The organism is Pseudomonas californiensis, assembly GCF_021147775.1.
GTDB classification, from domain to species: domain Bacteria; phylum Pseudomonadota; class Gammaproteobacteria; order Pseudomonadales; family Pseudomonadaceae; genus Aquipseudomonas; species Aquipseudomonas californiensis.
In genome coordinates, this window is sequence record NZ_JAGTPK010000016.1 from 1 (window position 1) to 115,343 (window position 115,343).

The window sequence follows — 115,343 nt, forward strand, 5'->3', positions numbered from 1 at the left end:
GGGAGCGGCCGCATCTGTCCTTGAAATACAAAACGCCCGATGCGGTGCATCGGGCGCTTTGAGACTGAAATAGGTGTAAACCTATTTCAGGACTAGACAACGAAACCCGCTGGCCATCTGGCGCAGCGCTGGCTCAGACCGCTACGTTACGACCGTAGAAGATCTCCAGCATTTCGTGTTTGACCTTGGCGGTCACTTGCTCACGCTGTTCAACCGACAGGTTGCTGGTCGCATCGCCAAACAGGTAGTTATCCAGTTCGAACTCCTTGAGCAGCATCTTGGTGTGAAACAGGTTTTCCTGGTACACGTTCACGTCGGTCATCTGGTAACCGTTGCGGGTGTCTTCGGACAGGTAGTTCTGGATCGAGTTGATCTCGTGGTCGATGAAGTGCTTCTTGCCTTCCACGTCACGGGTGAAACCGCGCACGCGGTAATCGACAGTCACGATGTCGGACTCGAACTTGTGAATCAGGTAGTTCAGCGCTTTAAGCGGCGAAATAACACCACAGGTCGACACGTCTATGTCCACGCGGAATGTCGCAATACCGTCCACCGGGTGGATTTCCGGATAGGTATGGACCGTGATGTGGCTTTTGTCCAAGTGCGCCAGAATGGTTTCCGGCAGTGGACCTGGCGACTCTTCGATCTGGCTTTCGGTAGGTGTTACCGGCTGCTCGGAAATCAGAATAGTCACACTGGCGCCCTGAGGATCGTAATCCTGACGTGCAATGTTCAGGATGTTGGCACCAATGATATCGACAACATCAGTCAGAATCCGCGTCAGGCGTTCTGCGTCATACACACTGTTGATGTATTCGACGTACGCCTGCTGGTCTTGCGGAGTTTCCGCATAGCAGATGTCATAAATGTTGAAGCTCAAGGTCTTTGTCAGGTTATTGAACCCGTGGAGCTTGAGTTTGCTTTTCACCGTTAAAAACTCTCTATATGTGTGCGGCGCCAGCCGCGTGATCAAGCATGCCCGTCAGATGAGGTCGGCTCAGCTGCGTAGGACGGTTAACACCTCTTCGCGTTGGCGATTTTGGTTGTCTGTTCGGGCCGGCAGCAGAAAACCGATACACGCTGCGCCCTGAAAAAGTGGCGCATTATGCAGACGTCCGAAGCCGTCTGCCAGAGTGTGCGCCGTTTTTATGATCGTTGGATGTCGATGCGTCAGCTCAACTCGATAATTTCATAATCATGAGTGATCTCGACACCCGCATTACCAAGCATGATCGACGCCGAGCAGTACTTCTCTGCAGACAGCTCGATGGCGCGTTTCACTTGCGCTTCTTTAAGGCCTCGACCTTTGACGACAAAGTGCAGGTGGATCTTGGTGAACACCTTTGGGTCTTCATCGGCACGCTCGGCTTCAAGAAACGCTTCGCAGCTTTCGACAGGCTGGCGAGACTTCTTGAGGATGCTTACGACATCAAAGTTGCTGCATCCGCCCAGACCGATCAGCACCATTTCCATGGGCCGAACACCCAGGTTGCGCCCGCCACTTTCAGGCGGTCCATCCATTACCACTACATGACCACTACCGGACTCACCGAGGAACATGGCTTCGCCAGCCCATTGGATGCGTGCTTTCATCGCCAAGACTCCACTGTAAAAAAGGGGGGCGCCAGCTTAGCACAGGGCCTGTATGTATCAGGAAATGTCACTAAAAATGCTATTCAGGGCCAATGTGTAGGAAGATTCGGAAATGGAGGCTGCCGCTCGTCGAAAAGCTGGCGAGAACGCAGTTACGGCCGATACCTACGGGTATGCCATTTGGCGAAGAGCCTTTTTTCGGATATCACGCATGGTCGCAATCACACTTGCCTCAAAAACAAAAAATCTGGACAAGCTCCTTTCCCATGCACAACGTCGCCGCTGCGTCGCCAAGAGCAACATCATCAATGCGGGCGATCCCTCCGATTCGTTGTTCCTGATCCTGAAAGGTTCGGTCACCGTCCTGATCGTGGATGACGAAGGACGCGAAATGATCGTGGCGTACCTCAACACCGGCGACTTCTTTGGCGAGCTGGGTTTGTTTGAGCAGCCGGGCCATGAGTCCGTGCGAAGCGCGTGGGTACGTGCCAAGAGCGAATGTGAAATCGCCGAGATTCCTTACACCAAATTCAGAGAACTGACTCAGCAGGAACCCGAGATTCTGTATGCGCTCGGCGGTCAGATGGCTGATCGCTTGCGCAACACCACTCGCAAGGTCGGCGACCTGGCGTTCCTGGATGTCACCGGGCGTGTGGCGCGAACACTACTGGACCTGTGCAAACAGCCGGATGCGATGACCCATCCGGACGGTATGCAGATCAAGATTACCCGTCAGGAAATTGGTCGTATCGTAGGCTGCTCAAGGGAAATGGTCGGGCGCGTGCTCAAGGCACTTGAAGAGCAGAGCCTGATCGACGTCAAAGGCAAGACCATGGTGGTGTACGGGACGCGGTGACGCCTACAACTCGGCAAGCATGGTGCGATAAGACCGCGTCAACGTACCAAGAACGTCGGCATGCGGGAAAGCCTCATGCAACGCAATGTGGCTGTCGGCGCGAACACGCGCATCCAGCTCACACAGCTCGTTGAAGCGGTTGACCACGGCGGCCATCTGCTGACGCTCGTTATCCAGCAACAGCGCGCCATGTACCAGCACAACCGGGCGCGTGCCACCCTGACTTTGACGCCAGCGCTGGGCCGTACCGACCATCTTGCGACCGCCAAGGTTGATGTTGAAGCGGCCATCGCAAAACGCCCCTTCCACTTCGCCCAGTGATGCTTCACCACCCAGTTCGATCAGCATGTCGAGAACAGGCTGACACAAACGGTTGTAAGCAATTTCGATGCGATCGCGATCTGGATCATGGCGTGGCTGGGCATAGACGAGCGCGATATTAACCGTGGCCCCTGATTGCGGCACCGGCTCGCCACCGGTCTCGCGCAGCAGAACAGGCCATCCATTGTCCGACAGTGTCTCGCTGGCTTCGACGAAACCCGGCAGACGACTCAGACGACGTGGCATGACCAGCGCGCGATCGTTGGGCCGCCAGAACAGCAGCCCATGATCCGCGTCACCCGCACACACCGAAGCCAGCAAGTCTTGCTCGGCTTGCAGACCTTTCTCGATGCAGATATCGATGATCGCGTCTTGCATGCTCGCCCCCTCAGTCAGGTTCTGCCTGCCCCAATCAGTCCAGTGTTGATCCACTGATGACCGTTCCGCGCTCCGGGAAAAACAGACGCTGCAGTTCCGCCCCTGGATGCTCGGCGCGCATGAACGCCTCACCAACCAGGAAGGAATACACGTCGTTGATTTCCATCAGTTCGACATCAGCACGGTTGAGAATACCGCTTTCGGTGATCACCAGACGATCTCTAGGGATACGCGGCAGCAGATCCAGCGTGGTTTCGAGATTCACTTCAAAGGTATGCAGGTTGCGATTGTTGACGCCGACCAGTCGGGTATCCAGCGTTTTCAGCGCGCGCTCAAGCTCATCGCCATCGTGCACCTCAACCAGCACGTCCAGCCCTACGCCTTTGGCAACAGAAGCCAGCTCTGCCATCTTCACATCATCCAGCGCCGACACGATCAGCAGGATGCAATCCGCACCCAGGGCACGGGCCTCGACGATCTGGTAAGGGTCGATCATGAAGTCCTTGCGAATCACCGGCAGCTTGCAAGCCGCACGTGCTTGCTGCAGATAAGCGTCGGAGCCTTGAAAGAAGTCGACATCGGTGAGGACCGAAAGACAGGTCGCACCGCCGGCCTGATAGCTTTCGGCGATTTCGGCAGGCAGAAAGTTTTCGCGGATCACGCCCTTGCTTGGCGAGGCTTTTTTGATTTCGGCGATGACCGCTGGCGATTTGCGCTTGGCCTGCGCAATCAGCGCATCAGCGAAACCACGAGGCGCGTCGGCCGCAGCCACTTGGCGCTCCAGTTCGTCCAGGCTGACAATAGCTCGGCGAGCTGCCACTTCCTCGGCCTTACGGGCGAGGATCTTCTCGAGTACGGTTGGCACGCTCATGCTTCATTCTCCTGTTTGAATACCGCCGTGAAGGCGCCCAGCTCTTCAAGTTTTTCCCGAGCAAGCCCGGTATGCAATGCGTCATGCGCCAATGCCACGCCCTCTTTCAGACTGGTGGCGTGATCAGCAGCGTAAAGTGCAGCGCCCGCATTGAGTACGATCATTTCAGCCGCTTTCTGGCCGTTCTCGGTTTTACGGCGTCCCAGCGCATCGCGAATCAGCTCCAGCGAAAGCGCGGGGCTTTCGACTGCCAGACCGTACAGGCTCTGGCTCTTGATACCCAGGTCTTCCGGTTGTACCCAATATTCCGTGACTTCGCCGTTTTTCAACTCGGCAACAAACGTCGGGGCAGCCAGGCTGAATTCATCCAGCCCATCCTGGGAATGCACCACCAGAACGTGCTTGCTGCCCAGGCGCAACAGAACTTCGGCCAACGGACGGCACAACGCCTGGCTGAACACGCCCACCACCTGATGACGCACCCCTGCCGGATTGGTCAGCGGGCCGAGCATGTTGAACAGCGTGCGCAGGCCCAGATCCCGACGAGGGCCTGCGGCGTATTTCATGGCGCTGTGATGCGACTGAGCAAACATGAAGCCAATGCCGACACTGTCAATGCAGCGAGCGACCTGGACCGGCGTCAGATTCAGATAAACACCTGCTGCCTCCAACAAATCCGCACTGCCGCTCTTGCCTGACACAGCGCGATTGCCATGCTTGGCCACTGTGCAGCCAGCCGCCGAGATCACAAAGGCCGAAGCAGTGGATACGTTGAAGATATTCGCACCATCGCCACCGGTGCCGACGATGTCGACAACACCGTCCAGCGACTTCAACTCTACCTGACTGGCCAATTCGCGCATGACGGACACGGCGCCGACGATCTCGTCGATGGTTTCGCTTTTCATGCGCATGCCCATCAGGAACGCGCCAATCTGAGTCTCGGTGCATTGCCCGGTCATGATTTCACGCATGACGTCGCGCATTTCGTCGGTAGTCAGGTCCAGCTGATTGACCACACGATCCAGCGCTTTCTTTATGTTCATGGGGGTACTCATAAAAATCCTTGGCCCTGACGGTGGCCGCCACTCTGTTTGAGGAAGTTGGCGAACAACTCGTGGCCCTGCTCGGTCAGGATCGACTCCGGGTGGAACTGCACACCCTCGACGTTCAGTGTCTTGTGACGCAGACCCATGATCTCGTCAACCGAACCGTCTTCCAGCGCGGTCCAGGCAGTGACTTCCAGGCAGTCGGGCAACGTGTCCCGCTTGACCACCAGCGAGTGATAACGGGTGACGACCAGAGGATGATTCAGGCCTTCGAATACGCCGCCGTCTTCATGAACAACCGGGCTGGTCTTGCCGTGCATGACCTGACGCGCGCGTACCACGTCGCCACCGAACGCCTGGCCGATGGACTGATGGCCCAGGCAGACACCCAGAATCGGCAGTTTACCCGCGAAGTGAGTGATCACTTCAAGCGAGACGCCGGCTTCATTGGGTGTGCAAGGGCCAGGTGAAACCACGATGCGCTCGGGGTTCAAGGCTTCGATTTGCGCGATGGTCAGTTCGTCATTGCGGATGACTTTGACGTCGGCCCCCAGTTCACCGAGGTACTGCACGACGTTGTAGGTAAAGGAGTCGTAGTTATCGATCATCAGCAGCATTTTGCTATTAACCTTTTGAATTTACTGACGTTGTTCACGCCTTGAAATCGCATTTCGCTCAAGCATCCGCCTCTTCAGCCATATCGAGTGACATGACAGTGACGGGAGAACATTACGAATTGAAGGCATACAGGTGCGGATCCGGCAGGGCCGGCAAGGAAATAGTCAGGCGCGCCAACGCCAGCGGGCGTGAGCCTTGATAACGCGCATCAAGAGTTTGCTGACAATCGTCACGGAAGGGGTCTCGTCGGTACGTTTCGGGACATTAGCGTACCGAATCGGCCGGTGCAATATGATTGTATCGAGCAGAGCGACCAAAATGCAGGACGACAAGCTGCGAAAACGCTGTCGGGAAGGCCGCACCTTCATGCGGAGGGGGATTGAGGCAAGGGCTCAGAAGCCAGAGAAGGATGTTCAGAACGCGATCGCGCGTACGCAGGCCAGACAGGCCTTGAGCGCAATCAGGCCCTTTCTTCATGACCTGGCCAACTACCTTAACGACATCGTCACAGACAGGGCGGCATGATTTCCAACAGTGATCGAGCACCACTGGGCAGTAACTTGCGTCAGTATTTGCGGTAATGAAGAGGCTTGCTACGTTTCCTAAACACAATAAAAAACAGGAAAGGATCTTTCTCATGATCACAACATTACGGCGCTGGCCATTCGCGGCCTGCCTGCTCTCGCTGGCATGCAGCACTGCCACCGCAGCCCCCTATTCAACCATGGTGGTGTTCGGCGACAGCCTGGCCGACGCGGGGCAATTCCCTGACGCGGGCGGCCCGAGAGGAGCAACGCTGCGATTTACCAATCGGGTCGGCCCCACCTATCAAAATGGCAGCGGCGAAGTCTTCAACGTTAATTCGTCGACGCTGATCGGCAGGATGCTTAACGTCTCGGCAGCAGATCTTGCCGCCTCGACCTCACCGGTCAATGCTGCACTGGGCTTGGCGGACGGTAATAACTGGGCAGTCGGGGGTTATCGAACGGACCAGATCCTGGATTCGATCACCACGCGGTCAGATGCAATCACGCCGATTACCAATGGCTCACAGACGCTTCTACGCAGCCGCCAGGGATACCTCCCGGCCAATGGCCTGAAGGCAGACCCCAACGCACTGTATTACCTGACGGGTGGGGGCAATGACTTTCTACAGGGGCGTGTACTGAGTTTCGGTACTGCCGAGGCTGCGGCCAACCGGCTGGCGGACAGCGCCCAGGTCCTGCAACAGGCTGGTGCGCGCTACATCATGGTCTGGCTGCTGCCGGACATCGGGCAGACGCCCGCCTTGAGCGGCTCGCCTTTACAACTGTTTACCTCGGCTCTCAGCGCCCGTTTCAATGAACAATTGGTCAATCGCCTGGAACAGATCAATGCACAGATCATACCGCTTAACGTTCCGTTGCTGATCAATGAAGTTCTGACCCAACCGGCACGCTTCGGCTTCGATCCCAATGAAAACCTGGTGAGAACCTGTTTCAGTGGTGACAGTTGTACCCAAAGCACCACGCACGGTATCTCCAGCGCCACGCCAGACCCGAGCAAAGTGTTCTTCAATGATCGTGTCCATCCCACCGAAGCCGGGCAGCGCCTGTTGGCCGACTATGCTTACTCTCTGCTATCAGCGCCGTGGGAAATCACCCTGCTGCCGGAAATGGCCAATGGGACCCTGCGCACGCATCAAGACGAACTGCGCGCCCAATGGCTCAGCGACTTCGGCCAGTGGCAAGGTGTTGGCCAATGGCAGAGCATCATTGCCGCCGGGGGACAAAAGCTGGATTTCGATGCGCAGGACAGTTCAGCAGATGCTGACGGCAGAGGCTACAACCTCACCATCGGCGGCAGCTACCGCTTCGCCGATCACTGGCGTGCGGGCGTGGCCGCAGGAGCTTATCGACAAAACCTGGACGCAGGCCCAAGGGACTCGGACTACAAACTGAACAGCTACATCGCGACCGCTTTTCTGCAATATCAGGCCAACCATTGGTGGGGTGATCTGGCAGCATCAGGCGGCAAGCTGGATTACGAGAACGCCGAGCGCAAGTTTGCGCTGGGCGTGAGCGAAGGTCAGGAAAAAGGCGATACCGACGGTGAGCTGTGGGCCGTCAGTGCGCGGGTCGGCTTTGACATTGCTGGAGCCAACAGCCGCTGGCATCTGTCGCCATTTGTCAGCGCGGATTATGCGCACATCGACGTGGACGGCTACTCGGAGCAAGGCACACGCTCAACAGCGTTGACCTTCAGCGACCAAACCCGAAAGTCTCGTCGTGCAGGTGTGGGTTTGCAGGGCAAGTTCGAGCTGACGCCAGCGACTCAGGTATGGGGCGAGTTTGCGCACGAGCGGGAATTCGAGACCGATCAGCAAAACGTGACCATGTCACTGAACAGCCTGCCCTCCATCGACTACACGCTTGAAGGCTACACCCCACAACGCGATCTGAACCGGGCGACCCTGGGTGTCAGCCAGAAATTGACCGAGGACCTGACGTTGCGCGCCAACTACAACTGGCGCAAGAACGACGACGTGACCCAGCAAGGCGCAAGCGTGGCGTTGAGTTTGAATTTCTAAAAGCAGACAGGGGTATTGCTCGCGAAGGCCGCCTGACAGCCGGTACATCCCAAACGGATGTATCGGCCTCTTCCTCAGCAAGAGGGCTCCCACAAGAGCTGCCTGAATGGAAGGCATCCAGTGAGGCAAGCTTTGCAGTTCAGTCCTCGGCGGTCTGTTCTGCCAGGGCTACGGCGCGGAACATTGCGCGACGTTTGTTCAGGGTTTCTTCCCATTCCAGCGCAGGGACCGAGTCTGCGACGATGCCGCCGCCAGCCTGAACATGCAGTTCGCCATTCTTGATTACCGCTGTGCGGATCGCGATGGCAGTGTCCATGTTGCCGTTCCACGCCATGTAGCCCACCGCGCCGCCGTAGACGCCGCGTTTGACCGGTTCCAGTTCGTCGATGATTTCCATTGCACGAATTTTCGGCGCACCCGACAACGTGCCTGCAGGCAGGATTGCGCGCAGAGCGTCCATTGCTGTCAGACCGCTTTTCAACTGCCCAGTCACGTTGGACACAATGTGCATCACGTTGGAATAACGCTCGATGACCATCTTCTCGGTCAGCCTGACCGTACCGATTTCAGACACCCGACCGGTGTCGTTGCGGCCCAGGTCGATCAGCATCAGGTGCTCGGCGATCTCCTTGTCGTCGGACAGCAGATCGTCTTCCAGCGCACTATCAGCCTCTTCAGTGGCGCCACGCGGGCGCGTACCGGCAATCGGACGCACCGTGACCAGATTGTCTTCGACGCGCACCAGCACTTCCGGCGAACTGCCCACCACGTGGAAGTCGCCGAAATTGAAGAAATACATGTACGGCGTAGGGTTGAAGCAGCGCAACGCCCGGTACAGATCAATAGGCGCAGCCTTGAAGTCGATCGACATGCGCTGCGACGGTACAACCTGCATCACGTCGCCCGCCAGAATGTACTGCTTGACCGTGTCGACAGCGGCTTCGTAATCACTCTGGGTGAAGCTTGAGCGAAAGACTGGATCTGGCGCGGGAGGCCTGTCCAGCGCAAGACCACGACGCGGCGTGATCGGCTGACGCAGTTTTTCCATCAGCGCCTCAAGGCTCGCACGCCCTTCTTCGTAAGCGTCCGGTTGTGCCGGATCGGCCAACACGATGGCGTGCATCTTGCCCGCAAGGTTGTCGAACACTACTACAGCGTCGGACACCATCAGCAGGATGTCCGGGACGCCCAGTGGATCGGGATTCGGGCAGTTGGCCAGACGCTTCTCGACGTAACGCACGCAGTCGTAACCGAAGTAGCCGACCAGCCCACCGTTGAATCGCGGCAAACCGGCGACCGTAGGCACGTTGTAGCGCGCCTTGAAGGTTTCGACGAAGTCCAGAGGGTCTTCAGCCTCATGGCTTTCGATCTCGACGCCGTCATGGGTCACGCTGATACGATGGCCGTGAACACGCAGCACAGTGCGGCACGGCAAACCGATCATTGAATAACGGCCCCATTTCTCGCCGCCCTGCACCGACTCCAGTAGATACGAGTTGGGCTGATCGGCCAGTTTCAGATAGATCGACAGCGGCGTGTCAAAGTCAGCCAGGGTTTCACGGGCAAGCGGAATGCGGTTGTAGCCGTCAGCGGCCAAACGCAGGAATTCTTCACGGTTCATGAGCAACCTCGTGGTTTGAGGAAAACAGGGTCAGATAGGCAAACGTACCGGCAGGCCGGCCAGGATCAAGTCAGGCGCGCCAACGCCAGCGGGCAAGGGCCTTGATGACTTTCATCCAGAGTTTGCGAGTGACCACCACGATGGAATCTCTATAGGAGGGACGTTCGATGTCGGGCAACAGTATCTCAGCGTCCTGATCCAGGCAACCGGGAATCAACTTGCGCAAATCATCGATCACCATCGCTGGCGATTCCTCGGCGATCGGCCGGCCATGGTTATAGCCATAACTTAATGCCACACATGCGACGCCTGCGGCTTTCGCAGCCTGCACGTCGCTGCGCGAATCGCCGACAAACAGGGACTGCGAAGCAGGCACACCGGCCATTTTCATCACGAAAAACAACGCGGCGGGGTCTGGTTTTTTCTGCGGCATGGTGTCACCACCCACAATCCAGCGAAAGAACCGACCCAGCTTCATCTCGTCGAGCAGCGGTGCGACAAAGCGCTCCGGCTTGTTGGTGATGAGCGCCATTTGCACGCCCATCTTCTGCAACCACTTCAAGGTTTCGCGCACGCCGGGGTACACCACCGTGAACTCATGCTTTTGCGCGTAGGCTTCCATGAACAGTTCCAGGCCTTGCTCGGCCAGCGCATCGTCTACTCCGCTGTGATCGATGTCGTTGGCCAGTGCCCGACGTACCAACACCGGCGCGCCATTGCCAACCCATGCCCGCACCGACTCAAGACCGGCTGCGGGACGACCGAGTTCGAGCAGCATCTTGTCCACGGCGACCGCCAGATCAGGCACCGAGTCCACGAGGGTCCCGTCCAGATCGAACATGATCAGCTTGGGTAACTGGCCAGCAAACAGCTGCTCGAAGCCACTCATGCGCGGGCTGACGCCAGTTCGGTGCGCATTTTTTCGATGACTTCACGATAGTCAGGTGCATTGAAGATGGCCGAACCGGCCACGAACGTGTCGGCGCCAGCCGCTGCGATTTCGCGAATGTTGTTCACGTTTACGCCACCGTCGATTTCCAGACGGATATCGCGCCCTGATGCATCGATCAACGCCCGCGCTTCGCGCAATTTGTTCAGCGTGCCGGGGATGAACTTCTGACCGCCAAAGCCTGGGTTCACGCTCATGAGCAGGATCATGTCGACCTTGTCCATCACGTACTCCAGCAGGTTCAGCGGCGTGGCCGGGTTGAACACCAGACCCGCCTTGCAGCCGCCTTCACGGATCAACTGCAGCGAGCGATCGATGTGCTGGGTCGCTTCAGGGTGGAAGGTGATGTACGTGGCACCGGCTTCGATGAAGTCACCAATGATGCGATCAACCGGGCTGACCATCAGGTGCACGTCGATTGGTGCGGTCACGCCGTACTTGCGCAGTGCGCTGCACACCATCGGACCAATGGTCAGATTCGGGACGTAGTGATTGTCCATCACGTCGAAGTGAACGAAGTCGGCACCAGAGGCCAGCACGTTGTCGACTTCCTCGCCCAGACGGGCGAAGTCAGCGGAAAGAATCGATGGGGCAATAACGAAGGGCTGCATGACGCACCTGTTTGAGCAGAATCACGGTGGCGCGCATTGTACTCCAACGTTTCTTAATATGTCGCAGGTGCACTTTTGATGTTTTTGTCAGACAGTTTACAGCGATGTGTCAGTGCTGGCCGCCCACTGACACAACGCAACGGCGTCGATCAGGCTACCTGCGTCCTCAGCTTCTCACTGCGCCCGCGCAGCCATTCCAGCACCAGTAGCAGCAGAACCGAGAAGCCGATCAACAGCGTAGCGGCTGCGGCAATGGTCGGGCTGAGGTTCTCACGAATGCCGCTGAACATCTGGCGAGGCAAGGTGGCCTGCTCCGGCCCGGCGAGAAACAGCGTCACCACGACTTCGTCGAACGAGGTCGCAAACGCGAACAGTGCGCCGGAAATAACGCCGGGTGCAATCAGTGGCAAGGTCACACGGCGGAACGCCGTCAGCGGCGAAGCGCCCAGACTGGCCGCCGCACGCACCAGATTGTGATTGAAACCCTGCAAGGTTGCGGACACCGTGATGATCACGAACGGCACACCCAGCACCGCATGCACCAGAATCAATGAAGTGTAGCTGTTGCCAAGCCCAAGCGGCGCGAAGAATAGATAGCTGGCGACACCGACAATCACCACCGGTACCACCATCGGCGAAATCACCAGCGCCATGACCAGCGCCTTGCCGCGAAAGTTACCCCGCGTCAGGCCGATGGCCGCCAGCGTGCCGAAGACCATAGCCAGCATTGTCGCGGCAGGCGCAACGATCATGCTGTTCTTGAGGGCACGCATCCATTCGGCAGAATTGAAGAAGTCCTGATACCACTGCAACGAGAAGCCTTGCAGCGGATAGACCAGAAAACTGCCCGAGTTGAATGACAGCGGGACGATAACCAGCACCGGCAGCACCAGAAACAGCAGCACCAGCGCACAGATGACGCGCAGGGCGTAGTACCAGATGCGCTCGATTGGCGATGTGTAAGGACTCAACATGGTGACGCTCCTCAGCTCAGGCGCAGGCGGCTGGCGCCGACCAGCCAGCTATAGATCAGGTACAACACGATGGTCGCCAACAGCAGCAGACCGCCCAGCGCCGTGGCCATGCCCCAGTTGATACTGGTGTTGGTGTAGAAGGCGACGAAGTAGCTGACCATCTGGTCGTTCGGGCTGCCGAGCAAGGCCGGCGTGATGTAGTAGCCAATCGACAGAATGAACACCAGCAGGCACCCGGCGCCAATCCCGGCATACGTCTGCGGGAAGTACACACGCCAGAAGCTGGCGAACGGATGACAGCCCAGCGAAATGGCAGCGCGCATGTAGGTCGGCGAGATGTTCTTCATCACGCTGTAGATCGGCAGAATCATGAACGGCAGCATGATGTGCACCATCGAGATGTACACCCCGACCCGGTTGAAGACCAGTTCCAACGGCTTGTCGATGATGCCCATCGCCAGCAGCGCACTGTTGATCAGCCCGCTTGATTGCAGCAGAACGATCCAGGCCGCGACACGTACCAGAATCGAGGTCCAGAACGGCAGCAGCACCAGAATCATCAGCAGGTTACTTTGACGTGATGGCAGGTTGGCAAGCAGATAAGCCAACGGATACGCAAGCACCAGACAGATCACGGTTATGACCAGACCCATCCAGAAAGTACGGGCAAAGATATCCAGATAAATCGCCTGGTCGGGGGTTGCCGCAGCCACTTCGCCAAGGTCATCGATACGATGGTCGACAGCGGCCAACAGGTAATACGGTGTGACACTGCTGGTATTGCGACGTACAGCCTGCCAATAGGCGGGATCGCCCCAACGCTCATCCAGCGCTTCGAGCGCTTCTTTATAAGAGGCCGGTTCGGTCTTGAATGGTAGCGCGCGAGCCGTTTTGCTCAACAGGCTGCGATAACCGGCCAATTCCATGTTCAGTCGCTTGGACAAATCGCCCAGCGTCGAATTCTTGCGGGTTTCAGCCAGGTCCAGGCTGAGTGCCTTGTAGACCGACTCGGGCGGCAGCCCTTTACCATCCCATTTCTGGACTTCGATCACAGTGCTCGGCAATGCGGCGACGACTTCGGGGTTGCCGACACTTTTGTAGAGCAGCGCGGCAATGGGTACCAGAAATACCAACAACAGGAAGATGACCAACGGAGCGATCAGTGCCTGAGCCTTCCAGCGGTTGACCCGCTCTGCGCGAGCAAGACGTTGCTTCAAGTTGGGGCTGGCGCCTTCAGTCAGGGGCACGGCGATGGCCATAGCGAACTCCGAAAATCTTTCAACAAGGGGGCGTTCCCTGCGAAGGGAACGCCCGGATCTGACTCAACGTGACGCGATTACTTGGCGGCCCATGCAGTGAAACGCTGCTCGAGTGATTCGCCGTTATCGGTCCAGAACGCCACATCCATTTGCACCTGATCCTTGATGTTCTCAGGTGTGGTCGGCATGTTCTGCAGCGTTTCCTTGTCCAGCAGTTTCACAGCCTCAATGTTGGCAGGGCCGTAAGCGATGTTCTGCGAATAGGTCTTTTGCTGCTCCGGGCTGAGCATGTAGGCGATGAACTTCTTCGCGGCATCAGCGTTTTTCGAACCTTTCGGAATAGCCCATGCGTCAAAGTCGTAGACACCACCGGTCCAGACCACTTTCAGGTTGCTTTCTTTCTGCACGGCAGCGATGCGGCCGTTGTAAGCCGAACTCATCACGACGTCGCCGGAAGCGAGATACTGAGGCGGCTGAGCACCTGCTTCCCACCACTGAATGTTTGGCTTGAGCTCGTCGAGTTTCTTGAACGCACGGTCCTGACCGTCTTTGCTGGCCAGCACTTTGTAGACGTCCTTCGGCGCAACGCCGTCGGCCATCAGAGCGAATTCCAGGGTGTACTTGGCGCCCTTGCGCAGGCCACGCTTGCCCGGAAATTTCTTGGTGTCCCAGAAATCCGCCCAGCCGCTCGGAGCACTGGCAACCTTGTCGGCGTTGTAGGCGAGTACGGTGGACCAGACGAAGAAACCGGCACCGCAGGTGGTGATGGCGCCCGGAACATAGTCGGAAGCCTTGCCCAGCATGGCCGGGTCAAGCTCTTCGAACATGTCCTCGTCGCAGCCACGCGCCAGCTCGGGCGACTCGACTTCTACCAGGTCCCAAGACACGCTCTTGGTGTCGACCATGGTCTTGATCTTGGCCATTTCACCGTTGTACTCACCGGCGATGATCTTGCCATTGCCCGCTTTCTCCCACGGTGCGTAGAAGGCTTTCTCTTGAGCGGCCTTGTTGGCACCGCCGAAGGAAATGACCGTCAGGTCAGTGGCCGCCGAAGCGTGAGCAGCACACATCATGCCCAACGTGATGGCGGTGAACTTCAAAGATTTCAGCATTATTCTTTTCTCCACGAGCAGTGTTGGTAAGCGATTGGGATGGGCGATAGATTCGCCTCTGTTATTGCTTTTATTGATAGATCAATGCTCTTGCTGCAAGGGGTCGAGCGCGCGAACGTGCTCGACTTGCCATCCGATTGGCACAACGTCACCAACACTCAGCGCAGGGTCGAGCTCGGCGATGGGCTGTTTGACGAAGAAGTCGGTTTTACCCGCCACCTCCAGACGCACACGAACGTGATCGCCCAGATAGATGAACTCGGCGACGCGGCCGGAAAAACGGTTCACACAGCTTTCGCTGCGGCCATTGAGGTTGATGCGCTCAGGGCGAATGGACAGCGTCACCGGCCCGCCAGGCTGACCGACATTGATGGCCAGTGCCTGCACTTTCTCGCCACGTTCAAGTTCGACAACGCAGCGATCACCGTCGCGGCTGAGCAGGCGTCCATTGAGGCGGTTGTTCTCACCAATGAAGTTGGCGACGAAGGTGTTCTTCGGTTCTTCATACAGGCTGCGAGGCGGTGCAATCTGCTGAATCTCGCCTTGGTGAAACACTGCAACCCGGTCAGACATGGTCAGGGCTTCACCCTGATCGTGGGTGACGTAAACCACGGTCACACCGAGGCGCTGATGCAGGTGTTTGATTTCCATCTGCATGTGCTCACGCAACTGCTTGTCGAGCGCGCCGAGCGGCTCGTCCATCAACACCAGTTGCGGTTCGAAGACCAGCGCGCGAGCCAGCGCAACCCGCTGTTGCTGACCACCGGACAGCTGTGCCGGGTAGCGATGTGCGAAGGTATCGAGCTGAACCATGCCCAGCGCACGCTTCACTTTTTCGCCGACATCGGTCTTGCTCATGCCACGTACCGACAACGGGAATGCAAGGTTTTCGGCAACGGTCATGTGCGGGAACAGCGCGTAGTTCTGAAACACCATGCCGATGTCGCGCTTGTGCGGCGGCACATTGTTGATGGCGCGTCCGCCAAGCAGGATTTCACCCGCAGTAGGGGTTTCGAAGCCGGCCAGCATCATCAGGCTGGTGGTCTTTCCGGAGCCGGAAGGTCCGAGCAGGGTGAGAAACTCGCCTTTGCGAATGTCCAGGTTAAGGTCTTTGACGATCAGTGCTTCGCCGTCGTAGCTCTTCTGCACACCACGAAAGCTGACCAGAACATCACTTGCTCCAGCGCTTGTATCGACGTCGCTCATTACCCACACCTTTGTTTTGTCTGCGTGGGCTCAGACTAGAACAGCCTGAACAGCCCGCAAATCGGGGGCCAGGAGAGATTGGGCTAGGCAGGCTGGAAGGCCAGGGGTAAGGATTGCCCTACACGGATGGCGGGATTGGATATGTCAGATGCAGGTCGATTGTTTTTGTGACGACACCTTCGCGAGCTGGCGCGCTGCCAACGGGGCCAAGCGACAAAAACGACAGTAAAACTGCTCGGCACGCGCCGACGACAGATGTCGTTTTCAGACTCAGAGCAGTTTGTGTTCCATTGCATATTTGACGAGGTCGGCCAACGAGTTGAGCTTCATCTTTTGCATCAGGCGCGCTTTGTGAGTGCTGATGGTCTTGCTGCTCAAGGCGAGTTGCTGGGCGATATCATTGACATTGGCACCCTGGGCCAGGCGCTCGAACACCGAGAATTCGCGCTCCGACAGCAACGAATGCAGCGGTCGGTTATCCGTCAGCCCCACTTCGAAGACCATGCGATCCGCCAGGTCCGGATCAATGTAGCGGCCACCAGCGGCGACCCGTCGTATCGCGGTGAGCAACAGGGCCGGATCGCTGTCTTTGGTGGCATACCCGGCAGCGCCAACCTTCAACGCGCGAGCCGCCATCTGTGCCTCGTCGTGCATCGACAACACCAGAATCGCGGGCGGATTGTTCAGGGCGCGAATGCGCGGAATCGCCTCAAGCCCATTGACGCCTGGCATGGAAATATCCAGCAGTACCACCTCGCAGGCCACATGTCGCAAGGTTTCGAGCAGCTGTTCGCCATTGCTCGCCTCACCCACTACCTGCAGGTCCTTGGCGAGGCCGATCAATTGCTTGATACCTTCACGCACAATGGTGTGGTCTTCGGCGACCAGTACACGAATCACTCTTCTCGCTCCTGTCCAGCGGGGTCCAGCGGAATATAGGCACGCAAGGTTGTGCCTTCACCGACCTCGCTGTCCAGCTCCAATCGGCCACCCAGCATCAATACCCGCTCACGCATGCCGACCACACCGAACGACACAGGCCGTTCAGACTCGATGACAAAGCCCTGTCCGTCATCGGCGACAGTCATGCACATCACGTTTTCATCCAGCGTCAGGCTGATCTCGACCGTGTGCGCCTGGGCGTGACGCATGACGTTGGTCAACGCCTCCTGAAGAATGCGAAACATGCCGGTCGCCCTGGCGTCGCTGAGCGCGGGCAGGTTATCCGGGACCTGCACCAGACAGGGGATCTGCGTTCTCGACTCGAAACGGCGAGCCTGCCATTCGATGGCCGAGGCGATACCGGCATCGAGAATCGGCGGACGCAAAGCCGTGGCCACGTCCCGCACCAATTGAAACAACTGCGCGATCAAGCGTTTCATACTGCCAAGACGCTGGCCAAGACCCGGGTCAAGCTCGGCGTAAGCCAACTCACACATGGACGTTTCCAGCTTCAATACCGTCAACATCTGACCGAGTTCGTCATGCACCTCTCGGGCGATACGCGCCTTCTCTTCCTCCCGCACGCTTTCCAGGTGCGCCGACAATTCACGCAACTGATCATGGGCGCGGCGCCGCTCACTGACGTCGCTGAGAAACACCACCAGGTATTCCGCGTCGCGAAATCGCAGAAAGCTCAGGGAGACATCGGTGGGCAGGAACGTGCCATCAGCTCGCAGGCAATTGGTTTCGAAAACCTGTGGGCTGTCCTCGCTGGAGCGCGCGTTCTTCCACAGGTTGAGCCAGCGATCCATGTGCAGGCCCGGCTCGAAGTCAATCAGCGGGCGCTCGATCACCTTGCCGGATGCATACCCCAACATCGACTCAGCCGCCCGATTGGCATAGCGCACGCGACTGTCCCAGTTCACCCATAGAATCCCCACTGTGCTCTGGTCGATAGAAAACTGCGCCAACCGCAACCCTTCTTCGCCCTGCACGCGCCGGGCGATGTCTTCTCGTGCAGACAGCAATTCGGACTCAAGCGCCTGTTGCTGCCGACGCTGCCAGACCACAATCGAGAAACAGGCGAGCAACATCACCGCCAGCAGAATGCAGAGGTTTTGCCACAAACCGGGCGACTCGCTGAAATGCGAAGGGGTCAGCGGCATCCAGCGCGTGTGCAACTGGTCCAGTTCTCGTGCCGGTATGGCGCGTAAACCCTCGCTGATAATCGCCGCCAGCTCGGGCGCATCACGGCGCGAAGCCACTCTCAGCAACAGCGGTAATCCGATGTCTCCCACCACGGCCAGGCCGGCAAACTCAGGCTCCCGAAGCAGGCGGCTGAGTTGCGCCTCGTCGACAACCGCGTAACGCGCCTGCTGGCTGAGCAACAGTTGCAGCGCCTGACGCTCCAACGGCACGCCTTGCAGGTTCAAATGCGGATAATTGCCGCGCAGGTAATCCGCAGTCGGACCGGGCATGCGCACCGCGACCCGCACCCGACCGTCGAGTTGTTCAAGGTCAACGGCTGCGCTGCCGTCACGCTCGCCAATCAGCAGTTGCGAGATCCGCAGGTAAGGGTCCGAAAACAGCCACAGCCGTAGGCCTGCCGGGGTTTGCGTCAGGCCTGGCGCGACGTCGACTTCGCCTGCTGCCAGCGCATTTTCCAGCGCCGCCTGATCGGGAAAATTGCGCCAGACCAGCTCTACCGGAAACGTCGCCGCCAGCGTATTCATGAAATCGACGTTGGCGCCAGACAGCTGCTGAAGACGCTGGTCGAACTGGGCATACGGGGCACGCAGCACCAGCCCAACCCGCAAGGGACCATGCTGGGCCAGCCAGGCGCGCTGCGTCGGGTTCAATTGAGCCCGAGTCGACGGATCAGACTCGTCGGCCGCTGCGAGAAGCATCTGAGCCATCAAGAGCAAAGCCAGGCAGCCGATAAAACCAGTGCGCCGAAGACGAGTTATCAACGTGTCGTTCTCATGTATGCGTATGACGGTCGTGTGCCGCCCAGGCCCGGGCCTGACAAAAGCCGATCAACCCATTAGGCTGCCGGTATAGATTCTGGCTTGGAATATCCGATGTCCCACACCTTTCGCGCAACGTTTCCTGCATTGTTTCTGTCGCTGATAGTACCTTGCGCCCTGCCTGCGATGGCGGCCGATCCAGCCCCGGGCCAGGACGCGGGCGCTCAGGCTGTCGAACGCGCGGCATTGCCCAGCCGTTCTCAGGAAGACGAAATAGCCCTGGAGCGACAGTTGCCCAAACAGGACCTGCAACAACTGCAGGCAGGCGACGAAAACTTCCTTGCCCTCTGGAAACCCGCCAACACCGAAGAGCCACAAGGTGCGGTGATCATCCTGCCTGGCGCGGGTGAGTCGCCAGACTGGCCGGATGCTGTCGGCCCGTTACGGCGCAAATTCCCTGATACCGGTTGGGCCACGTTGAGCATCAGCCTCCCGGATGCGCAAGACCCCGCCTTGCTGCCACGCGAGCCTGACGCCGCACCCGCAGATGCTAAAGCGGAAAAGCCGAAGGACGAGGCAGCCAAGGACGTCAGCGCCGAAGCCCAGGCCAGTGCCGATACCGCCAAGGCGGCCGCCGACGAGGAGCGCGACAAGGCACAGGCCGAGAAAGTATTCGCACGCATCGAAAGCGCCATCAGTTTTGCGCAGCAGAACAAGGCGCGCACCATCGTACTGCTCGGACACAGCAGCGGCGCTTACTGGGCAGCGAAGTTCATCAGCGAGCGACCCTCACCGCTGGTGCAGAAACTGGTCATGGTCGCGGCTCGCGAGCCAGCCGGTGCCACACAGTCGCTGCTGGACCTGGTGCCCGGTCTGAAAATCAAGACCGCCGATTTCGTCTACAAAAATCAGGCTCAGCAGGCCGCCCTGGAACGCTTGCAGGCCAGCAAACGTGCGAAAGGACCTGGCTTCACACAAATCGCACTGATCAACATCGTCGGCAACGAAGAAACTGAACAGGAGCAGATGTTCCGCCGGATCCGCGGCTGGGTTGAAGCACAGTAGCGGGTAGCAACCTGGCTAAAAACCCCGGCGCGCCTTGATCACTCGATAGGCGTTATGCAGCTCGCCGGTTTTCTCGGTCGCGGCCCGCACCTGCAGCGGGTTGGCGCCCGAGCCGGCGATCTTGTCCGGATGATGGCGACTGAGCAAGCGACGGTAAGCACGCTTGATGCTCACCGAGTCAGTATCGGTTTCTACGCCCAGCAGCCTCAAAGCCATTTTGTACTCATCGCCGCTGCCGATAGGCGGCCGCTTCATCGGGTCGTGCTCGGCAGCCAACGCTTCCACCTGCTGCGCTGACCAACCCAGCCATAACCCCCAGACACCTATCAGTTCGCGTTCCAGCTGCGAAGCCTTACCGTCGGCCCATGCCATCCGCCAGCATGCGCGTAGCAGCTGCTCGGCAACCTCCGGCTGGCGCTGCAACCGTTTCAGGTAACCTCGCAGTCCTTCCGCTCCGTCCTTGCCACGCGTAAAAGCGCCGATTGCCCGGCGCTGATCGTCACTGTTCATGTTCAAACGACGCATCTCTGCGCGTGCCTGATGAATGTGGCTGGCCGCCACTCGCCCTTCCCGCTTGGCCAGACGCCCCAGCATCACGAACAACAGATCATCATCGTGGATAGCAGGCCGTCCGCCCAGGCGCTCGCGCAGATGCGCCCAGCTGTGCAGCTTGAATCGTCGGTCTACCGCCTGCCCCAGCAAGGCACCCAGCAGCGCCCCCGGAATATCCGCGATGGCGTACCCGAGCCCTGCGCCAATCAACGTGCCAGGCCAAATCATTCAGCGCGGCCCCGACAGCAGTTGCTCGACTTCAGCCAGACGCTCGTGAGTGCCTACATCCACCCAGCGACCCTTGAAATGCTCACCCGTCACCAGGCCTTGACGCATAGCGTCTCGCAGCAATGGTGCCAGCTTGAACGCACCGGCCTCGCACGCGGCAAACAAACGCGGATGGAGGATGGCAATCCCGCTGTAGGTCAGCCGTTGCGCAGCAGAATCGTCATCGCGCACCTCACCCTCGACAAGCGAAAAATCGCCTGACGGATGATGTGCCGGGTTGTCGATCAGCACCAGGTGCGCCAACCCTGACAATGGTTTACGCAATACCGAGAAGTCGTAATCGGTCCAGATATCGCCGTTGACCACCACGAAAGGCTCCTCGCCCAGCAATGGCAGCGCACGGAAGATCCCGCCACCGGTTTCCAGCGGTTCGCCTTCCGGGGAATAGCGAACGCTCAGGCCGAAACGCTGGCCGTCACCCACGTAATCTTCGATCTGCTGGCCGAGCCAGGCATGGTTGATGACCAGTTCCTGAAACCCGGCTTCGCGCAGTGCATTGAGGTGGTACTCAATGAGCGGAACATCACCTGCGCGCACCAGAGGCTTGGGCGTGTGCAGCGTCAGCGGACGCATCCGCTCGCCCTTTCCGGCGGCGAGAATCATCGCTTTCATGCAGACCTCTTCAACACAATCGACACCTTTTCAAAATAATCAGAAACACCGCATTCATACTGGCGCTGCAGCGGCCTGGGGCAGACTCGTCAGCAACTGTCCCAATTGGGCCAGCTCGGGACGGCGCGACATGACCGCTTCTATATAGGATAAGAAACGCGGGATATCGCTCAGGTAGCGCGGCTTGCCGTCACGATGACAGATACGCGAAAAAATCCCGATGACCTTCAAATGCCGCTGCACACCCATCAGATCACTGGCGCGCTCGAACGCTGCAAAGTCGTCGTGAACCGGGATGCCTGCCACACGCGCCTGCTGCCAATACGTCTTCAACCAGTCCGTGACGCGCTCCTGCGGCCAGCTCAGAAACGCATCCTTGAACAGGCACGTCACGTCGTAGGTCACCGGCCCGTAAACCGCGTCCTGAAAGTCCAGCACACCCGGATTGGGCTCGCTGATCATCAGGTTGCGAGGCATATAGTCACGGTGCACCAGCACCTTGGGTTGCGCCAGGGCGCTTTCGATCAGAAGCTCGCTGACCTGCTGCCAGTTGCGCAGTTGTTCAGCATCAAAGTCAACGCCCAGATGCCGCTTGACGTACCACTCTGGAAACAACTCCAGCTCACGGCGCAGCAACGCCACGTCGTAGCTGGGCAATGGCTCGTCCGTCGGCAATTGCTGAAAAGCCAACAGCGCCTCGATGGCGTCTGCAAACAGCGCATCGGCATTATCGTCATTGATGACGTCAAGGTAAGTCTGGCGACCGAGGTCATTAAGCAGCAGGAAGCCTTGATTCAAGTCTTCGGCATAAATTTTCGGGACATTAATGCCCGATTTTTCCAGCAAATGAGCGATATCCACGAACGGTTTGCAGTTTTCCTGCGGTGGCGGCGCGTCCATGACAATAAAAGTTCGCCCTTCGCCTTCCCAGCGGAAGTAACGACGAAAACTGGCGTCACTACTGGCCGCAGTCAACGTGGCCGGGGGTACGGCACCCCAATTCTGTTCAGCAAAAAGCCTTGGCAACTGCTCATCGAGCCAAACTTTCAGGGATTGCAGGCGTATATCTTGGTCTGGCATTACAAGGGTCTCCGACGGCGCTAGCCGTCAAGCGGGTCATGCTTTATTATCCGGAATCTTTTTCAGCCCATCGAGAGGCGTGCGGCCCCCCCGCGGGCAGATGGCGCGCAGGAAGCCCGGACTAATAAGATGGCATTGAAATCCCCCGCGTTTCGTAAAAAATTTCCGTTGCTCGTAACCGGCAGTTTGCTGGCGATGCAACCTCTGGCCACTCAGTTCGTGGTCGCCGCGGAACAGTATGACTGCTCAGTCGCTGCTTCGGGTGCCTGGAACTGTGCGCCGAAAACCAATGCTGCTGCCGTAGAGCTGCCTCCACGTCCCGTGCACAACGCGACCGAGGTAAGTTCCAATGGGACGGTCACCTCGAGCGGCGAGTCTGCGGGCCAACCGGCTGCTACCACGCAACTGGTGACCGAGGCCAAGGGCAAAGGTCTGAAGTCGCGTAGTGCTGACTACAGCCACCTCGATTGGGTTCCTCGCGACAAGCTCACCGCTGCGCAACTGGCCGAAACCGGTCCGTATTGCTCGGGTGCTTACGTGGAGCCAATCCGCCCAGGCATGGACGACAAGACGCCGATGAGCGAAGCACCGATGTTTGTCGGCGCCAAGGCATCGCGCTACGAGCAGGAAGCACAGGTTGCGACCCTTGCCGGTGACGTCGTGCTGCGCCAGGGCAGTATGCAGGTTCAGGCTCAGGAAGCTGCCCTGCATCAGGCCGAAAACCGTGGCGAGCTGAACGGCGATGTCCGTCTGCGCGACAACGGCGCGCTGATCGTGGGTGACAAGGCCGAATTGCAGCTCGACACGGGTGAAGCCCGCGTCGACAACGCCGAGTACGTCCTGCACAAGTCCAATATCCGTGGTAACGCGCTGTACGCCAAGCGTGCAGAGAACGCGATCATCCGGCTCAAGGACGGTACTTACACCACGTGCGAACCTGGCAGCAACGCCTGGACGCTCAAAGGCAACAACATCACGCTCAACCCGGCGACCGGTTTCGGTACTGCAACCAACGTCACCCTTCGGGTCAAGGACGTGCCGGTTCTGTACACGCCCTACATCTACTTCCCGATCGATGACCGTCGCCAGTCAGGTTTCCTGCCGCCGACCATCGCGGCGGGTGGTGACAACGGCTTCACGCTGGTCACCCCGTACTACTTCAACCTGGCGCCCAACTATGACGCCACGTTGTACCCACGCTATATGGCTGATCGCGGCCTGTTGATGGAAGGCGAGTTCCGTTACCTGACCAAAAGCAGCGAAGGTCAATTCGGCGGCGCTTACCTGAACGACGAAAACGACGATCGCAAGCTGCAGTCGGACTACGACAAGACACGTTGGATGATCAACTGGCAGCACACCGGTGGGCTTGACTCCCGCTGGCTGACCAAAGTCGACTACACCGACATCAGCGACCCGTACTACTTTCAGGATCTGGAAACCGACCAGATTGGTGTGAAACGTACCGACTATCTCAACCAGCAAGGTGCTCTGACCTACCGTGGCGACAATTACACGGCACAGTTCAACGCTCAGGCTTACAAGCTGGCAACGGTTGCGAACATCACGCCTTACAATCGTCTGCCGCAGATCACCTTCAACGGCACCCTGCCTTACAGCCCTGGTGGTTTGAAGTTTGACTACCAGACCGAGGCCGTTCGCTTTGAGCGCGACCTGCGTACGGGTACCTTCGTTGACGAAAACGGCAACTTTGCAAACCGTCTTGATACCAATGTATCGGGCCTGGCACGCTCCAACGGCGACCGCCTGAACCTGGCGCCTTCGGTCAGCCTGCCGATGAACACCACGTACGGGTTCCTGACACCGAAACTCAAGTACGTCTATACCCAGTACGCACTGGATCTGGATGGTCAGGGCAAGAACTCTCTGCTTCCCGATGAAGAATACAGCAGCAGCCAAAGCCGCAGCGTGCCGATCTTCAGCGTGGACAGCGGCCTGTACTTCGACCGCAATACCCAATGGTTCGGCAAGGACTATCGCCAGACACTCGAACCGCGCCTGTTCTATCTCTATGTACCCGAGAAAGACCAGACCGACATCCCGGTATTCGACTCGGGCGAGAGCACCTTCAACTACGCCTCGCTGTTCCGCGACAACCGGTTTACCGGCTCTGATCGCATTGGCGATGAAAACAAGCTGTCACTGGGCATCACTAACCGCTGGATCGAAGACAACGGCTTTGAACGTCAGCGCTTCAGCATTGGTCAGGCGCTGTACTTCGAAGACCGTAAGGTGCAATTGCCTGGCGTATCCTTCGCAGACCGCGCCGACGCCAAGGCAAACGTTTCGCCTTATGCGCTTGAGTACGAATATCGCTTCAACCGCGACTGGCGCTTCAACTCCGATTTCAACTGGGATCCGGACAGCAAGACCACACGTTCGGGCAGCGCGATGTTCCACTATCAGCCTGAAGCGAACCCGGGCAAAGTCGTCAACGTTGGCTACCGCTACCGCAATGACCAGATCCGGTACGACCAGACTACTGGCCGCTGGACCGTGGGCGGTGGTGACTATGGCACGCCGGGCGATGCCAACTACGTCAAGGACTACTACAAGATCCAGCAGCACGACTTCTCGGTTATCTGGCCGATCGTGCCGCAGTGGAGCCTTATCAGCCGCTGGCAGTATGACTACAACCGCGACCGTACCATCGAAGCCTTTGGTGGTTTCGAATACGACAACTGCTGTTGGAAACTGCGTCTGATCAACCGTTACTGGATTGATTACGACGAATTCAGCCAGGAAGCGCCACAGAACGAAAAAGGCGACCGCGGCATATTCCTACAAATCGTGTTGAAGGGACTCGGCGGCGTAACTGGCGCCAAAGTAGAGAGCTTCCTCGACAAAGGCATTCAAGGTTATCGTGAACGTGAAGACCAAGCTTTCTGATTGTCTGCGCCCATTGATGTTGGGCGCGTTACTTCTGAGCGGCGCAGTGCATGCAGCGGTTCAACCTCTGGATAGCGTCGCGGCCATCGTCGACAACGACGTGATCATGAAAAGCCAGGTGGATCAGCGTGTTCGTGAAGTTCAGCAAACCATCGCCAAACGCGGGGCTGGCGTACCGCCAGCCGAAGCACTGCAACAGCAGGTCCTTGATCGCCTGATCCTGGAAAACCTGCAGTTGCAGATCGGTGAACGTTCCGGCATTCGTGTGACGGACGAAGAGCTGAACCAGGCCATCGGCACCATTGCACAGCGCAATAACATGAGCATCGACCAGTTCCGTGCGGCCCTTGCTCATGATGGTCTGTCGTACAACGATGCGCGCGAGCAGGTTCGCCGGGAAATGATCATCAGCCGGGTGCGTCAGCGCCGTGTGGCCGAGCGTATTCAGGTTTCTGAACAGGAAGTGAAGAACTTCCTGGCCTCTGACCTGGGCAAGGCTCAGCTTTCCGAAGAGTTCCACCTGGCCAATATCCTGATCGCTACGCCTGACAGTGCATCGTCCGATGCTATCCAGGCTGCGGCCCGCAAAGCCAAAGATATCTACGACAAATTGAAGAGCGGTGCCGACTTCAACCAGATGGCGATCACCAATTCGGCGAGCGAAAGCGCGCTGGAAGGTGGCGATATGGGTTGGCGCAAGGCGGCTCAACTGCCCCCTCCGTTTGGTGACATGCTGAGTTCGATGCCAATTGGTGATGTCACCCCTCCAGCTCGTACGCCCGGCGGTTTTATCATCCTCAAGCTGCTCGAAAAACGCGGTGGTCAAGGGCAGGCTCAAATGCGTGACGAAGTGCATGTACGCCATATCCTGATCAAGCCAAGCGAAATCCGTAGCGAAGAAGAAACCCGTCTGCTGGCTCAGAAGCTCTATCAGCGCATTGAAAGTGGCGAAGATTTTGCCACTCTGGCGAAAAGCTTCTCCGAAGATCCGGGCTCAGCACTCAATGGCGGCGACCTGAACTGGGTTGATCCCAACTCGCTGGTTCCGGAATTCCGTGATGCCATGAACGCAACGCCGCAAGGTGTCGTGTCCAAGCCGTTCAAAACACCTTACGGCTGGCACGTTCTGGAAGTCCTTGGCCGCCGCGCCACGGATGCCACGAGTCAGGCTCGCGATCAGCAGGCTCTCAGCGTATTGCGTAACCGCAAATACGACGAAGAGCTGCAAACCTGGTTGCGTCAGATCCGTGACGAAGCCTACGTCGAGATCAAACTCCCTGGCGCAGCCCAGGCTGCTCAGTGAAACCGAAGCGTTTCGCACTGACACCCGGCGAGCCGGCCGGCATAGGTCCTGACCTCTGCCTGCTGCTCGCTACGCAGCCCCAGCCACATCCCTTTATAGCCATTACCAGCCGCGACCTGCTCCTTGAGCGGGCCGCGCAACTGGGCGTGGCTGTACGCCTGCTGGAAGTGACCCCGGACACACTGCCCGACTTGCCGGCACCTGCGGGCAGTCTGTATGTCTGGGACACGCCCTTGGCGGCCAGCGTCAAGACCGGAGTGCTGAACAAGGCCAACGCCGCGTTCGTGTTGCAAACGCTGACCCGGGCCGGTCAAGGCTGTCTCGACGGGGTGTTCAGCGGGATGATCACCGCACCGGTGCACAAGGGCGTCATCAACGAGGGCGGCATCGCTTTCTCCGGGCACACTGAATTTCTTGCCGAGCTGACTCACACCGATCAGGTAGTGATGATGCTGGCGACAGGCGACTTGCGCGTGGCGCTGGTGACCACTCACCTGCCACTGCGGGATGTCGCGGACGCCATCACACCCGACAGGCTGGAACGCGTCACACGCATACTGCACGCCGATCTGGTGAACAAGTTCGGTATCGCAAAGCCCCGCATTCTGGTCTGCGGCCTCAACCCTCATGCAGGCGAAAGCGGGCATCTGGGTCGCGAGGAAATCGACATCATCGAACCGACTCTGGAGCGTCTGCGCAGCGATGGGCTGGACCTACGCGGCCCGCTGCCTGCCGACACTCTGTTTACCCCAAAATATCTGGAGCACTGTGACGCAGTGCTGGCGATGTACCACGACCAAGGCCTGCCTGTGCTCAAGTACAAAGGCTTTGGTGCAGCAGTCAATGTGACGCTTGGCCTGCCGATCATCCGCACCTCTGTCGATCACGGCACTGCGCTGGATCTGGCGGGAAGCGGAAACATTGATACCGGCAGCCTGCAGGTTGCGCTGCAAACCGCCTACCAGATGGCCGAGACCCATTCATGACCGAGCAATACCAACACCGGGCGCGCAAGCGTTTCGGACAGAACTTCCTGCACGACGCAGGCGTAATCGACAAGATCCTGCGCGCAATCCGGGCGAAGCCCGAAGATCGCCTGCTGGAGATCGGACCGGGCCAGGGCGCCTTGACCGAAGGCCTGCTCAACAGCGGCGCGCAACTGGACGTGGTCGAACTGGACAAGGATCTTATCCCGATCCTCAACAGTCAGTTCGCAGGCAAAACCAATTTCAATCTGCATCAGGGCGACGCGCTGAAGTTTGACTTCACCAGCCTGGGCGCCCAGCCGAACAGCTTGAGAGTCGTCGGTAATCTGCCGTACAACATCTCGACGCCGTTGATTTTCCACCTCCTGCAGAACGCGCACTTGATTCGCGACATGCACTTCATGCTGCAGAAGGAAGTGGTCGAGCGTCTTGCGGCAGGCCCAGGCGGCGGCGATTGGGGTCGTCTGTCGATCATGGTTCAGTACCATTGCCGCGTCGAACACTTGTTCAACGTCGGTCCAGGGGCATTCAACCCGCCTCCCAAAGTCGACTCGGCCATTGTGCGGCTGGTGCCACACGAAACACTGCCTCACCCCGCCAAGGACCATCGCCTGCTTGAGCGCGTCGTACGCGAAGCCTTCAATCAGCGTCGCAAGACCCTGCGCAATACCCTCAAGCTGTTGCTGAGCAGCGACGACATCGAGGCCGCCGGTGTAGACGGCAGCCTGCGCCCCGAACAGCTGGATCTGGCCGCGTTCGTTCGCCTGGCAGACATGCTCAGCGAGAAACCTCTGGTGGAGTAAGCTGTCAGGACAAGTAAGCGGTCATTTTCTGCTTACTTGTCCTAGACTGATGCATCTGTCGAATACGCCCGTTTTTTTCGCTATGGATTTCAAGGCCTACTGAATGTCCGATTCACGTTATCAGGTCGACGTCAGCGTCGTCACACGCTTTCTCGCCGAACAATCGCAGCCCGAGCAGAACCGCTTTGCGTTTGCGTACACCATCACTGTACAGAACAACGGCGAACTGCCTGCCAAGTTGCTGTCTCGTCATTGGGTGATCACCGATGGTGACGGCCATGTCGAGGAAGTGCGTGGTGAAGGTGTCGTAGGGCAGCAACCGCTGATCAAGGTCGGGCAAAGCCACACCTACAGCAGCGGTACTGTGATGACGACCAAGGTCGGCAATATGCAGGGCACCTATCAGATGCTGGCTGAGGACGGCAAACGCTTCGACGCGGTCATCGCGCCCTTCCGGCTTGCTGTTCCGGGCTCCCTGCACTGATGGCGGTATATGCCGTCGGTGACTTGCAAGGTTGTCTTGATCCACTGAAATGCCTGCTTGATCACGTTCACTTCGATCCAGCCCGGGATCAGCTTTGGCTGGTGGGCGATCTGGTCAATCGCGGTCCGAAATCACTGGAGACACTGCGTTTCCTGTACGGCATTCGCCAGGCGCTGGTCTGCGTGCTGGGCAATCATGACCTGCACCTGCTCGCTGCCGCACACAAGATTGACCGCCTGAAGAAAGGCGACACCCTGCGCGAAATACTCGAAGCACCGGATCGCGAAGACTTGCTCGGCTGGGTACGTCAGCAAAAGCTGATGCATTACGATGAGCAGCGCAATATCGCCATGGTTCATGCGGGCATCCCCCCGCAGTGGTCGCTGAAAAAAGCGCTCAAGCATGCCGGCGAGGCCGAACATGCCTTGCGTGACGACAGTCTGTACGAGCCTTTCCTCGACGGCATGTACGGCAACGAACCGGTCAAGTGGAACAACGATCTGCAAGGTGTGACGCGGTTACGCGTGATTACCAACTACTTCACCCGTATGCGCTTTTGCACCCGTGAAGGCAAACTCGACCTCAAGGGCAAGGAAGGCGTCGAAACTGCGATTCCTGGTTATGCACCCTGGTTCAGCCACAAGGACCGCAAGACCCGCGACGTCAGGATAATCTTCGGTCACTGGGCCGCCCTGGAAGGACGATGCGATGAGCCCGGCGTCTTTGCGCTGGACAGCGGGTGCGTGTGGGGCGGTGCCATGACGCTGCTCAACGTCGACACCCTTGAACGCCATCAATGCAATTGCGATGCTGTCGGCAATGTTGCCACGTCGCCTTTCACACCGGCGGCGGCCAACCATTCAGAACAGCCAGACTCTACAGAACAACCGGCTCAGGAGCCCTCGAAATGACCGAATTCAAACGCATCCCGCCAGAACAGGCTCATGCACTGCGTGAACAGGGCGCGGTAGTGGTCGACGTTCGCGATCCTCAGACGTTCGAAACCAACCATATCCCCGACTCCTTGCACCTGGACAATCACTCCATTGCCGACTTCATTGCCAAGGCAGACCTGGACAAGCCGCTGGTGGTCGTCTGCTACCACGGCAACTCAAGCCAGAGCGCCGCGGCCTATCTTGTAGGCCAGGGCTTTTCTGATGTCTACAGCATGGACGGTGGTTTTGAGCTGTGGCGTTCGACGTTTCCGAGTGAAACTGCGCAAGGCTGAGAAAAAATATTTTTTATGACAGTGGATCCCGCGTCCTACGCGGGCTCGCGCCCCAACTGACGAACGGTCGGCCCCTCTTCTCGCTCATCCCTTCTTTATCTTTCTGAATCCGAACTATCCTTAGCCTCAGGCCATCCGAATTCAGGGGAGAGCCGGTACACCGGCGCGTGGGTCATCGGTAGTTACTTTTATGGTGTTCTGGGGGGTAACGGCAGCTGGATACACAGCTGCTGCCAGCATCGACTGACGATCCGCCGCCGGCTCTACGTATCGAGCGAGGTGACGTCATGAGTATTTTTAGCCACTTCCAACAACGCTTTGAAACCACACGTCAGGAAGAGCTCTCGCTACAGGAGTATCTGGAGCTCTGCAAACAGGATCGCAGCGCATACGCCTCTGCCGCAGAACGTCTTCTGCTGGCCATTGGCGAACCTGAGCTGGTGGACACGTCCGTCAACTCGCGGTTATCGCGAATCTTCTCCAACAAGGTCATACGCCGCTATCCGGCCTTTGCTGACTTCCACGGGATGGAAGAATGCATCGACCAGATCGTTTCGTATTTCCGCCACGCCGCCCAAGGCCTGGAAGAAAAGAAGCAAATCCTTTATCTGCTCGGCCCTGTAGGCGGTGGCAAGTCGTCGCTGGCTGAAAAACTCAAACAACTGATCGAAAAAGTCCCGTTCTATGCCATCAAAGGCTCGCCGGTTTTCGAATCGCCACTGGGCCTGTTCAATGCCAACGAAGACGGCGCGATTCTAGAGGAAGACTTCGGCATTCCACGTCGTTATCTGAGCACCATCATGTCGCCGTGGGCGACCAAGCGTCTGGCTGAGTTCGGGGGCGACATCAGCCAGTTCAAGGTAGTGAAGCTTTACCCGTCGGTTCTCAACCAGATCGCGGTCGCGAAGACTGAGCCTGGCGACGAGAACAACCAGGACATCTCCGCACTCGTGGGTAAAGTCGATATCCGCAAGCTGGAGGAATTCCCCCAAAACGATGCCGATGCATATAGCTACTCGGGCGCACTCTGCCGGGCCAACCAGGGCCTGATGGAGTTTGTCGAGATGTTCAAGGCGCCAATCAAGGTTCTTCACCCTCTGCTGACCGCGACTCAGGAAGGCAACTACAACAGTACCGAAGGGCTGGGCGCGATCCCGTTCACCGGCATTCTGCTGGCCCACTCCAACGAGTCGGAATGGCATAGCTTCCGTAACAACAAAAACAACGAAGCCTTCATCGACCGTATCTATATCGTGAAGGTGCCGTATTGCCTGCGTGTCAGCGACGAGATAAAGATCTACGACAAGCTGCTGTTCAACAGCTCGCTGTCCAAAGCCCATTGCGCGCCCGATACTTTGAAGATGCTCGCGCAATTCACCACGCTGTCGCGCCTCAAGGAGCCGGACAACTCCAATATCTACTCCAAGATGCGGGTATACGACGGCGAGAACCTCAAGGACACCGATCCAAAGGCCAAGTCGATTCAGGAGTATCGAGACAGTGCAGGCGTCGACGAAGGCATGAACGGCCTGTCGACACGTTTCGCGTTCAAGATCCTGTCCAAGGTGTTCAACTTCGATCCGCACGAAATCGCCGCCAACCCGGTTCACCTGCTTTATGTGCTGGAACAACAGATCGAGCAGGAACAATTCCCGGCGGAAACGCGTGAGCGCTATCTGCGCTTCATCAAGGAATACCTGGCGCCGCGCTACATCGAGTTCATCGGCAAAGAGATCCAGACTGCCTATCTCGAGTCCTACAGCGAGTACGGCCAGAATATCTTCGACCGTTATGTGCTGTACGCAGACTTCTGGATTCAGGATCAGGAATACCGCGATCCCGAAACCGGCGAAATTCTCAATCGCGTCGCGTTGAACGAGGAACTGGAAAAGATCGAGAAACCTGCCGGCATCAGCAATCCGAAAGATTTCCGCAACGAGATCGTCAACTTCGTATTGCGCGCCCGCGCGAACAACAATGGCAAGAACCCGACCTGGTTGAGCTACGAAAAACTGCGTGTGGTGATCGAGAAGAAAATGTTCTCCAACACCGAGGACCTCCTTCCGGTCATCAGTTTCAATGCCAAGGCCAGCAAAGAGGACCAGCAGAAGCACAACGACTTTGTCACTCGAATGGTCGAGCGGGGCTACACAGACAAACAGGTACGTCTTCTTTCCGAATGGTACCTACGGGTCCGTAAGTCACAGTGAGGCAATTGCAAGCTTCTGGCTGAAAGCTGCAAGAGGCAACGTTCAAGTCCCGATCGGGAATTCATAGCGCTGTCGCTTGCAGCTTGACGCTTACGACTTGAAGCTCCCCGGAGGGGCCCATGAGCTATGTGATCGACCGACGTCTCAACGGCAAGAACAAGAGCACGGTGAACCGGCAGCGGTTTCTGCGGCGTTACCGTGACCACATCAAAAAAGCAGTGGAAGAAGCTGTCAGCCGCCGCTCCATCACCGATATGGAGCACGGCGAACAAATAAGTATTCCCGGCCGTGATATCGACGAGCCGGTTTTACATCATGGGCGCGGCGGCAAACAGACCGTCGTGCACCCCGGCAACAAGGAATTCACCACGGGTGAACACATCGCCCGTCCCCAGGGTGGCAGCGGTGGCAAAGGGCCTGGCAAGGCGGGCAACTCCGGCGAAGGCATGGACGAGTTCGTGTTCCAGATTACCCAGGAAGAGTTTCTCGAATTCATGTTCGAGGATCTGGAGCTGCCCAATCTGGTCAAGCGCAACCTGACCGGAACCGAGACGTTCAAGACGGTACGCGCCGGGATCAGCAACGAAGGCAATCCGGCTCGCATCAACATTATCCGCACCCTGCGCTCGGCGCATGCCCGGCGCATTGCTCTGTCAGGCAGCAGCCGCGCAAAGCTCAAGCTCTCGATAGCGGAACTTGAGCGCATGAAGCGCGAAGAACCCGATAACTTTGGCGATATTCAAGAGCTGGAGATCGAAATCGAACGTTTGAAGACGCGTATTCGCCGCGTGCCTTATCTCGACACGTTCGACCTCAAATACAACCTGCTGGTCAAACAGCCCAGTCCCAGCTCCAAAGCCGTGATGTTCTGCCTGATGGACGTTTCAGGCTCAATGACTCAGGCAACCAAAGACATCGCCAAACGCTTCTTTATCCTGTTGTACCTGTTCCTCAAGCGTAACTACGACAAGATTGAAGTCGTGTTCATTCGTCACCACACCAGTGCCCGCGAAGTGGACGAAGAAGAGTTCTTTTATTCAAGGGAAACCGGCGGCACCATCGTTTCCAGCGCATTGAAACTGATGCAGGAAATCATGGCAGAGCGTTACCCCAGCAACGAATGGAACATCTACGCCGCTCAGGCTTCCGACGGCGACAACTGGAACGATGACTCACCGATCTGTCGGGAAATCCTGACCAAGCAGATCATGCCGTTCGTGCAGTACTACACCTACGTGGAGATCACTCCCCGTGAGCATCAGGCCCTGTGGTTCGAATATGAACGTATTGGTGAAGATTACGCCGACACATTTGCCCAGCAACAGCTGGTCTCTGCCGGTGACATCTATCCGGTATTCCGTGAACTCTTCCAGCGGAGGTTAGTGTCATGACCGCCAGAGAGCAGAAACGTCAGCCCCTGTCGACGGGCTCGGAGTGGACGTTCGAGTTGATCCAGTCGTACGACCGCGAAATCGGCCGTATTGCCGAGCGTTACGCGCTGGACACCTACCCCAATCAGATTGAAGTGATCACAGCCGAACAGATGATGGACGCCTACGCTTCGGTGGGCATGCCGCTGGGTTATCACCACTGGTCCTACGGCAAACACTTCCTGAGCACTGAAAAGTCCTACTCACGTGGTCAGATGGGTCTGGCCTACGAGATCGTCATCAACTCCGATCCCTGCATCGCTTATCTGATGGAAGAAAACACCATCTGCATGCAGGCGCTTGTTGTCGCCCACGCCTGCTACGGACACAACAGCTTTTTCAAGGGTAACTACCTGTTCCGCACCTGGACCGATGCCAGCTCGATCATCGACTACCTGGTGTTCGCCAAGCAGTACATCATGCAGTGCGAAGAGCGCCATGGCATTGATGCGGTGGAAGACCTTCTGGACTCCTGCCATGCACTGATGAACTACGGCGTGGATCGCTACAAGCGCCCTTATCCGATTTCCGCCGAGGAAGAGCGTCAACGTCAAAAGGACCGTGAAGAACACCTGCAACGACAGATCAATGACCTGTGGCGCACCATTCCGAAAAGCGCTGGCAAGGGCAGCAAGGAGGACAACGCACGCTTCCCTGCCGAGCCTCAGGAAAACATCCTCTATTTCATCGAGAAACACGCACCGCTGCTCGAACCCTGGCAGCGCGAGGTCGTGCGCATTGTGCGCAAGATCGCGCAGTACTTTTATCCACAGCGTCAGACCCAAGTGATGAATGAGGGCTGGGCCACGTTCTGGCATTACACGCTGATGAACGACCTCTACGACGAGGGCCTGGTTACAGATGGCTTCATGATGGAGTTCTTGCAGTCCCACACCAGCGTCATTTACCAGCCGGGCTTCGACAGCCCTTATTACAGCGGCATCAACCCCTATACTCTCGGATTTGCGATGTATCAGGACATCCGGCGGATGTGCGAACACCCGACGGATGAGGACCGGCAGTGGTTTCCGGAAATCGCCGGCACTGACTGGCTCACCGCGATCAAGTTCGCCATGAGCAGCTTCAAGGACGAGAGCTTCATACTTCAGTACCTGTCGCCAAAGGTCATTCGCGATCTCAAGCTATTCAGCATTCTGGACGATGACGAGAAAGACGACTTGCTGGTGCCCGCCATTCATGATGAGAACGGTTACCGGACGATCCGCGAAATTCTGGCTGCGCAGTACAACCTGGGCAATCGCGAACCCAATGTGCAGATCTTCAGCATTGACCGCCGGGGTGATCGCTCACTGACCCTGCGCCATCAGCAGCACAACCGCAAACCGTTGGGCGACTCCACAGACGAGGTGCTCAAGCACTTGCACCGGCTGTGGGGTTTCGACATTCATCTGGAAACCCTGCAGGGCGATCAGTTGGTCAAGACTCATCACGTACCACCGAGAAGCGAGCACGCTGACAGTGAATATCCCCGGCTTGATTTGGCGGTCGTACACCTCTAGGCCGTGACGCACAGCGACGTCACACAGGTAATTGTCCGGTTTGGCCTCCGCAAGGGCGACGCAAGGTTTATCCTGTCGCGCTTACGGAGGTTTTTTATGCAGATTTATAAAGTGGGCGGTGCGGTACGCGACCGTCTTCTGGGACAACCGGTCACCGATATCGACTGGGTTGTGGTCGGCGCGTCGGCCGAAGAGATGCTGAGCAAAGGCTACCGCCCGGTCGGCACTGATTTTCCGGTTTTTCTTCATCCGCTGACTGGCGAAGAATACGCCTTGGCGCGCACTGAACGAAAAAGCGGCGTGGGCTATGGAGGCTTCGTCTTTCACGCCAGCCCAGAGGTCACACTTGAGCAGGATCTGATCCGGCGCGACCTGACTATCAACGCCATGGCAGAGGACAAGGACGGGAATCTGACCGATCCTTACCGTGGAAAACAGGATCTGGATGCGCGCATTTTGCGCCACGTTTCACCGGCGTTTGCAGAAGATCCGCTCAGAGTGCTCCGTGTGGCCCGCTTCGCCGCGCGTTATGCCCCGCACGGGTTCACTATCGCCCCAGATACACTGCAACTGATGCGACAGCTCAGCGAATCAGGTGAACTCAAGGCCCTGACGCCAGAGCGAAGCTGGAAGGAAATTTCCCGCGCACTGATGGAGGAACAGCCTCAGGTGTTCATCAGTGTGCTGCACGAATGCGGCGCTCTCGAGGAGCTGATGCCTGAAGTCGAGGCACTGTTCGGCGTGCCCCAACCCGCTGCGCATCATCCTGAAATCGACACCGGCGCGCATGTCCTCAGCGTGCTGGAGCAGTCGGCGATTCACAAGCATCCGCTGACCGTGCGCTGGGCCTGCCTGCTGCACGACCTGGGCAAGGGGCTGACACCAGAAGCCGATTGGCCCAGGCACATCGCTCACGAGCACACGGGCTTGCGCCTGATAAAAAAGGTCAATGAGCGCTTTCGCGTGCCCCGCGATTGCCAGGAACTGGCGCTGCTGGTGGGCCAGTACCACACCCATGGGCACCGGGCATTGGAATTGAAGCCATCGACAGTTCTGGAACTGCTGCAAAGCTTTGACGTTTACCGCAGACCACAGCGCTTCGAGGAATTTATTGCTGCCTGCGAAATGGACGCGCGCGGCCGCCATGGTTTCGAGCAGCGCAGTTATCCACAAGCCGAGTACCTGCGCGGCGCGGCGCATGCTGCACGAACCGTATCGGTGCAACCGCTGCTGGAAAAAGGCCTGAAAGGACAGGAGCTGGGCGACGCGCTGAAAAACGAGCGACTGGACGCGCTGAAAGTCTACAAGGCCGAATACAACGCCTAGCAACGCAACGGGCAACGCTGCGCATGGCGCTCGCTACAGCAATTCAGCTGGCGTCAGCGCCTTGCCCCGCCACTCGAAGGACACCGGCCAGAGCTGCTGATCAATCTGCGCTTCGGCCCATAGTTTGCCAAACGGTACGCCTACGCCAGGATGCAGGCGTTCCGGCGCGATCAGCGACAAGGGCCGCAACACGAAGGCATTCTTGAGGATCTCGGCCCTGGGCAGAACCAGTCCGTCGAAGTTTCCGACCTGCTCGCCGTACAGCAACACGTCGATATCCAGTGGCAGCCCCTTGCGATCAGGCGCGTAGCGGCCATTGTCGGCCTCGATGAATTTCAGACGGCGGTCCAGCTCCAACAGCGGCAGGTCAGTCAGGGCCGACACCACCAGGTTGAAAAACGGCCCGCTCTTGATGCCCACCGCATGGCTTTCAAACACCGGCGAGCAGCTCAGGTCGCTCAGGAAGTCGTCCAACGCATCCAACCCTGCGCACAGGTGCTGTTCGCGCTCGATATTGCTTCCGAGCCCGAGAAAAATTCGCGTCAGCGACATCCGCGCTCGATCTCCACGCCCACACCGGCTGCGGCAGCAACGGCACCCGGCTTGATCACTTTCAAACGCAGCCAGGGAATGGTGAATTCGCTCATCAACACCTCGGCCAGACGCTCGGCGAAGGTCTCGACCAGTTGAAATTGCGCCTGCTCGGCGAAGGCCTGGATACGGTTCGAAACGCTGGCATAGTCGAGTGCCTTGGTGAGGTCATCGCCCGCCGCAGCAGGTCGGTTGTCCCATGCAAAGCTGAGGTCCAGACGCAGGCACTGGCGAATACCACGCTCCCAGTCATAAGCGCCGATCACCGTATCGACTTGCAGACCCTCGATGAAAACTCTGTCCAAGCACTACTCTCCGCTGCACGACAAGGGCGCGATGCGCCGTTAGAATCAGGGCATCCTCGCCCGGAATGGTTAGCATGTTTTGGTTATTGGCGACTTTCGCCTACCTGCTCGGCTCGCTGTCCTTTGCCATCCTGCTCAGCCGCCTCAACGGCAGCCCCGACCCGCGCGCCAGTGGTTCAGGCAACGCAGGCGCCACTAACATGTTGCGGCTGGCCGGTAAAAAACTGGCCATCCTGACCCTGCTCGGCGATCTGTGCAAAGGCCTGCTTCCGGTGCTGCTCGCCTGCACGCTGGGCCTCGACCCTTCGCAGCAAGGCTGGATCGGCGTCTGCGCGGTACTGGGCCACCTCTTTCCGCTGTACTTTCGCTTTCGGGGTGGCAAAGGCGTCGCAACGGCAGCAGGCGTGCTGCTGGGTCTTTACCTCCCGGCAGCGGCGTTGGCGATAGCCGTATGGCTGTTGACCTTGCGCCTGACCCGCACCAGCTCACTGGCCGCATTGATTGCCACACCCATGACGCTACCCTTGCTGGCCTGGCAGGAACCCCGAGCCTTGTTGCCCATGAGTGTCCTTACCCTGCTGATCGTCTGGCGTCATCGCGGCAATCTACGCGACCTGCTCGCCGGGCGCGAACGGCATTTCTGAGGAGCGAGCTGAAAAACGCTCATGTTTCTCCTCTCCAGCACCGCGCCCTTTCCAACGCCACCCGCAGCAAGCTCAAGAAGCCTCACAGCCCCGAGAGCTGCTCCATCGGCCAGCGCGCCTGCACGCTGATACTCAAATCTTCCTTCTGGCCCGCCTGCAGACGCTGGCAGCCAGCGAACGCAATCATCGCGCCGTTATCGGTGCAGAACTCAGGCCGTGCGTAGTAAACATGACCCTGCAAGCTGCCCAGCATGCTCTCCAACGATAAACGCAGCGCCTTGTTGGCACTGACGCCACCGGCGATGACCAGCCGCTTGAGGCCTGTCTGCTTGAGCGCACGCTTGCACTTGATGGTCAAAGTCTCTACCACCGCATGCTGGAAGGCCAGAGCGATGTCGCTACGAGTCTGTTCACTGTCGTCCCCAGCACGCTGGCACTGCTGCCAGGTATTGAGGGCAGAGGTTTTCAGGCCGCTGAAACTGAATTCCAGTCCCGGACGATCAGTCATCGGCTTTGGAAACACGAACCGACCCGGTACACCTTGAGCTGCCAGCCTGGAAATTTCGGGCCCGCCCGGATATTGCAGGCCCATCATCTTGGCCGTCTTGTCGAACGCCTCGCCTGCGGCGTCGTCCAGCGTCTCGCCCAACAGCTCGTACTGACCGATCCCGTCGACCCGAACCAGCTGCGTATGGCCACCGGAAACCAACAAAGCGACGAACGGAAACTCTGGCGGGTTTTCTTCAAGCATCGGGGCCAGCAGGTGACCTTCCATGTGGTGCACGCCCAGCGCCGGAATATCCCAGGCAAATGCCAGGGCCTGAGCGCAGGAAGCACCCACCAGCAATGCACCCACAAGGCCCGGCCCTGCTGTGTATGCGATGGCATCGATGTCAGTGGCCACACAGTCAGCCTCGGCCAGCGTCTGACGAATCAGGGGCAGCATGCGCTTGACGTGATCGCGTGAAGCCAGCTCCGGCACTACGCCGCCATAGGCACGGTGCAGGTCGATCTGACTGAATAATGCATCCGCCAGCAAACCGCGCTCGCTGTCGTAAAGTGCGACGCCGGTTTCATCGCAGGACGTTTCTAATCCCAGTACTAGCATGGGTTTGCGCCTTGTAGGGGGCAGATTTGAAGGCGCGCATAATAGTCGTCGCCCGAGGTGCCGACCAGCGGTTTTCGATCAGAGGCTTTGCATTCCTCTCAATGAGGGGTTAACATCCGCAACCCTTAAAAACCGACGTACTTTTGTGCAGTGTTTGCACGAAGCGTTGACCCCGGTAATGAATGAAGGTAGCTCTGGATGCCAGCCGTCAAAGTTAAAGAGAACGAACCCTTCGACGTAGCTCTGCGTCGTTTCAAGCGCTCCTGCGAAAAAGCCGGTGTTCTGGCTGAAGTTCGTAGCCGCGAATTTTACGAGAAGCCGACTTCTGAGCGTAAGCGCAAGGCAGCTGCTGCTGTCAAACGTCACGCCAAGAAAGTTCAGCGCGAACAGCGCCGCGCCGTTCGTCTGTATTAATTTACAGACTTTCGTCGCAAGCTTCTGCCTTGCCCGGCAACACAGCCGGGCTGTCGGCAGTTGCAGCTATAGCATCACGCTAGATTGACGGAGCCTGTCCAAGCCGCACACGCGACCGGGATATTCAGTCAAGCAACGTCCAGCCTGTTTACAGGCAACATTGATCACGTCCAATCGGACAGCGAATCGATCAGTGGACAAGACGAGTATGCCTTGATGACTTCGCAAGAAGCTCAGCCAAGGCAGCGTCTCCCGTGACAGCAACGTGGATACCGATCTTGAGGCCTTCATGGGCTCAGATAACGGCTGCGCGTTTATTCCCTTTGCAGGCTCGAGCACCGATCTCCGGATGCAAGCGCGTGCCCGCTCATTACTGGCTCCGCTTAAAAGACGGCTGACAGGCTGACAGAACACTCGTAGAGTCACCACGATACTTTCGCGACACGCTTGATGATGAGAACGCCATGGCCGGGCTGATTCCCCAGAGCTTTATCGACGACCTGCTGAACCGTACCGACATTGTCGACATCGTCAGTTCGCGCGTGCAGCTCAAGAAAGCGGGAAAGAATTACAGCGCGTGCTGCCCGTTCCACAAAGAGAAAACACCCTCTTTCAGCGTAAGCCCCGACAAACAGTTTTATTACTGCTTTGGCTGCGGAGCAGGCGGAAACGCGCTGGGCTTTATCATGGACCACGACAATCTGGACTTTCCCCAGGCGGTCGAGGACCTGGCGAAAGCTGCTGGCATGGAAGTGCCACGCGAACAGAACGTCAAAGGCCAAAAGCCGCGCCAACCGACGGACTCCCCGCTTTACCCACTGCTGACCGCCGCTGCCGAATTCTATCGCCAGGCCCTGAAAAGCCATCCCATGCGCAAGGCGGCTGTGGATTATCTCAAGGGTCGCGGCCTTTCCGGCGAAATCGCCCGAGACTTCGGCATGGGCTTTGCGCCGCCGGGATGGGACAACCTCTACAAGCATTTGAGCAGCGACTCGCTGCAGCAAAAGGTCATGATTGACGCTGGCCTGCTGATCGAGAACGCCGAAACCGGCAAGCGCTACGACCGTTTTCGCGACCGGGTCATGTTCCCGATCCGTGATTCACGCGGACGCGTCATCGCCTTTGGCGGGCGGGTGCTGGGTGACGACAAGCCCAAGTACCTGAACTCCCCGGAAACCCCGGTTTTCCACAAAGGACAGGAGCTGTACGGTCTGTTCGAAGCGCGCAAATTCAATCGCAATCTCGATGAAATCATCGTGGTTGAAGGCTACATGGACGTGATCGCCCTTGCCCAGCAAGGCCTGCGTAACGCCGTCGCAACGCTGGGTACCGCCACCAGCGAAGAGCACTTGAAGCGCCTGTTCCGGGTAGTGCCCAACGTGCTGTTCTGCTTTGACGGCGACCAGGCCGGTCGCAATGCGGCATGGCGGGCGCTTGAAGCGACACTGTCGAGCCTGCAGGACGGCCGGCGTGCACGCTTCCTGTTCCTTCCGGAAGGCGAAGACCCGGACACGCTGGTGCGCTCCGAAGGCACTGACGCGTTCAAGGCACGCATCAATCAGCACGCACAACCACTGGCCGATTACTTTTTTGAGCAATTGACCAAAGAAGCCGATCCGCGCTCGCTTGAAGGCAAGGCCCACATGGCCACCCTCGCCGCGCCACTGATCGACAAGGTACCCGGCGCCAATCTGCGTATTCTGATGCGTCAGCGCCTCAGTGAAATTACCGGTTTGACAGGCGAAGCCGTCAGCCAACTGGTGCAAAGCGCACCGGCTGAAGCGCCGCCCAGCTATGACCCGTACGTCGATTACGACGCCATGCCCGACTTTGCCGACTACCAACAGGCAGGTGGCTATGAAGCGCAGCAGGAATGGACGCCCAAGAAGACCGGCGGTCAGAATCAGAAAAAATGGGATAAAAAACCCTGGGACAAAAAAGGCAAGCGCGGCGACTTTGAACCTCGTACTCCACGCGTACCGACAGCGGTAGAACCGCCCATGCAAGCGGCGCTGAGGACATTGCTGCATCACCCTGAACTGGCCGAGAAAGTCGAAAATGCCAGCCATTTCGCTGCAGAAGACCAGTCTCAGGCGCAATTACTGGTCTCGCTTATTGAAGCCAGGCAAAAGAATCCCAATCTTCGGTCGTTACAGTTGATAGCGCGATGGCACGGCACAGAACAGGGCCGTCTGCTGCGCGCATTGGCCGAAAAGGAATGGTTGATCGAGGCCGATAACCTTGAACAACAGTTTTTCGACACTATAACTAGCTTATCTGCTCGCCAACGCGAGCGCAGTCTGGAACATCTGATCAGCAAAGCACGTCAAACCGAGCTGAGTGCGGAAGAGAAAATTCAGCTTCGTGAACTGCTAAATCGCAATGTTCCTGCACAAACCCCGACCTCAACTGGCGCGTGAGGTCATAGCTCGGGTATAATCCTCGGCTTGTTTTTTGCCCGCCAAGACCTTCAGTGGATAGGGTGTTATGTCCGGAAAAGCGCAACAGCAGTCTCGTATCAAAGAGTTGATCACCCTGGGTCGTGAGCAGAAGTATCTGACTTACGCAGAGGTCAACGACCACCTGCCCGAGGATATTTCAGATCCTGAGCAGGTGGAAGACATCATCCGCATGATCAACGACATGGGGATCCCGGTACACGAGAGTGCTCCGGATGCGGACGCCTTGATGCTGGCCGACGCCGATACCGATGAGGCAGCCGCAGAAGAAGCGGCCGCAGCATTGGCAGCGGTTGAAACCGACATCGGTCGTACCACCGATCCCGTTCGTATGTACATGCGAGAAATGGGCACCGTTGAACTTCTGACCCGTGAAGGCGAAATCGAAATCGCCAAACGTATCGAGGAAGGCATCCGTGAAGTGATGGGCGCAATTGCGCACTTCCCAGGCACGGTTGACCACATTCTCTCTGAATACACACGAGTCACGAGCGAAGGCGGTCGTCTTTCTGACGTTCTGAGCGGCTACATCGACCCGGACGACGGCATTGCGCCGCCTGCCGAAGTCCCTCCTCCCGTCGACCCCAAGGCTCCAAAGGCCGAGGGTGCAGATGATGACGAGGAAGACTCGGCAGACTCCGACGATGAAGAAGAAGCCGAAAGCGGTCCTGATCCGGTCATTGCACAACAGCGCTTCGGCGCCGTGTCTGACCAGATGGAAATCACCCGCAAGGCTCTGAAGAAACTCGGTCGCAACGACAAGCACGCCATTGCAGAAATGGTTGCCCTTGCCGAACTCTTCATGCCAATCAAGCTGGTTCCAAAGCAGTTTGAAGGGCTGGTCGAGCGTGTACGCAGTGCTCTGGAGCGCTTGCGTGCTCAGGAACGCGCAATCATGCAGCTGTGTGTGCGTGATGCACGCATGCCACGCGCTGACTTCCTTCGCCAGTTCCCGGGCAACGAAGTCGACGAAAGCTGGACCGATTCGCTGGCCAAGGGCAAAGGCAAATACGCCGAAGCCATCGGCCGCTTGCAGCCTGACATTCAGCGTTGCCAGCAGAAGCTGTCTGCACTTGAAGAAGAGACCGGCCTGAAAATCGCCGAGATCAAGGACATCAACCGTCGCATGTCGATCGGTGAGGCCAAGGCCCGCCGCGCGAAGAAAGAGATGGTCGAAGCGAACTTGCGTCTGGTGATCTCCATTGCCAAGAAGTACACCAACCGTGGCTTGCAATTCCTCGATCTGATCCAGGAAGGCAACATCGGCTTGATGAAGGCTGTGGACAAGTTCGAATACCGTCGTGGTTACAAGTTCTCGACTTATGCCACCTGGTGGATCCGTCAGGCGATCACTCGCTCGATTGCCGACCAGGCACGCACCATCCGTATTCCGGTGCACATGATCGAGACGATCAACAAGCTCAACCGTATTTCCCGTCAGATGTTGCAGGAAATGGGTCGCGAACCGACTCCGGAAGAGCTGGGCGAACGCATGGAAATGCCTGAGGACAAGATCCGCAAGGTATTGAAGATCGCTAAAGAGCCGATCTCCATGGAAACGCCGATCGGTGACGACGAAGATTCGCACCTGGGTGACTTCATCGAAGACTCGACCATGCAGTCGCCAATCGATGTCGCTACCGTTGAAAGCCTGAAAGAAGCAACGCGTGAAGTGCTGTCGGGCCTCACCGCCCGCGAAGCCAAAGTCTTGCGCATGCGCTTCGGCATCGACATGAATACCGACCACACGCTTGAAGAGGTTGGTAAGCAGTTTGACGTAACGCGCGAGCGGATCCGTCAGATCGAAGCCAAGGCACTGCGCAAATTGCGTCACCCGACCCGTAGCGAGCATTTGCGCTCGTTCCTCGACGAGTAAACGCAAACGCGTCAAACAAAACCCCCGGCCTGCCGGGGGTTTTGCATTTCCGGCTGTTTGACTCCATGCCCGCTTCAACCATCAATTCAAGCGCATCGGCCTGTCGCCCTCGGTGAATACGGCTACTTGCACCTCTTTGTACGCTTGCCAACCGTCGATAGGGAGGCAAACTTTGGCAGTTTGGCCTACAACTATCAGCTCAAGCACAAAATTCGCTTGCTACCCCTTGGCCCGAATCGACACAGCCAAAAAGGGGTGAGCGCGGCACCGCCCCCTTCGCTTGAGTATTTGGCGGTACCGAAGCTTCGCGAGCAATGAACCTGAAGCAGTAAGGACCCCAGCATCAATTGCCGAGCACTCATGGCTGCGGCTGAGTGCGCTGGATTCACGATTTGTCATCCTGATCGAACACGGACGTGAGCCATTTATGCGTGGATTAATGATCGACATCAGTGACAGCAATCAAACCGAGCAAGCACTGCGACAATCCGAAGACCGGTTCGCCTCAGTTTTTGCCCAGTCTCCGGACATCCTGGTGATCGCGAGCCTTGCCGACGGCAAGATCCTCGAAGCCAACGACGCGTTCGTCGAGAAAACCGGCCTCACTGTCGCAGAAGTCATGGGTAAAACACCGACCCAGCTGGACCTGTGGGGAGTGCCGGGCATAGGCCCTTCGCTTCTTGAGCAGTTGCAAAAAGGCAATATCCGCAACCTGGAGCTGCCGTTTCGATGTAAGGACGGCCAGACCTTCTCAGGCCTTATGTCTGCGCAGCCGATCATCCTGAGCACAACGCCTACCGTGCTGATCGTTGTCCGGGACATTACCCCGCTCAAGGAGGCTCAGCAGCAGTTGCGAGCGTCTGAAGAGAAGTTCGCTGGCGCTTTTCATGCCTCCCCTGACGGGTTGGCCATCACCCGTGAACGAGATGGTTTTATGCTTGAGGTCAACGAAGGGTTCTGTCGCATAACAGGCTATGACGAACAACGATGCCTGGAGCATTCCACTCTTGATCTGGGCCTGTGGGCCGACCCGAGAGAGCGCAAGTCGCTTGTCAAACAGATGAGAATAAAAGGGTCTATCCACGACTTTCGGGCAAGGATTCGCGGCTCAGACGGCAGAATCAGGCTCTGCGAGCTGTCCTCGCACTCCGTGCAGATCGGCGGTGAAAAATGCCTGCTGACCATCTCCCGTGACATCACCGAACGCCAACAGATGCAGGAGAAACTGCACCTGGCCGCGACGGTATTCGAAAGCACAGCAGAAGGCGTGCTCATCACCGATACAAACCAGCGCATCAATGCCGTGAACCGTGCGTTCAGTGAAATCACCGGGTACAGCGAAAGCGAGGCTACTGGCATGACGCCGCGCCTGCTTGCCTCAGGCGTGCACGACAGCGCCTTTTACGCCGCCATGTGGCATCAATTGACAGCAGAGGGCCATTGGCAAGGCGAGATCTGCAACCGCCGAAAAAATGGAGAAATGTTCCCGAGCTGGCTGACCATTAACGCGGTTCGCAACAAAGAACACGTCATCACCCACTTCGTCGCCGTCTTCGCCGATATCTCCAGAATCAAACAGGCTCAGGCGCGCCTGGACTATCAAGCTCACCACGACCCGCTCACCGGCCTCCCCAACCGAACCCTCTTCGAGAGCCGCCTGCAGACTGCCCTGTTGCACAGCGAGGAATCGGGCAGCCTTGGGGCCGTTCTGTTTCTGGATCTGGACCGTTTCAAACACATCAACGACAGCCTGGGTCACCCGATCGGCGATCTGCTATTGAAAGGCATTGCCCATCGACTCAAGGAGAACCTGCGCGACATTGATACCGTCGCAAGGTTGGGCGGTGATGAGTTCATCGTCCTGCTGCCAGGCTTGCTACAAGCCGCCGATGCGCAGACCATCGCCCACAAACTGCTTGCCTGCTTCAGCGCGCCCTTCCAGGCCGACGAGCACGAGTTCTTCATGAGCGCCAGCATTGGCTGCAGCCTGTTCCCCGATGACGGCACCGACGTCGCCACATTGGTCAAAAACGCGGACGCGGCCATGTATCGCTCCAAAGCCAAAGGTCGCAACCGCGTCGAAAGCTACACCCGCGACCTGACCGCGCAGGCCAGCGAACGCATCGCCCTGGAACAGGAACTGCGCAGAGCGCTGGACCGCAACGAGCTGAGCCTGTCTTTTCAGCCCAAGGTCTGCCTGTTGAGCAACATCATGGTTGGCGCCGAAGCGCTGATTCGCTGGAGCCATCCCCTATTTGGCGAAGTACCGCCCGAGCATTTCATCCCACTGGCGGAAGAGAACGGGATGATCCTGCAGATTGGCGATTGGGTGCTTGAACAGGCCTGTCGCCAGATGCACGAATGGCGCAAGACCCACAAACCCTTCGGCACCTTGTCGGTCAACCTGGCAGGCGCCCAACTCAGACAACCACACCTGGTCAGCCGCATCGAACAGCTGCTGGCAGACCACGGACTGGAACCCGAATGCCTGCAACTGGAGATCACTGAAAACTTCATCATGAGCCAGACCCAGGAAGCGCTGGCCGTCCTGCACAAACTGAAAAAGCTCGGCGTGCAACTGGCCATCGACGATTTCGGTACTGGTTACTCATCGCTGAGCTACCTCAAGCGCCTGCCGCTGGACATCCTCAAGATCGACCAGTCATTCGTCCGCGGCCTGCCTGAAGACTCCCACGACGCCGCTATCGTGCGCGCCATCATCGCACTGGGCCGCAGCATGCAACTCACCGTCATCGCCGAAGGCGTGGAGAACCACGAACAACAACAATTCCTCGCTGCCGAAGGCTGCGAACAGATGCAGGGCTACCTCATCAGCCTGCCCCTCCCACCCGACGAATTCTGCACGAGGTTTCTTCTTATGAAGGTTTCGGACTTTTCGGATAGCACAGCCGCGAAACCGCCGTTATAATCCGCGACCTACTGAGGGCCCATAGCTCAGTTGGTTAGAGCAGAGGACTCATAATCCTTTGGTCCACGGTTCGAGTCCGTGTGGGCCCACCACCTTTGAAAGCCGCGCATTGCGCGGCTTTCGCGTTTCTGGGTGGTTCTCCACTAAGACCGTCCTATGGTCGACTCCAAAGAGTCCAAGGATCTCGCGCCCAAGAGATCGCTTAAACTCTTCGTCCGAACGAAAATTGGCAACGGCGTAAAGGGCTCGTCCTTCTCGCGGATGAAACGAACCGGGGATGGTTCCTGCGGCTTCTCTGGTGGTTTGTGGTCCATACAGCTCCTCCTGTTTCCCACGAATTTATAGGCTCTGCGGATGCGACTGGTTAGGTAGCGCAAAACCCGATCACCCGAATCGCGGACGATCCTGAGAGAGTGGGCTACGCGCCTCCTGAATAGCTTACAGTCCCGCGTGCCTAGGTGTTCACGGAAAATTCCCGAGGTGGTCTTAACTAATTTCCACGCCTAGGCCCCTGCTTCATCCCGTGACCACAAGCCCAAGCGAATCGCCTCTTGCAGATCTGGAAAAACCTTCAGAAATCCATCCCTAGGATGAATCCGAGAGAGCCTTAAAGTCGGGTTGGCTGTGGCTTTGCGGATGTCGCGATCCAGCCCAGACGGGAGTGCCTTGAATCATGGTCGTAGGCAGCGAAACTCGAGGACTCACGGTCAAATCACGCACTGCTGGCCTTCAAAGAGCCAGTTAACCTGAGCCAGGCAGATGTGGCACACCATTGAATGGAGGAATGCACCATGGAAGATGACCAGCATCTTCAAGACTCGATCTGGAGCAGCGCAAGGTGGCTCAATGAGCCCGGTAGTTGCCGTGTGCTGGCGGACCACTCGCTGGAGGTGGTGACTGACGAGCAGACTGATTTCTGGCGTGAAACCCATTATGGCTTCATACGAGACAGCGGTCATTTTCTCGGTTTCAGCAGCGTGGGTGGGTTTACTGCCCAGATCAGAGTGAATGCCGATTTCAGGGAGCTCTATGACCAGGCTGGGATCATGGTCCGGATCGATGAGCAGACCTGGGTCAAGGCAGGGATCGAGTTCAACGACGGGCATGCAATGCTCAGCAGTGTCCTCACTCAGGGTCGGTCGGACTGGGCACCCAGTTACTTTTCGGGTGATCCTCGCGACTTTTGGCTTCGGGTGACGGTCGCGAACGGCGTGCTGCGCCTGCAGTATTCATCCGACGGTGTGTGCTGGCCTTTGCTCAGGCTTGCGCCCTTCCCCGAGGCGCAAAGCTATCAGGTCGGCCCCATCTGCTGTACGCCACAGCGCAAAGGCCTGCAGGTCAGGTTTTCAGAGTGGTCTTTGACGCCTCCCGTGGAGCGCGACCTGCACGATCTGAGCTAAAGAGCGATAGCGCCCGATCCGCCCGGGCATGTTCGCCCTGCGGACTGAGCAGATCGGGCAGCGTGTTTGTCCCGAATGTTCAAGGAGCCTGCCTTAGAGGCACAAGGCTGACGCGGCGTATCCGGTCAGATGTTCTCGCCCTGCTCGTTGATGCGCCCGCTGTCGTAAGCCTTGCGCATTTCCGGATCGGACAGGATCGTGTAAGCATTCGAGATGCTCTTGAAGCGTTCAGTCGCTTCTGCCTGGTTGCCCGGATGCTTGTCGGGATGGTGCTTCAATGCGCTGTCCCTGTAAGCCTTTCTGATGGCGCTCATGTCTGCGGTCATGTCAGTAAGGCCCAGGTGTTGATACAACGGTTTCACGACCGGCTTGGCGGGGCGGTCTTCGCCCACCTTGGCTGAAGCGTCGGCGGCCGTTTTGGCTTCAGGCCGCGGCGCTGAAGGTCGTTTGGGCCCGGCCCCAGACTCTGTTCTGGGCGGAGGTGGAGGAGTGCGGGACGGTCTGCGAGGTCGCTCGTCCTGGCGTTGTGGCCGCTCTGAGCTGTCAGGGCGCGAGGCTGGAGGGGGTGCGCTGCCAGCGCTGGAGGGCTGTGTCTCTTCAGGTATTTGATCAGCGATATCCTGCATCACCTTACTCATGTACAGCTTGCTGGCAAAGAAAGCATTGCGCAGGTTAGCCGCGACGGTGTTGTCCTTATGTGGCTCAGCCAAAGGCGCGGCCAGTGCATCGGCCAGTTTCTTGCCGAGGGAAAACAGCGACTTGCCCGTATGGTCCATGAAGCTCAAAAAACTCATCACCTCCGGCCTTTTAGTGTCGCGCTCCCAGACCACGCTCGCTACGTCATAAGCGGCCCGCGCCAGCTTGAACGCTCCGCCTCTAGCATACGTCTCGACATTGATGACCGGCTCCTTGCCGCTCAACGCGTCCAGGATTACTGACAGCCCTTTCTGCTGGCGCTCAGTGAGATTGCCTTTTTGCTCCAGTAAAGACTGGTTGAGCTGCAAGGCCACCTTGCCAGCAATGTGGCTCGCGACGTTCAACACCAGATCCAGTTTGGGCTTTGGCGAATCGCTGAGAGCTGCGCGCGCCAATGAAGACGCCACGCTGGAGAGATTGATCATAGTGCTTCCCCGGAAGGTCATAACGCCTTAGTGGCAAGCCGATAGATCTGGTTCCAGAGCCAGCACAGCGTGCAGCAAGTGCCATCAGGCGAAGGGGTCTGCACAGAAGGGCGTTAAAGCCCTGCTGTACAGTTCAGGGCTTCAGGCAGGCAAGAATAAACAGAGAACTGGGTTTGAGCACGGATGATGCTCCCGCCAAGTGACCTCCCCTCAAAAATCCGCAACCTTGCCCCAGGCCGAGGACCGAAAACGGTCCGGGTGATACGGTTTCGGGTCGACGATAGGCGTGACGCCGCTGACGATGTCGGCGATCAGGTGGCCTGCGCCGGGGCCTATACCGAAGCCGTGGCCGCTGAAGCCGGCAGCCAGCACCAAGCCTGGAAGGCTGGCCATTTCTCCAATGCCGGGGACGCCGTCGGGCGTGCTGTCTACATAACCTGCCCAGGCTGCCGTGACCGTCGAGCCTTTCAGCAGCGGGATCAGGTCAACGGCACGCTTGTAGGTGAGTTTGACCGCCGCTGGGTCGGCGCTCGGGTCGAGAATCCGCATCCGTTCCATTGGAGTCGGCTCATCCAGACGCCAACGCTTCCAGCTTTCATGGCCCGCGCGCAAACCCTCAAACCCACCCGGCGCCAGGTTGCGCCAGCGGCGCTGAAACATCGGCAAAAATTGTGGCGCGAAACTGAGTAACTGGGGCGTCAGGTCGACGCCCCCCTGCCGCTGATTGCCACTGTGTAACTGCCATCCGAGCGCCGCGTCATGGAAACATCAGGCGTATGCAGCGCAGCTGGCATCTCGTGATCGCGAGGAGCAATCGAGAGCGCAGTCTGGCGGATGGTGGCTTGAGGGAAGCGAATACCGTATTGGCGGCAGAAGGACGACGCCCAGGCGCCTGCCGCCAGCACGGCCTGCCGGGTGCGGATGGTGCCTTTTTCGGTCACGACTGCAGACAACCGGCCGCCTTCGGTCTCGATACCCCGCACGGCGCAGCCCTGATGTACCGTCCCGCCGAGCGCGATGATGGCGCGAGCGACCGCCGGCGCGGCGCGCGACGGGTCTGCGGTGCCATCGGTGGGAGAGAAAACCCCGCCTTTCCACTGTTTGCCAGTTGCGCTGCCGTGTTCAGCGGCTTGCTGGGTGGTAAGCATGTAGGTTTCGACATTGGCGGTGCGCGCAAACTCACCCCAGCGCGCCCAACCTGCCAACTCCTTTTCGTTGTTGCTGAGGTAGAGCAACCCGCAGCGTTTGAAGCCGGTGTCCTCGCCCGTTTCGGCACCGAACTGATCCCACAACTCAAGGCTTTTGGTGGCCATCGGCAGCTCACGCTCATCGCGGTTCTGCTGGCGGCACCAGCCCCAGTTTCGGCTAGATTGCTCAGCGCCGATGCGGCCTTTTTCAACCAGGGCGACTTTCATGCCGCGCCTGGCCAGGTAATAAGCGGTAAACGAACCGATGATACCGCCGCCGATCACGACCACGTCAGCATCCGTCGGCAGGTCGGGTGAGCTTTCTACGGGGGTCAGAGGGGCTGGCATGTCTGGGCATCCGTCAAGGTTCAGTCATAGGGCGAGAGGCAGCCCGTCAGGCGTGTCGCCAGTCATAGTTGAGTACTGGCGTTTCATGGATTTATTACACCACCATGAAGCCATGCATAAACGATTGAAAGTGCAGCTTGCCTGGCACAAACATCCGTTTCGCACACCTGCTTCAGCAGACTTTGCGGATGAGACGGGCAGGCGCTCTACGATGCGGACACAGTACGTGTCCGCATGTCGCCTTGCTCACCATCAACCAGCGGAGGCAGCCGTCTGCTTCGCTGCACGCGCGCTCATGATGATCTCTTCAGTCGCCGCAGTCGCAGGCTGGCCTTTTTTGGTCAACTGAACGAAGAACATGCCGTCGTACTGTTCCTGCGACGGTGTTTTGGTCACGGGGATCAATAGCGCGGCGAGGTCGAGCGTGCCGGCGAAGTTCTCCTTGGTCAAACTGTAGCGCCCCATGGAACTGCCGCTCCAGCCGGTATCAGCTGCCACCAGATCGATGGAGGAGTCTCGGTAGCCCACCGCCGACGCTTTCAGACTGTTGTCGTCATTCAACAGCTTGTTCAAGCGCTCCTCATCCGAGGTGCTCAACTGTCCGGCACTGTTGAGCGCCTTCAAATTGCCGTTCTCTTCTACCGTGAAGCCGAATTTCTTGCTCGCCAGATCGGGCGCCAGTTTCGCCAACGACGTCTGGAACGCCTCGAACGAGTTCTTCAATTGCGCCTTTGCACTGCTATGCACACTCACCCGGTTGAGGAATTCCGGCGTTTGCGATCGACCGATGAGGGTATAGACCTCGTCCATGGACAGCGACGTCGACGGTGCTTTATCGCTCGGATGATAGACAGCAGCGGGCGTGGCGTTCAGCAGCGCCTGTTTGGCAGTGTCGCTCATGGGTTGTGCGGTGAGGATCTGGTCAGAAGGTGTGAGGCGGTTGACCAGCGAAGGGATGTTGACAGGATTCAGGGAGATAGCCATTTCATCGATCCATGATGGGATGTATGGCCTCTGTATCGACGCGACAGGGCAAGAGCTTTAGGGAGAGCCGACCAATAGCCGGACACTGAAGTGTTACTGCACATTAGCGCCAGTGGCACGGCTCCTTCCGGCCACTGAACGTATTACGAGCAACGCTGCTTGCCCTGGCCCGACTGCAGACGTCGAGACCAAGGCTGCTTTACCCGGCGGTCTTAACGATACCGTTCCAGCCAATGCGCGTAAGGCGCTGGCAGGGTCCACGAGGCGTTGTCTACGCCCAGTTCCTTGGCGGCAAAGTAAGGCCAGTGCGGGTCTGCAAGGTGAGCGCGACCGATGGACACCAGATCGAGATGGCCCGATTTGATCGACTCTTCAGCCAACTGCGGAGTGCCGAAGCCCCACGCAGAGGTCACCGGCAAACCTGCTTCGCGGCGCACGCGCTCGGCGACAGGTCCCATGAAGGCCGGGCCCCACGGGATATTGGTGTCCGGGATAGTGAAGCCGACGCTGACGCTCAGCAGATCAAGACCGCCCGCCTTGAAGCGACGCGCCAGTTCGATGGATTCACCAAGAGTCTGCTCATCACGCCCGTCGTACTCGATCACACCGAAGCGCGCGGTCAGCGGCAGGTGCTCAGGCCAGACTTCACGTACGGCAGCGAGGGTTTCCAGCAGGAAACGGCTGCGGTTGTCAAAGCTGCCGCCGTAGGCATCGGTGCGCTGGTTAGAGTGCTCGGAGAAGAAGCTTTGACCGAGGTAACCATGCGCAAAGTGCAGCTCGATCCACTCAAAGCCTGCTTCCAGAGCACGGCGTGCTGCATTGACGAAGTCCTGCTGAACGCGTGCGATGTCGTCCAGAGTCATTTCGCGCGGCACCTTGGGCAGGTTGGCACCGAATGCGATGGCGGACGGGGCGATGGTTTCCCAGCCGCGCGCATCGGACTCAGCGATATGGTCGTCGCCTTCCCACGGACGATTGGCGCTCGCCTTGCGACCAGCGTGCGCGATCTGAATACCCGGAACCGATCCGGCAGCCTTGATCGCTTTGACAACAGGAACGAATGCCTGGGCTTGCTGGTCGTTCCAGATACCCGCACAACCTGGTGTGATTCGGCCTTCAGGCGCAACAGCAGTTGCTTCCACGACCACCAGACCTGCTCCGCCACGCGCCATGCTCGCCAGATGCACGTGGTGCCAATCGTTGATCAGGCCGTCATCCGCCTTGTATTGGCACATCGGTGGAATGGCGATGCGATTACGCAAGGTGACGTCTTTGAGGGTGTAGGGTTCGAACAACGCGGACATGAAAAGTCTCCAGAACTACAAAATACGATTGTTCGATAGTATTCGAAATATAGCGCTGAATGAAACCCCTCGATATGATGCGGCACATGCGAACCTTAAAACACCCAGAACCCCAAGCCGTCACTCTCGACCGCGTGCTCTATGCGTTGAGCGACCCTGTACGGATGGAAATCGTCCGCCATCTGGCAGGCGTTGCGGAAGCATCGTGCGGCGAGCTGTGCGGCGATCGCCCCAAGTCCAGCGCCTCACACCACTTTCGAGTGCTGCGCGATGCCGGGCTGGTGCGCACGCGGAACGTCGGCACCACGCACATGAACTCGCTGCGTGGCGAAGAGCTGGAAACCCGTTTTCCCGGCCTGCTGACGACCATTCTTCGCCAGCTCGGCGAGCCGTAAAACGGTTTACAGTCAGGGTCTTCACCGAAAACGAAAGTCTGCTCCCGGTACGACTTCGCTTATTTGCAGGCGATGATCGGCGCCCTTCCAGTGACTACGCGTGTCTCGTTTGAAGACATCCGCGAGAAAACTGCTCATTTTTTCGCAGTTGTCAGCTTGTACCACACCGAAAAGCGGATCGAAAAAGTGCATGCCGCCTTGGCTGTCCTGATGCAGAGCCATGGCATGTGATTCACTCAACAGCAAAAATGTCCGGGCCTTCACGGGCTGCGACAGGGTCTTCAAATCACGTTCAAGGTCTGCCAGCTTGATCCCGTAATGCCCATGCTGCGCAGTGCCACGGCCCTTGTCCAGCGTCATGCCCAGCTTGGGTAGCGTGCCCAGCAGCATGGGTTTCGCGTTTTCGATTTTGCCCGGATACGCCTGTTGCTCCACATGCTGAAAAGCCATTACCCGAGGCAGCAAGGCGTCGTCCCGGTAGTTTGCGAGCTTCTCGAAAAACAGCTCATCCGGCTGGTCCTTCGCGCGACTTTGGCACCAGTTGACGGCCAGGCCGAAGCAAGCGTGCCCCTCGCCGCCAGCACGACTGTAATCGGCAGCAAACGGCCTGTCGTCGATGGTTTTCTCGAACAGAAACTTGTTCTGATTGAACGGATGAGACAAATGACAGCCGTGCTCCTGAGCAATCCTGCGCTTGGCTTCGATGTTGGCGGTGCTGCCCATGCTGCCGTCCGCCGCCTGCTTGATGCTCGTTTTAGCGTACTGCACAACGCTGTCACGCAAGGAAGCGATGGACGTCATCAAGTCCGGCAACAACTTTTGCAGAGCGTGAAGCTGAGCATTCAAAGCCTCAGGGCCGGGCTGCTCAACGCTTTCGACCGACGAGAACGAGGAATGCGCGTCGAAAAAAACCTCTTCATGCCCCTCCACTGGAACAAAAACGCCTGACGTATGGGGATGAAAATGGGCAAAGGTATCCGGTGAGCCCTGAACAAGTCCGGCCGATGAAGAAGGACGTTCCTGCGACGTGGCAGCGGCCACGCCGGTTGATGCATTAGCGTGCTGAATCTGCATACCAAACCCCTGATCAGGTCATGAAGGTTCGTGGCGTCCGTTGCAGCGACGGCAACACCCGAGGCTCCTTGTGCACCGCCCTGCCGGACTTTTCCTGATACCGAAAGTCTTTGAGGTAGCGTTGCAGCGAGCCGGCCAACTGGCTCAGTCGGGTCATGATGCGATCGAGCGCTTCGTCGTCCAGATCGTCCATGGGGTGAACGCTGCGAAGCAACAGTTGATTCGATTCGGGGTTGTAACCCAGCGCCGCGCCACCGGTGCGCGAGGGGTCAAGGTTGAGCGCCATCGACAGGGTCAAAAGGACGTTGTCCTGCGGCATGGTCAGTGTGGTGATCTGAATGAAGACAAACAGCGCTGTGTCCTGCTCGGGCAACCAGAGCAGGCATTCACTGCCCTCTCTGGTTTTTACCTGATGGCGCAGGCCTTCCAGCGGATCAATACCCCGCCGGCGCAACCACTGGTGAAGCTGATCTTTTGCCTCGACAGGCTGCATGAAAGAATTCCTCGCTCGATAAAACGATAATTCTCTCTGTGGCGAGACACGCAAAACGGTTCCATAAGAAGCCCGCCGCCTCGTCAAGGCAGCGGGTGCGATCCGTTGAAGAAAGCGCCCTCTCACAACTTCGGCAATTGTCCAATCCTGCCGATCATCTCGGTCACGATCTGCAGGTCAAGCAGGAATTGCTCGGTGGTTTTGAACTCATTGTCAGTGTGGCCAGTGTATTTGGCCTCAGGACGGGCCAGTCCGAACTGGACACCGTTGGGCAGTTCGTGGACCGAGGTAGCGCCGGCAGAGGTACCGAACTTGTGTTCCATACCGAGGTTTTCAGTGGCCACGGCAAGCAGCGCTTTGACCCACTCGCCTTCGGGGTTGCGGTACATCGGTTCGGCGATGGAGTAATCGAAGGCTGGCGTGATCTGGGTCTTTTTGCTCCAGGCCGTCAGCTTGCCGGCGATTTCAGTTTTCAGGACTTGCGGAGACTTGCCCTTGGGTACGCGCAGGTTGACTGCCAGCTTGAAGGTCTTGTCGTCCATGCCCACGAACGTCGGGGACGCGGTCAGCGGGCCCATGAAGTCGTCGGCAAAACCGACGCCAAGCTTGCTTCCCAGGTAATCCAGGCCCCAGTTGTCAGCCAGATACCGCGCGGCGTCGGTGATGTGGTTGTGCTTGAGCGCGACCTTGCCGTCCAGGCTGTTGATGAAGTCGAGCATTCTGGCAATCGGATTGACGCCAGACTCGGGCTCGGACGAATGAGCGGATACGCCGGTAACGGTCAGTTTGACGTCCTTGCCTTGGACTGCGGCTGCCACTTCAAAATTGCCGCCATGGTCTTTGACGTAGTCAGCGCCTGCTTTTTGCAGGCTGGCGACCAGTTCTTCGGGCTTGTCGGTCACCAAAGTGACGACCGACTTCGACGGGATCTGATTGGTGGCCATGCCGCCGGTCATCGAGGTGATCTCCGCGCCGTTGCCCTCGGCAGCGCGCCGCGCGAAGTTGGCCATTACCGTGCCGTAGCCTTTTTCGGCAATAACCACCGGGTAGCCGCCGTCGAGCGCCAGGTTGTAGTTCGGCGTAGGGTTGCGTTCGAAGTAATAAGGGATAGCGTCGCCGGAGGTTTCCTCCGTGGTGTCGATCAACAGCTTGAAGTTTCGCGCCAGTGGCAGCTTTTCTTCCTTGATGACTTTCATGGCGTAGAGCGAAACCACGATACCGTTCTTGTCATCCTCGGTACCTCGGCCATACATGCGGTCGCCGATCAGTGTGACCTTGAACGGATCAAGTTTGGTACCGTCCGGCAGCACCCAGTTCTCCGGAGTGACCGGCACGACGTCGGCATGCGCATGAATGCCGACGACCTCGTCGCCAGCCCCTTCAAGGGAGACTTCATAGACGCGGTTATCGACGTTGCGGAAGTTGAGGTTGAACGCCTGAGCAAGGCTTTTGATCTTGTCGGCAATCTTGATGAATTCGGGATTCTCGTGCTGGGCGACGCCGTCCACGCTGAACGTTGGAATGGCCACCAGCTCACGCAGGGTTTCGGTCGCCGCGCTGCCGTACTTCACTCGGGTGTAGAGACCCAGCAGACGGTGGATTTCATTCTGCTGTTCTGCGGTCAGCGTCTTGTTGCCGAGAAACGCGCTGATCGTCACGCCCAGGTTGTCCACCTTGGCTATATCGCTCTTGGCGAGGCTATCCAGAAACTGGCGGAAGTCTGTGACCGAGGCGTCGCTGAAGTTCTTGAGGATGACCGCACTTTGCTGAGGCGTGATATTGGCCTGCACAGCGGTGGTGAACGAGGAAAGAGTGGCGAGCACCAGGGTGGTTACAGCCAGGTGCTTGAGTGAAAGATTCATTGCTGAGGGCATTCCTTTGCAGATCATTCGTGGGAAATAGCTGATCGCTTGATCAGAAACGCCCTCAAAATAACACCACGCACGAAGAATGCGGGAGCCCCGGTTGAGTAATCTGTCGCCCCGACGTGCAGAAACGGCGCACAAACGCAAAACCCTGAGAACGCTAACTGTCGACGAAAATTGAACACGCTTCGTCCCGGAATCGGCCATCACACATCATTGTTTTAAAAGGGCTGTCTTCTTTTAAAAACAGAAACGGAGACACTTCAAAGGTAGTCGCCTTATTACCAAACCTTCAATAATGCGCAAAAAATTTCACATGAAACCGTATTAAACCCTTAACAAATCTCCAACAAACCTGTCGCATCACTTAACAGACTCTCGAATTTAAATACCCATGAACTGTCCGTATCAACAGGTTTATAACGCCTAAAAAATATCACCCGGACAGAGTTGCCCCAAGGCGCCAAACCCAACAAAACAAGGGCCTTCAAGCCTGAACAGGCTAAACGGAAAACAACGACATCTGTTTCATTTAAAAAATGAAGTGTTTTCAGACCCGCCACCACACTCAAACTTATCACTTCACTGATAGTGCTCTACGGAGATAAAGGTTATTTCATTTGATCTCCCTTCTGCGCCCCACTAGCTTTTGCGAATTGGCAGTTTGCTACCAAACGGCACTTCGGTGATAAAGCATAAGTGGGTCAGACAGTGACGAATCAGGCTTTCCTTCCTTTTTCTCGACCGTCCATGGGCGATGAAGAGATAGCGGCAGTTACCCGTGTGTTGAATTCCGGCTGGATTACCACCGGACCGGAATGCCAGAAGCTCGAAGAGCAGTTTGCCGAGCGCGTGAGTGCACGGCATGCCGTTGCTTTGTCGTCGGCCACTGGCGCCATGCACGTCACGCTGCTCGCGCTGGGCGTCGGACCGGGTGATGAGGTGATCACACCGTCCCAGACGTGGGTGTCCACGGCAAACATGATCTGCCTGCTGGGCGCTACGCCGGTCTTTGTCGACGTGGACCGTGACACGCTCATGGTCGATGCGTCGCGTATTGAACAGGCCATCACACCCCGAACCAAGGCGATTGTGCCGGTGCATTACGCCGGTGCCGCGCTCGACCTCGACCCTCTGTACGCGCTGGCCAAACGGCATGGCATCGCGCTGATCGAGGATGCAGCTCACGCGATTGGCACCGAGTACAAGGGGCGACCGATTGGCGCTCAGGGCACGGCAATTTTCTCGTTCCATGCGATCAAGAACATGACCTGTGCCGAAGGTGCGATGTTGGTGACCGATGACAGCGAGCTGGCTGATCGGGTGCGCCAACTGAAATTCCATGGGCTGGGCGTCGATGCGTATGACCGACTGACACTGGGCCGCAAACCACAGGCGGAAGTCATCGAGCCGGGCTTCAAGTACAACCTGGCAGACATCAACGCCAGCATCGCCCTGGTACAACTGCAACGCCTGAAAGCAATCAATGCAAAACGTCAGATGCTCGCCAACCGTTATCTGGAGCGACTGGCCAGCAGCGCTGTTCTGCCGCTCGCCCAGCCTCGCTACGCACAACGTCACGCCTGGCACCTGTTCATCCTGCGCATTGATGCCGAGCGTTGCGGCATGGAGCGTGACGGGTTCATGAAGGCCTTGCAGGCGCACAACATCGGCACTGGCATCCACTTCATCGCAACCCACATGCACCGTTATTACCGCCAGCGGTTCCCCGACGTTCACCTGCCCGACACCGAGTGGAATTCGTCGCGACTGTGCTCCATCCCGCTGTTTCCGGACATGACCCTCGACGATGTCGAGCGAGTCGTGGACGCCATTGAATCGATCGTGGAAGCCAGACATTGAGACCGTACCCTATCAACTGCGTATCGATCGTCATTCCCGTCTACAACGAGCAACAGAGCCTGCCGGAGCTGTTGCGCCGTACCGAGGCAGCCTGCGCGCAGTTGAAACATGCTTACGAAATCGTGCTGGTCGACGATGGCAGCCGTGACAATTCCGCCGAAATACTCCAGCAGGCCGCAGAGCGTGAAGGCAGCCCGGTCGTTGCGGTGATCCTCAACCGCAACTATGGCCAGCATGCGGCAATCATGGCCGGTTTCGAACAATGCATCGGCGATGTGGTGGTGACTCTGGACGCCGACCTGCAGAACCCGCCTGAAGAAATTCCGCGCCTGATCGCCATGGCCGAACAGGGCTACGACGTGGTGGGCACGGTGCGCAACAACCGTCAGGACTCGGCCTGGCGACGCTGGCCGTCAAAGCTCATCAACCTTGCCGTGCAACGTTCGACCGGCGTTGCCATGAGCGACTACGGCTGCATGCTCAGGGCCTACCGACGCACCATCGTCGACGCCATGCTGGCGTGCCGCGAGCGCAGCACGTTTATCCCGATTCTGGCCAACAGCTTTGCGCGCCACACCACCGAAGTGCTGGTACACCACGCCGAGCGCGAGCATGGCGATTCGAAGTACAGCCCCATGCGCCTGATCAACCTGATGTTCGACCTGATCACCTGCATGACCACCACACCGCTGCGCCTGCTCAGCATTGTAGGTTTCAGCATGGCACTGCTGGGCGTGCTGTTCGCCGTGGCGCTGATTGTGCTGCGACTGATTTTCGGCGCGCCCTGGGCCGAGAACGGCACTTTCGTGCTGTTCGCGGTGCTGTTCGTGTTCACCGGCGGCCAGTTCATCGGCATGGGGCTGCTCGGCGAATACCTGGGTCGCATGTACAGCGACGTCCGTGCACGCCCGCGGTTTTTCATCGAAAAGGTCGTGCGCAGCTCAGCCGAAATCACAACCAACAGTGTTGATTCTTCCGCTTCTCCTTATTTGAACAAGGTTGCGCCATGAGCCCTAAAGCTGTCGTCTTCGCGTATCACGATATTGGCTGCGTCGGTCTGCACGCGCTGCTGGAGGCAGGGTATGAAATCGCCGCAGTGTTTACCCATGCGGACGACCCCAAAGAGAAAACCTTCTTTGGTTCAGTGGCGCAACTGTGCGCACAGCACGGCATCCCGGTGCATGCCCCGGAAGACCCGAATCACCCGCTGTGGATAGAGCGCATCGGCAAGCTGGCACCGGATTTCATTTTCTCCTTCTACTATCGTCAACTGCTTGGCGAGCCTTTGCTGGCCTGCGCAAAAACGGGCGCGTTCAACCTGCATGGTTCGCTCCTGCCACGCTATCGCGGCCGGGCCCCTGCCAACTGGGTGCTGGTCAACGGCGAGACGGAAACGGGCGTTACTCTGCATCATATGGTCAAGCGTGCCGATGCAGGATCTGTGGTTGCCCAACAGCGAGTGCCGATCAGTACGCTCGACACCGCGCTGACCTTGCACGGCAAGCTGCGTGAAGCGGCCGCCCATCTGCTGGGCGATGCGCTGCCGTTGCTGGCGCAAGGTCAATTGCCCGGCACAGCGCAGGACGAGGCAAAAGCCTCGTACTTTGGAAGACGCACAGCGGCTGACGGCTTGATCGACTGGGCCCGCCCTGCAGCGCACTTGAACAACCTGATTCGCGCCGTCACACAACCTTATCCCGGTGCCTTCAGCCCGGTGGGCGAGCACAAGCTGATCATCTGGAGCGCCAGCGTCGATGCCGATAACAACGGCGTGGCGCCGGGCACCGTGATCAGTTGTGACCCGCTGCGCATCGCCTGCGGTGAAGGTTCGCTGGTCATCAGCGCCGGGCAGCGTGGTGACGATGGCCTGTACCTCAGTGGCGTACAACTGGCACGCGAGTTCGGGCTGGTCGATGGTTCACGGTTGCGCGGCGCCGAGAAAGGTCGTGCGCAGCGGCGCACCCGGGTGCTGATTCTGGGCGTCAACGGCTTTATCGGTAACCACCTTTCAGAGCGTCTGTTGCAGGACGACCGCTACGAGATCTATGGGATGGACATCGGCTCGGACGCCATCGAGCGCCTGCGCACCCAACCCAATTTCCACTTCATCGAAGGCGACATCAGCATCCACACCGAGTGGATCGAGTACCACATCAAGAAGTGCGACGTGGTATTGCCACTGGTGGCGATTGCCACGCCAATCGAATACACCCGCAACCCGCTGCGCGTGTTCGAACTGGACTTTGAAGAAAACCTGAAGATCGTGCGGTACTGTGCCAAGTACAACAAACGCGTGATTTTCCCCTCCACCTCAGAAGTTTATGGCATGTGCCAGGACGCCAGTTTCAGCGAGGACACCTCCAACCTGGTCGTCGGCCCGATCAACAAACAGCGCTGGATCTACTCGGTGTCCAAGCAACTGCTGGACCGCGTGATCTGGGCCTACGGGCAGAAGGGTTTGCAGTTCACGCTGTTCCGCCCGTTCAACTGGATGGGCCCGCGACTGGACCGCCTGGATTCGGCGCGGATCGGCAGCTCAAGAGCCATCACCCAACTGATCCTGCACTTGGTGGAGGGCACACCGATTCGCCTGGTGGACGGCGGTGCGCAGAAGCGCTGCTTTACCGATGTCGCCGACGGCATCGAAGCGCTGGCACGAATCATTGAAAACCGCGGTGACAGTTGCAGCGGCCAGATCATCAACATCGGCAACCCCGACAACGAAGCCAGTATTCGTCAGTTGGGCGAAGAGCTGTTGCGTCAGTTCGAGGCCCATCCTCTGCGCTCCAACTTTCCACCGTTCGCGGGCTTTCGTGAAGTGGAAAGCGAGTCGTTCTACGGCAAGGGTTATCAGGACGTCAGCCACCGCAAGCCCTGCATCGACAACGCACGTCGGCTGCTCGGCTGGACGCCTTCCATCGAACTGAGCGAAACCATCGGCAAGACGCTGGACTTCTTTCTGCGCGAAGCCATGGCTGAAAAAGCGGATCAGCGCTGATGCAGGCAGGCTTGAGAATTGATGTGGACACCTACCGTGGCACCCGTGAAGGTGTGCCGCGAATGCTGGACATGCTTGAGGAAGCTCAGGTCAAGGCCACGTTCTTTTTCAGCGTCGGGCCGGACAACATGGGGCGTCACTTGTGGCGCCTCATCCGTCCACAGTTTTTCTGGAAAATGCTCCGCTCGCGGGCGGCCAGCCTGTATGGCTGGGACATTCTGCTGGCCGGGACCGCCTGGCCGGGTAAACCGATCGGCCATGACCTCGGCCATCTGATGCGCCGCGCGCGTGATGCTGGTCATGAAGTCGGTCTGCATGCCTGGGATCACCATGGCTGGCAGGCCAATGCGGGGCACTGGAACGATGCACGGTTGATCGCGCAGATCCGCCGGGGCGTCGATTGCCTGGGCGACATTCTCGGCGGCCCGGTGACGTGCTCGGCAGCAGCGGGCTGGCGCGCCGATGAGCGCGTCATTGAAGCCAAACAGTCCTTCGGTTTTCGTTATAACAGCGACTGCCGGGGCGACAGTATTTTTCGTCCATTGCTGGCCAACGGCACGTCTGGAGCACCGCAGATTCCGGTCGACTTGCCGACGTTCGACGAGGTGGTGGGTCCGCAGCTTGATGCGCAGGCGTTCAACAGCTTTATCCTGCGACGTTTCGCGGCGAACCAACTGAATGTCTACACGGTACATGCCGAAGTCGAAGGCATCGTCATGGCCAACGATTTCAGGCAACTGCTGGCACTGGCGCATCAGCAAGGCATCCGCTTCCAGCCGCTCGGCGATTTGTTGCCTGATGCCATCGAGCAATTGCCCTCTGGCCGAGTCGTACGTGGCGCCCTTGAGGGTCGCGAAGGCTGGCTGGGAGTCCAGCAATGACCGAATCTCGATACCGCGCTATCGCCCTGCTGTTTCTGGCCTTTTTCGCGGCCTACCTGTTGCCGCTCGGGTCCCACGGCCTGTGGATCCCCGATGAAACCCGTTATGCGCAGATCAGTCAGGAAATGCTCCACAGCGGCCAATGGGCTGCGCCGCATTTCATGGGTGTGCGCTATTTCGAAAAGCCGGCAGCCGGTTACTGGCTGATCGCGATGGGTCAGCACCTCTTTGGTGAGAATCTGTTTGGCGTGCGGATCGTCTCGGCGCTGAGCACCGGTCTGAGTGCTGTGCTTGCCTGGTTGCTTGCCGGCCGGATGTGGAACGATCCCCGCAAGAGCTTCGCCAGCGCCTTGTTGTTCATGAGTTTCGCATTCGTCGCGGGGCAAGCGGGTTATTGCAACCTCGACCCGCAATTCACCTTATGGGTCAATCTGTCGCTGGTTGCATTCTGGTACGCGGTCAACAGCATCGGGCGCCTGCGGTTGGGCGCCTGGACGGTGCTCGGGCTTGCCTGTGGCATGGGGTTCATGACCAAAGGGTTTCTGGCCTGGGCGCTGCCGGTGCTGATTGCCGGGCCGTATATGCTGTGGCAAAAACGCCTGCGCGAGCTGATTCGCTACGGTTTGCTGGCAGTTATCGTTGCTCTTGCTGTCTGCCTGCCATGGGTACTGACGGTTCACGCGCAGGAGCCGGATTACTGGCGATTCTTCTTCTGGCACGAGCATATCCGTCGTTTCGCCGGTGAAGATGCGCAACACGCCCAGCCCGTGTGGTTTTACCTGCCGGTGCTGGTCGCAGCCTGCCTGCCGTGGGCGCTTTTGATTCCAGTAGCCTTCAAACGCGCCTGGCAAGACAGGCATCAACCCGCCAGCGCCTTTCTGCTGATGTGGACTGTGCTGCCGCTGCTCTTTCTGAGCCTGAGCCGTGGCAAGCTGCCGACCTACATCCTGCCCTGTCTGTTGCCATTGGCCCTGCTGATGGCCGATGCAATGGTCGAAAAACTCAGGCACGGCCACCTCGCCACGTTGCGGCTCAACGGCACATTCAATGCGGCCACCGCGCTGACAGGTATGGCGGCGCTGCTGTATGTGCAATACACACAACCCGTTTATGACCACGAACCCGTCCATCTGCTGCTGGCAGGTCTGGTGCTTGCAGCCTGGTTTGTGGCCAATGCGCTACAGGCCTGGCGCCCACTGAAACTGTGGGCGATGCCTGCGGCAGGCAGTTTGCTGATGGTTGCCTTGCTACCTGCCGCACTGCCTTACAGCGTGGTTTATGACAAGACGCCTGACCAGTTCGTCGCCCGACACATGGCCGAGCTGGCAGCCAGCCAATCGCTGCTGAGCAATGATCTGGGTGCAGCATCGGCACTGGCGTGGCGACTGAAACGCTCGGACATCACGCTGTTCAACACATGGGGCGAGCTGAAATACGGCCTCGACTACCCGGACGCCAGTGCGCGCAATGTGAGTCTGCAAGGGATCGATGCGTGGATGAGCGCCGCTCGGCATAACGGTCAGGTCGGCGTGATCATGCGCGGCGACGGCAATGAAGAACTGCACGAACTCGCCCTGCTGCCCAAAGGCGGCAAGCGCTATCAGGAAGGCGATCTGGTCATCGTGATCTACGAGCGGTCCGAACCATGACGTGGTCATTGTTGTTCACCGCGTGCCTGCTGACGTGCCTCGGTCAGGTCGCTCAAAAAATGGCCGTCGAGAGCTGGCGAGATGGATTCCCCGGTCCGCTGGCCGCCGCGCGCTCCGCCTGGTTATGGCTGGCGGTGCTGTGTCTGGGATTAGGGCTGCTGGTCTGGCTGACGGTGTTGCAGCGGCTGGACGTCGGTGTCGCCTACCCGATGCTGGCCATGAATTTCGTGCTGATCACTCTGATCGGCCGCTACGTGTTCAACGAGCCGGTCGACCGCCAACACTGGTTGGGCATCGTACTGATTCTCGCAGGCGTGATTCTGCTGGGGCGTCAGGCATGAGCCAGCGCAACGGGATGCTGCTGACCCTGGGCAGCGTGGCGCTGGTCAGTGCTGCTCAGTTGGGCATGCGCTGGAGCATGACACGCCTGCCCTCGCCCTCCCGACTGTTCGACATGCAGTGGTTCGAGTCGCAAGGCTATCTGAGTATCGACTTCAGTGCCGCCATCGTTGTGTCCGTCGCCGTCTGCGCGTATGCACTGTCGATGCTACTGTGGCTGCTGGCCCTCCGCAGCCTGCCCTTGAGCCGTGCCTATTCGTTGTTAAGCGTCAGCTATGCGCTGGTTTACGCGCTGGCGGCCGCTCTGCCGGTTTTCCATGAGACGTTCACGGTATCGAAAACTGTGGGTGTCATCCTGATCGTGATGGGTGTTGTGACCATCAACCTTCGGCGCATTTCTCGCAATTCTCTCCAGGGTTCTTTTCATGAAAATCAGCGTTTTCGGTAGCGGATACGTAGGTCTGGTACAAGCGGTGGTGCTTGCAGAAGTCGGTCACGACGTCGTGTGCATGGACATTGATCAGGCGAAAGTCGAACAATTGCGCCAAGGCCAGGTGCATATCTACGAGCCGGGGCTGTCCAACCTGGTTCGCGAGAATCTGGACCACAAGCGACTGCAGTTCACCTGCGACGAACAGATGGCCGTCGAGCATGCCGAGGTACTGTTCATCGCCGTCGGCACACCTTCCTGCGAGGACGGATCGGCAGACATGCGCAGCTTCTTCGCCGTCGGCGACAGTATTGCCCGGCACCGCACCGAACCGCTGATCATTGTGGAAAAGTCCACCGTACCGGTCGGCAGTGGCGATGCCTTGCGCGCGCACATTGATAAAGGCCTGCGTCAGGCCGGGCGCCTGCTGCAATTCGATATTGTCTCCAACCCGGAATTTCTCAAGGAAGGTTCGGCCGTCAATGACTGCCGTCGCCCGGACCGAATTGTCATCGGCTGCGAAAACGAAGCGGTAAGAAAGGTCATGCGTGAACTGTATGCACCGTTCAACCGCAACCATGACCGGATCATGTTCATGGACCTGCGCAGCGCTGAACTCACCAAGTACGCAGCCAACTGCATGCTGGCCACCAAAATCAGCTTCATCAACCAGATTGCCGAACTGGCCGAACACTTGGGCGCAGACGTCGAAGCGGTGCGGCTGGGCATCGGTGCCGACTCACGTATCGGCTACGACTTCATCTACCCCGGCTGCGGGTATGGCGGTTCGTGTTTCGGCAAGGACATCCGTGCGTTGATTCACAGCGCCAGAGAGGCGAATTGCTCAAACGATCTGTTATCTGTGGTCGAGGCTATCAACGAGCGCCAGAAGAACAAGCTGTTCGAGCGGGTCAATGCGTTTTACCAGGGGGATTTGCGCGGCAAGACCTTCGCGCTCTGGGGCCTGGCGTTCAAACCCAACACCGACGACATGCGCGACGCGCCCAGCAGAGTATTGATGGAAGCATTGTGGGCCGCTGGCGCAACGGTGCGGGCGTTCGACCCCGAAGCCATGCAGGAAACCCAGCGCATTTATGGTTACCGCAAGGACCTGGTGCTGATGGGTACGCCCGAGGCAACCCTTGATGACGCCGACGCGCTGATCATCTGCACCGAGTGGCAGCAGTTCAAGGCACCAGATTTCGAGCTGATCCAGCAACGCCTTGGCGCGCCGGTAATATTCGATGGGCGCAACCTGTACGACACCGAGCGCCTTTCTCAAGGCGGCTTCCACTACTTCCCGATCGGTCGGGGCGAGTCGTGTGATTTGCCTATTCCGCAAAAAAGCTGGGTACCCGTCGCGCCAGTCGCGGCTCGCCAGACCCTCTGACCCGACTGAGCCGGCGCACGCGTCCGAACGATCTGGCGCGTTCAGGTCAGTTGCTTTTCGCGGGTGCCTCGTAGCTGACGAAATAGTAATGGCGGCTGCCAATCTTCACATCAGCGACAGCCTTGAGCGGCAGCGCTGGCCCGTACGTGCGCTCCATGATCGCTATGTTACCGGGATCACTCATGAGAAAAGCGTTCACGCTGGCGTCGGTGTCGAACGCATCGAGCAGGCTACGTGTGTAAAACGCACTGGCGCCTGACAACCGCTCGCTGGGCTGGAACAACGCCACATGGTGACCTTCAGCCTGCAAGGCGTGCACCCGGTCCGTCAGCGGCAAAAATGAAAACTGCCGATCCTCCTGCGGAACCAGCCAGACAGCTGCCGACAGGTAGAGCGCCATAACCAGCGCGACCGCCGCTGTCATCAAGGCTCGCTGATTTCGCACAACAAAGGCCGCCGTAGACGACGTGCCCGAATGAGCGTTGAGTCGTGCCCACAGCACCGATGCGTATTCCGCAGCGATCACTGCCGCCGCCGGTGCCGATGACATCAGGTAAACCATACGTTTGCTGGAAGCCAACGTCAGCAGCACAAACTGCGCGATGAGCCACAGGCTGAAAAACAGCAGGTGACGGTTGGCCAACAGCTGTTTGCGAAAGTGCCAAAGCCCCAGATACACGAGCAGGTTCCACGGCATGAACGCTTCGGGCAGCTTGGCGATGTAGTAATAGAACGGCTCGTAATGCCCAGCCTCTCGAAACGAGCCACTGAAGCGTCCGACGCTGTTGGTCCACAGCACAGCCTTCAACGATTCGACACCGCCCTGCCCGTACAGGAAACACAGCCAGACCATCAGTGGCACCAGGCCCAGTACGGTAAACACCGCTGGCCGCAACCAGTCCGTCAGTACCAGACGTTTGCGCTGTAACGTTTCACACAGCAACCAGGCGAAAATGACTACGCCGGGCAGAGCTAATCCCAGCACGCCTTTGCTCAGTGTCGAGATCGCAATACCCGCCGCAAAAGAGCACCACAGCCACACACTTCGATCGCCCTTGGCGCGTTGATTGACCGCCTGGAAATACACCAGCAACGCAAGGGTCACGCCGAACGCCAGCAAGGCGTCTTCACCCACTTGCCGTGAGTTGTCCCAGAAACTGGCCATGGTCGCCAGTATGAAGGCGCCAAGCCAGGCAACAGGCACCGGGCGCGCCATGCGCTTGAGCATGCCATACAGCAACAGCACACTGAACAGCCCGGCAAACGCCGAGGCCAGCCTCACAGCCCAGGTCTCGGCGCCAAACGCCCGGATGGCTGCCGCATCGAGCCAGACACTCAGCGGCGGCTTTTCCAGAAAAGGCTGAGCGCTCAGCGTCGGCGTGACCCAGTTATCACTCAGCAGCATTTCCATGGCGATACCCGCCACACGCGGCTCGGTGGAGCTCTGAAGCTGATGATTACCCAATGCAAAAAAGAACAGCACAATACTCAGGAGCAACAGCCACAGCGTGCGCGAAGCCACCATTCAAGACACCCGAGCAAAGTTGAAACCCCGAGTATAAGCAGCGCAATACTGACGTTTCATGAAACTGTCGACAGAAACCCCGGCGCGCTCACTTGCCGTTTCAAGAGAGATGCCAAAGCCTCGACTGCCTCAGCTGTCATCAGGCAAAACTGGACGATGAGCCGAATAGCTCGCACAATCGGCTCATACCATGAGCCGATTGAATTCTCTATTCGGCTCAGCGCGAGCGCCTCTTAATGTCTGAACATCTCTGGATCTGGCAGCAACCGGACTGGCCACAGTTGCGCTGGAACAGCGAACGCCTGGCTACGCTGTTGCGAGCCTGCGCGACAGCGCAAGGTCGCCTGCTCGGCATGACCGCAGTGGCGGGTCGCGACACCGCTCTTCAGGAAAGTCTGGACAGCTTGCTGCAAAACATCGTGACCTCATCAGCGATTGAAGGTGAGCAACTGAACGTTGGGTCGGTAAGGTCTTCGCTGGCGCGCCGTCTGGGCCTTGCCGACGGTGGCAAACCCAGCACGCGCAGTGAAGGCCTGGCAGAGCTGATGCTGGATGCCACCGGCAGCAGCGATCAGCCACTCACGCTTGATCGCCTGTTTGCCTGGCACCGCTGGCTCTTCCCGGCTCAGGAAACATTCACCTCCAACCACGTAAAAGCGGGGCAATTGCGCGGCGAAGACTCGATGCAAGTGGTGTCAGGACGTATTGATCGGCCTACCGTACACTTCCGGGCCCCACCCCGCGACGTGCTGGAAGCCCAGCTGGAAGACTTCCTCGTATGGTTTGCCAAAAGCCGGAACGATCCAGGCCTTGATCCGTTCGTGCGGGCAGGCATTGCTCATTTCTGGTTCATCACCCTTCACCCCTTTGACGATGGCAATGGCCGCCTGACCCGAGCCCTGACTGACCTGGCGCTGGCTCAGAGCGAGCAGCAAGCCATTCGCTTCTACGCCATGTCGGCGAGCATTCTGGAAGATCGGGCCGGCTACTACCGCGTTCTGGAAAGCAGCCAGAAAGGCGCAACTGACATCACTGACTGGCTGGAGTGGTTCCTGCAAACCTTCCTGCGCAGCGTCGAGCAAGCCTTGGAACGCATCCAGCGCGTACTGGCCAAGACGCGCTTCTGGCAACTTCATCAGGGCGATGCACTGTCCGCTGAACAGGCCAAAGTGCTCAACCGTCTGCTTGATGGTGGCGAACGCGGCTTTGCCGAAGGCATCAGCGCAGCCCAGTATCAGGCGGTGGCAAAAGTATCCAAGGCAACCGCCACCCGCCACCTGAGCGACCTGCTCGCCAAAGGCTGCATCACCCGCCTGCCCGGTGGCGGTCGCAGCACGCGGTATCAGATCAACGACGTATCGCTGTAAAGAATCGCGAGGTTGAACCGACAACCCATGCAGCACCAATGAGCCATCAAACTCTTCAGTAAAACTCTCTGCCTCGCATGGAAAGGATTCCCATGAACCTCAGCGCTGTCATCGCCCCGGCCTTCCATATGCTGAGCTGGCTGTTGCCCGCCATGCTCCTGCTCGGGCTGCTCAAATCCCGCTGGGCAAAAGGTCATATCGGAGAAATGTGGGTGAGTCTGTTTGCGGGCTGGAAACTCGACAAGGCTACTTATCGACGCTTCCACAATGTGACGCTGGACACGCCTGACGGCACGACGCAGATCGACCATGTGTTTCTTTCGCCCTACGGTATTTTTGTGCTGGAAACCAAAAACATGAGCGGCTGGATCTTCGGCAGCGAAAAGCAGCCGCAGTGGACGCAGAAGCTCTACAAACGCACCTACAGGTTTCAGAATCCGTTGCGTCAGAATTACAAGCACCTGAAAGCACTTGAGGCCACGCTTGGGGTCGGTCCGGTGTACCTGCACTCAGTGATTTGCTTCGTCGGCGGCAGCACATTCAAGACGCCAATGCCAGTCAACGTCACTCAGGGTATAGGCTTTGTTCGTTACATCCGCTCGTTTCAGCACGCCGTGTTCAGCGAGGCAGAAGTCGATGCGCTGGCCGATGCGTTGCAATCCCGTCGGCGTCTACCTGATCGCGCGACGCACCGCGAGCATGTGCAAAACCTCAGACGTCGCAGATGAAGCGCCTCTCGATGCGCCTTGAATGATCGCCCTCGCGATACCCCTCACTCACAGAGCGGTTCAATTTCCCGCCGAATGTGGCTTACTGGGCACCTCCGGCATCCAATCAGGGATTTCTTCTCTACCCTCGCGGTCTCTTAACGCATGACGAACTCGCGCTCTGCTTATATACCTTCCTGGCTCCGCCCTGTTCTGCGTCCGCTGCTGGACCCGTATCGCCGCTACCGGCATGCGCGGCTGATCCATGCAGCACGTATTGCGGTGGGCTTGCTGGTGACCATTCTGCTGACCACCGGGCTTAACCTGCCGCACGGCGAGTGGGCCTCGGTGACAATGTTGATCGTGATTGGCGGTTTGCAGCATCACGGCAACATCGGCAAGAAGTCGGTCGAGCGCGCGTACGGCACGTTGATCGGGGCCGGGCTCGGGCTGATCGTGGTGGTGCAGCAGGGCTATCTGGAAATGCCGCTACTGACCTACGCAATGATGTCGGTGATGTGCGGCTTCTTCGCCTACCACACCATCGGCAAGGGCGGCTATACCGCGCTGCTGTCGGCGATCACGCTGTTTATCGTTGCCGGTCACGGTTACAACCCGATCAGCGACGGCTTGTGGCGCACCGTTGACATCCTGATCGGGATCGCTCTGGCGCTGGCCTTTTCCTTTGCCTTGCCGCTGTATGCAGTGTTCTCCTGGCGTTACAACCTGGCCAGCGGTCTGCGCGACTGCGCCAAGGTGTACGGGCGCATCGTTCAGGGCGAACCTGTCACCGCCGATGAGCACCTGAAACTCACGGCCCGACTCAACGCCACGATGCTGCAATTGCGCTCGCTGCTGCCGTCGGTGTCCAAGGAAGTGAAGATGTCGATGGTCGAGCTGGACGCCATTCAGGGCCACTTCCGGATGTGCCTGAGTACGCTGGAAATCCTTGCCAACATCCGTCCGGCCAATCTTGATCAGGCGGCGGGTACTGCGCTGAAGACTTCGCTGGATGGCGATTACCGACAGATTCGTCGCCAACTGATCGGGATGGCCCGTGCCCTGCAAACCGGCGCGACCGAACGTTTGGCGCGAACCCCGGAAACACACCCTGAGAAACCGGAAATCCCGGCCGAGCTGATGGGCTATCACTTGATGACTCAGCAACTGGCTCACAACCTGGATGGGTTGCAGGCACGTCTGGCCAAAACGGCCAGGCGCTGGAAGTTCTGAGGAGATGCCTGTGTCCGATACCCGTGCGCCTGTGCTGGATGAAATTGATCGTCAGTTGATCGCTGCGTTACAGCTCAATGCGCGCGAAAGCGTTGCAATGCTCGCGCGACAACTAGGCATCGCCCGCACTACGGTGACTTCGCGGCTGGCGCGACTGGAGAGCAGCAAGGTCATCACCGGTTACGGCGTGCGTCTGGGGCAGCGCGTCATTGACGGCGGTCTGCAAGCCTACGTTGGCATTACCGTGCAGCCGCGCTCCGGCAAGGAAGTGCTGCGCCGATTGAGCGCGCTGGCGCAGGTCCAGCAGCTGTGTGCAGTAAGCGGCGAATTCGATTATGTCGCCTGGCTGCGTACGGACTCACCCGAACAGCTGGATGAATTACTCGACCTGATCGGCAGCGTGGACGGTGTGGAAAAGACCACTACCTCCATCATCCTCAGCAGCAAGATCGATCGCGGCCATCCTGGCTGATCAGAATGACGTCTCATTTCGTCATTCTGCATAAACAAACATCATATCGACGACACTTTGCGTCTTAATAACGTGCACGCCCTTATCTAGACTGTTGTTTTTCGCCGTTGCCCACCAAGGTCCGCCATGAAAACCAACCGTCACCCTGCCAACGGCAAAAAGCCGATCACCATGTTCGGCCCCGATTTCCCGTTTGCCTTCGATGACTGGATCGAGCACCCGAAAGGTCTGGGGACTATTCCGGCGGAACAACACGGCGCTGAAGTGGCAATCATTGGTGCGGGCATTGCCGGGTTGGTGGCAGCTTACGAACTGATGAAGCTCGGCCTGAAGCCGGTGGTGTATGAGGCTTCAAAGATGGGGGGTCGTCTGCGCTCGCAGGAGTTCGAGGGTGCCAAAGGCATCGTCGCCGAGCTGGGCGGCATGCGCTTCCCGGTGTCGTCGACCGCGTTCTTTCACTATGTCGACAAGCTGGGCCTTGAGTCACAGCCATTTCCCAATCCGCTGACTGCCGCGTCAGGCAGCACAGTCATTGATCTGGAAGGCACCACTTACTACGCGCAGATGCTGTCTGACCTGCCGGTGCTGTTCCAGGAAGTCGCCGACGCATGGGCTGATGCCCTGGAAAGCGGCTCGCAGTTTGCCGACGTACAGCAGGCTATCCGCGACCGCGACGTCCCGCGCCTGAAAGAGCTGTGGAACAAACTCGTACCCCTATGGGACGACCGCACGTTCTATGACTTTGTCGCCACGTCCAAGGCCTTCGCCAAACTGTCGTTCTACCACCGCGAAGTATTCGGTCAGGTCGGCTTCGGTACGGGCGGCTGGGATTCGGACTTTCCGAACTCGATGCTGGAAATCTTCCGCGTGGTCATGACCAACTGCGACGAGCATCAGCACTTGATCGTTGGCGGCGTGCAGCAAGTGCCGGTAGGCTTGTGGACCCACGTGCCGGACCATTGCGCTCATTGGCCCAAAGGCACCAGCCTGTCGTCGTTGCACCGTGGTGCGCCGCGCCCGGGCGTAAAACGCATTGCCCGCGCCGAAGATGGCCGCCTGGCCGTGACCGACAACTGGGGCGACACGCGGCATTACGCCGCCGTGCTGACCACCTGCCAGAGCTGGCTGCTGACCACCCAGATCGAGTGTGAGGAGTCGCTGTTCTCGCAGAAGATGTGGATGGCGCTGGACCGCACCCGCTACATGCAGTCGTCGAAAACCTTCGTCATGGTCGACCGGCCATTCTGGAAAGACAAAGACCCGGAAACCGGCCGTGACCTGATGAGCATGACCCTTACCGACCGCCTGACGCGAGGCACCTATCTGTTCGATAACGGCGACGACAAGCCGGGCGTGATCTGCCTGTCGTATTCGTGGATGAGCGATGCGTTGAAGATGCTGCCGCAACCCATCGAGAAACGCGTGAAGCTGGCACTTGATGCGTTGAAAAAGATCTACCCGAAAGTCGACATTGCGGCCCGGATCATTGGCGACCCGATTACCGTTTCATGGGAAGCCGACCCGCACTTTCTGGGTGCGTTCAAGGGTGCGCTGCCGGGCCATTACCGCTATAACCAGCGCATGTACGCGCACTTCATGCAGCAGGACATGCCCAGCGAACAGCGCGGCATGTTCATCGCCGGCGATGACGTGTCATGGACGCCAGCCTGGGTGGAAGGCGCCGTGCAGACCTCGTTGAATGCCGTATGGGGCATCATGAACCACTTCGGTGGCAAGACCCACGCCGAAAACCCGGGCCCTGGCGATGTGTTCAATGACATCGGCCCGATTGCGCTCGCCGACTGACAGAAGGAAACCGCCATGCGTGTCGCGCTGTATCAATGCCCGCCCTTGCCGCTGAACATCAGCGCCAACCTGACTCGGCTGGAGCAACAGGCCCGTGCCGCCGCCGGGCAAGGCGCGCAGTTGCTGGTGTGCCCGGAAATGTTCCTGACCGGCTATAACATCGGCGCGCAAGCGGTCGATGAGTTGGCGCAGCCCTGCGATGGCGACGCTGCGACCCGCATTGCCGATATCGCGCAAGCCAACCGCATCGCCATTCTGTACGGCTACCCGGAACGCGGCGCCGACCAGCAGGTGTACAACAGCGTGCAGCTGATCGATGCGCAGGGCGAGCGACTGTGCAATTACCGCAAGACGCATTTGTTTGGCACGCTGGATAACAGCCTGTTCTCGGCGGGTGAAGACGCGTTCCCGGTGGTCGAGCTGAACGGTTGGCGGTTGGGCCTGTTGATTTGCTACGACGTGGAGTTCCCGGAAAACACTCGGCGTCTGGCGCTGGCCGGTGCCGAGCTGATTCTGGTGCCGACCGCGAACATGGCTCCGTATGATTTTGTCTGCGAGGTCACAGTACGGGCGCGCGCGTTCGAAAATCACTGTTATGTGGTGTACGCCAACTACTGCGGCAGCGAGGGCGATATCCGCTACTGCGGGCTGAGCAGTATTTGCGCGCCGGATGGCAGCCGTCCCGCGCTGGCGGGCGACGAAGAAACGCTGCTCTTCAGTACGCTGGACAAATCGCTTTATGAACAAGCCACTTCAGTGAACAACTATCTCACCGATCGACGCCCTGGCCTTTACTCGCACCTGAGCCGGGATTAACAACCTGTGTGGGCGTCTGCTCGCGAATCAGACTGATTATCCGCTAGCATGACGTCCTGCTTCCCAGGCCCGGACCGTCATGCAGCACGCCAACATTTCCGACATCGAGCGCCTTGTGCTGGCCAACGGCCTGAACGTGGTGCTGTGCCACAACGCACGTCTCAAGCGCTGTGCGGCCTCGTTGCGTGTAGCGGCGGGCAGCCATGACGTACCGCAGGCGTGGCCTGGGCTGGCGCACTTTCTGGAGCATCTGTTGTTCCTCGGCACCGAGCGTTTCGCTGCCGATCAGAACCTCATGGCTTTCGTGCAGCGCCACGGCGGGCTGGTCAACGCGAGCACCCGCGAGCGCACCACTGACTTTTTCTTCGAGCTGCCACAAGCGGTGTTTGCCCAGGGCCTGGAGCGTCTGTGCGACATGCTCGCGCACCCGCGCATGGCCTTGGCTGAGCAACTGCGCGAGCGTGAAGTGCTGCACGCCGAGTTCATCGCCTGGGCGGGAGACGCCGAGGCACGCCATCAGACGCGGCTACTGGCGCCGATCAATGCGCAGCATCCGTTGAGAGGTTTTCATGCGGGCAACCGCTACAGCCTATCAGTACCCAACCCGGCCTTCCAGCACGCCCTGAACGACTTCTACAAGCGCTTTTATCAAGCCGGGCAAATGACCCTGTGCCTGAGCGGGCCGCAATCGCTGGCCGAACTTCACGCTCTGGCGGCCGCTCACGGCGCCCTGCTCAAGCCCGGCGAGCGCGTCGCCCAACGGCCGCCGCCACCGCTGCTGGATGCACGCCAGAACCTGTGCTCGACAGACTTTCACGATCGGCTTCACCTGCTGTTTGCCTGCGAAGGCTTGCCCGAAAAAGCTGACGAGGCAGTGGCTTTCTTCTGCCATTGGCTGAATACCACCCAGGCGGGAGGGCTGGCGGCCGCGCTGATCGAGCGTGAACTGATCCATTCCTTGAAAGCCTCGCCGCTGTATCAATTCGACGGGCAGTTGTTGCTGGATATCGACCTTCAAGCCGCATCGACAGACGTGCCCGGGAAAGCCCGGATTGCCAGGCTGTTCTTCAGTTGGCTGAGTTTTTTCAACGCTCAGTGGCCCGCCCTGATCGAGGAGTACCAGCGTCTGCAACAACGGCGCTTGCACACCGCAGGCGCGTTGGCTCTGGCGCATCATTATTGCCGCGATACGCCGTCAGAACTGAGCGAGCAAGGCGTTCATGCAATGAGCGTCCTGTTGAAACAATTGACACCTGAAGCACTGGTCTGCGCGACGGTTGACGATACGGCGACCGCTGAACAGACCGACTGGCGTCTGCCGCCGACCAATCCGTTTTTGCGTCCCTTGTTGCTGCCAGCGCAAAAGACGACCCACAGGGCATTGGTCTGCAACGATGAGTTGCCGCAGGACAGTGCCGAAGCGACGGTCTACCTGCGCTGGGAATTGCAGTGCCCACAACCGACGCTCTGGCAGATGCTCGACAGCAGCCTGAAAGACCTGGTCGAAGACGCTTGGCAAGCCGGTGTCAACGTGTCGTTCAGCCGCTATGGCAACTATTGGCAGCTCAAGCTGAGCGGCGTGGAAGAGCCATTCGCTGCCGTCATTCAGCAGTGCCTGCAGCGTTTGCTTCACCCGGACAGCAAGACACTGGCGCGCTACGGCAAGCCAGCCAGTGGGCCGGTGCAGATCCCGATTCGTGAATTGCTCAAACAGTTGCCCGATCTCTTTTTGACCAGCACACCGGCGCCTGCCTCCGATGATCTGCAAGCGGTTTGGGCTGGCTCATCGTGGATCGGTTTTGGCGCTGGGCTGTCAGCAGTTGGCCGCGATCAGGTCAATGCAGTTCTGACCACCCTGCCCGGCACGCAGCAGAAACACCCGACGCCATTGCCAGCCAGCCGTTCCGGCAAACGCTGGGAGCAGGTAGTTTCGTCGTCCGCTGAAAACGCCGTGCTGGTGTTCTGCCCTGCACCCGATACGACAGCCGAAGATGAAGCCGCCTGGCGAATGCTGGCACACGTCATTCAAGCGCCCTTCTACCAGCGCCTGCGGGTTGAATTGCAGTTGGGTTACGCGGTGTTCAGCGGCCTGCGACAGATTGCAGGAACAACAGGCCTGCTGTTTGGTGTGCAGTCGCCCAATTGCGACACAGCTGAGCTGGTTCGCCACATCGAGACGTTGCTGAACACGCTACCCGAGCTGATCGCCCACACCCACTTGCCCGAGCAGCGTCGGGCATTGATAGCGCAACTCGACCTGGCGACGCTGCCTGACGAACAGGCAGCGGAATGGCTGTGGCAGGCCTATCTCGGTGGGCGCGGTGCGGACCGGATAAACGCGTTGCGAAACGCCCTGTCAAATCTGGATACACACTCTTTACTCGCCGCGGCTAACGTATTAAACGCAGCGTCAAACGGCTGGCTGATTGTGGCCAATCGCCCGGCTTGCGCGCCTTTTGCGTGATCGTTACCTGAACGGTAACGGTCTTTCCTGCAGATTCGGACACTCCCGAATTATGAAATTGAGTAACATAGCTCCCTAAGCATCTGAACGTATGCCGTTGCCGGTGCACTAAGATGTAGTCACCAACCGCTGCATCCATCTGAAGGAGATCTCCTATGTCTTGGTCCAAACCTGCTTACACTGATCTGCGTATCGGCTTTGAAGTCACCATGTACTTCGCAAGCCGTTGATTTCAGTGCGCTGCATAGCCTCGGTTCGCCGGGGCTTTTTTTATTGTCAGGGCGTTTTTGTTTTTTGTTTCAGGTCATGTGGTAGGGAGCTGACATGTACATCCAGATTCTAGGTTCCGCTGCCGGTGGCGGGTTTCCCCAGTGGAACTGCAACTGCGTCAACTGCGCAGGTTTTCGGGACGGCAGCCTTCGAGCGCACGCGCGCACTCAGTCTTCCATCGCGCTTTCAGATGATGGCGTGAACTGGGTGCTGTGCAACGCCTCGCCGGACATCCGCGCGCAACTGCAAGGCTTTGCGCCCATGCAACCGGGGCGCGCCCTGCGTGACACCGGCATCGGCGCCATCGTGTTGATGGACAGCCAGATCGACCACACCACCGGCCTGCTCAGCCTGCGCGAAGGCTGTCCGCATCAGGTCTGGTGTACCGACATGGTTCATGAAGACCTCAGCACCGGTTTCCCGTTGTTCGAAATGCTCAAGCACTGGAACGGCGGCCTGAACTGGAACCGGATCGAGCTGCAAGGCAGCTTTGTGATCCCGGTCTGCCCGAACCTGCGCTTCACACCGTTCCCGCTGCGCAGCGCCGCACCGCCCTATTCGCCGCACCGCTTCGATCCACACCCCGGTGACAACATCGGCTTACTGGTCGAAGACACGCGCACGGGCGGCAAACTGTTCTATGCGCCGGGCCTGGGCAAGGTGGACGAGGCGCTCGCCGAGAAGATGCGCGACGCCGACTGCCTCTTGGTCGACGGCACGCTGTGGGATGACGACGAGATGCAGCGCCGTGGCGTGGGTACTCGTACGGGTCGCGAGATGGGCCACCTGGCGCAGAACGGCCCCGGCGGCATGCTCGAAGTGCTTGAAGGCTTCCCGACGCAGCGCAAGGTGCTTATTCACATCAACAACACCAACCCGATTCTCGACGAAGACTCCGCAGAGCGCGCCGAGCTGCTTCGCCGCAACGTTGAAGTTGCCTTCGACGGCATGAGCATCGAGCTTTAGGAGCTGACATGAGCGACGCCAAAGCGCTGTCCCCCGCTGAATTCGAACAGGCCTTGCGCGCCAAGGGCGCCTTCTATCACATCTATCATCCGTACCATGTGGCGATGTATGAAGGTCGGGCCACCCGCGAGCAGATTCAGGGCTGGGTCGCCAACCGCTTCTACTACCAGGTGAACATTCCGCTCAAGGACGCTGCAATTCTGGCCAACTGTCCGGACCGCGAGATACGTCGCGAGTGGATTCAGCGCCTGCTCGACCACGACGGCGCGCCCGGTGAAGACGGTGGCATTGAAGCCTGGCTGCGTCTGGGCCAGGCGGTTGGCCTGGACCCGGATCAGCTTCGCTCACAGGAGCTGGTGCTGCCCGGCGTGCGTTTCGCGGTCGATGCCTATGTGAATTTCGCCCGGCGCGCCAACTGGCAGGAAGCCGCCAGCAGTTCGTTGACTGAACTGTTCGCGCCGCAGATCCACCAGTCGCGTCTGGACAGCTGGCCTCAGCATTACCCATGGATCGACCCGGCAGGCTACGAGTATTTCCGTACCCGCCTGGGCCAGGCGCGCCGCGACGTAGAGCATGGCCTCACGATTACGTTACAGCACTACACCACGTACGAAGGCCAGCAACGCATGCTGGAGATCCTGCAGTTCAAACTCGACATTCTGTGGAGCATGCTCGATGCGATGTCCATGGCGTATGAATTGAACCGCCCGCCGTATCACAGCGTCACAGACCAAAGGGTCTGGCATAAGGGAATCGCGCTATGACATCCCACACCCCGTTCGACCGCAATCAGGTGCCAAGCTGGCGTCCAGGCTATCGATTTCAATACGAGCCGGCACAGAAAGGCAACGTGCTGCTTTACCCCGAAGGCATGATCAAGCTCAACGACAGCGCCGGCATGATCGGCGGGCTGGTCGATGGTCAACGAACGGTGGCGGCCATCATCGAGAAGCTGCAACACGAGTTTCCCAACGTTCCCGAACTGGGCATGGATGTCGACGATTTCATGAGAGTCGCCCAAAAAGAGCACTGGATCAATCTTGTCTGATATCACACTCGCAACATCCACTCCCTACATCCCGCCCAGGCCGGAAACCGGCCTGCCGCTGTGGCTGCTCGCCGAACTGACCTACCGCTGCCCACTGCAATGCCCTTATTGCTCCAACCCGCTGGATTTCGCCAGGCAGGGGCAGGAGCTGACCACCGAACAGTGGTTCAAGGTCATGCAGGAGGCGCGGGAAATGGGTGCTGCGCAAATCGGCTTTTCGGGCGGTGAACCGCTGGTGCGTCAGGATCTTGCCGAGCTGATTGCCGAGGCAAGACGGTTGGGTTTCTACACCAACCTGATCACCTCCGGTATCGGTCTGACCGAAGAGAAGATCATCGCCTTCAAGCAAGCCGGGCTGGACCATATCCAGATCAGTTTTCAGGCCAGTGACGAGCAAGTGAACAACATGCTCGCGGGCTCGAAAAAAGCCTTCGCACAAAAGCTGGAAATGGCGCGGGCGGTGAAAAAGCACGGCTACCCGATGGTGCTGAACTTCGTCACGCACCGGCACAACATCGACCGGATCGACAAGATCATCGAGCTTTGCCTGGCGCTTGAAGCGGACTTCGTCGAGCTCGCCACCTGCCAGTTCTACGGCTGGGCACACCTGAACCGTATCGGCCTGCTACCCACCAAGGACCAGCTGGTACGCGCAGAAGCCGTAACCAATCAATACCGTGATCGGCTGGCGGTAGAAAATCATCCGTGCAAACTGATTTTCGTGACGCCGGACTATTACGAAGAGCGCCCCAAGGCCTGCATGAACGGCTGGGGCAGCATCTTCCTGACGGTAACACCTGATGGCACTGCATTGCCCTGCCACGGTGCCCGGCAGATGCCGATCCAGTTCCCCAATGTGCGCGATCACACCATGCAGCACATCTGGTACGACTCGTTTGGTTTCAATCGCTTTCGCGGCTATGACTGGATGCCCGAGCCTTGCCGCTCGTGCGACGAAAAAGAGAAGGATTTCGGTGGCTGCCGCTGCCAGGCCTTCATGCTGACGGGCGACGCCGCCAACGCCGATCCGGTGTGCAGCAAGTCCCAGCATCACGGGATCATCACCCAGGCACGCGACGAATCCGAAACCGCCACCCACACCATCGAAGAGCTGGCCTTTCGCAATGAACGAAACTCACGACTCATCGCAAAATCCTCATGACACCCTGACCGCCGCTCAGGCCGTCGCAGCGGGTGTGGACTTCGCCGAGCTGGATGTCAGCTCGGCGGGTCTGTTCTGGAATGAATACCGTCCTGAAGACGGCGCTTGCCGCATCTGGCACTGGTATGCAAATACCACACGCTGCCTGACGCCTCCCGGTTTCAGCGTCCGTAGCCGAGCGTATGAGTATGGTGGCGGCTCGTTCTGCCTGGCAGACGATGCGGTAGTGTTCGTCAACGAAAGCGATCAGCAGCTGTATCGGCAAGCCATCGATGGCGGACCGCCGGTCGCACTGACGCAAGGTGACAAGCGCTACGGCGGCGTCTTTTACAGTCAGGACCGGATTCTGGCTGTCGAAGAAGAACGCAACACGCATCGGCTGGTGTCGATCAGTCTGGCAGACGGCCAACGTCAGCTATTGGCGGAAGGTGCCGACTTCTATGCCTCGCCAGTGATCAGCGCCGAAGGCAAGCGCCTCGCCTGGATCGAATGGCAACGTCCGCATCAACCCTGGACCGCCACGCGCCTCATGTGCGCGGCACGGCAGGACGATGACACCTGGGGTTCACCGCAGTGCATCGCTGGCGGCAATGCCGAAGAATCCCTCCAGCAGCCTCGCTTTGACGCACACGGCCTTTTGTATTGCCTGAGCGACCGGGCCGGGTTCTGGCAACCCTGGGGCGAAACAGGCAGCGGATTCAGCGCGCTGACCGCCGCCCCGGCCGACCACTCTTCCGCACCATGGCAATTGGGCAGTTGTACCTGGCTGCCGATCAACGAGGGCTACCTGGCCAGTTGGTCGCAGGACGGCCATGGCGTTCTGGGGCTGCGCGACGCACACGGTTCGGTAGAAGATTTCAGTGGCAGTTACAGCCGCTTTCGCAGCCTGGCGCTTGATGAAGAGTTTGTGTATTGCATCGCCGCATCAGCAGTCAGCCCTTCGGCTGTAGTTGCCATTTCACGAGACGACCACAGCGTGCAGGTATTGGCGGGCGGCGGCATACCGTTACCTGCCGAGCAGATCAGCCACCCTCAACCGCTGCGCTATCCCAGTGGCGGGGCCGAGGCTTACGGTTATTTTTACCCGGCCCTGCCCGGGTCTGGTAGCGACTCGGAAAAGCCGCCTTTGGTGGTTTTCATCCACGGCGGCCCTACATCGGCCTGCTACCCGGTACTCGATATGCGCATTCAGTACTGGACCCATCGTGGTTTCGCAGTGGCCGATCTGAATTATCGCGGCAGCAGCGGCTACGGCCGTGCATACCGTCAGAGCCTGTACCTGAACTGGGGCGTTGCCGATGTGGAAGACGCGTGCAACGTGGTCACGCATTTGGCGCAACGAGGCCTGATCGACAAGGACCGTGCTTTTATTCGCGGTGGCAGCGCGGGCGGCTACACAACGTTATGCGCGCTGGCGTTTCAGGATGTGTTTCGCGCCGGGGCAAGTCTGTACGGGGTCAGCGACCCGATTGCGCTGGCCAAGGCCACCCACAAATTCGAGGGCGACTATCTGGACTGGCTGATCGGCGACCCTGTGAAGGACGTCGAGCGTTACAACGCGCGCACACCGCTGTTACACGCTGACAAGATCAATGTGCCGGTGATTTTCTTTCAAGGCGAACTGGATGCAGTGGTGGTCCCGGAGCAGACCCGCGCCATGCTCAAGGCCTTGCAGGACAATGGTATTGCGGCGCAAGCTCACTTTTATCCGGACGAGCACCACGGTTTCCGCAAAGCAAGCAACCAGGCGGATGCGCTTGAAGCAGAGTGGCGTTTTTATCGGGGAGTACTGGATCAGGACGCCTGATCGTTCCCGCATCAGGGAACGATCAAACGACGTCCGAGGACGTTACTTGCGCGAGACGATGATGTAGATCGCGTGAATGATGCCTGGGATGTAGCCCAGCAAGGTCAGCAGGATATTCAGCCAGAAAGCGCCAGCGAAACCCACCTGCATGAACACGCCAACCGGGGGCAGCAGAATAGCGAAGATGATGCGAATGATGTCCATGGGTAGCTCCTGATTAATTGGCTCTGATTGGCCATACAGCTAATCGACCCTGGGCATCGGCAAGGGTTCCGCCGGCTCTGGCACGAAGCCATTATTCTTCGGGAATATCACCGCAAGCGGCAGAAAAACGCGCGGCGCAGCGAGTGTGCGCACGAAGTGGATTTGACGTAGAGCCAAAACGCAGACAAAGAAAACCCCGCCTAAGCGGGGTTTTCCAGACTGTTTCCCTGACTTCCCTTTCTTCCCACCATCCTGGCAGGCTTCCCTACGTGTCCCTGTTCTGTTGATGCGCTTCCTGCGCTACGTCCATGAAGCTAGATTAGCTTTGGATCCATTTTAAGGGAAGAGGCCAATTGTCAGCACGGCGCGTAAGCAAATGCTTACACGCAACCCTGCTCAGAATTGCGCAGCTTCGAGCAGGAACAGCGACTCGCTGCCCGCCCTGACGGACGCGTTCAGCGAATGAATACGCGGCAGCAGACGCGCGAAATAGAAGCGCGCAGTGCCCAGCTTGCTGGCGTAAAAATCTTCCTGAGCCTCTTTGCCCTGTGCCGCCTTGGCCATCATTGCCCACATGTAGGCGTACGCGGTGTAACCAAACAGATGCAGATATTCGACCGATGCGGCGCCGATCTCGTTGGGGTTGGAACGTGAACGGTCCAGAACCCAATGGGTCAGTTCGTCCAGCATGTCGAGCGCAGAGGCCAATGGCCGCGTGAATTCGCCCAGCGATGTGTGGGAACTGGCAACGAACTGACGAACCTCGTCCGAGAACAACTGATACAGCGCGCCACCGGAACCGACAATCTTGCGACCGACCAGATCGAGCGCCTGGATACCGTTGGTGCCTTCGTAGATCTGGGTGATGCGCACATCACGCACCAGTTGTTCCTGGCCCCACTCACGAATGTAGCCGTGACCACCAAATACCTGCTGACCGTGAATCGTGGTTTCAAGGCCGATGTCGCTGAGGAATGCCTTGGCAACCGGGGTCAGCAGCGCGACCAGATCGTCGGCGCGCTTGCGGGCCTCGTCCTCTTCGCTGAACTTGGCGATATCCAGTTGCAGCGCCACGTAGCTGGAAAATGCACGGCCACCTTCGTTGAACGCTTTCATGGTCAGCAGCATGCGACGCACGTCAGGGTGGACAATGATTGGATCAGCGGCCTTGTCCTTGTTCTGAGCACCGGTCGGCGCACGGCTTTGCAGGCGGTCCAACGCATATTCAACTGCGTTCTGATAAGACCGCACGCCTGACGCAAGGCCCTGAATGCCGACACCCAAACGCTCGTAATTCATCATGGTGAACATCGCGGCGAGGCCTTTGTTCGGCTCGCCGATCAAGTAGCCAATGGCGTCGTCGAAGTTCATCACGCAGGTAGCAGAAGCCTGAATGCCCATCTTGTGTTCGATGGAGCCACAGCTCACAGTGTTGCGATCACCGACGCTGCCGTCATCACCGACCATGAACTTGGGCACCAGAAACAACGAAATGCCCTTCGGCCCGGCAGGCGCGTCCGGCAGCTTGGCCAGTACCAGATGGATAATGTTCTCGGTCAGGTCGTGCTCACCGCCGGTAATGAAGATTTTGCTGCCGGTGATCTTGTGGGAGCCGTCAGTCTGCGGCTCGGCCTTGGTGCGGATGATACCCAGGTCGGTGCCCGCGTGAGCTTCGGTCAGACACATCGACCCGCACCAGACGCCTGAATACATGTTCGGCAGGTATTTGGCTTTGAGTTCTTCGGTGGCGTGCGTGTTGATCGAGACGCACGCGCCAGAAGTCAGCATGGGATAAAGCCCGAACGCCAGGCTGGCGGAGTTGAGCATTTCCTCGACCTGAGCCGAAACCACCTTGGGCATGCCCATGCCACCGAAATCGGGATTACCACCGACACCCACCCAGCCGCCCTCGGCGTAAGTCCGGTAGGCTTCGGGAAAACCGGTCGGGGTAGTGACGACGGTGTCTTTCCAGTGACAGCCTTCTTCATCGCCGTTGCGGCTCAGCGGCGCAATGGTTTTGCTGGTGACTTTGCCTGCTTCTTCAAGGATGGCATCGACCGTCTCGGCATCGACTGTTTCAGCCAGTGCAGGCAGTTGAGCCCAGAGTCTGGAAACCTCGAACACTTCATTAAGTACGAAGCGCATATCGCGCAACGGCGCTTTGTAGTCAGCCATGGCAAACCTCGTGAACTCGGAGCGAGAGACCGTAAAAAGCTGACCTTGGCACGCATGGACGCGGATCAGCTGTCGATTGCCAAGAGTCTACCCGAACAACATTTCAGACACATAGGGTCGTGTCGTGACTGTAAGGTCATGAAAGGTCATGTGCGGCAAGTGATGAGGGGCGAGGCTTTCAGACGGCGGCTTCGGTCGTGCGCACGGCACCGCGACGGTTCGTCTGATTGTGGGAGACAACACAATTGCGGCCAGCGCCTTTGGCTGCGTAGAGCGCCTGATCCGCGGATTTGAGAACTTCCTCTGGCGTGCGATGTTCTGGAAGACGCTCTGCTACGCCAATACTTACCGTTACAGACACAGTGCCCGCATGTGCACCATTGCGTCGCTGCCGGCCCTGCTGATCGTCCTGTGGACGGCTGTCCTTGTTACGCAACTGGATATCGTAATTGGCGATGGTTTCACGAATGGCCTCAAGGTGTGGCAAGCATTCGTCGAGGGTCTTGGCTGCAAACACAATGGCGAATTCTTCGCCACCGTAGCGATACGCCTTGCCGCCGCCGTTGGTGATCTTCGCCAGCTTGCTGGCCACCAAACGCAACACCTGGTCGCCAACATCGTGACCGTGGGTGTCGTTGAATTTCTTGAAGTGGTCAACGTCACTCATGGCCAGCACGTAATTGCGCCCCAGCCGCTGCATGCGCTCATTGAGTGCCCGACGCCCTGGCAGGCCGGTGAGCTCATCACGGAAGGCCATCTGGTAGGCCTCGTGTGCCACCGCTGCCGCAATCATCAACATGACCTGACTGCACAGAATATTCAGTGTGAACGGCAGGATGAACGTCTTCGGCAATGCCCAGAAAACCCCCAGCAAGCCAACAATCTGGGCAGCGTGCAAGGGCCTTGGTCGCTCGAGGTACTGCCAGATCAATACTGCAAACGAGATGACGAACATCGCATAGGACAGCTGGATCAGGCTCATCCAGTCACCATGCAGCGCGGGCCAGCGAATGTCTGCCAGCCAGGCCTGCAGGCCCACGGGGTAACTCTGTTCAAGACCCAGCGCGACGCTGCCTACGGCAATCAGCACCGCAAGGCGCGCAACCATATCCTGGAACAGGTGCGTGCGTTCCTCCCAGGCTGCGTAGAGCCCATACAACACCGGCAACAGCAGACAGACCAGATGAAAGATCACCGCAGCGTCTTCGCGAACCTTGCCGTTGTCACGGTAGTAGTCGGTCTGGGTGTCGAGGAGAAAGTAGGCGATGTACACGGTGATCATCAGAAACAGCTCACGCTGACGCCGATAAACCCCGCAATAGGCACCGCCCAACAGCAGCACCAGTGTTGGCAGCACGTTGAACAGCGAGGTGAAGAACACATTCAGGTCTTTGACATACGCGGCCGCAAGCCCCGCCACCAGCAATGCCTGTGATGGAAGAAAATGACTCAGTCTTGCGGCAGACGGACGCAACAAAAGGGGATCTCTCCTACCTGGCATCAAAATCAATTGCTGGATGGCATTGTGCCTTCATCCAGCGAGTAATGCATTCAGCAGGATTGGTCAGCGAGCTACTTTATGTAACGGCAGGAGATCGAAAAGGTTTATCGATTGATAAATGAAGGTTTTTTAACAACACGCGGGGCTGTCTGATTAGTGCCCCGCTAGTTGGGACAAACGGCAGACATAAAAAAACCGCCTGATCAAAATCAGGCGGTTTGCGGGTCTGAAACCTACTTAGTAAGCCAGGCCGAAGTCCTCTTCTTTCATTTCCATGAGGTTGCCAGCACCGGAGAGAATGGCGGCAATGTGAGTGCGAGTGCGCGGCAGAATGCGCTGGAAGTAGAAACGCGCAGTCTGGATCTTGGCGCGGTAGAACGCCTCTTCAGACGTACCCGCAGCCAGCTTTTCAGCCGCCAGACGCGCCATGTCAGCCCAGAAGTAAGCCAGGCAGGCATAGCCGGAATACATGATGTAATCCACCGACGCTGCGCCCACTTCTTCACGGTCCTTCATGGCCGCCATGCCCACTTTCATGGTCAGCTCGCCCCACTCCTTGTTCAGCGCAGCCAGTGGCGTGACGAATTCCTGAACGGCTTCGCTGCCTTCGTTGTTCTGGCAGAACTTGTGGACAATCCTGGTGAAGCCCTTGAGCGCTTCGCCCTGCGTCATCAGAACCTTGCGGCCCAGCAGGTCGAGCGCCTGAATACCGGTGGTGCCTTCGTACAGCATCGAAATGCGGCTGTCGCGAACGTTCTGCTCCATGCCCCACTCAGCGATGAAGCCGTGGCCGCCGTAGATCTGCACGCCGTGGTTGGCTGCTTCAAAACCGACTTCGGTCATGAAGGCCTTGGCGATTGGCGTCATGAACGCCAGCAGTGCATCAGCAGCCTTCTTCTGATCGGCGTCGTCGCTGTACTTGACGATGTCGACCTGCTTGGCGGTGAAGTACACCATGGCACGTGTGCCTTCAGCGAATGCCTTCATGGTCAGCAGCATGCGACGCACGTCAGGGTGAACGATGATCGGGTCAGCAGCCTTCTCAGGCGCTTTCGGACCGGTCAGCGAACGCATCTGCAAACGCTCACGAGCGTATTTCAAGCCGCCCTGGAAAGCGATTTCGGCGTGGGCCAGGCCTTGCAGGGCAGTACCCAGACGGGCCGTGTTCATAAAGGTGAACATGCAGTTCAGACCTTTGTTCGGCGGGCCGATCAGGTAGCCGGTAGCCGAATCGAAGTTCATCACACAGGTCGCGTTGCCGTGGATGCCCATCTTGTGTTCGATCGAACCACAGGTCACCGCGTTGCGCTCACCGACACCGCCATCAGCGGCAGACAGGAACTTGGGCACGATGAACAGCGAAATGCCTTTGGTGCCCGCAGGCGCGTCCGGGAGGCGGGCCAGCACGATATGGACGATGTTGTCGGCCATGTCATGTTCGCCAGCGGAAATGAAGATCTTGGTCCCGGAAACCTTGTAGGTGCCGTCGGCCTGAGGCTCGGCCTTGGTGCGCAACATGCCGAGGTCAGTACCGCAATGAGGCTCGGTCAGGCACATGGTACCGGTCCATTCACCGGACACCAGCTTCGTCAGGTAGGCCTCTTGCTGCTCGGGCGTACCGTGCTCGGAAATAGTGTTCATGGCGCCATGAGACAGGCCCGGGTACATGCCCCACGACCAGTTGGCCTCGCCGACCATCTCGCTGACAGCCAGACCCAGCGACTCGGGCAGGCCTTGACCACCATGCTCGACGTCATGCGCCAGACTTGGCCAGCCGCCTTCGACAAATTGCTGATAGGCCTGTTTGAAACCGGTCGGCGTCTTCACGCCAGACTCGCTCCAGGTGCAGCCTTCGGTATCGCCCACACGGTTCAGTGGCGCCAGCACCTGTTCACAGAACTTGGCGCCCTCCTCGAGAATGGCATCGACCATGTCGGGAGTAGCGTCCTGGCAAGCTGGCAGGCTCTGATAGTGCGCTTCGTAACCGAGCAGTTCGTCACGAACGAAACGAATATCACGCAAGGGGGCCTTGTAATCAGGCATAGCGATAACCTCTGCTGATGAATCCTGGAACGAATGACCGGGCGGTGCCGAGAGCAAGCTCTCGTGTACCAGACAATCTCGTATGCCTTACGGTCAAACAGGTGTTTGAAACATACGTTTACGCCTAAATCTTGTCAATAGCGAGGCGTGCGCCATTCGTCCACGATGCTTTACAAAGTGTGCAGACGAGGGCGCACGGCATCATGCGAATGATGAGCTGAGTCTAGTCGACGAACGGACAATAACGGGGGAGATACGAAACGGTGATGTGCGGGGATTCAGGCAGTGACGCCATGCACGAACGGCATGGCGTCGAGACGTTTTAACGGAGGTGAAGCGGAAACGTTACAAACTGCCGGTCAGGCGAAGGTGTCGATCAGCGTACCGAGTGCTTCGTTGCTGGCTTTTTGCGATGCAAGGCCCGCTTCGATCTGGGTCTTGCCAGCATTCAGCTCGACGATATTGGCAGAGAGGTCCGAACGCTGGGCACGGTCTACCGAACGCAGGTTCTCAAGCTGGAAGTCCGAGGACTGGCTTCTGCCCGACACTTCAACGTTGGTGCTGGCGATCTGGGTAGCCGCTTGATCCACACGGCTTTGCCCGACCTGCATGGCGCTCAGACCAGGATAAAGGGTGTTGTTCATGGTGATTTGCATAAGCCGATCCTCAGTTCAAAAAGCGAACACGTGCCATTGAACCAGTAAACGCTCGGAAATACCCGACAAATAGACTAATGGCACTAGGCCGCACGATAGGCTCAGTCTTGATCCACGACCAAGCACCTTTCGGCTCAACAACATAGCGGCCCTGTCAGTCCAGCAACTCCAGATGGAGATATTGCGCCACATTTTCGGCGCTGGCCTTTTTCAGGCGAGGTACACGGCCCAGGCAGGGCGCAGGCAAACGCTCGGCCAGCGTGGCCAGATTTTCTTCGAGGCGGGAGGTTTTTCCGTCGGTGACGTTGGCCACCCAGCCCACCAGGTGAAGGCCGTCACGTGCGATCGCTTCGGCGCTCAGCAAGGCATGATTGATACACCCCAACCGCACGCCCACTACCAGAATCACTGGTAGCCCCAACGCAACAGCCAGGTCCGAGAGATTGCTCTGGTCGGCCAGCGGCACACGCCAGCCGCCTGCGCCCTCGATCAGGGTGAAATCCGCCTGTTTGCTTAGAATGTGTCGCATCGGCTGCAACAGGGAATTGACCGTCAACGCTACCCCTGCTTCGCGAGCCGCGAGGTGCGGGGCAATCGCCGGCTCGAACGCAACCGGATTGACCTCATCGTAGGTCAGCTTTATAGAGCTTTCGGCCTGCAGCGCCAGCGCGTCGGCGTTGCGCAGCCCTTGCGGGGTAACCGAGCAGCCGGACGCGACCGGCTTACCCGCCGCAGTGCTCAGGCCTGAAAGTCGAGCGGCGTGGAGCAGACCGGCGGCCACAGTGGTCTTTCCGGCATCTGTATCGGTTCCGGTGATGAAATAGGCAACGCTCATGTCAGCGGTCTTCCCTTGCGAAGTGAACCCGATCAGGGTTTTTCAAGTACCGCATAGACCACTTGATAAGTGGCGGGCAGCCCGGCGTCCTGGCGAAAGCGCTCGTACGCCTGGACCAATCCTAGAATCCGTTGGCGTCCCGTCAAGCCGCCAGGCCGTCCGGGATTGAGATTATGGGCGCCCAGTGCTTTCAGTTCGTGGGTCAGGCTGCGTACATCCGGGTAATGCAGTACATGTGGCCGAACCTCCAGGCTGCGCACCTGTAAACCACTGGCACTGCACAGCTGACGGTAGTCGTCCTCATGTCGAAAACGATTCACGTGTACCCGACCATCAACGGCGCGCCAACTTTCGCGCAACTCGTCCAGTGTACCCACGCACAGGCTGGCGAAGGCGAATGTACCGCAGGGCCGCAGCACGCGGTGGGCTTCGCTGAGCACAGCCGCGAAATCCGCGCACCATTGCACAGCCAGGCTGGAGAAAATCAGGTCACAACTTTCACCCAGCAACGGCATGCACTCGGCATCGCCGGCAATGAAATGATCCGCACCGGCCAATGGTCGGGCGTGACGCAGCATGCCTTCGGCGATGTCCAGTGCCACGCCTTCGCTCGTGCCGTAGGCCTGCGCCAGTGTCCGGCTGAAATAGCCGGTGCCGCAGCCAAGGTCGAGCCAACGTGCGGGCTGCAGATCAGCAGGCAACCGCGACAGCAACGCATGGCCCACATCACGCTGCAAGGCCGCGACACTGTCGTAACTGCCCGCCGCACGGGAAAAGGATGCCGCCACCAGGCGCTTGTCAGGAAGGCCGGAGGGTAATCCGGTTCGGGAAAGATCAGTCATCACCGGACTCATGTAGAAAAGCCTGAATTGCCGCCGCCACGCCGTGGGGGTTTTCCAGCGGGAAAGCGTGGCTGGCCTGTTCGATCAGCCCCACTTCAATGTCTGGCAACAAGGCCAGTAAATCGCCCGCAGCTTCTGCCGGAACGAACGCGTCAAGCCCAGCGAACAGGTGCAGTTGTGGACCACGATAGGTTTGTAACGCGCTGCGCGTATCGAGTTGCTGAAGTATTTTCAGGCCATCGATCAGCGCGGTTCTGCAAGTATGCGGGGCACCAGACTTGAGCAGCCGCGCCAGACCGCGCGAATCTTCTGCGCCTTGGGTGCACAGCAGGCTGAAGCGCATTAGAGTCAGATCGGCATCGGCCTCGCAGCCCGCCAGAAAAGCCTCGAAATCCTGAGCCGGCATTGCATGCGGCCAGGCACCTTGGGTGACGAAACAGGCGTTGCTTGCCAGGGTCAGCAACCCGCAGCAGCGCTCGCCACGCCGCGCCGCAAGCTCACTGGCGAGCATACCGCCCAACGACCAACCGCCCAGCCATGCGTCGTCCGGCAGGTTGGCGTCAAGCTCATCGAGCCAGTCGGGCAGATCGCAACTGTCGATCTCAGGCAAAGGCTCGATTTCGACGCGCAAATGCTCATCCAGACCCCGCAACGCAGCAGCCAGCGGTTCCAGCGGCGAAACACCCAGGCCCCAGCCTGGCAGCAGGATCAGACGATCACGCATGATCGGGCTCCATGGATTCACTTGCACCCAGCAGCGGGTAACACTGCTCCAATGCATTCAACAATAGCTGCACTTGCGCTTCGGTGTGCGCGGCGGACAGTGTGACGCGCAAACGGGCACTGCCCGCAGGCACGGTCGGCGGACGAATAGCGGTGACCAGCAAGCCGCGCTCACGCAGCAGGTGTGAAAGCTGCAAGGCCCGCCCGGCATCACCGATCAGGATCGGCTGGATCGGCGTGAAGCTGTCCATCAGTTGCAGGCCGATTTGCTCGGCGCCATGGCGAAACTGTTTGATCAGCATCGCCAGATGCTCACGGCGCCAATGCTCGGTGCGCAGCAACTCGACACTTTTCAGCGTGGCGCAGGCCAGCGCAGGCGGCTGGCTGGTGGTGTAGATGTACGGACGAGCAAACTGGATCAGCGTTTCGATCAGCTCCTCGCTACCCGCCACAAAGGCCCCTGACGTTCCGAAGGATTTGCCCAGGGTCCCGACCAGCACCGGCACGTCGTCCATGCTCAGCCCGAAGTGCTCGACAATGCCTGCGCCGTTTTTGCCCAGCGGACCAAAGCCGTGCGCGTCGTCGACCATCAACCAGGCACCCTTGTCTCTGGCGGCCTTTGCCAGCGCAGGCAGGTCCGCAATATCGCCGTCCATGCTGAACACGCCGTCGGTGACCACCAGCGTATCGCCCACCGCCTTGTTCAGGCGGCTGCCCAGACTGGCCACGTCGTTGTGCAGATAGCGCGAAAAACGTGCGCCGCTGAGCAGCCCGGCATCCAGCAGCGAAGCATGGTTCAAGCGGTCTTCAAGCACCGTATCGCCCTGCCCCACCAATGCCGTCACGGCACCCAGATTGGCCATGTAACCGTTGGAAAACAGCAGTGCACGCGGGCGGCCGGTCAGGTCGGCCAGCGCCTCTTCCAGTTCATGGTGCGGGGTGCTGTGGCCGATCACCAGATGCGATGCGCCACCGCCGACGCCCCAGCGCTCGGCGCCAGCACGCCACGCGGCGATCACCTCGGGATGATTGGCCAGCCCCAGGTAATCGTTGTTACAGAACGCCAACAGCGGTTTGCCGTCAACCGTCACCTCAGGCCCTTGCGGGCTTTGCAGCAACGGCCGCTGGCGGTAAAGGTGTTCGGCGCGACGGGCATCAAGGCGCGCACGGAGATCAAAAGACATGCAGGCCCCGGTCCGGATGTGGAGAGAGTCAGAGCGGGCGGTTTTCAGACCGCCCGCTGAAAGCGTCAGGCTGAAGCGGCGTTATAGAACATCCCGCTGCTTTGCTGTTCGACCAGCGCCTGCTCGATGGCGGCCTGATGCACTTCATCAGGATGCTCTTCGCCCGCTTCAGGTTTGATGCCCAGACGCGAGAACAACAGCATGTCCTTGTCTGCCTGCGGGTTGGCGGTGGTCAGCAGTTTGTCGCCGTAGAAGATCGAGTTTGCGCCAGCGAAAAACGCCAGGGCCTGCATCTGCTCGTTCATGGCTTCGCGGCCAGCGGACAGGCGTACATGCGATTGAGGCATCAGAATCCGCGCGACGGCCAGCATGCGGATGAAGTCGAAAGGATCGACGTCTTCGGCGTTTTCCAGCGGCGTACCGGCGACCTTGACCAGCATGTTGATAGGCACCGACTCCGGGTGTTCCGGCAGGTTGGCCAATTGAATCAGCAGACCGGCGCGATCATCAAGCGATTCACCCATGCCCAGAATCCCGCCCGAGCAGATTTTCATCCCCGCATCACGCACATACGCCAGCGTTTGCAGGCGCTCGCTATAGGTGCGGGTGGTGATGATGCTGCCGTAGAACTCAGGCGAGGTGTCCAGGTTGTGGTTGTAATAGTCGAGACCGGCCGACGCGAGCGCGGCGGTCTGATCCTGATCAAGCTTGCCCAGGGTCATGCAGGTCTCAAGACCCATGGCTTTCACGCCTTTGACCATTTCCAGCACATACGGCATGTCCTTGGCGGACGGATGCTTCCAGGCGGCGCCCATACAGAAACGCGTCGAGCCAATGGACTTGGCGCGGGCGGCCTCTTCGAGGACCTTCTGCACTTCGAGCAGCTTTTCCTTCTCGAGGCCAGTGTTGTAATGGCCGGACTGCGGGCAGTACTTGCAGTCTTCCGGGCAGGCGCCGGTCTTGATCGACAACAAGGTCGAAACCTGCACACGGTTGGCGTCGAAATGAGCGCGGTGCACGGTCTGCGCCTGAAACAGCAGGTCATTGAATGGCTGTACAAACAGCGCTCTGACCTCGGCTAAAGTCCAGTCGTGACGCAGAGTGGCGGTGGTGCTGGCGCTCATCAAGCAGCTCCTTGGTGTTTTTTTGAGAAGGCGCCGGGCTGGAAAGACCACAAGCGCTACACGGATGTTTGGCATATTTAAGGAAGAGCGATGCACTGTCAACCAAGAAGCAACCACGAGGTTTACATCTGGTTAAAAAACAAACAATTCTGCTTGCTCTGCGACGAACCCACGGAGGCGATCATGCCCATTTGTGTGCCGTGCGAAACCGAGCTGCCCTGGCTGGGCAGTCAGTGCGAATACTGCGCCTTGCCGCTGCCCATGCATGGCATGAGCTGCACCCAGTGTCTGATAAAACCGCCCGCATTTGCCCAGGTCGCTGCACCCTGGCTGTATGACTTCCCTGTCGACAGCCTGATCACGCGTTTCAAGCACAACGGCAAATGGCCCATGGGCCGTTTAATGGCCGAATTGTGCGGGCAATTTCTGCAGCATCGTTTCGACGAGGGCCTGTCGCGTCCTGACTGCCTTGTCCCGGTGCCGTTGGCAAACAGACGCCTGCGTGAACGCGGCTATAACCAGGCCGCAATGCTCGCCAACTGGCTGGGTAAAAAGCTGGAGCTGCCCGTGGATGAGCATCATGTGCGGCGCAGTCGTGAAACCTCGGCTCAACAAGGACTGGACGCCAAGGCACGCAAGCGCAACCTGCGCGATGCGTTCAGCCTGATCGATGCAGAATGGGTCCGCGGCAAGCACCTGGCATTGATCGATGATGTGCTGACCACGGGCTCGACCGCCGAAGTAATCGCCAGCTTGCTGAGCCGTGCCGGGGCGCGCCGGGTGGATGTGTACTGCCTGGCCAGAACGCCCAAACCTGATGACTGATCTGTCCGGATGCAGAGACTGCGCCAGCCTTCGCCAAAGCACACCGCGACGTCTTACACTCCAGCTTGTCATTCGATCACTCAAGACCGCCATGTCCTTGCCTGCGCTGTTGACCCAACACATGACCCGCCGCCCTCAGCGCATTGCGCTGCTGCAGCATATCGCCGAGCAAGGCTCGATCACCCGTGCCGCCAAAAGCGCCGGGATGAGTTACAAGGCGGCCTGGGACGCCATCGACGAGCTGAATAACCTGGCGCAAAAGCCTCTGGTTGAACGCAGTGTCGGAGGGCGCGGAGGCGGCGGTGCGAAATTGTCCGCCGAGGGCGAGCGCGTGCTGCGGCTCTATCAGCGGGTGCAAGCGCTGCAGGCGCAGATACTTGAAGCGGCAGAACACGACAGCGACCTGGACCTGCTCAACCGCCTGACACTGCGCACCAGTGCGCGTAACCAATTGCTTGGACGTATCGTCGCGATTACCCGCCAAGGGCACAACGATCAGATTCGCCTGCAACTGGCCGATGAGGTATTCATCAGTGCACAGGTCACCCACGACAGCACGCTCCGCCTGGAGCTGGCCATTGGCATTGAAGTAGTGGCCTTGATCAAGGCAGGCTGGCTTGAGCTGCACGCGAACGACGCCATTGAAACAAGTGGAAACAATTGTCTGCACGGGCAAATAGGCGCCATCATCGACGCGCAGGATGGACCTGGCGAAGTCCGGATTGTGCTGCCCAGCGGGCAGACCCTGTGCGCTCTGGCAACGCCTGCGCAGTTGCAGGCTCTCGAGCTGAAAACTGGCAGCCCGGTGCAGGCCACTTTCTCCCCTTCACTGGTATTGCTTGGTACTCCGCTGTAGCCAGCCCGCGTCATCGCTGCGACACAATTTCGTCATATGTGCGAATTAAGGTGGCTGCCACATTCGAGGGAGCCGTGATGATGAAACTATTAGAAGAAAATCAATCCACCGATCTGGAAAAGATGGTCGGCCTCACCCGCCGTGGTTTTATCAGCGCCGGCGCTCTGTGTGGCGCAGCGATGTTTCTGGGTGGCAACCTGCTGAGCCGTAGCGTACTGGCCAACAGTGTCAGCGCAGCATCCGGCCCCAGCACATTGCTGGGTTTCGAAAGCATTCCCACGGCAACGGCCGATGGCATCAGCCTGCCAGCGGGTTACAAGTCCTCTGTATTGATCAGTTGGGGTCAGCCTCTGCAAGCAGGCGGCCCTGCATTCGATGCGAGCGGCAAAGGCACCGCCAAAGCCCAGGAAGTGCAGTTCGGCGACAACAATGACGGCATGAGCCTGTTCCCGATGCCCGGTCACAAGGATCGCGCGCTGATGGCGATCAACAACGAATACACCAATTACCGCTACCTGTTCGACCACGGCAAAGAACCGCAATCAGCCGAAGACGTGCAGAAGGCACTTGCCGCAGAAGGCGTGTCGGTGATCGAAGTTCAGCAGAAGAACGGCCAATGGCAGTTCGTGCAGGACTCTCGCTACAACCGTCGCATTCACGGCAACACGCCGATCAACCTGAGCGGCCCTGCTGCCGGGCATGACTGGCTCAAGACCGATGCCGACAAGACCGGCACTCATGCGCTGGGCACCTTTCAGAACTGCGCCAACGGCAAGACGCCGTGGGGCACTTACCTGACCTGCGAAGAGAACTTCACCGACTGCTTCGGCAGCAGCAACCCGGAGCAGAAGTTCGATGCCGGTTTGAAGCGGTATGGCGTGGTCGCAGCCAGCAAAGAGATCAACTGGCACCCGCACAACCCACGCTTCGATGTTGCCAAAAACCCCAACGAGGTCAATCGCCACGGCTGGGTGGTGGAAATCGATCCGTTCGACCCCAAGTCCACGCCGGTCAAGCGCACCGCGCTGGGCCGCTTCAAGCATGAGAACGCCGCGTTCACGCAAACCAAGGGCGGTCGCGCCGTGGTGTACATGGGCGATGACGAGCGTGGCGAGTTCATCTACAAGTTCATCAGCCGCGACAAGATCGACCACGCCAACCCCAAGGCGAACCGCAACCTGCTCGATCATGGCACCTTGTATGTGGCGCAGTTCGACGGTGGCGACAGCAACCCGGATCGCCCAAAAGGCAAAGGCCAGTGGGTCGAACTGACCCACGGCAAGAACGGTCTGGACGCCGCCGCCGGTTTCAACAACCAGGCCGAAGTACTGATCCATGCACGCCTGGCGGCGAGCGTCGTGAAAGCCACCCGGATGGACCGCCCGGAATGGATCGTCGTCAGCCCCAAGGACGGTCAGGTCTATTGCACCTTGACCAACAACGTCAAACGCGGCGACGAAGGTCAGCCTGTCGGCGGTCCCAACCCACGCGCCAAGAACCAGTACGGTCAAATCCTGCGCTGGCACGAAGACGACGACAACGCTTCGGCAATGGCCTTCGAATGGGACCTGTTCGTGGTCGCGGGCAACCCTTCAGTGCACGCGGGCACCCCTCAGGCAGGCTCCAGTAACATCAACCCGCAAAACATGTTCAACAGCCCGGACGGCCTGAGCTTCGACGAAGCCGGACGCCTGTGGATACAAACCGATGGCGACTCCAGCAACAAGGGCGACTTCGCGGGCATGGGCAACAACCAGATGCTGTGCGCCGACCCGGCCAGCGGCGAAATCCGTCGTTTTCTGGTAGGACCGATCGGTTGCGAAATCACCGGCATCAGCTTCGCGCCGGACTACAAAGCGATGTTCATCGGCATCCAGCACCCCGGCGAAAACGGCGGATCCACCTTCCCCGAGCACCTGCCCAACGGCAACCCCCGTTCCTCGGTCATGGTCATCACCCGCGAAGACGGCGGCATCATCGGCGCCTGAAACAGCGCCTTTCCAACGCAATAGCCGCCACACCACCGAACGCGACGTAAGGTGCAGGCTGAGTTCTGACTCTGATCCGGGGGGCAATCGGCAGGGATGCCGATTGAGCCGCACCGGGCCATGGATGGCCCGTTGCGGCGACCGCCGGATCAGAGTCAGGACGAAGGAATCCGCCGCAGGCGGACCCAACCGGAGCCAGGGGCTTTGCCTACTTTGGCCCCATCAAAGTAGGTCGCCGAGGGGCGAAAAGGTGACCTGAGGCGAGCACGCAGGCAACTGAGTCCAGAGCCCACTTCCAAATACACACATCAGAAGTTCACCGTCTGAAACCCAGCCTTCGCGAGCAAGCGCACTCCCAATAACAGCCAGAATCCAAATTGAAATCCGCAACTGAGGCGGCCACCTGCAGGAGTCAGCCGGGCGGCGTTCCGTTTGCTGAAGAAGGGGCTGGTGTGGCTGCCGAAAATATCAGCTCAGTATGAAACTCAGCCCCCTGATCACAACCCCCTGACCAGACCGAAGAGCGGATCAAAAAGCCCCCAACCCTCAGTCAATCAACCCATTCGCGTCATAGAACGGGTACGGTCCTTCATGTTCACCGAACACCGCATTATGGCTCACCAGCCCCTGCTCCGGATGCCAGCGGTGCAGCACATAACCCGCTGGTTCCAGATTGAAATGCGCGGGTGCAGCCTCATCCAGATCCAGCACAATCTGGTGCGAAGTACCGGGGCACACGCACATCACGCTGCCACCAAAGCGCCGCTGCATCGGCCGATGCAAATGCCCGCACAACAACCGCTCAACCTGAGGGTGCCGCGCAATGACCCGCTCGAACGCCGCCGCGTTGATGAACGGCTCTCGGTCCATGTGGCCAATGCCTGTAATGAACGGCGGATGATGCAGAACAATCACCGTCGGCACGTCGGGCCGACGCGAGAGTTGCCCATCGAGCCAGTCCAGTTGGCGGTAATCCATCTGCCCGCCATGTTCGCCGGGGATAGTTGAGTCCAGCCCGATCAACCGTACCGGATGCTGCTCCACCACCCAGTCCATCGGGCCTTGTGCAGATAGCGGCAGGTAAACCTGATCCGCGAACGCAGCCAGCAGGTGTTCACGATCATCATGGTTGCCAGGCACCAGGTAAAACGGCATCTGCAAGCGTTCGAGTTCAGGCTTGAGTACGGCGTATTCGTCGGGATGGCCGAAGTCCACCAGATCGCCACTGACGATTACGACATCGGGACGCTGCTTGCTGGCATTGATATGCGCCACCGCCCGGCGCAACGCACCCAGGGTATCGACGATGCCATAGGTAAGGCGTCCACCGGCTTTCAGGTGCAGATCGCTGATCTGGGCAATAAGAAACGAAGAATTCAAAGGTTTTCTCGACAGGAAACAGCATTACGAATGCAGAGTGAACAACGCTTGCGGCGCAACGCTCAGGCCGATCACCGCGCCAGCGGCATGAACAATGTGGTCAGTGCTGTCGACGAGCAGCGGCTGCGGGCCACCCACATCAACCAGCAGGCGGCTTTGCGCACCCTGGAAGAACTGACCAACCAGACGCCCTTGAAGGTGTCCACGCTCGGGCATCAGGCTCAGGTGTTCCGGGCGGCAATACACGGTGGCCGGTACCGGTGAATCGCTCCATGGCAGCTCGCCGCCGTTGACCTTGAGGCCCGAAGCGGTGCGAGCCACCACAGTGAACGCGTTGAGGTTGCCGACAAACCCGGCCACAAAGGCATTGGCGGGCTGTTGATAGATTTCCCGCGGCGTCGCCAGCTGCGACACACAGCCTTTGTCCATGACCAGAATCCGGTCACCCAACGCCATGGCTTCGCCCTGATCATGGGTCACAAACACCGAGGTGATGCCAAGACCGCGCAGCAGTTGATCCAGCTCGCTGCGCAGACGCTCACGCAGTTGCGCATCCAGTGCGGCCAGCGGCTCGTCCAGCAACAACACACGAGGGCGCGTGGCCAGTGCTCTCGCCAGCGCGACACGCTGGCGTTGCCCGCCGGACAACTCGTGAATGCCTCGCTTGCCATGGCCGCTCAGACTCATCAACTCCAGCAATTCGTCGCAGCGCCGGGTGTGTTCGGCCACCGACAGGCCACGGATCTTCAGGCCATACACGATGTTTCCTGCCACATCCAGATTGGGAAAAAGCGCGTAGTTCTGGAATACCATCCCGACGTCACGCCGCTCGATCGGCAAGCGCGTAACGTCCTGATCGTCAAACAGCACCTGACCAACATCCGGGCGCTCCAGCCCGGCGATCAGCCGCAGCGTGGTGGTTTTGCCACAGCCAGACGGGCCAAGAATAGCCAGCGTTTCACCAGGCTCAATGGTCAGGTGCAAATCCTGTACAGCAACAGTGCCGTCGGCAAATGCCTTGCGGCAGCCCTTAAGGCGAATGGTGGTTCCGCTCATCGGCTCTCTCCACGGGCAAGACGTGCGCTGATGGCCTGCAACGCAATGAGCAGCGGCACGATCAGCAACAGAAAAAGAAGGGTGTAAGCGCTGGCGACTTCCAGCCGCGCCGACGCATAACTGTCAGCCAGACCGACCGGCAGAGTTTTGGTCATCGGGGTGTGCAGCATCCAGGTCAGGTTGAACTCGCCCAGCGACAGGGTCACGACCATCAACACACCGGCAAGAATTCCCGCTCGACAGTTGGGCACCACCACGCTGAAAAATCGTTTGACGGGACCAGCGCCCAGGCTGGCGGCTGCCTCTTCAAGCACCGGCAATTGCTGGCGCTGCATGACCGCCATGACCGGACGAACCAGAAACGGCAGGGTGAACAGCACATGCCCCACCAGGATGAACAACCAACTGCCACGAAAGCTGCCGAACTGCCCATAGGTCAACAGCAATGCCAGCGCGCTGGCCAGACCGGGCATTGCCACCGGCAACACCATCAATTCTTCGAAGGCACGACTGAATCGATTGTTCATGCGTACCAGCGCATACGCCGCCGGGACGCCAATCAGGCAAACGCACAGCGCGCAGGCCACCGCCAATTGCAAAGACAGCCACACAGTCGGTGAATACGCCTGCCAGACCTGGGCCAGCCAGTCGAAGGTCAAGCCACTCGACAAGCCCAGAAAATAATTGCGGGTCAGGCCAGCCAGCAGCGAGAGCACCACCGGGACCAGCATGAATGCGCAGACCAGCAGTGTGAACGCCAGCTGCACGACAAATAATGGGGTGCGTTTCATAGCGCAACTCCCGAGTTTTTCACCATTCGCCGAGCCAGCAACAGCACGGCCCAGGTCACCAACCCGAGGATCACCGACAGCGCTGCGGCCACGGTGAAGTTGGCGTAGTTGGTGAACACGTTGTAGATCGCCACAGGCGTGACGTTGAGTCGGGTGCCCAAGGTGAATGCCGTACCGAATGCGCCCATCGATGTGGCAAAGCAGATCGCCCCGCACGATACGAGCGCTGGCGCGAGGCCAGGCACAATCACATCGCACACCACTCGCCAATGGCCAGCACCAAGGGAATGGGCGGCCTCCTCCAGGCTACGGTCCAGGCTTTCGCACGCGGCCATGACCGTAAGGATCACCCGTGGAATCGAGAAATACAGATAGCCGATGAACAGGCCGATCAGCGAGTAGGCAAAGACCCAGCGCTCGCCTGCCAGCTCAAGCCCCAGCGCAGCAAAAATGCCTTGCCGACCGGCGAGCAGAATCACCAGAAAGCCGACCACCACGCCGGGAAACGCCAGAGGAAAGGTCAGCAAGGCCACCAGCGCTGAACGCCCGAAAAACCGCTGACGGGCAAGGAAGAATCCACTGATGCCGCCCACCAGCAAGGCAGCCAGCGTCACCACCAGCGCCAGCACGCATGTCTGTACCAGGCTGCCCAGATATTGCGCGCTACTCAGAACCTGCCAGTAGCCACTGCCGTTGCCGTCCCGGTCTTGTGCACCGAGCACAATCAGGTGCGCCAACGGCAGCAGCCAGAAAGCCAGCAATACAGCCATCGCCGGAGCAAGCGCCATCGCCGCGGACGGCCGCAAACGCCATCTGAAGAAGCCACCGGATTGCAGAGCAACCGCTTGTCCCAGCGAGGCTGACATTACTTCACCTCTCGCAGATAACGGGCAGCGAATGCTTCCTGCACAGCAGCCATGTGCTGGTAATCCACCACACCGGCGCGAGCGTAATCACTGTCGGGCAAGAACTGGGCAGCCACATCCGCCGGGATGCTCGAACGCACCGGGCGCAGATAAGCCTTGGCCCACAATGCCTGACCGGCATCGGACAGCACATAATCGAGCACTTTTTCAGCGTTGGCGCGATGCGGCGCCTTGCCCACCAGACTCATCACGTAGGGAACGCCAATCGTGCCTTCCTTGGGGATCACAAATGCTACGTTGGCCTTGTCCTTGTAGCGGGCGCGGTAAGCGTTGAAGTCGTAGTCGACCAGAATCGGCAACTCACCCGACAGCACCCGCGCGTAGGCGGTCTGCTTGGGTACGATGGGCGAGTTTTTCGCCAGCTTCTGGAAGTAGTCAATGGCCGGGGCGAAGTTGTCCAGCGTACCGCCCATGGCCTGGTTGATGGCAACGGCCGAGACGTAGCCGACGAAGGCGCTGGACGGGTCGAGATAACCGACCATGCCCTTGTACTCAGGCTTGAGCAGATCGGCCCAGCTCTGTGGTACCGGCAGGCCGCCAAGCGCATCGACGTTGACCATGATGCCCAAGGTACCGGAATGGATGGCAAACCAGTGCCCGGCCGGGTCTTTCAGGCCCGCCGGGATATCTTCCCAATGCTTGGGCTTGTAGGTATCGACCACGCCCGCTTTCTGCGCCTGCAACCCGAACGTCACGCCGTAATACACCACGTCGGCGACCGGAGCGCCCTGCTCGGCCACAATCTGCGCCAGCGCCTGCCCGGAGTTCTTGTTGTCCAACGGCACCTGCACGCCGGTGCTGTCGGCAATCGCCTTGAGCTGCGTTCCCCAGTCAGCCCATTCAGGCGGGCAGTTGTAACAAATGGCGGTTTCGGCGGCCTGGGCGAGGCTGGCCGCACCGCATAACAGCAGTGCAGCCAGGGTTTTACTGAGGCTGAGCATGAAGCATCTCCTGATAGGGCTGGGTGCTTTCGCCGGGCCGGATATGGCACGGCAAACAATGGGAAATCGGTGTGGCGCCGGCAATGCGAGCCAGCAATTGGTCGATGACGGTGCAGGCCAGTTCGGCGATAGGCTGAACCACGCTGCACAGCGTCGGGTGCATCTGGGTGCCAAGGGCAATACCGTCAAACCCGATGACCGATAGGCGCTCGGGCACGCTCCAGTCATGGCGACGCAGCTCTGCGATCAGGCTGATCGCCAGCAGATCGTTGGAGCAGACCAGCGCCGTCGGTGCGTCGGGACCGTGCAATGAAGGCGCAAGTGCGGCGAAGTCGGCACCGGTGTGCGCAGGCATTTCGATAACCGGCAGCGCGTTGAGCCCTCGCTCGGACATGGCGTCGCAATAACCTGCATAACGCAGCCGGGCGCGGTCCGACTGCATCGCAGGCCCGGCGACCATGGCGATGCGGCGATGCCCGGCATCAAGCAGGTAACGCACGGCCAGCGCCATGCCCGCGCGGTTATCCACAGACACAGCGCTGTATTCGGGGTTGCTGGTCTGGTGATAGGCCAGTACGAAAGGCGTGTCCTCGCGAACCAGGCTTTGCAGCACGCGATTGTGTTCGGCGTCGGTGACCGTCAGCACCAGCCCGTCGACCCGCTGACGCAGCAGTTCTTCGACGACGGCGCTTTCGCGTTCGCTGGCGTAATCGGTGGTTGCCAGAAGCAGGTTGTAGCCGCGCGTCCGGGCGGCACGTTCCATGGCCTGAAGCTGTTCAGCAAAGACCGGGTTGAGCAGATTGGGTACCACCACACCGATCAGATTGGTGGTTTGCAGGCGCAGCTGACGCCCCAGCCGATTGGGCCGGAAACCCAGCTCACGGGCTGCGGTGAACACTTGGTCACGGGTGGCAGGCCTCACCAGATCTGGCGTCGCGAAGGCCCGCGCCGCCGTGGCCCGAGAAACCCCGGCCAGGTGTGCAACCGCTTTCAAATCAGTCATTGTCGCTCGCTTGAGATCGATCTCATTGGCGGCGACTCTAGACATCGAACATGGCGATAGCGCGAACAACCCATGACTGTTTGGTGACAGGACGTGCTCAGGCCATATTAAACAGAAGCGGTTTGGCGAACCGGGACCGGTCTGCGTTACCATCACCGGTCCGACGCGGCAACCTGCTGCGCGCAGGAGTAGTCATGGCTCATCCGTTTGCAACACTCACTCCCGATCTGGTCCTCGACGCGGTCGAAAGCATTGGCTTTCTCAGCGACGCTCGTATTCTGGCGCTCAACAGTTACGAAAACCGGGTATATCAGGTCGGTATCGAAGACGGCCAACCGCTGATTGCCAAGTTCTACCGCCCGCAACGCTGGACCAACGAGGCCATCCTCGAAGAACACAGCTTCACCGTCGAGCTGGTTGACGTTGAGGTCCCGGTGGTTGCACCGATGGTGCACAACGGCGAAACGCTGTTCGAGCACGCGGGTTTCCGCTTTACGCTGTTTCCGCGCCGTGGTGGACGTGCGCCAGAGCCAGGCAACCTGGATCAGTTGTACCGACTGGGTCAGTTGCTGGGCCGCATCCATGCCGTGGGCGCCACCAAGCCTTTCGAGCACCGCGAAGCGCTGGGCGTGAAGAATTTCGGTCACGATTCGGTCAATTACCTGCTGCAGAACGACTGCATCCCGCGCAGCCTGTTGCCGGCCTATGAGTCCGTCGCGCGTGACTTGCTCAAGCGTGTCGAAGATGTCTATGCCGCAACCCCGCACACCAACATTCGCATGCATGGCGACTGCCACCCCGGCAACATGATGTGCCGCGACGAGATGTTCCACATAGTCGATCTGGACGATTGCCGCCTGGGCCCTGCCGTGCAGGACATCTGGATGATGCTGGCGGGTGATCGCCAGGAAAGGCTGGGCCAGCTGTCAGAGTTGATGGACGGCTATAACGAATTTCACGATTTTGACCCACGCGAACTGGCGTTGATCGAACCGCTGCGCGCATTGCGCCTGATGCACTACAGCGCCTGGCTGGCAAGACGCTGGGATGACCCGGCATTTCCGCACAGCTTTCCGTGGTTTGGCACTGAGCGGTATTGGGGTGACCACATTCTCGCACTGCGTGAGCAGATGTCGGCGCTGAATGAGGAGCCGTTGAAGCTGTTCTGATTACACATTGAAGGAGCAGGTCGCGGGGTGACCAGTTGATCACAAAGATGAAGAACAACCGGTACATTTGCACTGGATGTCACGGTCCTTTCGTCAGCAAGCTGACCTCCACGAAGTTCTGCAGATATCTCGCCCCTGTGAAGATATCTCACCCTTGTGAGAGTGAGCCGGGAGGCGTTCCGTTTGCACAAGAAGGCTGACTGTCAGGCTGCTGCATCCATGACATAACACCCGCAACACCGACACCCAGCAACACTGACTATTACAAGAACTGGATATTTCCGCTTTTAAGGGACGACCCATGCAAGCTGCCAATCCGCGTCGCGGATATATTCTGGGCCTCAGTGCTTACGCCATATGGGGCCTGTTCCCCATTTATTTCAAAGCCATTTCCGCAGTGCCGGCCATCGAGATCATCATCCATCGTGTGCTCTGGTCAGCGCTGTTCGGCTCCATCGTACTGATGTTCTGGAAACACCCCGGCTGGTGGCGCGACCTGCGCAACAACCCGCAGCGGCTGGCGGTGCTGGCGCTGAGTGGTTCGCTGATCGCGGCGAACTGGATCGTGTATGTCTGGGCGGTCAATAACGGGCGCATGCTGGAAGCCAGCCTGGGCTACTACATCAACCCGCTGGTCAACGTGCTGCTCGGCATGCTGTTACTGGGCGAACGGCTGAGACGCCTGCAATGGCTGGCAGTGGTGCTCGCCGCAACAGGTGTGGCGCAACAGGTCTGGCAGGTCGGCAGCCTGCCCTGGGTGTCGCTGGTACTGCCATTGACCTTCGGTTTCTACGGTCTGATCCGCAAGAAAGCGCCCGTGGCCGCCCTGCCCGGCCTGGTGGTGGAAACCTGGATGCTGGTGCCACTGGCGTTGATCTGGCTGGCGCTCAACCCGATGGCACTCAGCGCACAGCCCGAGTTCTGGACCACCAGCCAGGCCATCTGGCTGGCAGCCGCCGGGCCGGTCACGCTGGTTCCGCTGGTGTGCTTCAACGCGGCAGCCCGTCACTTGCCATTCACCACGCTGGGCTTTCTGCAGTATCTGGCCCCGACCCTGGTGCTGCTGCTCGCCGTGTTGTTCTATGACGAGCACTTGAGCACCAGCACCATCATCACCTTCGCGTGCATCTGGGCCGGACTTGCGATTTACAGCATCGACATCTGGCTGAACATGCGCCGCCGCAACTGATCAAAAAAAATACAGAACCCTGCAGGCCACGTAATCTGTGGCCTGCAAAGGGTTCTCCAAGGCTTATCCACAGGCAGACTTACCTTATCTGTGCACAAGCCCTTGAAACTGCTCGTTTTTTAATCAAAACCCGCAACCCCGCGTCCCTACTGACCTGCGAGGCGATTCCCCCAGCTTATCCACAGGCAGGCACAGGATAAACGTGGATAACCGCATTCAGGCCTCGGTACGCAGTACCAATTCAACCATCAGGTCATCTGCCAGCGTTTCCAGCCTGGCTTGCAAGTCATCCAGTGAAAGGCCCAGCGGTACACCCAGCACAGCGTCGGCATGGAAAAGCAGTTCGCTGCTCATGGGTGCAGGCGAGACATCGGTAATCAGCCGCTCGACGTTGACGCCCTGCTCAGCCAGCAAGCGGGTGATGTCGCGTACGATGCCGGGCCGGTCGTTGCCGACCAATTCCATGCTGATGGGCTTGGTCGCTCCTGTGGTTTCCAACACGCTTTCAGCCAGCAACATACGAATGCCATGAGTCGAGAGGCCATTGAGCGCATTGATCAGGTCGTCGTATTGTTCTGGCTCGACGCCGACCTTGAGGATCCCGGCAAACTGCCCGGCCATGCGCGACATGCGGCTCTCCAGCCAGTTACCGCCATGGTCGGCAATGCATTGAGCAATGCGCTCGACAAGGCCTGGTTTGTCAGGGGCAACCAGCGTGACAACGAGATGATCCACGGGCAATTCCTCTAGTGTTGAAAACGGGATAAGCGCCAAAGCGTATCGCCAGAGTATAGGCACAGTTCAGTTGCGGACCTCGCACCGCAAATCGTGTACCGTTTGGTGCGGCATGCGGAACAATCCGTGATCGGTTTGACAACAGATCCCGAAAAACGTGACTTGAAAAGAGAATCCGGTCGCTTAATGACATATTCAGCGACGTTTTCACGCGGACGCTGCTCATGTAGTATTCCGCAGCGCGCACTACATAACATCAAGATCAATAACAGAGCGCTCCTTGAGTGAGCTCGACCCTGCTGAGCAGAGTGAGGCAAGTGCAATGACCGAGTACGTTCAAGTCGGTGACCTGCGGGTCGCCAAAGTCCTGTTCGACTTCGTGCAAGACGAAGCCACCCCTGGAACCGGCCTTGATGCCGCAACCTTCTGGGCCGGTGCGGACACACTGATTCACGACCTTGCTCCCAAAAACAAGGCACTGCTCGCAAAGCGTGATGACTTGCAGGCGAAAATCGACGCCTGGCACCAGTCCACTGCCGGACAGGCTCACGACGCCTCGGCTTATAAGGCATTCCTTCAGGACATCGGCTATCTGCTGCCAGAAGCGGCAGAGTTTCAGATCACCACGCAGAACGTGGACGAAGAAATCGCCACCATGGCTGGCCCGCAACTGGTCGTGCCGGTCATGAATGCCCGCTTCGCACTCAACGCATCCAACGCACGCTGGGGTTCGCTTTACGATGCGCTCTACGGTACCGATGCCATCAGCGATGACGGCGGCGCTGAAAAGGGCAAGGGTTACAACAAGGTGCGTGGCGCCAAGGTGATCGCCTTCGCCCGCGCGTTCCTTGATCAGGCTGCGCCGCTGGCAGCCGGCTCGCATGTTGATTCGACCGCTTACAAGCTGATCGACGGCAAACTGGTCATCAGTCTCAAGGGCGGCAGCAACACGGGGCTGAAAGACGACACACAACTGATCGGTGTACAGGGCGATGCCTCGGCACCGTTCGCCATCCTGCTCAAGCACAACGGCCTGCATTTCGAGATTCAGATCGATGCGTCCAGCCCGGTCGGCCAGACTGATCTGGCCGGCGTGAAAGACATCCTGATGGAAGCGGCGCTGACCACCATCATGGACTGCGAAGACTCCATCGCCGCCGTCGACGCTGATGACAAGGTCGTGGTCTACCGCAACTGGCTGGGGCTGATGAAGGGCGATCTGGCCGAGTCAGTCTCCAAGGGCGGAGAAACCTTCACTCGCACCATGAACCCGGACCGGGTCTACACCACCCCACAAGGCGGTGAGGTGACCCTGCACGGCCGGTCGTTGCTGTTCATCCGCAACGTCGGTCACCTGATGACCATCGACGCGATCCTCGACAAGCACGGCAACGAAGTTCCGGAAGGTATTCTCGACGGCCTGCTGACCAGCCTGGCGGCCATTCATAACCTCAAGGGCAATACCTCGCGCAGTAACAGCCGGCAGGGTTCGATGTACATCGTCAAACCGAAGATGCACGGGCCGGAAGAAGCCGCGTTCACCAACGAGCTGTTCGGGCGTATCGAACAGGTGCTGGGCTTGCCGACCCACACATTGAAAGTCGGCATCATGGACGAAGAGCGTCGTACCACCGTCAACCTCAAGGCCTGTATCCAGGCAGCGAGCGAACGTGTGGTGTTCATCAACACCGGCTTCCTCGACCGTACAGGCGATGAGATCCACACCTCGATGGAAGCAGGTCCGGTCGTACGCAAAGCGCAAATGAAAGCCGAAAAGTGGATTTCGGCCTATGAAAACTCCAACGTGGACATCGGTTTGAAGTGTGGCCTGCAAGGGCGTGCGCAGATCGGTAAAGGCATGTGGGCCATGCCGGATCTGATGGCCGCCATGCTGGAGCAGAAAGTCGCCCATCCACTGGCAGGCGCCAACACTGCCTGGGTACCTTCGCCAACGGCGGCTGCACTGCACGCTTTGCACTATCACAAGGTTGACGTGTTTGCTCGTCAGGCCGAGCTGGCACAGCGCGAGCCTGCTTCGGTGGATGACATTCTCACCATTCCGCTTGCACCCAACACTGACTGGACGCCGGAAGAGATCCAGAACGAACTGGACAACAATGCCCAAGGCATTCTTGGCTACGTGGTGCGCTGGATCGATCAGGGCGTAGGTTGCTCGAAAGTACCGGACATCAACGATATTGGCCTGATGGAAGACCGTGCGACGCTGCGTATTTCCAGCCAGCACATGGCCAACTGGCTGCGCCACGGCGTGGTCAACGAGGCTCAGGTGCTGGAGAGTCTCAAGCGCATGGCGCCAGTTGTCGACCGCCAGAACGCCAACGACCCGCTCTATCGCCCGCTGGCTCCGGATTTCGACAACAACATTGCCTTTCAGGCGGCTGTTGAGCTGGTCATCGAGGGCACTCGGCAGCCCAACGGCTACACCGAACCCGTGCTGCACCGTCGTCGCCGCGAGTACAAGGCAAAAAACCCGCTGTGATGCTGATCAAGGCTGCAGTCAGGTGCGTTTGAACGCGCCTGACTGGATAAACTGAAGAATGGACCTGACGGGCAGACATGCTCGCTCAGGTCTTTTTTTGCCCGGATGGCGCTGTCGATATTTCGAGGGTCAGTTCAGGCCCAGCTCACGTTTCACCAGCTTGACCAACTGCCTGGTATTGAGCGGTTTGAGCAGGAAGTCCACCACGCTCAGATGCATGGCGTCGATCGCATCGCGCACGTTGGCATCGCCCGACACAATGATGATCGGCAACTCGGCACGGTCCGACTCGCGGACCTGGCGGATCAGGTCCAGACCGTCACTCGGTGCCATTCGCAGATCGGTGATCAGAAGGCCGATAGACTGACGACTCTCCAACAGTTCCATGGCGCTTTCCGCACCCGGCGCGGTCATGCAGTTGATGTCATTGAGGCTGAGAATTTCGGCCAGCAGCTCGCGCGCGTCATCATCGTCATCGACGATCAGGACCCGTTGCGGGGTATCGCAGTTCGACTCGAGCATGACCTCATTGAGGGCGCTGCGCTCTTCGTCGCTTAATATGTCGTGATCAATCATCGCAATCTCATCGTTCCCTGAACTCATCCGACCGCAGATTTTCGAAAATCCGCAATGTATTTCGTCGGCTTCCTCGCCGCTGGTCAATCGCGGTCCGGCGCGTTGGTCAAATCAGTTCTGTCACAACAACCGGCGGCATGATGCACAGGCGTAAGACTTACGTCCAATGGGCACTGTGCAGCAAGCGGCCGACCATGGGCACCAATAACAAGAACGCGGTACAGGTCATGAGCAGAGCAGATGCTTTCACACAGGCAGGCAAGACGGCAATACTGCAGAACATCCACGGCACCATGCAGTTCCTGCAAAAATTCCCGCCATTCAACCAGATGGAAAACGCCCATCTGGCGTATCTGGTGGAGCAGTGCCAGCTCAGGTTTTATGCCGCCGATGAAAGCATCATCAAACCAGGCGACGGGCCAGTCGAGCACTTTTATATCGTTAAACAGGGTCGAGTGGTAGGTGAGCGCCCTCATTCCGCCAAAGGGGGTACCGAAACCACGTTTGAAATCACAACCGGCGAGTGCTTTCCTCTGGCAGCCCTGCTGGGTGAACGGGCAACCCGCACCGAGCATCTGGCAGCCGAGGACACCTTCTGCCTGCAACTGAACAAGCAGGCGTTCATCAAACTGTTTGCGCTGTCTACCACCTTCCGCGACTTCGCCCTGCGCGGGGTCAGCAGCCTGCTTGATCAAGTCAACCATCAGGTCCAGCAGCGTGCAGCCGAAACCCTGGGCACTCAGTATTCACTGAACACCCGCCTGGGCGAGCTGGCGATGCGTCACCCGGTGATGTGCAGCCCCGAAACCCCGATGCGCGAAGCCGTAAAGCTGATGCATGAGCAGCAGGTGGGCAGCATTGTGATTGTTGACGAGCAACAGGCGCCGCTGGGCATTTTCACACTGCGCGACCTGCGTGAGGCCGTTGCTGACGTGCACGCCGACTTCAGCGCACCGGTGCGCCTGACCATGAGCCTGGCACCCTTTCACCTGAGCCCGGACGCCAGCGCATTCGATGCAGCCATCGCCATGACCGGTCGCCATATTGCGCACGTCTGCCTGGTCAAGGACGGCCGACTGTGTGGCGTGGTGTCCGAGCGCGACCTGTTCTCGTTGCAACGGGTCGACCTGGTGCACCTGGCGCGAACCATCCGCAACGCACCGCGCATTGAAGCACTGACCAGCCTGCGGGGCGATATCGTGCAACTGGTCGACCGTATGCTGGCTCACGGCGCGTCCTCGACCCAGATTACCCAGATCATCACCCTGCTCAACGATCACACCGTTTGCAGGGTGATCGAACTGACCCTTGAAGAACACGGCGAACCCGGCGTGCCGTTCAGTTGGCTGTGCTTTGGCAGTGAAGGACGACGCGAACAGACGCTGCACACCGATCAGGACAACGGCATCCTTTTCGAGGCACGCGACGCAGCAGAAGCCGCTCAAATCCGTGCCCTGCTGCTGCCCATCGCCGAGCGCATCAACCAGAGTCTGGCGCAGTGCGGGTTCACCCTGTGCAAAGGCAACATCATGGCCAGCAACCCGGAGCTGTGCCTGTCGCGCGCCGAGTGGTCCCGACGCTTTGCGGCGTTCATCCGCGAGGCGACGCCCGAAAACCTGCTGGCCTCAAGCATCTATTTTGACCTGCGTGTGGTGTGGGGCGATGAAAGCGGCGGCGAGCAACTGCGGCGTGGCATTGTTGAGCAGGTCTCGGACAACCGCCTGTTCCAGCGCATGCTGGCTGAAAACGCGCTGCGCCAACGCCCCCCGGTGGGCCGTTTCAAAGACTTTGTGCTGGCCCGCAAAGGCAGCGAAAAAGACACCCTGGACCTCAAGACCGAGGGGCTGACGCCATTTGTGGATGGCGCTCGCCTGTTGGCGCTGGCCAACGGTATTGGCGCCAACAACACCATCGAGCGCCTGCGCCAGTTGATCGAGCGCGAAGTCATCGACCCGCTGGATGGCGCGGCATATGAAGAGGCTTATCACTTCATCCAGCAGGCCCGCATGCAGCAGCATCAGTTGCAGAGCCGACAGAACCTGCCGTACTCGAACCGGATCGACCCGGACACGCTCAACCATCTGGACCGTCGCATCCTGCGCGAGTCATTCCGTCAGGCTCAGCGTCTGCAAACCAGCCTGACCCTGCGTTATCAACTATGACGATTGATCTGCCATGAATCTCTTCGAATGGCTGCGGCCACGCCCAAAAAGGACTCCGCTGGAGGCTCATCAACTGGAGCGAATCCAGCGACTGCCAAACTGCGTAAAACTCAGCGATGCACCGCTGCGTCAACAGCGCTGGGTGGTGCTCGATCTGGAAACCAGCGGGCTGAACATGAACCGCGATCAGGTGCTGTCCATCGGCGCGGTCGTGATTGAAGACGGCGCGATTGATCTCGGCCAGCAATTCGAACGCACGCTTTTGCGGGTTGATCACAAGATCAGCCCAGCCGTGTTGATTCATGGTCTGGCACCCAGCGCCATTGCGGCCGGCAGCGAGCCGGTCGACGCCTTGCTGGACTTCATGGAGTTTGCAGGCGACAGCCCGATCCTTGGTTTCCACGCACCATTCGACCAGCACATGCTGTCGCGGGCGCTCAAGGAAAGCCTGGATTACAGGTTGCTGCATCCATTCTTCGATGCAGCGGAAATCGCACCCATGCTTTGCGAGCAGGCCAATCTGCGCCACGCAGGGCTGGACGACTGGACACAATTCTTCGGTCTGCACGCCGAAGAACGGCACAACGCCAGCGCCGACGCTCTGGTGACCGCCGAGCTGGCGCTTATTCTGTTCAGCCACGCCCGCCGCCAACAGATCGACAGCCCCTTGCGGCTGGAGGAATGCCTGGGCCAATGGCGCCGACGCAAACAATCGCATTCGTTCTGAAGCGCCCGACCTCTGAGATCCGCCCGTGGTCAGCTTGCTGACGAAGGGGCCGGTATGCCTTGCACCGCTCATCCAGTTGGCGATCTGCCTGCTTCCGACAAGCGCCAATTGCCACTACCTCTCGCGCCTGTCACAATCGCGAATGATTCTCTTTAGTCAGATCTTTCTCAACCGAGGCCATTCGTGTCGTCAGTCCCGAGCACTCATAGCGAGATCGTTGGTGCGCTGTATCGCGATCATCGCGGCTGGCTGCTGGCCTGGCTGCGGCGCAATGTTGCCTGCCCGCAACGCGCTCAGGACCTCAGCCAGGACACGTTCGTGCGCTTGCTGGGGCGCGATGAGCTTCAGTCGCCGCGCGAGCCTCGGGCGTTTTTGGCGACTATCGCCAAAGGGTTGATGTTCGACTACTTCCGGCGGGCAGCGCTGGAGCAAGCCTACGTCAGCGAACTCATGCTGATCCCTGAAGCCGAGCAACCTTCGCCCGAAGAACAATTGCTGATCCTGGAAGACCTGAAAGCCATCGACCGCATGCTCGGCACACTGTCGAGCAAGGCGCGGGCGGCCTTTCTTTACAATCGGCTGGAAGGGCTGAGCCACGGCGAGATTGCCGAACGCCTGGGCGTTTCGGTGTCGCGCGTTCGGCAATACCTGGCTCAGGCCATGCGCCAGTGCTACGTAGCACTCTACGGCGAACCGACATGAACACCAGCCCGGTATCTGCTCGCGTATTGGACGCTGCCATTACGTGGCAACTGAACCTGGACAGCACCAATGGCAACGATGCCCAGCGTGCCGAGTTTGCCCAATGGCTGGCTGCGGATGAGGAACATGCCCGGGCCTGGAGCCAACTGGGCATGGTCAATCAACGCTTCGCACTCCCGGCAGGCCCGGCACGCAAAGCCTTGCAGCAATCACCCGGCACCCTGCGCCGCAAGGTACGCAAATTCGGCAGCGGCCTGGCCGGGCTGCTTCTTGCCTGTGGCCTGACGTTGTTTCTGAGCGAGCGCTATCTGCCTCTGGATTACTGGCTGGCCGATCAACGCACCGCCACCGGCGAGCAACGTGACGTGAGGCTGGCAGACGGCACGCTGATCCGTCTCAATACGCACAGTGCGATCGATTTGCGCTTCGATGCAACACAACGGCGAGTCATCCTGCAGGACGGCGAGATACTGGTACAAACCGGTAATCACGATGACCCGCGACCCTTCATTGTCGAAACCACGGACGGCACGATGCGCGCACTGGGTACGCGTTTCCTGGTCAAGCGCGAGCCCGAAGGGACACTGTTGAGCGTGCTGCAATCGGCAGTCGCCGCCCATGCCCGCAACACAACACCTGAGCAAATCCTGCGCGAGGGCCAGCAGATTCGCCTGACCCGCGAAGGGCTAGGCCTCTTGCTCGCAATGCCCACGGGCGCCGACGCCTGGACACGCGGCATGCTGGTGGTGGACAACGCACGCCTGGCGGACATGCTGGCAGAGCTGGGCCGTTATCGCGTAGGGCACCTGGGGGTCGACCCCAAGGTGGCAGACTTGCGCATTACGGGCAGTTTTCCGCTGAACAACACCGACCTGGCGCTCAAGGCTTTGCTGCCAACCCTGCCGGTGCAGATCAACCAACACACGCAATGGTGGGTCACGGTACTGGCCAGGGACGAAACGGGCTCGTCCACATCCACGTCAGTAAAACCCTGAAACATAGCCGGCAGCTCCGGTCTGGACCTTCTCTGACACTTTTCCACTTTCATACGGCTTAGCTTTTATACGTCATTCGGGGACCCGGCAGCGCTCGACCCCTTCGCCTCTGGATTTACCATGAAAAGCCAAACCGTGCGTCGCTGGTCCATCGTTCATACCTGGAGCAGCCTGATATGCACCCTGTTCCTGTTGATGTTGGCCATCACTGGCCTGCCATTGATCTTCCACCATGAAATTGACCACCTGTTGGGTGATGCCCCGCACTACCGGGACATGCCCGCTGACACGCCGCACCTGAATCTGGAGCAACTGGCGAAGGCTGCAGAAGCGCATCGTCCCGGTGAGGTGATGCAGTATTTCGGCTGGGATGACGAAGACCCCAATGGCGTGATGGCCATCACGGCGGCAACGGCCGGAACCGAACCCAACTCGTCCCACACCTTCGCGCTGGATGCGCGTACTGGCGAAGCGCTGGAAATGCCTTCGGCCAACGGCGGTTTCATGATGGTCATGCTGCGCCTGCACGTGGACATGTATGCCGAATTGCCAGGCAAGCTGCTGTTGGCGTTCATGGGACTGCTGTTTGTGGTGGCAATTGTTTCCGGCACCGTGCTGTACTCGCCGTTCATGCGCAAGCTCGAATTCGGCACCGTACGGGTCAAAAAATCCACCCGCACACGCTGGCTCGACCTGCATAACCTGATTGGCGTGGTGACGCTTACCTGGGCGCTGGTGGTTGGGGTAACGGGTGTGATCAGCGCTTGCGCCGATCTCCTGATTGCGTCGTGGCGCAGCGACACGCTGGCAGCCATGATCGCGCCCTATCGCGACGCACCGCCGCTGACGCAACGCGCACCCGCGACCCGCCTGCTGGAAATCGCCGAATCCGCCGCGCCTGGCATGCAGGCCGACTTTATCGCCTTCCCGGGGACGCGTTTTTCCAGCGAGCACCATTACGCCGTATTCCTCAAGGGTAATACCCACCTGACTGCGCACCTGGCGACGCCGGTGCTCATCGATGCCCGGACTCTGCAAGTCACCGCAGTGGTCGAGCGCCCCTGGTACATGGATGCGCTGGGCATGTCACAACCGCTGCATTTCGGTGACTACGGCGGCATGCCGATGAAGATTCTGTGGGCAGCGCTGGAT

General features: G+C 58.9%; 99 protein-coding genes, 1 tRNA gene and 1 pseudogene (1 of these 101 running past the window's edge). 54 read left to right on the forward strand and 47 right to left on the reverse strand.

Translation table 11 applies throughout. From position 1 onward, the window contains the following. Positions 1 to 133 precede the first annotated feature (133 nt). Together speD and KDX37_RS16675 are read right to left on the reverse strand one after the other, a co-directional pair. Positions 134 to 928 carry an adenosylmethionine decarboxylase gene (gene speD, locus KDX37_RS16670; RefSeq protein WP_122208050.1) on the reverse strand — a complete coding sequence of 265 codons (795 nt, stop codon included), beginning with the start codon at positions 926 to 928 and terminating at the stop codon, positions 134 to 136. A gap of 242 nt (positions 929 to 1,170) precedes the next feature. Then, positions 1,171 to 1,593 (reverse strand): OsmC family protein, encoded by a 423-nt coding sequence (locus tag KDX37_RS16675; RefSeq protein WP_231653791.1) that lies wholly within the window; start codon positions 1,591 to 1,593, stop codon positions 1,171 to 1,173. 211 nt (positions 1,594 to 1,804) lie between these two features. Here KDX37_RS16675 and crp point away from each other — a divergent pair, with 211 nt between their 5' ends. Next, entirely contained in the window at positions 1,805 to 2,449 is a 645-nt protein-coding gene (crp, locus tag KDX37_RS16680; protein WP_231653794.1) for a cAMP-activated global transcriptional regulator CRP, read from the forward strand. A gap of 3 nt (positions 2,450 to 2,452) precedes the next feature. Here crp and KDX37_RS16685 read toward each other — a convergent pair whose 3' ends face one another. The 4 genes from KDX37_RS16685 to KDX37_RS16700 are packed head-to-tail and all read right to left on the reverse strand — an operon-like array spanning position 2,453 to position 5,685. Then, positions 2,453 to 3,148 carry a lipoate--protein ligase family protein gene (locus tag KDX37_RS16685; RefSeq protein WP_231653796.1) on the reverse strand — a complete coding sequence of 232 codons (696 nt, stop codon included), beginning with the start codon at positions 3,146 to 3,148 and terminating at the stop codon, positions 2,453 to 2,455. A 34-nt stretch (positions 3,149 to 3,182) separates the two neighbouring features. Next, the gene (gene trpC / locus KDX37_RS16690) at positions 3,183 to 4,019 is read right to left on the reverse strand and encodes an indole-3-glycerol phosphate synthase TrpC (protein WP_231653797.1); all 837 of its coding nucleotides are present in this window, start codon (positions 4,017 to 4,019) and stop codon (positions 3,183 to 3,185) included. Next, positions 4,016 to 5,065: an anthranilate phosphoribosyltransferase gene (gene trpD / locus KDX37_RS16695; RefSeq protein ID WP_231653799.1), complete on the reverse strand. Its 1,050-nt coding sequence runs from the start codon at positions 5,063 to 5,065 to the stop codon at positions 4,016 to 4,018. The genes trpC and trpD overlap by 4 nt, the downstream gene beginning before the upstream one ends. An 8-nt stretch (positions 5,066 to 5,073) precedes the next feature. Next, the gene (locus KDX37_RS16700; protein ID WP_231653802.1) at positions 5,074 to 5,685 is read right to left on the reverse strand and encodes an aminodeoxychorismate/anthranilate synthase component II; all 612 of its coding nucleotides are present in this window, start codon (positions 5,683 to 5,685) and stop codon (positions 5,074 to 5,076) included. A gap of 638 nt (positions 5,686 to 6,323) precedes the next feature. On the opposite strand from KDX37_RS16700, the gene estP reads away from it, so the two are divergent. Continuing rightward, positions 6,324 to 8,255, forward strand: coding sequence for an esterase EstP (estP, locus tag KDX37_RS16705; protein WP_231653806.1), 1,932 nt, complete (start codon positions 6,324 to 6,326; stop codon positions 8,253 to 8,255). A 139-nt stretch (positions 8,256 to 8,394) separates the two neighbouring features. On the opposite strand, the gene trpE is transcribed toward estP, so the two are convergent. From trpE to KDX37_RS16750, 9 genes are all read right to left on the reverse strand, one after another. Next, positions 8,395 to 9,876, reverse strand: coding sequence for an anthranilate synthase component I (gene trpE / locus KDX37_RS16710; protein ID WP_231653808.1), 1,482 nt, complete (start codon positions 9,874 to 9,876; stop codon positions 8,395 to 8,397). 70 nt (positions 9,877 to 9,946) lie between these two features. Then, complete coding sequence (locus KDX37_RS16715; protein WP_231653810.1) at positions 9,947 to 10,765, reverse strand: phosphoglycolate phosphatase; 819 nt, start codon at positions 10,763 to 10,765, stop codon at positions 9,947 to 9,949. Continuing rightward, complete coding sequence (gene rpe / locus KDX37_RS16720; protein ID WP_054084247.1) at positions 10,762 to 11,436, reverse strand: ribulose-phosphate 3-epimerase; 675 nt, start codon at positions 11,434 to 11,436, stop codon at positions 10,762 to 10,764. Before rpe ends, KDX37_RS16715 begins: the two co-directional genes overlap by 4 nt. 149 nt (positions 11,437 to 11,585) lie before the next feature. Next, positions 11,586 to 12,410, reverse strand: coding sequence for an ABC transporter permease (locus KDX37_RS16725; RefSeq protein ID WP_231653811.1), 825 nt, complete (start codon positions 12,408 to 12,410; stop codon positions 11,586 to 11,588). An 11-nt stretch (positions 12,411 to 12,421) separates the two neighbouring features. Further along, positions 12,422 to 13,669 carry an ABC transporter permease gene (locus KDX37_RS16730; RefSeq protein ID WP_231653813.1) on the reverse strand — a complete coding sequence of 416 codons (1,248 nt, stop codon included), beginning with the start codon at positions 13,667 to 13,669 and terminating at the stop codon, positions 12,422 to 12,424. A 77-nt stretch (positions 13,670 to 13,746) separates the two neighbouring features. Beyond that, on the reverse strand, positions 13,747 to 14,796 hold the full coding sequence (locus KDX37_RS16735) for a polyamine ABC transporter substrate-binding protein (protein WP_406642611.1): 1,050 nt from the start codon (positions 14,794 to 14,796) through the stop codon (positions 13,747 to 13,749). A 66-nt stretch (positions 14,797 to 14,862) separates the two neighbouring features. Then, complete coding sequence (locus KDX37_RS16740) at positions 14,863 to 15,987, reverse strand: ABC transporter ATP-binding protein (RefSeq protein ID WP_231653815.1); 1,125 nt, start codon at positions 15,985 to 15,987, stop codon at positions 14,863 to 14,865. Positions 15,988 to 16,257: 270 nt separating this feature from the next. Further along, positions 16,258 to 16,887, reverse strand: a complete 630-nt coding sequence (locus KDX37_RS16745) for a response regulator (RefSeq protein ID WP_231653816.1) — start codon at positions 16,885 to 16,887, stop codon at positions 16,258 to 16,260. After that, on the reverse strand, positions 16,884 to 18,896 hold the full coding sequence (locus KDX37_RS16750) for a sensor histidine kinase (protein ID WP_231653925.1): 2,013 nt from the start codon (positions 18,894 to 18,896) through the stop codon (positions 16,884 to 16,886). The genes KDX37_RS16745 and KDX37_RS16750 overlap by 4 nt, the downstream gene beginning before the upstream one ends. A gap of 114 nt (positions 18,897 to 19,010) precedes the next feature. Here KDX37_RS16750 and KDX37_RS16755 point away from each other — a divergent pair, with 114 nt between their 5' ends. Further along, on the forward strand, positions 19,011 to 19,961 hold the full coding sequence (locus KDX37_RS16755) for an alpha/beta hydrolase family protein (RefSeq protein WP_231653817.1): 951 nt from the start codon (positions 19,011 to 19,013) through the stop codon (positions 19,959 to 19,961). Between the two features lie 15 nt (positions 19,962 to 19,976). On the opposite strand, the gene KDX37_RS16760 is transcribed toward KDX37_RS16755, so the two are convergent. Genes KDX37_RS16760 through KDX37_RS16770 form a run of 3 tightly spaced genes read right to left on the reverse strand, consistent with a single transcriptional unit; the run spans position 19,977 to position 22,493 of the window. Beyond that, positions 19,977 to 20,741, reverse strand: a complete 765-nt coding sequence (locus KDX37_RS16760; RefSeq protein WP_231653825.1) for a TerB family tellurite resistance protein — start codon at positions 20,739 to 20,741, stop codon at positions 19,977 to 19,979. Further along, positions 20,742 to 21,413 carry an N-acetylmuramate alpha-1-phosphate uridylyltransferase MurU gene (gene murU, locus KDX37_RS16765; RefSeq protein ID WP_231653826.1) on the reverse strand — a complete coding sequence of 224 codons (672 nt, stop codon included), beginning with the start codon at positions 21,411 to 21,413 and terminating at the stop codon, positions 20,742 to 20,744. It lies immediately after the preceding gene. A 54-nt stretch (positions 21,414 to 21,467) separates the two neighbouring features. Next, complete coding sequence (locus tag KDX37_RS16770) at positions 21,468 to 22,493, reverse strand: aminoglycoside phosphotransferase family protein (protein ID WP_231653827.1); 1,026 nt, start codon at positions 22,491 to 22,493, stop codon at positions 21,468 to 21,470. Positions 22,494 to 22,622: 129 nt separating this feature from the next. Here KDX37_RS16770 and KDX37_RS16775 point away from each other — a divergent pair, with 129 nt between their 5' ends. The 11 genes from KDX37_RS16775 (at position 22,623) to KDX37_RS16825 (ending at position 36,693) form a co-directional block, all read left to right on the forward strand. Further along, complete coding sequence (locus KDX37_RS16775) at positions 22,623 to 25,403, forward strand: LPS-assembly protein LptD (RefSeq protein WP_231653828.1); 2,781 nt, start codon at positions 22,623 to 22,625, stop codon at positions 25,401 to 25,403. After that, entirely contained in the window at positions 25,384 to 26,706 is a 1,323-nt protein-coding gene (surA, locus tag KDX37_RS16780) for a peptidylprolyl isomerase SurA (protein WP_231653830.1), read from the forward strand. The genes KDX37_RS16775 and surA overlap by 20 nt, the downstream gene beginning before the upstream one ends. After that, positions 26,703 to 27,692, forward strand: coding sequence for a 4-hydroxythreonine-4-phosphate dehydrogenase PdxA (gene pdxA / locus KDX37_RS16785; RefSeq protein WP_231653831.1), 990 nt, complete (start codon positions 26,703 to 26,705; stop codon positions 27,690 to 27,692). The genes surA and pdxA overlap by 4 nt, the downstream gene beginning before the upstream one ends. After that, positions 27,689 to 28,495, forward strand: coding sequence for a 16S rRNA (adenine(1518)-N(6)/adenine(1519)-N(6))-dimethyltransferase RsmA (rsmA, locus tag KDX37_RS16790; RefSeq protein ID WP_231653833.1), 807 nt, complete (start codon positions 27,689 to 27,691; stop codon positions 28,493 to 28,495). The genes pdxA and rsmA overlap by 4 nt, the downstream gene beginning before the upstream one ends. Before the next feature lie 103 nt (positions 28,496 to 28,598). Further along, a complete protein-coding gene (gene apaG / locus KDX37_RS16795; RefSeq protein ID WP_231653834.1) occupies positions 28,599 to 28,979 on the forward strand; it encodes a Co2+/Mg2+ efflux protein ApaG in 381 nt (126 codons plus the stop codon). Further along, positions 28,979 to 29,890, forward strand: coding sequence for a symmetrical bis(5'-nucleosyl)-tetraphosphatase (locus KDX37_RS16800; RefSeq protein WP_231653836.1), 912 nt, complete (start codon positions 28,979 to 28,981; stop codon positions 29,888 to 29,890). The genes apaG and KDX37_RS16800 overlap by 1 nt, the downstream gene beginning before the upstream one ends. After that, positions 29,887 to 30,207 (forward strand): thiosulfate sulfurtransferase GlpE, encoded by a 321-nt coding sequence (gene glpE / locus KDX37_RS16805; RefSeq protein WP_231653839.1) that lies wholly within the window; start codon positions 29,887 to 29,889, stop codon positions 30,205 to 30,207. Before KDX37_RS16800 ends, glpE begins: the two co-directional genes overlap by 4 nt. A gap of 287 nt (positions 30,208 to 30,494) precedes the next feature. Then, positions 30,495 to 32,417, forward strand: coding sequence for a PrkA family serine protein kinase (locus KDX37_RS16810; RefSeq protein WP_231653840.1), 1,923 nt, complete (start codon positions 30,495 to 30,497; stop codon positions 32,415 to 32,417). 119 nt (positions 32,418 to 32,536) lie between these two features. After that, complete coding sequence (locus KDX37_RS16815) at positions 32,537 to 33,808, forward strand: YeaH/YhbH family protein (RefSeq protein ID WP_231653841.1); 1,272 nt, start codon at positions 32,537 to 32,539, stop codon at positions 33,806 to 33,808. Next, positions 33,805 to 35,367, forward strand: a complete 1,563-nt coding sequence (locus KDX37_RS16820) for a SpoVR family protein (protein ID WP_231653842.1) — start codon at positions 33,805 to 33,807, stop codon at positions 35,365 to 35,367. Before KDX37_RS16815 ends, KDX37_RS16820 begins: the two co-directional genes overlap by 4 nt. A gap of 96 nt (positions 35,368 to 35,463) precedes the next feature. Next, entirely contained in the window at positions 35,464 to 36,693 is a 1,230-nt protein-coding gene (locus KDX37_RS16825) for a multifunctional CCA addition/repair protein (protein WP_231653843.1), read from the forward strand. 33 nt (positions 36,694 to 36,726) lie between these two features. On the opposite strand, the gene folK is transcribed toward KDX37_RS16825, so the two are convergent. After that, complete coding sequence (gene folK / locus KDX37_RS16830) at positions 36,727 to 37,245, reverse strand: 2-amino-4-hydroxy-6-hydroxymethyldihydropteridine diphosphokinase (protein WP_231653844.1); 519 nt, start codon at positions 37,243 to 37,245, stop codon at positions 36,727 to 36,729. After that, positions 37,236 to 37,589 carry a dihydroneopterin aldolase gene (gene folB, locus KDX37_RS16835; protein WP_231653845.1) on the reverse strand — a complete coding sequence of 118 codons (354 nt, stop codon included), beginning with the start codon at positions 37,587 to 37,589 and terminating at the stop codon, positions 37,236 to 37,238. The genes folK and folB overlap by 10 nt, the downstream gene beginning before the upstream one ends. Before the next feature lie 74 nt (positions 37,590 to 37,663). Here folB and plsY point away from each other — a divergent pair, with 74 nt between their 5' ends. Next, positions 37,664 to 38,233: a glycerol-3-phosphate 1-O-acyltransferase PlsY gene (gene plsY / locus KDX37_RS16840; RefSeq protein WP_231653846.1), complete on the forward strand. Its 570-nt coding sequence runs from the start codon at positions 37,664 to 37,666 to the stop codon at positions 38,231 to 38,233. 82 nt (positions 38,234 to 38,315) lie between these two features. Here the strand turns inward: plsY and tsaD are convergent, their stop codons facing one another. Further along, positions 38,316 to 39,341, reverse strand: coding sequence for a tRNA (adenosine(37)-N6)-threonylcarbamoyltransferase complex transferase subunit TsaD (gene tsaD, locus KDX37_RS16845; protein WP_231653847.1), 1,026 nt, complete (start codon positions 39,339 to 39,341; stop codon positions 38,316 to 38,318). A gap of 198 nt (positions 39,342 to 39,539) precedes the next feature. On the opposite strand from tsaD, the gene rpsU reads away from it, so the two are divergent. The 6 genes from rpsU to KDX37_RS16875 all read left to right on the forward strand — a co-directional run bounded on the left by rpsU (position 39,540) and on the right by KDX37_RS16875 (position 48,419). Continuing rightward, positions 39,540 to 39,755 (forward strand): 30S ribosomal protein S21, encoded by a 216-nt coding sequence (gene rpsU, locus KDX37_RS16850; protein WP_002551877.1) that lies wholly within the window; start codon positions 39,540 to 39,542, stop codon positions 39,753 to 39,755. A gap of 464 nt (positions 39,756 to 40,219) precedes the next feature. Then, positions 40,220 to 42,175 (forward strand): DNA primase, encoded by a 1,956-nt coding sequence (dnaG, locus tag KDX37_RS16855; protein ID WP_231653848.1) that lies wholly within the window; start codon positions 40,220 to 40,222, stop codon positions 42,173 to 42,175. Between the two features lie 67 nt (positions 42,176 to 42,242). Next, positions 42,243 to 44,090, forward strand: coding sequence for an RNA polymerase sigma factor RpoD (gene rpoD / locus KDX37_RS16860; protein ID WP_231653849.1), 1,848 nt, complete (start codon positions 42,243 to 42,245; stop codon positions 44,088 to 44,090). Between the two features lie 439 nt (positions 44,091 to 44,529). Continuing rightward, positions 44,530 to 47,019 carry an EAL domain-containing protein gene (locus KDX37_RS16865; RefSeq protein ID WP_231653926.1) on the forward strand — a complete coding sequence of 830 codons (2,490 nt, stop codon included), beginning with the start codon at positions 44,530 to 44,532 and terminating at the stop codon, positions 47,017 to 47,019. A gap of 15 nt (positions 47,020 to 47,034) precedes the next feature. Continuing rightward, a tRNA-Ile gene (locus tag KDX37_RS16870) sits at positions 47,035 to 47,111 on the forward strand. Positions 47,112 to 47,840: 729 nt separating this feature from the next. Beyond that, the gene (locus KDX37_RS16875) at positions 47,841 to 48,419 is read left to right on the forward strand and encodes a DUF1349 domain-containing protein (protein ID WP_406642626.1); all 579 of its coding nucleotides are present in this window, start codon (positions 47,841 to 47,843) and stop codon (positions 48,417 to 48,419) included. 125 nt (positions 48,420 to 48,544) lie between these two features. Here the strand turns inward: KDX37_RS16875 and KDX37_RS16880 are convergent, their stop codons facing one another. From KDX37_RS16880 to KDX37_RS16895, 4 genes and pseudogenes are all read right to left on the reverse strand, one after another. After that, complete coding sequence (locus KDX37_RS16880) at positions 48,545 to 49,540, reverse strand: J domain-containing protein (protein ID WP_231653851.1); 996 nt, start codon at positions 49,538 to 49,540, stop codon at positions 48,545 to 48,547. Between the two features lie 210 nt (positions 49,541 to 49,750). Continuing rightward, positions 49,751 to 51,075: pseudogene (locus KDX37_RS16885) on the reverse strand (NAD(P)/FAD-dependent oxidoreductase). A gap of 252 nt (positions 51,076 to 51,327) precedes the next feature. After that, positions 51,328 to 52,059 carry a hypothetical protein gene (locus KDX37_RS16890; protein ID WP_231653852.1) on the reverse strand — a complete coding sequence of 244 codons (732 nt, stop codon included), beginning with the start codon at positions 52,057 to 52,059 and terminating at the stop codon, positions 51,328 to 51,330. A gap of 212 nt (positions 52,060 to 52,271) precedes the next feature. After that, entirely contained in the window at positions 52,272 to 53,363 is a 1,092-nt protein-coding gene (locus KDX37_RS16895) for an NADH:flavin oxidoreductase/NADH oxidase (protein WP_231653853.1), read from the reverse strand. A gap of 77 nt (positions 53,364 to 53,440) precedes the next feature. Here KDX37_RS16895 and KDX37_RS16900 point away from each other — a divergent pair, with 77 nt between their 5' ends. Continuing rightward, on the forward strand, positions 53,441 to 53,758 hold the full coding sequence (locus KDX37_RS16900; protein WP_231653927.1) for an ArsR/SmtB family transcription factor: 318 nt from the start codon (positions 53,441 to 53,443) through the stop codon (positions 53,756 to 53,758). 21 nt (positions 53,759 to 53,779) lie between these two features. Here the strand turns inward: KDX37_RS16900 and KDX37_RS16905 are convergent, their stop codons facing one another. The 3 genes from KDX37_RS16905 to KDX37_RS16915 form a co-directional block, all read right to left on the reverse strand. Continuing rightward, positions 53,780 to 54,832 carry a YopT-type cysteine protease domain-containing protein gene (locus KDX37_RS16905; protein ID WP_231653854.1) on the reverse strand — a complete coding sequence of 351 codons (1,053 nt, stop codon included), beginning with the start codon at positions 54,830 to 54,832 and terminating at the stop codon, positions 53,780 to 53,782. Positions 54,833 to 54,845: 13 nt separating this feature from the next. Further along, on the reverse strand, positions 54,846 to 55,325 hold the full coding sequence (locus KDX37_RS16910; RefSeq protein WP_231653855.1) for a CesT family type III secretion system chaperone: 480 nt from the start codon (positions 55,323 to 55,325) through the stop codon (positions 54,846 to 54,848). Positions 55,326 to 55,447: 122 nt separating this feature from the next. Continuing rightward, the gene (locus KDX37_RS16915; protein WP_231653856.1) at positions 55,448 to 57,187 is read right to left on the reverse strand and encodes a dipeptidase; all 1,740 of its coding nucleotides are present in this window, start codon (positions 57,185 to 57,187) and stop codon (positions 55,448 to 55,450) included. Positions 57,188 to 57,901: 714 nt separating this feature from the next. Between KDX37_RS16915 and arnB the strand changes: the two genes are divergently transcribed. The 8 genes from arnB to KDX37_RS16955 are packed head-to-tail and all read left to right on the forward strand — an operon-like array spanning position 57,902 to position 66,740. After that, the gene (arnB, locus tag KDX37_RS16920) at positions 57,902 to 59,053 is read left to right on the forward strand and encodes a UDP-4-amino-4-deoxy-L-arabinose aminotransferase (protein ID WP_319941703.1); all 1,152 of its coding nucleotides are present in this window, start codon (positions 57,902 to 57,904) and stop codon (positions 59,051 to 59,053) included. Then, entirely contained in the window at positions 59,050 to 60,063 is a 1,014-nt protein-coding gene (arnC, locus tag KDX37_RS16925) for an undecaprenyl-phosphate 4-deoxy-4-formamido-L-arabinose transferase (protein WP_231653858.1), read from the forward strand. Before arnB ends, arnC begins: the two co-directional genes overlap by 4 nt. After that, the gene (gene arnA / locus KDX37_RS16930; protein ID WP_231653859.1) at positions 60,060 to 62,051 is read left to right on the forward strand and encodes a bifunctional UDP-4-amino-4-deoxy-L-arabinose formyltransferase/UDP-glucuronic acid oxidase ArnA; all 1,992 of its coding nucleotides are present in this window, start codon (positions 60,060 to 60,062) and stop codon (positions 62,049 to 62,051) included. Before arnC ends, arnA begins: the two co-directional genes overlap by 4 nt. After that, positions 62,051 to 62,932 (forward strand): 4-deoxy-4-formamido-L-arabinose-phosphoundecaprenol deformylase, encoded by an 882-nt coding sequence (arnD, locus tag KDX37_RS16935; protein ID WP_231653860.1) that lies wholly within the window; start codon positions 62,051 to 62,053, stop codon positions 62,930 to 62,932. Before arnA ends, arnD begins: the two co-directional genes overlap by 1 nt. Further along, positions 62,929 to 64,581 carry a lipid IV(A) 4-amino-4-deoxy-L-arabinosyltransferase gene (gene arnT / locus KDX37_RS16940; protein ID WP_231653861.1) on the forward strand — a complete coding sequence of 551 codons (1,653 nt, stop codon included), beginning with the start codon at positions 62,929 to 62,931 and terminating at the stop codon, positions 64,579 to 64,581. Before arnD ends, arnT begins: the two co-directional genes overlap by 4 nt. Next, positions 64,578 to 64,922 carry a 4-amino-4-deoxy-L-arabinose-phosphoundecaprenol flippase subunit ArnE gene (arnE, locus tag KDX37_RS16945; protein ID WP_231653862.1) on the forward strand — a complete coding sequence of 115 codons (345 nt, stop codon included), beginning with the start codon at positions 64,578 to 64,580 and terminating at the stop codon, positions 64,920 to 64,922. Before arnT ends, arnE begins: the two co-directional genes overlap by 4 nt. Then, positions 64,919 to 65,368 (forward strand): 4-amino-4-deoxy-L-arabinose-phosphoundecaprenol flippase subunit ArnF, encoded by a 450-nt coding sequence (gene arnF, locus KDX37_RS16950; protein WP_231653863.1) that lies wholly within the window; start codon positions 64,919 to 64,921, stop codon positions 65,366 to 65,368. The genes arnE and arnF overlap by 4 nt, the downstream gene beginning before the upstream one ends. Further along, positions 65,346 to 66,740: a UDP-glucose dehydrogenase family protein gene (locus tag KDX37_RS16955; RefSeq protein ID WP_231653864.1), complete on the forward strand. Its 1,395-nt coding sequence runs from the start codon at positions 65,346 to 65,348 to the stop codon at positions 66,738 to 66,740. The genes arnF and KDX37_RS16955 overlap by 23 nt, the downstream gene beginning before the upstream one ends. Before the next feature lie 46 nt (positions 66,741 to 66,786). Here KDX37_RS16955 and KDX37_RS16960 read toward each other — a convergent pair whose 3' ends face one another. Continuing rightward, entirely contained in the window at positions 66,787 to 68,265 is a 1,479-nt protein-coding gene (locus KDX37_RS16960) for an ArnT family glycosyltransferase (protein WP_231653865.1), read from the reverse strand. Positions 68,266 to 68,501: 236 nt separating this feature from the next. On the opposite strand from KDX37_RS16960, the gene KDX37_RS16965 reads away from it, so the two are divergent. The 13 genes from KDX37_RS16965 to KDX37_RS17025 all read left to right on the forward strand — a co-directional run bounded on the left by KDX37_RS16965 (position 68,502) and on the right by KDX37_RS17025 (position 82,383). Continuing rightward, positions 68,502 to 69,632 carry a Fic family protein gene (locus KDX37_RS16965; RefSeq protein WP_231653866.1) on the forward strand — a complete coding sequence of 377 codons (1,131 nt, stop codon included), beginning with the start codon at positions 68,502 to 68,504 and terminating at the stop codon, positions 69,630 to 69,632. Positions 69,633 to 69,724: 92 nt separating this feature from the next. Then, positions 69,725 to 70,360 carry a nuclease-related domain-containing protein gene (locus KDX37_RS16970; protein WP_231653867.1) on the forward strand — a complete coding sequence of 212 codons (636 nt, stop codon included), beginning with the start codon at positions 69,725 to 69,727 and terminating at the stop codon, positions 70,358 to 70,360. 144 nt (positions 70,361 to 70,504) lie between these two features. After that, positions 70,505 to 71,572: an FUSC family protein gene (locus KDX37_RS16975; RefSeq protein WP_231653868.1), complete on the forward strand. Its 1,068-nt coding sequence runs from the start codon at positions 70,505 to 70,507 to the stop codon at positions 71,570 to 71,572. Positions 71,573 to 71,582: 10 nt separating this feature from the next. Beyond that, entirely contained in the window at positions 71,583 to 72,044 is a 462-nt protein-coding gene (locus KDX37_RS16980; RefSeq protein ID WP_231653869.1) for an Lrp/AsnC family transcriptional regulator, read from the forward strand. A 126-nt stretch (positions 72,045 to 72,170) separates the two neighbouring features. Next, entirely contained in the window at positions 72,171 to 73,850 is a 1,680-nt protein-coding gene (locus tag KDX37_RS16985; protein ID WP_231653870.1) for a flavin monoamine oxidase family protein, read from the forward strand. Between the two features lie 15 nt (positions 73,851 to 73,865). Further along, positions 73,866 to 74,666: a carbon-nitrogen hydrolase family protein gene (locus KDX37_RS16990; protein WP_231653871.1), complete on the forward strand. Its 801-nt coding sequence runs from the start codon at positions 73,866 to 73,868 to the stop codon at positions 74,664 to 74,666. A gap of 79 nt (positions 74,667 to 74,745) precedes the next feature. Next, positions 74,746 to 77,130: a pyrroloquinoline quinone biosynthesis protein PqqF gene (gene pqqF / locus KDX37_RS16995; protein WP_231653872.1), complete on the forward strand. Its 2,385-nt coding sequence runs from the start codon at positions 74,746 to 74,748 to the stop codon at positions 77,128 to 77,130. A gap of 155 nt (positions 77,131 to 77,285) precedes the next feature. After that, positions 77,286 to 77,360 (forward strand): pyrroloquinoline quinone precursor peptide PqqA, encoded by a 75-nt coding sequence (pqqA, locus tag KDX37_RS17000; protein WP_009045898.1) that lies wholly within the window; start codon positions 77,286 to 77,288, stop codon positions 77,358 to 77,360. A 94-nt stretch (positions 77,361 to 77,454) separates the two neighbouring features. Then, the gene (pqqB, locus tag KDX37_RS17005; RefSeq protein WP_231653873.1) at positions 77,455 to 78,366 is read left to right on the forward strand and encodes a pyrroloquinoline quinone biosynthesis protein PqqB; all 912 of its coding nucleotides are present in this window, start codon (positions 77,455 to 77,457) and stop codon (positions 78,364 to 78,366) included. Positions 78,367 to 78,374: 8 nt separating this feature from the next. Further along, positions 78,375 to 79,130 (forward strand): pyrroloquinoline-quinone synthase PqqC, encoded by a 756-nt coding sequence (pqqC, locus tag KDX37_RS17010; protein WP_231653874.1) that lies wholly within the window; start codon positions 78,375 to 78,377, stop codon positions 79,128 to 79,130. Beyond that, positions 79,127 to 79,414, forward strand: a complete 288-nt coding sequence (gene pqqD / locus KDX37_RS17015; protein WP_231653875.1) for a pyrroloquinoline quinone biosynthesis peptide chaperone PqqD — start codon at positions 79,127 to 79,129, stop codon at positions 79,412 to 79,414. The genes pqqC and pqqD overlap by 4 nt, the downstream gene beginning before the upstream one ends. Next, complete coding sequence (pqqE, locus tag KDX37_RS17020) at positions 79,407 to 80,576, forward strand: pyrroloquinoline quinone biosynthesis protein PqqE (protein WP_231653876.1); 1,170 nt, start codon at positions 79,407 to 79,409, stop codon at positions 80,574 to 80,576. Before pqqD ends, pqqE begins: the two co-directional genes overlap by 8 nt. Then, a complete protein-coding gene (locus tag KDX37_RS17025) occupies positions 80,539 to 82,383 on the forward strand; it encodes a S9 family peptidase (RefSeq protein ID WP_231653877.1) in 1,845 nt (614 codons plus the stop codon). The genes pqqE and KDX37_RS17025 overlap by 38 nt, the downstream gene beginning before the upstream one ends. Positions 82,384 to 82,425: 42 nt before the next feature. Here the strand turns inward: KDX37_RS17025 and KDX37_RS17030 are convergent, their stop codons facing one another. The 10 genes from KDX37_RS17030 to bioB all read right to left on the reverse strand — a co-directional run bounded on the left by KDX37_RS17030 (position 82,426) and on the right by bioB (position 93,670). After that, positions 82,426 to 82,587 carry a YqaE/Pmp3 family membrane protein gene (locus KDX37_RS17030; protein WP_002555565.1) on the reverse strand — a complete coding sequence of 54 codons (162 nt, stop codon included), beginning with the start codon at positions 82,585 to 82,587 and terminating at the stop codon, positions 82,426 to 82,428. Positions 82,588 to 82,983: 396 nt separating this feature from the next. Next, the gene (locus KDX37_RS17035) at positions 82,984 to 84,762 is read right to left on the reverse strand and encodes an acyl-CoA dehydrogenase C-terminal domain-containing protein (RefSeq protein ID WP_231653878.1); all 1,779 of its coding nucleotides are present in this window, start codon (positions 84,760 to 84,762) and stop codon (positions 82,984 to 82,986) included. Positions 84,763 to 84,940: 178 nt separating this feature from the next. Next, the gene (locus KDX37_RS17040) at positions 84,941 to 86,239 is read right to left on the reverse strand and encodes a GGDEF domain-containing protein (protein WP_231653879.1); all 1,299 of its coding nucleotides are present in this window, start codon (positions 86,237 to 86,239) and stop codon (positions 84,941 to 84,943) included. Between the two features lie 261 nt (positions 86,240 to 86,500). Further along, entirely contained in the window at positions 86,501 to 88,306 is a 1,806-nt protein-coding gene (locus tag KDX37_RS17045; RefSeq protein ID WP_231653880.1) for a phenylacyl-CoA dehydrogenase, read from the reverse strand. Between the two features lie 359 nt (positions 88,307 to 88,665). Further along, positions 88,666 to 88,962: a pyrroloquinoline quinone biosynthesis protein PqqE gene (locus tag KDX37_RS17050; protein WP_231653881.1), complete on the reverse strand. Its 297-nt coding sequence runs from the start codon at positions 88,960 to 88,962 to the stop codon at positions 88,666 to 88,668. 154 nt (positions 88,963 to 89,116) lie between these two features. Next, positions 89,117 to 89,797 carry a dethiobiotin synthase gene (bioD, locus tag KDX37_RS17055; protein ID WP_231653882.1) on the reverse strand — a complete coding sequence of 227 codons (681 nt, stop codon included), beginning with the start codon at positions 89,795 to 89,797 and terminating at the stop codon, positions 89,117 to 89,119. 32 nt (positions 89,798 to 89,829) lie between these two features. Continuing rightward, a complete protein-coding gene (bioC, locus tag KDX37_RS17060; protein ID WP_231653883.1) occupies positions 89,830 to 90,639 on the reverse strand; it encodes a malonyl-ACP O-methyltransferase BioC in 810 nt (269 codons plus the stop codon). Beyond that, on the reverse strand, positions 90,632 to 91,363 hold the full coding sequence (locus KDX37_RS17065) for an alpha/beta fold hydrolase (RefSeq protein WP_231653884.1): 732 nt from the start codon (positions 91,361 to 91,363) through the stop codon (positions 90,632 to 90,634). Before KDX37_RS17065 ends, bioC begins: the two co-directional genes overlap by 8 nt. After that, positions 91,356 to 92,546: an 8-amino-7-oxononanoate synthase gene (gene bioF / locus KDX37_RS17070; protein ID WP_231653885.1), complete on the reverse strand. Its 1,191-nt coding sequence runs from the start codon at positions 92,544 to 92,546 to the stop codon at positions 91,356 to 91,358. The genes KDX37_RS17065 and bioF overlap by 8 nt, the downstream gene beginning before the upstream one ends. A 65-nt stretch (positions 92,547 to 92,611) precedes the next feature. Further along, positions 92,612 to 93,670: a biotin synthase BioB gene (gene bioB, locus KDX37_RS17075; RefSeq protein WP_231653886.1), complete on the reverse strand. Its 1,059-nt coding sequence runs from the start codon at positions 93,668 to 93,670 to the stop codon at positions 92,612 to 92,614. A gap of 90 nt (positions 93,671 to 93,760) precedes the next feature. On the opposite strand from bioB, the gene KDX37_RS17080 reads away from it, so the two are divergent. The 3 genes from KDX37_RS17080 (at position 93,761) to KDX37_RS17090 (ending at position 97,339) form a co-directional block, all read left to right on the forward strand. Next, positions 93,761 to 94,495 (forward strand): ComF family protein, encoded by a 735-nt coding sequence (locus KDX37_RS17080; RefSeq protein WP_231653887.1) that lies wholly within the window; start codon positions 93,761 to 93,763, stop codon positions 94,493 to 94,495. A 91-nt stretch (positions 94,496 to 94,586) separates the two neighbouring features. After that, complete coding sequence (locus KDX37_RS17085; protein WP_231653888.1) at positions 94,587 to 95,351, forward strand: TOBE domain-containing protein; 765 nt, start codon at positions 94,587 to 94,589, stop codon at positions 95,349 to 95,351. Positions 95,352 to 95,431: 80 nt separating this feature from the next. After that, complete coding sequence (locus tag KDX37_RS17090) at positions 95,432 to 97,339, forward strand: PhoX family protein (protein ID WP_231653928.1); 1,908 nt, start codon at positions 95,432 to 95,434, stop codon at positions 97,337 to 97,339. A gap of 546 nt (positions 97,340 to 97,885) precedes the next feature. Here KDX37_RS17090 and KDX37_RS17095 read toward each other — a convergent pair. From KDX37_RS17095 to KDX37_RS17120, 6 genes are read right to left on the reverse strand one after another with little or no spacing between them, the layout of a single operon-like run. After that, complete coding sequence (locus KDX37_RS17095) at positions 97,886 to 98,719, reverse strand: phosphodiesterase (protein ID WP_231653889.1); 834 nt, start codon at positions 98,717 to 98,719, stop codon at positions 97,886 to 97,888. Positions 98,720 to 98,743: 24 nt separating this feature from the next. Continuing rightward, complete coding sequence (locus KDX37_RS17100) at positions 98,744 to 99,775, reverse strand: ABC transporter ATP-binding protein (RefSeq protein WP_231653890.1); 1,032 nt, start codon at positions 99,773 to 99,775, stop codon at positions 98,744 to 98,746. Next, positions 99,772 to 100,566, reverse strand: coding sequence for an ABC transporter permease (locus tag KDX37_RS17105; protein ID WP_231653891.1), 795 nt, complete (start codon positions 100,564 to 100,566; stop codon positions 99,772 to 99,774). The genes KDX37_RS17100 and KDX37_RS17105 overlap by 4 nt, the downstream gene beginning before the upstream one ends. Next, complete coding sequence (locus tag KDX37_RS17110; RefSeq protein WP_231653892.1) at positions 100,563 to 101,432, reverse strand: ABC transporter permease; 870 nt, start codon at positions 101,430 to 101,432, stop codon at positions 100,563 to 100,565. Before KDX37_RS17110 ends, KDX37_RS17105 begins: the two co-directional genes overlap by 4 nt. Continuing rightward, entirely contained in the window at positions 101,432 to 102,433 is a 1,002-nt protein-coding gene (locus KDX37_RS17115) for an ABC transporter substrate-binding protein (protein ID WP_231653893.1), read from the reverse strand. The genes KDX37_RS17110 and KDX37_RS17115 overlap by 1 nt, the downstream gene beginning before the upstream one ends. Further along, a complete protein-coding gene (locus KDX37_RS17120) occupies positions 102,417 to 103,436 on the reverse strand; it encodes a LacI family DNA-binding transcriptional regulator (RefSeq protein ID WP_231653894.1) in 1,020 nt (339 codons plus the stop codon). Before KDX37_RS17120 ends, KDX37_RS17115 begins: the two co-directional genes overlap by 17 nt. A gap of 194 nt (positions 103,437 to 103,630) precedes the next feature. On the opposite strand from KDX37_RS17120, the gene KDX37_RS17125 reads away from it, so the two are divergent. Both KDX37_RS17125 and rarD read left to right on the forward strand, forming a co-directional pair. Then, positions 103,631 to 104,605 carry a serine/threonine protein kinase gene (locus tag KDX37_RS17125; RefSeq protein WP_231653895.1) on the forward strand — a complete coding sequence of 325 codons (975 nt, stop codon included), beginning with the start codon at positions 103,631 to 103,633 and terminating at the stop codon, positions 104,603 to 104,605. Positions 104,606 to 104,906: 301 nt separating this feature from the next. Continuing rightward, the gene (gene rarD, locus KDX37_RS17130) at positions 104,907 to 105,794 is read left to right on the forward strand and encodes an EamA family transporter RarD (RefSeq protein WP_231653896.1); all 888 of its coding nucleotides are present in this window, start codon (positions 104,907 to 104,909) and stop codon (positions 105,792 to 105,794) included. Between the two features lie 216 nt (positions 105,795 to 106,010). Here the strand turns inward: rarD and KDX37_RS17135 are convergent, their stop codons facing one another. Then, positions 106,011 to 106,529 carry a glycine cleavage system protein R gene (locus tag KDX37_RS17135; RefSeq protein WP_231653897.1) on the reverse strand — a complete coding sequence of 173 codons (519 nt, stop codon included), beginning with the start codon at positions 106,527 to 106,529 and terminating at the stop codon, positions 106,011 to 106,013. A gap of 322 nt (positions 106,530 to 106,851) precedes the next feature. Here KDX37_RS17135 and KDX37_RS17140 point away from each other — a divergent pair, with 322 nt between their 5' ends. Further along, the gene (locus KDX37_RS17140) at positions 106,852 to 109,029 is read left to right on the forward strand and encodes a malate synthase G (RefSeq protein WP_231653929.1); all 2,178 of its coding nucleotides are present in this window, start codon (positions 106,852 to 106,854) and stop codon (positions 109,027 to 109,029) included. Positions 109,030 to 109,158: 129 nt separating this feature from the next. On the opposite strand, the gene KDX37_RS17145 is transcribed toward KDX37_RS17140, so the two are convergent. After that, positions 109,159 to 109,605 (reverse strand): response regulator, encoded by a 447-nt coding sequence (locus KDX37_RS17145; RefSeq protein ID WP_231653898.1) that lies wholly within the window; start codon positions 109,603 to 109,605, stop codon positions 109,159 to 109,161. A 227-nt stretch (positions 109,606 to 109,832) separates the two neighbouring features. Between KDX37_RS17145 and KDX37_RS17150 the strand changes: the two genes are divergently transcribed. The 5 genes from KDX37_RS17150 to KDX37_RS17170 all read left to right on the forward strand — a co-directional run. After that, on the forward strand, positions 109,833 to 111,767 hold the full coding sequence (locus tag KDX37_RS17150) for a DUF294 nucleotidyltransferase-like domain-containing protein (RefSeq protein WP_231653930.1): 1,935 nt from the start codon (positions 109,833 to 109,835) through the stop codon (positions 111,765 to 111,767). Between the two features lie 13 nt (positions 111,768 to 111,780). Then, the gene (locus KDX37_RS17155) at positions 111,781 to 112,494 is read left to right on the forward strand and encodes a 3'-5' exonuclease (RefSeq protein ID WP_231653899.1); all 714 of its coding nucleotides are present in this window, start codon (positions 111,781 to 111,783) and stop codon (positions 112,492 to 112,494) included. A 183-nt stretch (positions 112,495 to 112,677) separates the two neighbouring features. Further along, positions 112,678 to 113,196 carry an RNA polymerase sigma factor gene (locus KDX37_RS17160; RefSeq protein WP_231653900.1) on the forward strand — a complete coding sequence of 173 codons (519 nt, stop codon included), beginning with the start codon at positions 112,678 to 112,680 and terminating at the stop codon, positions 113,194 to 113,196. After that, complete coding sequence (locus tag KDX37_RS17165; RefSeq protein ID WP_231653901.1) at positions 113,193 to 114,191, forward strand: FecR domain-containing protein; 999 nt, start codon at positions 113,193 to 113,195, stop codon at positions 114,189 to 114,191. The genes KDX37_RS17160 and KDX37_RS17165 overlap by 4 nt, the downstream gene beginning before the upstream one ends. Positions 114,192 to 114,311: 120 nt before the next feature. Continuing rightward, positions 114,312 to 115,343, forward strand: partial view of a PepSY-associated TM helix domain-containing protein gene (locus KDX37_RS17170; RefSeq protein ID WP_231653902.1) — the 5' portion only. It continues 102 nt past the right edge of the window; only the first 1,032 of its 1,134 coding nucleotides appear in the window; the start codon lies at positions 114,312 to 114,314; its stop codon lies off the right edge, out of view.

What these genes read in the sequence shown, in the direction of transcription:
- KDX37_RS16880 (WP_231653851.1), bottom strand. Translation starts at nt 49,540, where the DNA reads ATGATCAATCTCTCCAGCGTGGCGTCTTCATTGGCGCGCGCAGCTCTC.
- KDX37_RS16685 (WP_231653796.1), bottom strand. Translation starts at nt 3,148, where the DNA reads ATGCAAGACGCGATCATCGATATCTGCATCGAGAAAGGTCTGCAAGCC.
- KDX37_RS16895 (WP_231653853.1), bottom strand. Translation starts at nt 53,363, where the DNA reads ATGTCCGCGTTGTTCGAACCCTACACCCTCAAAGACGTCACCTTGCGT.
- KDX37_RS16970 (WP_231653867.1), top strand. Translation starts at nt 69,725, where the DNA reads ATGAACCTCAGCGCTGTCATCGCCCCGGCCTTCCATATGCTGAGCTGG.
- KDX37_RS16960 (WP_231653865.1), bottom strand. Translation starts at nt 68,265, where the DNA reads ATGGTGGCTTCGCGCACGCTGTGGCTGTTGCTCCTGAGTATTGTGCTG.
- arnE (WP_231653862.1), top strand. Translation starts at nt 64,578, where the DNA reads ATGACGTGGTCATTGTTGTTCACCGCGTGCCTGCTGACGTGCCTCGGT.
- pqqB (WP_231653873.1), top strand. Translation starts at nt 77,455, where the DNA reads ATGTACATCCAGATTCTAGGTTCCGCTGCCGGTGGCGGGTTTCCCCAG.
- trpE (WP_231653808.1), bottom strand. Translation starts at nt 9,876, where the DNA reads ATGAACCGTGAAGAATTCCTGCGTTTGGCCGCTGACGGCTACAACCGC.
- dnaG (WP_231653848.1), top strand. Translation starts at nt 40,220, where the DNA reads ATGGCCGGGCTGATTCCCCAGAGCTTTATCGACGACCTGCTGAACCGT.
- KDX37_RS16955 (WP_231653864.1), top strand. Translation starts at nt 65,346, where the DNA reads ATGAAAATCAGCGTTTTCGGTAGCGGATACGTAGGTCTGGTACAAGCG.
- KDX37_RS16810 (WP_231653840.1), top strand. Translation starts at nt 30,495, where the DNA reads ATGAGTATTTTTAGCCACTTCCAACAACGCTTTGAAACCACACGTCAG.
- KDX37_RS17155 (WP_231653899.1), top strand. Translation starts at nt 111,781, where the DNA reads ATGAATCTCTTCGAATGGCTGCGGCCACGCCCAAAAAGGACTCCGCTG.
- KDX37_RS16770 (WP_231653827.1), bottom strand. Translation starts at nt 22,493, where the DNA reads ATGCCAGACCAAGATATACGCCTGCAATCCCTGAAAGTTTGGCTCGAT.
- KDX37_RS17085 (WP_231653888.1), top strand. Translation starts at nt 94,587, where the DNA reads ATGTCCTTGCCTGCGCTGTTGACCCAACACATGACCCGCCGCCCTCAG.
- KDX37_RS16700 (WP_231653802.1), bottom strand. Translation starts at nt 5,685, where the DNA reads ATGCTGCTGATGATCGATAACTACGACTCCTTTACCTACAACGTCGTG.
- KDX37_RS16760 (WP_231653825.1), bottom strand. Translation starts at nt 20,741, where the DNA reads ATGATTTGGCCTGGCACGTTGATTGGCGCAGGGCTCGGGTACGCCATC.
- KDX37_RS17045 (WP_231653880.1), bottom strand. Translation starts at nt 88,306, where the DNA reads ATGCCTGATTACAAGGCCCCCTTGCGTGATATTCGTTTCGTTCGTGAC.
- pqqF (WP_231653872.1), top strand. Translation starts at nt 74,746, where the DNA reads ATGCAGCACGCCAACATTTCCGACATCGAGCGCCTTGTGCTGGCCAAC.
- rpe (WP_054084247.1), bottom strand. Translation starts at nt 11,436, where the DNA reads ATGCAGCCCTTCGTTATTGCCCCATCGATTCTTTCCGCTGACTTCGCC.
- KDX37_RS16820 (WP_231653842.1), top strand. Translation starts at nt 33,805, where the DNA reads ATGACCGCCAGAGAGCAGAAACGTCAGCCCCTGTCGACGGGCTCGGAG.
- KDX37_RS16675 (WP_231653791.1), bottom strand. Translation starts at nt 1,593, where the DNA reads ATGAAAGCACGCATCCAATGGGCTGGCGAAGCCATGTTCCTCGGTGAG.
- apaG (WP_231653834.1), top strand. Translation starts at nt 28,599, where the DNA reads ATGTCCGATTCACGTTATCAGGTCGACGTCAGCGTCGTCACACGCTTT.
- glpE (WP_231653839.1), top strand. Translation starts at nt 29,887, where the DNA reads ATGACCGAATTCAAACGCATCCCGCCAGAACAGGCTCATGCACTGCGT.
- arnF (WP_231653863.1), top strand. Translation starts at nt 64,919, where the DNA reads ATGAGCCAGCGCAACGGGATGCTGCTGACCCTGGGCAGCGTGGCGCTG.
- rsmA (WP_231653833.1), top strand. Translation starts at nt 27,689, where the DNA reads ATGACCGAGCAATACCAACACCGGGCGCGCAAGCGTTTCGGACAGAAC.
- KDX37_RS16775 (WP_231653828.1), top strand. Translation starts at nt 22,623, where the DNA reads ATGGCATTGAAATCCCCCGCGTTTCGTAAAAAATTTCCGTTGCTCGTA.
- KDX37_RS17140 (WP_231653929.1), top strand. Translation starts at nt 106,852, where the DNA reads ATGACCGAGTACGTTCAAGTCGGTGACCTGCGGGTCGCCAAAGTCCTG.
- KDX37_RS17165 (WP_231653901.1), top strand. Translation starts at nt 113,193, where the DNA reads ATGAACACCAGCCCGGTATCTGCTCGCGTATTGGACGCTGCCATTACG.
- KDX37_RS16900 (WP_231653927.1), top strand. Translation starts at nt 53,441, where the DNA reads ATGCGGCACATGCGAACCTTAAAACACCCAGAACCCCAAGCCGTCACT.
- KDX37_RS16755 (WP_231653817.1), top strand. Translation starts at nt 19,011, where the DNA reads ATGTCCCACACCTTTCGCGCAACGTTTCCTGCATTGTTTCTGTCGCTG.
- KDX37_RS16800 (WP_231653836.1), top strand. Translation starts at nt 28,979, where the DNA reads ATGGCGGTATATGCCGTCGGTGACTTGCAAGGTTGTCTTGATCCACTG.
- KDX37_RS17035 (WP_231653878.1), bottom strand. Translation starts at nt 84,762, where the DNA reads ATGGCTGACTACAAAGCGCCGTTGCGCGATATGCGCTTCGTACTTAAT.
- KDX37_RS16990 (WP_231653871.1), top strand. Translation starts at nt 73,866, where the DNA reads ATGCGTGTCGCGCTGTATCAATGCCCGCCCTTGCCGCTGAACATCAGC.
- crp (WP_231653794.1), top strand. Translation starts at nt 1,805, where the DNA reads ATGGTCGCAATCACACTTGCCTCAAAAACAAAAAATCTGGACAAGCTC.
- KDX37_RS17145 (WP_231653898.1), bottom strand. Translation starts at nt 109,605, where the DNA reads ATGATTGATCACGACATATTAAGCGACGAAGAGCGCAGCGCCCTCAAT.
- KDX37_RS16890 (WP_231653852.1), bottom strand. Translation starts at nt 52,059, where the DNA reads ATGGCTATCTCCCTGAATCCTGTCAACATCCCTTCGCTGGTCAACCGC.
- bioF (WP_231653885.1), bottom strand. Translation starts at nt 92,546, where the DNA reads ATGTCTTTTGATCTCCGTGCGCGCCTTGATGCCCGTCGCGCCGAACAC.
- KDX37_RS16910 (WP_231653855.1), bottom strand. Translation starts at nt 55,325, where the DNA reads ATGCAGCCTGTCGAGGCAAAAGATCAGCTTCACCAGTGGTTGCGCCGG.
- pqqD (WP_231653875.1), top strand. Translation starts at nt 79,127, where the DNA reads ATGACATCCCACACCCCGTTCGACCGCAATCAGGTGCCAAGCTGGCGT.
- KDX37_RS16815 (WP_231653841.1), top strand. Translation starts at nt 32,537, where the DNA reads ATGAGCTATGTGATCGACCGACGTCTCAACGGCAAGAACAAGAGCACG.
- KDX37_RS17065 (WP_231653884.1), bottom strand. Translation starts at nt 91,363, where the DNA reads ATGCGTGATCGTCTGATCCTGCTGCCAGGCTGGGGCCTGGGTGTTTCG.
- KDX37_RS17100 (WP_231653890.1), bottom strand. Translation starts at nt 99,775, where the DNA reads ATGAGCGGAACCACCATTCGCCTTAAGGGCTGCCGCAAGGCATTTGCC.
- folK (WP_231653844.1), bottom strand. Translation starts at nt 37,245, where the DNA reads ATGTCGCTGACGCGAATTTTTCTCGGGCTCGGAAGCAATATCGAGCGC.
- KDX37_RS17125 (WP_231653895.1), top strand. Translation starts at nt 103,631, where the DNA reads ATGGCTCATCCGTTTGCAACACTCACTCCCGATCTGGTCCTCGACGCG.
- KDX37_RS16730 (WP_231653813.1), bottom strand. Translation starts at nt 13,669, where the DNA reads ATGGCCATCGCCGTGCCCCTGACTGAAGGCGCCAGCCCCAACTTGAAG.
- rpoD (WP_231653849.1), top strand. Translation starts at nt 42,243, where the DNA reads ATGTCCGGAAAAGCGCAACAGCAGTCTCGTATCAAAGAGTTGATCACC.
- bioC (WP_231653883.1), bottom strand. Translation starts at nt 90,639, where the DNA reads ATGACTGATCTTTCCCGAACCGGATTACCCTCCGGCCTTCCTGACAAG.
- KDX37_RS16740 (WP_231653815.1), bottom strand. Translation starts at nt 15,987, where the DNA reads ATGAGCGACGTCGATACAAGCGCTGGAGCAAGTGATGTTCTGGTCAGC.
- trpC (WP_231653797.1), bottom strand. Translation starts at nt 4,019, where the DNA reads ATGAGCGTGCCAACCGTACTCGAGAAGATCCTCGCCCGTAAGGCCGAG.
- KDX37_RS16975 (WP_231653868.1), top strand. Translation starts at nt 70,505, where the DNA reads ATGACGAACTCGCGCTCTGCTTATATACCTTCCTGGCTCCGCCCTGTT.
- KDX37_RS16965 (WP_231653866.1), top strand. Translation starts at nt 68,502, where the DNA reads ATGTCTGAACATCTCTGGATCTGGCAGCAACCGGACTGGCCACAGTTG.
- KDX37_RS16865 (WP_231653926.1), top strand. Translation starts at nt 44,530, where the DNA reads ATGATCGACATCAGTGACAGCAATCAAACCGAGCAAGCACTGCGACAA.
- arnD (WP_231653860.1), top strand. Translation starts at nt 62,051, where the DNA reads ATGCAGGCAGGCTTGAGAATTGATGTGGACACCTACCGTGGCACCCGT.
- murU (WP_231653826.1), bottom strand. Translation starts at nt 21,413, where the DNA reads ATGAAAGCGATGATTCTCGCCGCCGGAAAGGGCGAGCGGATGCGTCCG.
- estP (WP_231653806.1), top strand. Translation starts at nt 6,324, where the DNA reads ATGATCACAACATTACGGCGCTGGCCATTCGCGGCCTGCCTGCTCTCG.
- pqqC (WP_231653874.1), top strand. Translation starts at nt 78,375, where the DNA reads ATGAGCGACGCCAAAGCGCTGTCCCCCGCTGAATTCGAACAGGCCTTG.
- rarD (WP_231653896.1), top strand. Translation starts at nt 104,907, where the DNA reads ATGCAAGCTGCCAATCCGCGTCGCGGATATATTCTGGGCCTCAGTGCT.
- KDX37_RS16985 (WP_231653870.1), top strand. Translation starts at nt 72,171, where the DNA reads ATGAAAACCAACCGTCACCCTGCCAACGGCAAAAAGCCGATCACCATG.
- KDX37_RS16715 (WP_231653810.1), bottom strand. Translation starts at nt 10,765, where the DNA reads ATGAGTGGCTTCGAGCAGCTGTTTGCTGGCCAGTTACCCAAGCTGATC.
- trpD (WP_231653799.1), bottom strand. Translation starts at nt 5,065, where the DNA reads ATGAACATAAAGAAAGCGCTGGATCGTGTGGTCAATCAGCTGGACCTG.
- arnT (WP_231653861.1), top strand. Translation starts at nt 62,929, where the DNA reads ATGACCGAATCTCGATACCGCGCTATCGCCCTGCTGTTTCTGGCCTTT.
- KDX37_RS17110 (WP_231653892.1), bottom strand. Translation starts at nt 101,432, where the DNA reads ATGTCAGCCTCGCTGGGACAAGCGGTTGCTCTGCAATCCGGTGGCTTC.
- bioB (WP_231653886.1), bottom strand. Translation starts at nt 93,670, where the DNA reads ATGAGCGCCAGCACCACCGCCACTCTGCGTCACGACTGGACTTTAGCC.
- KDX37_RS17080 (WP_231653887.1), top strand. Translation starts at nt 93,761, where the DNA reads ATGCACTGTCAACCAAGAAGCAACCACGAGGTTTACATCTGGTTAAAA.
- KDX37_RS16915 (WP_231653856.1), bottom strand. Translation starts at nt 57,187, where the DNA reads ATGAATCTTTCACTCAAGCACCTGGCTGTAACCACCCTGGTGCTCGCC.
- KDX37_RS17105 (WP_231653891.1), bottom strand. Translation starts at nt 100,566, where the DNA reads ATGAAACGCACCCCATTATTTGTCGTGCAGCTGGCGTTCACACTGCTG.
- KDX37_RS17090 (WP_231653928.1), top strand. Translation starts at nt 95,432, where the DNA reads ATGAAACTATTAGAAGAAAATCAATCCACCGATCTGGAAAAGATGGTC.
- KDX37_RS17030 (WP_002555565.1), bottom strand. Translation starts at nt 82,587, where the DNA reads ATGGACATCATTCGCATCATCTTCGCTATTCTGCTGCCCCCGGTTGGC.
- KDX37_RS16725 (WP_231653811.1), bottom strand. Translation starts at nt 12,410, where the DNA reads ATGTTGAGTCCTTACACATCGCCAATCGAGCGCATCTGGTACTACGCC.
- bioD (WP_231653882.1), bottom strand. Translation starts at nt 89,797, where the DNA reads ATGAGCGTTGCCTATTTCATCACCGGAACCGATACAGATGCCGGAAAG.
- KDX37_RS17120 (WP_231653894.1), bottom strand. Translation starts at nt 103,436, where the DNA reads ATGACTGATTTGAAAGCGGTTGCACACCTGGCCGGGGTTTCTCGGGCC.
- KDX37_RS17050 (WP_231653881.1), bottom strand. Translation starts at nt 88,962, where the DNA reads ATGCAAATCACCATGAACAACACCCTTTATCCTGGTCTGAGCGCCATG.
- KDX37_RS17115 (WP_231653893.1), bottom strand. Translation starts at nt 102,433, where the DNA reads ATGCTCAGCCTCAGTAAAACCCTGGCTGCACTGCTGTTATGCGGTGCG.
- KDX37_RS16825 (WP_231653843.1), top strand. Translation starts at nt 35,464, where the DNA reads ATGCAGATTTATAAAGTGGGCGGTGCGGTACGCGACCGTCTTCTGGGA.
- KDX37_RS17025 (WP_231653877.1), top strand. Translation starts at nt 80,539, where the DNA reads ATGAACGAAACTCACGACTCATCGCAAAATCCTCATGACACCCTGACC.
- arnA (WP_231653859.1), top strand. Translation starts at nt 60,060, where the DNA reads ATGAGCCCTAAAGCTGTCGTCTTCGCGTATCACGATATTGGCTGCGTC.
- KDX37_RS17150 (WP_231653930.1), top strand. Translation starts at nt 109,833, where the DNA reads ATGAGCAGAGCAGATGCTTTCACACAGGCAGGCAAGACGGCAATACTG.
- tsaD (WP_231653847.1), bottom strand. Translation starts at nt 39,341, where the DNA reads ATGCTAGTACTGGGATTAGAAACGTCCTGCGATGAAACCGGCGTCGCA.
- KDX37_RS16905 (WP_231653854.1), bottom strand. Translation starts at nt 54,832, where the DNA reads ATGCAGATTCAGCACGCTAATGCATCAACCGGCGTGGCCGCTGCCACG.
- plsY (WP_231653846.1), top strand. Translation starts at nt 37,664, where the DNA reads ATGTTTTGGTTATTGGCGACTTTCGCCTACCTGCTCGGCTCGCTGTCC.
- rpsU (WP_002551877.1), top strand. Translation starts at nt 39,540, where the DNA reads ATGCCAGCCGTCAAAGTTAAAGAGAACGAACCCTTCGACGTAGCTCTG.